We start from the raw sequence: 113,792 nt of genomic DNA on the forward strand, positions 1-113,792 counted from the left end.
GCGTGACCGGGCTGGACGCCGAAGTCGCGCAGGATCTCCCGCGCGGCCCGGCGGCCCGAGTGCAGGGCGCCCTGCACGGTGCTGGTCTCCCGGTGGTCCCCGCAGACGTACAGCCCGGAGAGCAGCCGGACCGGACGGCGCACGTCGTGGGGTGCGGGCATCGCGGGCACGGCGTCCGCGTCGTGGTGCACGGCGAGCAGCTCCCAGCCGTCGGTGGACGTGCCGTACAGCCTCGACAGGTGGGAGCGGACCTGGCGGTCCAGGTCCGGCGGGGGAGTGCCCAGGACCGTGGAGGAGATCAGCACCCCGCCGTCGGGCGCGCGCGTGGGATCGACCGCGCTGACGACGGCGGTGTGCGACACGGGGCCGCCCCGGTCGGCTTCCAGGACCAGCGCCGAACCGGTCGCGGGCGCCGTTGCGGCGGTGTGGTGCAGGACGGTCACGGGGTGGAAGTCGGGGACGCGCAGGCCCGGCAGGAGCTCGGCGGCGGCCCGCGCGCCGGTGGCCAGCAGCAGGGAGCGGCAGCCCAGTTCGCCGTCCTCCTTGGTGGAGACGCGGGAGATGGAGGCGCCGGTGACGTGGACGCCGGTACGGATCGTGCCGGGCGGCAGCGCCGAGGCGAGGAGCCGCGGCAGGGCGTCGGCCCCGCCCTCCGGCAGGCAGAGGCGGCCGCGGGCGAAGCCGCGCAGGGCGAGGTCGGCGCAGCGGCTGGAGGTGGTGAGGCCGGGGTCGCTGAGCAGGGCCGTCAGGAGCGGGCGCAGGAAGCCCTCGACGGTGCGCGACGGCAGACCCCGGCTGAACAGGGCGTCCAGGGCCGGGAGTTCGGGCCGGGCGAGGAGCCTGTCGAGGGGGGTGGCGGCGAAGCGGGTGAGGGCCGCGGTGAGCCGGGCCTGGTCGAGGGCGCCGCCGAGGGGGCGGGTGGACGGGGGGCCGGCGGGCCGGCCGACGGCGGCCCCGTTGCGGGGGGCGCTCGCGAGGGCGCGTGCTGCGGTGAGTGCGCCCCTCGCGCCTCGGGCCCGCGTGCCGGGCGGGCCCGCGACCTCGCCCGCGCGGTAGTGGCGGCCCTCGCTGTGCACCAGCACGCCCGGGGCGAACGGGCGCAGGGCGACGCCTTCGAGGCCGGGCGTACGGAGCAGCTCCGGGTAGGCGCTGCTGAGGATCTGGCCGATCCGGTCGAGCCGGAATCCGTCGATCCGTTCGGTGGACATCCGGCCGCCGACGTGAGGGGCGGCCTCCAGGACGCTGACTGTCACCCCGGCCCGGATGAGCTGATGAGCGGCGCAGAGGCCCGCGACCCCCGCTCCGACGATGACGACGTCCGCATGGTGCGCTGGATGACGCACGTGCCCCTCCCCGAGGTCGGCGCGGCTGTGGTGCAGGGCCTATGCCCCCGACAGCCGTGCGGGATGCCCGCACTGAGGACGCAGCGTAGAAGTCGGCTCATTCTCTGCGGCAGGCGCACACCTCCCGTGCACCGGTGCACGGCGGTCGCACACATGCGGAAATCCGGTCGCGCGGGGAGGGGAAAACGGGCGTCAAGGAGTCGGGAAACGATCGCCGAGGGGTCAGGAAACGGCCGGGAACGGTCGCTCGGGGAACCCGGCCGCCCGTCGTCACCGCGAGCGCAGCGCCGCCCGGATCGCGTCGTCCACCGTCGGGAACGCGAACGAGAACCCGGACTCCAGCAGCCGCGCGGGCACCACCCGCTGGCTGCCCAGCACGTCCTCCGCCAGCTCCCCGAGCACGATCCGCAGCGCCGGCTTCGGCACGGAGAACAGGGTCGGGCGGCGCAGCACCCGCCCCATGGCCGCCGTCACCTCCTTGTTGGTGACCGGTTCGGGGGCGGTCAGGTTCACCGGCCCCGACAGCGACTCGGTGTCGATCAGGTGCCGCAACGCCGCCACCTCGTCGTGCAGCGCGATGAAGCTCCAGTACTGGCCGCCGTCGCCGAGCCGCCCGCCCAGACCCGCTTTGAAGACCGGGAAGAGCCTGCCCCAGGCCCCGCCGCCGCGCGCCACCACCAGCCCGGTGCGCGGGAACACCGTGCGGATGCCCGCCTCCCGCGCCGGCGCCGCCGCCTCCTCCCACTCCACGCACAGCGACGGCAGGAAACCGTCCCCGGGCGGGGCGCTCTCGTGGACCTTCCGGGCGCCCGTCTCCCCGTAGAAGCCCAGCGCGGAGCCGCTCACGAAGACCCGCGGCGGGGTGTCCAGGGACGCCACGGCCTCGGCCATCGCCGAGGTGCCCAGCAGTCTGCTCTCGCGCAGCTCGCGCTTGTACGCGTCGGTCCACCGGTGGTCGCCGATGCCCGCGCCCGCCAGGTGCACCACCGCCGTGCAGCCGACGAGGCCCTTGGTGTCGACCCAGCCGCGCTTCGGGTCCCAGGCGACCTCGTCCGCGGCCCTGGCCGGGCGGCGCACCAGACGCACCACCTCGTGCCCGTCGGCGCGCAGCGAGCGCACCAGTGCCGTACCGATGAGGCCCGTCGAGCCCGTGACTGCGATCCGCGTGGCGGCCGTGGCGTTCATGGGGTCCATCCTGCCCCGGGGCGGGGGAGATGTGCGCTCCGTGGCACAGTGTCGCCATGCCGCAGACGCAGGAAGAGCCCGACGCATCCGCGCGCCCCGGCGACGCCGTGACCGTACGGGTCGCCACGCTCGCCGACGACGCCGCACTGGCCGCGCTGGACGGGGACAGCTGGTCGCCGCTGCACGCGGTGACACCGAGGCCGGCGCCTCCGTACGGCCCCTACTTCGACGAGCGCCACCGCCCCGACGACGTCCTGGTCGCCGAGGCGGGCGGGCGTCTGCTCGGCTATGTGCGGGTCGTGCCGCCCACCCCGCTCGCCTGCAACAGGCACGTCCTGCAGATCAACGGGCTGGCGGTCGCCGCGCAGGCGCGCGGCCGGGGGGTCGGCCGGACACTGGTGCGGGCGGTCTGCGCGGAGGTGCGCCGCAGGGGGTGCCGGCGGATCACCCTGCGGGTGCTGGGGCACAACGCGCCCGCCCGGGCGCTGTACGAGGCGGAGGGCTTCGTGGTGGAGGGGGTGCTCCCGGAGGAGTTCTTCCTCGACGGGGAGTACGTGGACGACGTCCTGATGGGGCGCGCGCTCACGGACTGAAGCGGCGGGACGGCGCCGGCACCGAACGGCGTGAAAGGGACAGTGCGGGCATAGTGATCGTCAGGGGTGTGCGCACGGAAGGCCGTGCGGGCGCCCGCACCCAGCCCCTGTCGTCTGCCCGAGGAGCCGGAAGCCGATGAGCTCGGTCCGCGCGCGTCAGGGGGAGGTCCCCCGGTGGCTCAGCGGCGAGAAGGCCCCGCTCTGGCTGCGCCTGCTGCCCCTCGTGGTGCTCGTGCTGCTGGCGCTGTCCGACCGGATCACCCCGGACGACGTGGAGCTGAGCTACTTCGTCGCCGCCCTGCCGCCGCTGACCGCGCTGCTGTACGGGCCGCTGAGCACCGCCCTCATGGGCGTGGCGGTGGTGGTCTTCGGGCTCTCCGGCACCGACGAGTTCGCCCACCGGGACGGTGTGCTGCTCTCCCTGGTGCTGCTGTGCCTCACCAGCGTGGTGGTGTCCTGGTCGCGCACGCGCCGGGACGCCCGGCTGGTGACCGTGGGGACGGCCGCGGAGGTGGCGCAGTTCGCGGTGCTGCCGCCGCTGCCGGCCGCGGTGGGCCGGGTGCACTGCTTCGGCCTCTACCGGGCGGCCCGGCTGGGCGACCTGGTCAGCGGCGACCTGTACGACGTACGGGCGGGGCCGAACGGGGTGCGCGCGGTGGTCGCCGACGTGGAGGGGCACGGGCCGGGAGCGGTGGCCACGGTGTCCGCCCTGCTCGGAGCGTTCCGGGAGGCGGCGCTCGACGACGCCGACCTGCCCGCGGTGGCGGCCCGGCTGGACCGGCGGCTGGTGGTCGACTCGGCGGCGGTGGAGCACGCGGAACTGTTCGCGACCGCCGTGCTCATGGAGTTCGCCGAGGACGGGCTGTCGGTGCGGGTGGTCTCCTGCGGGCACCCGCCGCCGCTGCTGCTGCGGCGGGGCCGGGTGACCGAGATGCCGGTCGATCCGGCGCCGCCGCTGGGGCTCGGGCTCACCGAGTTCGGCCTGCCGTCGGTGACCGAGGTGCCGCTGGAGCGCTGCGACCGCATCCTGGCCCACACCGACGGCATCACGGAGGCCCGTGACGCGGCGGGCGTCTTCTACCCCCTGCGGGAGCGGCTGGAGGCCCTCGGCCCGTCCCGGGGCAAGCTGCCCGACCTGGCGGAGGCGATCCAGCGCGACCTGCTGCGGTTCGCCCGGCACGTCGAGGACGACGTGGCGCTGCTGCTGGTGGAGCCGGACCCGGAGAACTGCCCGGACGAGGACTCCGATGAGCCGCGACCGGCCCGGGGCGAGGGGCCGCGGCCCGTCTGAGCCGAGGGGCGGTGACCGGCCTGCCCCGGGGGCGGTGAGCGGCCTGGCCCGGGGCGGTGAGCGGTCTGACGCGCGGGCTCAGGACAGGCTGATGCCCCGGGTCAGCTCCTGGAGGCAGCGGGCGGCCAGTTCGGCGGGCGAGCCCGGCCCCCGGGCGGGGGCGTCCGTGCGGGCCCATTCCTCCAGTGCCGTACGGATGGCCGCCGTCGCCGCCGCGGCCGCCAGGCGCACCTCCAGCGGGTCCGCGCCGGGGCCCGCGAGACGTCCCAGCACCGGGACGAGCTGCTCCTCGGACTCCTGGTTCACCCGGTACCAGACCGCCCGCAGCGCCGGGTCCTGGGCGGCGGCGCGCAGCAGCCCCCGGGTCCAGTCCAACTGCTCGCGGGCCTGCGGGTCCGGGGCCGCGAACACCTCGGCGACCGCGCGCTCCAGGGCGCTGAGCACGCCCGAGCCGGGCTCGGCCGCCGCGAGCAGCGCCCGCCACTGGTCGCCGCCGCCGGAGAGCAGCGGGGCGACGGCGTCCTGCTTGCTGCGGAAGTACCGGTAGAAGGTGCGCAGCGCCACCCCCGCGCGCGTGGCGATGGCCTCGGCGGTGGTGCCGTCCGGGCCGTGCTCGGCGAACAGTTCGGCGGCGGCGCGCGCGATCTCCCACTGGGTGGCGGCCTTGCGCCGCTCGGTGAGGGACGGCTTGGGGGTGCCGGCCGTCGGCGGTGCCGGGGGCGGGGGCTGCGGGGACTCGGTGCTCACGTCGGCAGCGTACGCCCAGCCAGGACCGCGCCCCGTCAGTGAGGCACGGAATGACCTGGTGACAAAACGTGCCATCCGGGCGTAACGTGAAGGGTGATCCCGATGGAAGCAGGTCCGGAGGGGACGGGGACAGCGGAGAGGAAGACCATGCAGCGCTACGAGGGCCGTCGGGTTCTGATCAGCGGCGCCGGATCGGGCATCGGGCGGGCGACCGTGCACCGCGTGCTCGCCGAGGGCGGCCGGGTGTTCGCCGTGGACGTCAACGGGGCGGGGCTGAAGGAGACCGCCGAGCAGGCCGCCGCCACCTCCGCCGAGGCCGCGCGGCGCCTCGCCACCGCCGTCCTGGACATCTCCGACGAGGCCGCCGTCAGGGCCGGCGCCGCGGCCGCCGTGGAGAGCCTGGGCGGGCTCGACGTGCTGGTCAACGCGGCCGGTGTGCTGCGCTCCTCGCACACGCACGAGACCACGCTCGACTTCTTCAACAAGATCATCGCCGTCAACCTGACCGGCACCTTCCTGATGATCCGTGAGGCGATACCGGCCCTGCTGGCGGGCGACCGGCCGGTGATCGTGAACTTCTCGTCGACCTCCGCGTCCTTCGCCCACCCGTACATGTCGGCGTACGCGGCCAGCAAGGGCGGCATCCAGTCCATGACGCACGCCCTGGCCGCCGAGTACAGCAAGCAGGGCCTGCGCGTCGTGGCCGTCGCCCCGGGCTCCATCGCTTCCGACATGACCAGCGGCAAGGGGCCGGGCCTGCCCGAGGACGCCGACATGACGCTCTTCACGAAGCTCGCCCCGGCCATCGGGCAGGGCTTCGCGGGGCCGGAGACCGTCGCGGGCGTGGTGGCGATGCTCGGCTCGCAGGACGGGGCGTTCATCACGGGCACCGAGATCCGCGTCGACGGGGGCACGCACTACTGAGCCGGCGGGAGTACGCACCGCTGACGGGGGGTCACGGCGCCGGCCCCGGTGTCCCTCCGTGCCGCCGGGGCGGAACCCTGCTGGGAGCCGTGCCCGGCGCCCCCGGCGGCGGCTCCGCCGCGTGGGCGCGAGCGACCGCCACGCACCCGCGCGGGAACCCCAGGACCGCGCCGCCCCCGAGCGGTCAGTCGCCGAATCGTTCCCAGAGCTGAGGGAAACGATCCGCCAGCGCGTCGTCGTCGTCCAGGTCCAGCGGCGTGCCCTCCGGTTCCGCCGCCTGCGCGGGTACTCCCAGGTCCGGGGCGACCGAGCCGGTGAGCTGTTCGTACGCCTCGTCCGCCGCGTACCCCAGCTCCTCCCCGTCCCCGTCGATCTCGTCGTCGAAGTTGCCCAGGAGCGCGGCCAGGTCGTCCGGCTCGTGCAGCGCGCCCTCGAAGACCTCCCGGCCCTGGCCGATCAGCCAGCACCGGAAGCAGTCGAACGCGTCGTCGCTCGCGCCGCCCATCAGGACGACCGCGGCCCCCCACAGGTCCCACCGGTACGCGCGGTTGTAGCGCACCTCGAAGTGTCTGGCGAAGTCGAGCACGGCGTCGGGGTCCAGTTGGAGCAGCCGCTCGACCAGCAGGTCGGCGTGGTCCTCGGGGTCGCCCTCGGCGGCCGCGCGGGTGCTGTCGACGATCTCCCAGAATTCCGTCTCGTCCATCACGTGCTCCAGCATCGGGCTTGCGCGGGTGCCGCGCACGCGGAGCGCCCGGATGAGAGCCGTCTCGTTACCCGCGCGATACGGACGTCTGCCCGCCGCGCGGACGGGCGGCCGAATCCCGATCCACTCCCGGGCGCGGTGCCGGGGCGGGTCCGGGCCCCGTGTGACCGTCCGATGATTCACTCGTTTGAAGGGCGAGTGACGCACGCGGTGTCACCCACTCGCACCTCCAAGGGAGCCGCCCTCGCCATGGACACGCAAGACCGTACGGAACACTCCGGGGCCCGCGGAGCCCCGCTGAGCGTGGCACAGGCCGAAGCCGCGCTGGTCGAGCACTATCCGCGCCTCGTCAGGCTCGCCTTTATCACCCTTCCGCCCTCCCTCGGCCGCCACCGTCGCGTCCTCGCCGCCCACGGGCTCGTCCAGCGCGCCCTGCCGTCGCTGCGGACCACGACCGGCCGGCCCGCTGCCGCATCCACCCTTCCGGCCCAGCGCACCGCCGCGCCCGCCGAGGGCGCGTACCTCACGCTGCGCGCCCGGGTGCTGCGCGAGGCACTGACGTACGGAAAGCGACCCGCCTGGTGGCCCAGGCACGTGCCCCGGCCCGAGCGCCTGCGGCCCCTGCTCCCCGCCGTCTGGGGGCTGCGGCTCTTCCCCGCCGCCGGCGGCGCCGACGAACTCGCCCTGGAGCAGGCCCTGTCCGGCGCCGACTCCGCCACCCGCGCCGCTCTCGCCCTGCGCCGGGTGGAGCAATTGAGCGAGGACGAGACCCGCCGGCGCCTCGCCGACGCGGGGGTGGCCGAGCCCGCCCTCGCCCTGCGCACCGCGGAACGGCTGGGGCGCCAGGTGCTCGGCGAGCCGGGGGAGGGGCGCGAGCACCCGCTGCTGTCCGGCGAGTTCGACCCCTGCTTCGTGCACACCCGCCCCACCGACCTGCTGCGCCGCCGGCACCGGGTCCGTACCGCGGCCGCCACCCTCGTCGTCGCGGCCGTCGCCGCCGGGGTCCTGCCCGTCGTCATCGGCGACACCCCGCGCCCCGCGGAGCGGACGGCCGCCACCGGCGCCGTCAACGCCTCCATAGCCCAACGCGTCCTCGACCCCCGCAACCTGGTGCGGCCCGCCGACGACGAATGGGCCGACACCTCCCGGGTCGACTTCACCGTCTGGCCCGCCCGGGGCGACCGCGTGGACGACCTGCCGCTGCTCGACCGCGCCCTCGAGGTCTGGGCGAGTCCGGCCCGTACGGTACGGATCTCCAGCACGCCCGGCGCGGGCACCCAGCCGCCCACCGCCCCGCCCCGGCTGCTCTACGCCGGAGACGTCGACGGCACCGCGGTCGTCCTCCTCAACGACGGCGACCGTACGATCCGCTACGCGGAACCCGCCGACGGCGACGAGCCCCCGGCGCTCGACTTCGCCCGCACCGACGACGCGGACGTGGTCACGGGAGCGGCCCTGGTGGTGACCCGGGACGGCGCGAACACCCGCTTCCTGCTCGCCCCCTGGATCGACGAGACCACCACCCGCGACCTGCTGGAGCCGGACGCGCCCGGCGGGAAGCTGGGGGTGCGCGCCGACGGCGTCACCGACCCCGTCCGGCGCCCCGGGGCCGGCGGCACGTGCGACTCCTGGCCGGTGCTCCAGCTCCGCTCCTCCGAGCTGATCGTCGAGAAGCACGCCTTCCTGCTCACCGACCTGGGCGACCTGGCGCCCGTCCACCTCACCTACACCCCGCCGCCCGGCAGCGGCGCCCCCGCCCGCCAGCCCCGCGAGGCGACCAGCGCCGCCGCCCTGCGCACCTGGGCGCGCAGCGCCTGCCACCTCCCCGCGATGCGGGGCTTCGGGGTGCGCGCGGTCAACAACTGGGTGTACGCGCAGCAGACGCTGCCCGAGGCCGGGGGCCGGGCGGACTGGGTGTGCACCCGGGCCGACACCTGGCGCGGCCCCGGCCGGGTCATGGTCCAGCTCCACCTGCCGGCCACCGCCCCCACCGCCCTCGGCACACCGGTCGCGACCGCCGAGGACACCGCCTCGTGCAGCCGCTTCGGCCAGCACGTGCTCGCCGGGGCGAACTGGCGGGCCCCCAAGTCGGGCACCTGGTACCTCCTGGCGGCGGGCAGCCGCAAGGTGCGCACCATCGAGGCCGGCGGCGGGCTCAAGGCCGAGGCGCGGGGACCGCTGCTGGCGGTGCGGGCGCCGCAGGGCGTCAAGGCGGAGCTGAGGGCGAAGATGGCCGACGGCTCGACGCTGGAGGGGATGCGCTGAGAATTCCCGGCGGGTCCCCGTAAAACCGGACATCAGTTGTCCGGTTTCGGCGGCAGACTCCTTCCCACGAGACGACGGAGGAGCCGCACATGCACGCCGAACAGCCGAACCTGACCGGCCGGATCGCCCTGGTCGCCGGGGCGACCCGGGGCGCGGGCCGCGCCATCGCCGTGGAACTGGGTGCGCTGGGAGCGACGGTGTACGTCACCGGGCGCACCACCCGCACGCAGCGGAGCGAGGTCGGCAGGGCGACCGAGACCATCGAGGAGACCGCCGAGCTGGTGACGGCGGCGGGCGGCGAGGGCGTCGCCGTGCCGACGGACCACCTGGAGGTGGAGCGGGTACGGGCCCTGGTCGAGCGCGTCGACCGGGAGCGGGGCCGGCTCGACGTCCTGGTCAACGACATCTGGGGCGGGGAGCACCTGGTCGAGTTCGGGAAGAAGATGTGGGAGACGGAGCTCGCGCACGGGCTGCGGATGCTGGAACTCGGCGTCAGGTCCCACATCATCACCAGCAGTTGCGCGCTGCCGCTGCTGGTGCGGCACGAGGGCGGGCTGGTGGTCGAGATCACCGACGGCACCGCCGAGACGAACAAGGCGTTCCGGGAGAACTTCTACTACGACCTCGCGAAGAACGCGCCGATCCGGATGGCCGCCAACCTCGCCCACGACCTGGCGGGGGTGGGCGGGACGGCGGTCTGTGTCACGCCCGGGTTCCTGCGCTCCGAGCAGATGCTCGACCACTTCGGGGTGACGGAGGCGAACTGGCGCGACGCGATCGCCCAGGAGCCGTCCTTCGCGATCGCGGAGTCGCCGGCGTACGTGGGGCGGGGGATCGCCCGGCTGGCGGCGGACCCGGACCGGGGGCGCTGGAACGGGCGGTCGCTGTCCAGCAGGGACCTGGCGGTGGCGTACGGGGTGCGGGACGCGGACGGGTCGCAGCCGGACGCGTGGGGGTATCTCTCGCGGGTGACGGCGGGCGAGGAGGGCGTCCTGGCGGACGACTACCGCTGAGCCCTGCCGGGGGTTCCGGGGGCTGCCCGGCGGTGCGGCCCGCGGTTTCCCGCGGGTGCGCCGTGGCCGGTCGCGCGGTTCCCCGCGCCCCTGACGGGGCGCTCCGTGTGCGTGGGGGGCGGGCGGCGTCCCGTCCGCGCCCCTGAAAGGACGCTCGTGCTCTCAGCCGTACAGGCGGCCCAGGCCCCTGGCCGCCTCCGCGACTGCCGACCGCAGGTCCTTAGGGGCCAGGACCTCCACCTCCGGGCCCAGGCACAGGAGTTGGCCGAGGGCGACCTCCACCGACTCCACCGGCAGCGTGATCCGCACCCACCCCTGCGCGTCCGGCGGTCCCGCCGCGGCCAGGGCCTCGCGGGTCACCGCCGCGTCCATGACCCGCAGGAGCCCCGGCACCCCCGTCGGCGAGATCCGCAGCTCCGTCTCCGTGCGCAGGATCGAGCGGGCGAACTCCGCCGCCCGGGACGCCCAGAAGCCCGGCAGGTCGAAGGTCTCGTCCCGGGTGAAGTGCGCCGAGGTCACCGTCACCGCCGTGAAGCGGTCGAGCCGGTAGACCCGGAAGCCCCCCGGCTCCGCCCGGGCGCACACGTACCAGATGCCGCCCTTCAGGACGAGCCCGTACGGCTCCAGACGGCGTTCGGCGGCCCGGTCCGGCCGCCTCGCGTACCGCGCCTGCACCACCAGGTCGCCCCAGACGGCCTCCGCCACGGCGGGCAGCAGCTCCGGCGTCACCGGCTCCTGGTACCAGCCGGGCGCGTCCAGGTGGAAGCGCTGCGCGACGCTCGACGAGGCGTCGCGCAGGGAGGGCAGCAGCGCCGCCGAGACCTTGAGCCGGGCCGCCGACGCCGCGTCCTGGAGCCCCATCTCCCGCAGCGCGCCCGGCAGCCCGGACAGGAAGAGGGCTTCGGCCTCGCTGCGCCCGAGGCCCGTCAGCCGGGTGCGGTAGCCGCCGACGAGACGGTAGCCGCCCGCCCGGCCCCGGTCCGCGTACACCGGAATGCCCGCCTCCGAGAGGGCCTGGGCGTCCCGGGTGACGGTCCGCTCGGACACCTCCAGTTCCGCCGCCAGCTCGGCGGCCGTCATCATCGGCCGGGACTGGAGGAGCAGGACCATCTTGATCAGGCGGGCAGCGCGCATGCCCCACATCATGCGGGACGGGAAACGCCGGCGCCCCGCCCGCCGAAGGGCGGGCGGGGCGCCGGCGAACCGAGGGCGCCGGAGACCTACAGGCCGTAGCGCTCCCGCGCCTCCTTGACCGCCGAGGCCGGGACCGCGCCCTTCTTCGCCAGCTGGGCCAGCGTCGCCACGACGATCGACTGCGCGTCGACGCCGAAGTGGCGGCGGGCCGCCTCACGGGTGTCGGAGAGGCCGAAGCCGTCGGTGCCCAGCGAGGTGTAGTCCTGCTCGACCCACTGGCTGATCTGGTCGGGGACCTGACGCATCCAGTCGCTGACCGCGACGACCGGGCCCGGCGCGTCGGCCAGCACCTTCGTCACGTACGGGGTGCGGAACTCGCCGCGCAGCGCGGCCTCGTCGGCCTCCAGCGCGTCCCGGCGCAGCTCGCCCCAGGAGGTGGCGGACCAGACGTCGGCGAAGACGTTCCAGTCGGCCGCCAGGAGCTCCTGGGCCTCCAGGATCCAGTGGATCGCGGTGCCGGAGGCCAGCAGCTGGGCGCGCGGGGCGTCCGCCGAGGTGGCCGCCGGGGCGTCCTTGAACTTGTAGAGGCCCTTGACGATGCCCTCCTCGACGCCCTCGGGCATCGCGGGCTGCGGCATCGGCTCGTTGTAGACGGTCAGGTAGTAGAAGACGTCCTCCGGCTGCTCGCCGTACATCCGCTTCAGACCGTCCTGGACGATCACCGCGACCTCGTACGCGAACGCCGGGTCGTAGTTCAGCGACGCCGGGTTGGTGGCGGCGATGAGGTGCGAGTGGCCGTCCGCGTGCTGGAGGCCCTCACCGGTGAGCGTGGTGCGGCCGGCGGTCGCGCCGACGATGAAGCCCTTGCCGAGCTGGTCGGCGAGCTGCCACATCTGGTCGCCGGTCCGCTGCCAGCCGAACATCGAGTAGAAGATGTAGAACGGGATCATCGTCTCGCCGTGCGTGGAGTACGCGGTCGACGCGGCGATGAAGTCCGCCATGGCCCCGGCTTCGGTGATGCCCTCGTTGAGGACCTGACCGTCCTTGGCCTCCTTGTAGTACATGAGCTGGTCGCGGTCGACCGGGTCGTACGTCTGGCCCAGCGGCGAGTAGATGCCGGCCGAGGGGAACAGCGCCTCCATGCCGAAGGTGCGCGCCTCGTCGGGGACGATCGGCACCCAGCGCTTCCCGGTCTCCTTGTCCCGCATCAGGTCCTTCACCAGGCGCACGAACGCCATGGTGGTGGCCATGCCCTGCTTGGAACCCTTCTTCAGGGCGGCGAAGGACTTCTCGGCGGGCTGGGGCAGCGGCGCGACCGGGTGCACCCGGCGGGCCGGGGCGGGACCGCCGAGGGCGGCGCGGCGCTCCTGGAGGTAGCGGACCTCGGGGGAGTCGGCGCCCGGGTGGCCGTACGGGACGAGCGAGTCGTCCAGCTTCGCGTCCGGGATGGGGAGCTCCAGGAGGTCGCGCATGGCGCGGAACTCCTTGCCGGTGAGCTTCTTCATCTGGTGGTTGGCGTTGCGCGACTCGAAGGTCGGGCCGAGCGTGTAGCCCTTGACCGTCTGCGCCAGGATCACCGTCGGGCGGCCCTTGTGCTCGACGGCCGCCTTGTACGCCGCGTACACCTTGCGGGCCTCGTGGCCGCCGCGCGAGGTGTGGAAGCACTCGGCGATCTTGGCGTCGGACAGGACGTCGGCGAGCTGCTTGAGGGCGGGCTCGGCGCCGAAGAAGTGCTCGCGGATGTACGCCACGTCACGCGTCGCGTACGTCTGGAACTGGGCGTCCGGAACGGCCCGCAGGCGGCGCAGCAGGGCGCCCGTGGTGTCGAGCTGGAACAGCTCGTCCCAGGCGGTGCCCCACAGCGACTTGACGACGTTCCAGCCGGCGCCGCGGAAGGCGCCCTCCAGCTCCTGCACGACGCGGAAGTTGGCGCGGACCGGGCCGTCGAGGCGCTGCAGGTTGCAGTTGATGACGAAGGTCAGGTTGTCCAGGCCCTCGCGGGCGGCCAGCGTGAGGGCCGCGGTCGCCTCCGGCTCGTCCATCTCGCCGTCGCCGAGGAAGGCCCAGACGTGCGAGCGGGAGGTGTCCTTGATGTTGCGGTTCTCCAGGTAGCGGTTGAAGCGCGCCTGGTAGATCGCGGAGAGCGGGCCGAGGCCCATGGAGACGGTGGGGAACTCCCACAGCCACGGCAGCCGGCGGGGGTGCGGGTAGGAGGGCAGGCCGTCGCCGCCCGACTCCTGCCGGAAGTTGTCGAGCTGCTGCTCGGAGAGGCGGCCGTCGAGGAAGGCGCGGGCGTAGATGCCGGGCGACGCGTGGCCCTGGATGTAGAGCTGGTCGCCGGAGCCGTCGCCCTCCTTGCCGCGGAAGAAGTGGTTGAAGCCGGTCTCGTACAGCCAGGCGGCCGACGCGAAGGTGGCTATGTGGCCGCCGACGCCGAAGCGCGAGCCGCGGGTCACCATGGCCGCCGCGTTCCAGCGGTTCCACGCGGTGATCCGGCTCTCCATCTCCAGGTCGCCGTCGAAGGCGGGCTCGGCGGAGGTCGGGATGGTGTTGACGTAGTCCGTCTCCAGCAGCTTCGGCAGCGCGAGACCGGCGGCCTCGGCGTGCTGGAGGGTGCGGCGCATCAGGTATTCGGCCCGGTGGGTGCCTGCGGCCTTGGCGACGGCGTCGAGGGAGGCCGCCCATTCGGCGGTCTCTTCGGTGTCGCGGTCCGGGAGCTGGTCGAGCTCGCTCGGAGCGGTGCGTACGGGGTCGGTCATGACGCCGCCTTCCGGGAAGGGGAGGGGGTGGAGAAAGGGGGTCGGTGTCTGGCAGGACGGGACCCGGTGGTGCTTCTTGACGAGACCTTGATGAGGTCCGCCGTCGACTGTAAGTACTGATCGATGATCGATCAAAGTTTGCGAGGAAAAAATCCTTCCGCCATCCAAAGTCGGCATTCCGTGCCACGGAAAAGGGCACGAAGTGTCAACCGCAAAAGCGACATATCGTACTAATCACGCGCGCGGCGCACATCCGAGCACATGGGCCTTCACCAGTTCGCCGATCCGGGGATCGCGCCTGCGGAAGGCCTCGACCAGGTCCTCGTGCTCCTCGGCGTACGACTTCTGCACCGTCCCCAGCCACCGGATCGACAGCGCCGTGAACACCTCGATGCCCAGCCCCTCCCAGGTGTGCAGCAGCACCCCGTTCCCGGCCGCCCGCACCAGCTCCCGGTGGAAGCCCACCGTGTGCCGCACCTGCGCCGTCCCGTCCACCGCCCGGTCGGCCGCGTACAGCGCCACCACGTGCGGCTCCAGCGCCGACACGTCGTCGGCGAGCACCGGGGCGGCCAGCTCGGCGGCGATCTGCTCCAGGCCCGCCCGCACCGGGTAGCTCTCCTCCAGGTCGGCGGCGGTCAGATTGCGCACCCGTACGCCCTTGTTGGGGGCCGACTCGATCAGGCGCAGCGTCTCCAGCTCGCGCAGCGCCTCCCGGACGGGGGTCTGGCTGACCTGCAACTCGGTGGCGATCCGGCGTTCCACGATGCGCTCGCCCGGCTTCCAGCGCCCGCTGACGATCCCCTCCACGATGTGCTCGCGGATCTGCTCGCGCAGCGAGTGGACGACGGGGGGATTCATGGGGGGCTCCTTCAGCAAAGACCGACGCGCTGGGTAACCATACGGCGGCGCCCCCGCCCGGAAGAGACCCGGGCGGGGGCGCGCACGTACCGCTGGGAGCCCTACAGGCCGAGCTCGACCTCGAACTCGCCGGCCTCCAGGATCGCCTTGACGGCCGTCAGGTAACGGGCCGCGTCGGCGCCGTCCACCAGGCGGTGGTCGTAGGACAGCGACAGGTACGTCATGTCGCGGACGGCGATGGTCTCGCCCAGGTCCGGGTGGTCGATGACCACCGGGCGCTTGACGGTGGCGCCGATGCCCAGGATGGCGACCTGGTTCGGCGGCACGATGACCGTGTCGAACAGCGCACCGCGCGAGCCGGTGTTGCTGATCGTGAAGGTCGCGCCGGACAGCTCGTCCGGAGTGATCTTGTTGCCGCGGACCTTGCCCGCGAGCTCGGCGGTCTTCTTGGAGATGCCCGCCAGGTTGAGGTCGCCCGCACCCTTGATGACCGGGGTCATCAGGCCCTTCTCGGAGTCCACGGCGATGCCGATGTTCTCCGAGTCGAAGTACGTGATGGTGCCCTCGTCCTCGTTGATCCGGGCGTTGACGACCGGGTGGGCCTTCAGCGCCTGGGCGGCCGCCTTGACGAAGAACGGCATCGGGGACAGCTTGACGCCCTCGCGGGCGGCGAAGGAGTCCTTCGCCTTGGCGCGCAGCTTCATCAGCTTGGTGATGTCCACCTCGACGACCGAGGTGAGCTGGGCCTGCGAGTGCAGGGCCTTCATCATGTTGTCGCCGATGACCTTGCGCATGCGGGTCATCTTCACGGTCTGGCCGCGCAGCGGTGAGACCTCCGGGGCCGCGGCCTTGGAGGCGGCGGGGGCGGCCGGGGCGGCGGCAGGGGCCTTGGCGGCCTCGGCGGCGGCCACGACGTCCTGCTTGCGGATGCGGCCGCCGACGCCGGTGCCCTTGACCTGGCCCAGGTCGACGCCGTTCTCGGACGCCAGCTTGCGGACCAGCGGGGTCACGTACGCGCCGTCGTCGCCGGAGGTCGCGGCGGGAGCCGGGGCCTGCGGGGCGGCGGGAGCGGGCGCGGCCGGCGCGGCCGGAGCCGGCGCGGCAGCGGCGGGCTGGGCCTGGACCGGCGCCGGGGCGGCGGCGGGGGCGGCCGGGGCGGGAGCCTCCTGCTTCGGGGCCTCCTGCTTCGGAGCCTCCTGCTTCGGGGCCTCCTGCTGGGGGGCCTCGGCCTGCTTCGGGGCCTCCTGGGCGGGAGCGGCGGCCGGGGCCGCGCCCTTCGCGCCGATGACGGCGAGCTTCGCGCCGACCTCGGCGGTCTCGTCCTCGGCGACGACGATCTCCAGGAGAACGCCGGAGACGGGGGCCGGGATCTCGGTGTCGACCTTGTCGGTCGAGACCTCGAGGAGCGGCTCGTCCTCGGAGACCTCCTCGCCGACCTCCTTCAGCCAGCGGGTGACGGTGCCCTCGGTGACGGACTCGCCCAGCGCGGGGAGGGTGACGTCGGTGCCTTCGGCAGAGCCGGAAGCGGCCGCGGGGGCCTCCTCCTGCTGCTGCGGAGCCTCGGCGGCGGGGGCCTCCTGCGCGGGGGCCTCCTGCTGCGCCGGGGCGGCCTCGGCGGCCGGCGCCTCTTCGGCGGCCGGCGCGGCGGCGCTCTCGCCACCGCCCGAACCGTCGTCGATGATCGCGAGCTCGGCGCCGATCTCGACGGTCTCGTCCTCGGCGACCTTGATGGAGGCCAGGATGCCCGCGGCCGGGGCCGGGATCTCGGTGTCGACCTTGTCGGTCGAGACCTCGAGCAGCGGCTCGTCGGCCTCGACGCGCTCGCCCTCGGCCTTGAGCCAGCGGGTGACGGTGCCCTCGGTGACGCTCTCGCCGAGCGCCGGCAGGGTTACGGAAACCGACATGGTTTCAGTTGCTCCTTACGGAATCTGGTGCGGGGAAGTAGGTCGTCGCGCCCATGACGGAAACCTATTAGTCGTGGGAGTGAAGCGGCTTGCCGGCCAGGGCCAGGTGGGCCTCGCCGAGCGCCTCGTTCTGGGTCGGGTGCGCGTGGATGAGCTGCGCGACCTCGGCCGGCAGGGCCTCCCAGTTGTAGATGAGCTGCGCTTCGCCGACCTGCTCGCCCATGCGGTCGCCGACCATGTGGACGCCGACCACGGCACCGTCCTTGACCTGGACGAGCTTGATCTCGCCCGCGGTCTTCAGGATCTTGCTCTTGCCGTTGCCGGCCAGGTTGTACTTCAGGGCGACGACCTTGTCCGCGCCGTAGAGCTCCTTGGCCTTGGCCTCGGTGATGCCCACGGAGGCGACCTCGGGGTGGCAGTACGTCACCTTCGGCACGCCGTCGTAGTCGATCGGCACGGTCTTCAGACCGGCCAGCCGCTCCGCCACCAGGATGCCCTCGGCGAAGCCGACGTGCGCGAGCTGGAGGGTCGGGACGAGGTCGCCGACCGCCGAGATGGTCTCGACGTTCGTGCGCATGTACTCGTCGACCAGGACGTAGCCGCGGTCCATCGCGACGCCCTGCTCCTCGTAGCCCAGGCCCTGGGAGACCGGGCCGCGGCCGATGGCGACCAGCAGCACCTCGGCCTCGAAGGTCTTGCCGTCGGCCAGCGTGACCTTGACGCCGTTCTCGGTGTACTCGGCGCTCTGGAAGAAGGTGCCCAGGTTGAACTTGATGCCGCGCTTGCGGAACGCGCGCTCCAGGAGCTTCGAGCTGTTCTCGTCCTCGACCGGCACGAGGTGCTTGAGGCCCTCGACGATCGTGACGTCCGCGCCGAAGGACTTCCACGCCGAGGCGAACTCGACGCCGATGACGCCGCCGCCCAGGATGATCGCCGACTCCGGGACCCGGTCCAGCACGAGCGCGTGGTCCGAGGAGAGGATGCGGTTGCCGTCGATCTCCAGGCCCGGCAGCGACTTCGGCACGGAGCCGGTCGCCAGCAGGACGTGGCGGCCCTGGACGCGCCGGCCGTTCACGTCGACGGAGGTGGGGGAGGACAGCCGGCCCTCGCCCTCGATGTACGTCACCTTGCGGGAGGCGACCAGGCCCTGGAGGCCCTTGTACAGGCCCGAGACGACCTCGTCCTTGTACTTGTGCACGCCCGCGATGTCGATGCCCTCGAAGGAGGCCTTCACGCCGAACTGCGCGGACTCGCGCGCCTGGTCGGCGATCTCGCCCGCGTGCAGCAGGGCCTTCGTCGGGATGCAGCCGTTGTGCAGGCAGGTGCCGCCCAGCTTGTTCTTCTCGATCAGTGCGACGTCGAGGCCCAGCTGGGCTCCGCGCAGCGCCGCGGCGTAACCGCCACTGCCACCGCCGAGGATCACTAGGTCGAAAACGGTGCTGGCGTCGTTCGCCACGTCACGTCCTCCATGCATGTGCGCCACTCGCCGGTCGTCGACGACCGGGCGGCGGGGGTGTACGGCCGCTTGTTGTTCGGCCCTGTGGTGGGGGCCCTGTCCTGCCGGTAAACCATCTTCGCACTTGTTCACGGATGGCGGGACGCCGGGCCGGGTTCCGGGACGGGGCCGGGGCCGGGTCTCCGGGGTGAGCGATGCGTACGTACGTACAAATATTTCGTTTAGGGCGAAACCGTACGTAAACGCACCCGCGACCCCGGGCACGCCGGCCCGGGGTCGCGGTGCGGGAGCGACTAGCCGAGGTCGCCGGCGGCGGTGCGCTCCGCCAGCTTGACCAGGGTGCGGATCGAGGACCCGGTGCCGCCCTTGTGGGTGTAGCCGTACGGGGCGGCCTCGTGGAAGGCCGGGCCCGCGATGTCCAGGTGCGCCCAGGCGATGTCCTCGCCGACGAACTCCTGGAGGAACAGGCCGGCGACCAGGCCGCCGCCCATCCGCTCGCCCATGTTGGCGATGTCGGCGGTGTCGGAGTTCATGCCCTTGCGCAGCTCGGCGGGGAGCGGCATCGGCCAGGACTGCTCGCCGACCTCCTCGGCGATCTCGTGGATCGCGGTGCGGAAGGACTCGTCGTTGCCCATGATGCCGAAGGTGCGGCTGCCCAGCGCCATCATCATCGCGCCGGTCAGGGTGGCGACGTCGACGATCGCGTCCGGGTGCTCCTCCGAGGCGCGGGTCAGCGCGTCGGCCAGGACCAGCCGGCCCTCGGCGTCCGTGTTGAGGACCTCGACGGTCTTGCCGGAGTACATGCGCAGCACGTCGCCGGGGCGGGTGGCGGTGCCCGAGGGCATGTTCTCGGCGAGCGCCAGCCAGCCGGTGACGTTGACCTTCAGGCCCAGCCGGGCGACGGCGACGACGGCGGCGAACACGGCGGCGGCGCCGGCCATGTCGCACTTCATCGTCTCGTTGTGGCCGGCCGGCTTCAGCGAGATGCCGCCCGAGTCGTAGGTGATGCCCTTGCCGACGTACGCCAGGGACTTCTCGGCCTTGGCGTGGGTGTAGGAGATCCTCACCAGGCGGGGGCCGTGCGCGGAGCCCGCGCCGACGCCCAGGATGCCGCCGTAGTTGCCCTTGACCAGGGCCTTCTCGTCCAGGATCTGGATCTTGAGGCCGTGCTCCTTGGCCGCGGCCTGGGCCACGGCCGCGAAGGACTCGGGGTAGAGGTCGTTCGGCGGGGTGTTGACCAGGTCGCGGGCGCGGTTGATCTCCTCGGCCAGCGCGACCGCCCGCTCGGCCGCCGCCTTGAAGGCCTTGTCGCGCGGCTTGGCGCCGAGCAGGACCACCTCGGCGAGCGGCAGCTTGGCGTCCTTGCCGCCGGTCTTCTTCGCGTCCTTGCCGTCGGCCTGGTTCTGGTCCTGGTACGCCGTGAAGTTGTACGCGCCGAGCAGCGCGCCCTCGGCGACCGCCTCCGCGTCCTCGACCGACTCGACCGGCAGCGCGAAGCCGGCCTTCTTGACGCCGGTCAGCGCGCGGGCGGCGGTGCCCGCGGCGCGGCGCAGGGCCTCGGCCGCGAACGTCTCGTCCTTCTCCGGCACCGGGCCGAGGCCGACGGCCACGACCAGCGGGGTCTTCAGACCGGAGGGGGCGGGCAGCTTCGTCAGGTCACCCTCGCCGCCGGAAGCGCCCAGGGTCTCCAGGACGGAGGCCAGCTTTCCGTCGAACGCCTTGTCCACGGCCTCCGCGCCGGCGGCGACGACCGGGCCCCCGAGGCCCTTGGCGATGCCGACGACGAGCGCGTCGGCGCGCAGCGTCGCGGCGCCGGAGGTGCTGAGAGTGAGAGCAGTCACGGTGGTGAAATCTCGCTTCCTGGGTTCCTGGGGGCGGCGGGAATGTGCGCCTGTCGGACGAGCCTACGCGCGGTCGGGTCCTTCGATCACGGGGGCGACCCGTTCACTCGTCCGTGGTGTCTCTCCGAGGTTCCGGGAGCGCGGAGCGTAAACCGTGCGTCACACTCTTCGCAGGACTTGCAAAGGATCAGGGAATTGCTTTGCAGGTCGTTCACATGTCTCCCGTACGGCGTCCACTTTCGGCTTTCGGCGCTGTATACGGAGAGCCTTCTAGGGGGAGGGGAGTACGCCATGGCGTACGCGAAGAACACATGGGGCGCGACGCGCGCGGGCAGAGCGGGAGCGGCGATAGCCTCCGCGGGCCTGCTCGTCGCGGTGATGACCGCAGCGCCCACCGGAGCGGTCGCCGCAGAGGCGGCACCGGCTCCGCGCATCGATCTGAAGGTGCTCGTCGTGGACGACGGCGGCGAGGCCGTCGCGGCCGTCACCGACGAACTGCGCAGCACCGGAGTGCCGTTCACCACCGTGAAGCTCGGCCAGGCCGGGCGCCCCGTGATCAACGCGGCGTTCCTCAGTGACACCGTCAGCGGCCGGGCCCGCGCCAAGTTCCAGGGCGTGGTGCTGCCCAACGAGGCCCCGTTCGGGGCGGGTTCCGCCGAGTCGGCGGCCCTGACGGCGTACGAGAAGACCTTCGGGATCCGGCAGGTCGACGCCTACACCTGGTCCCACCCGGGCGTCGGCCTCGACTACACCGACCAGCAGGGGTACGCCGGACCGCTGGACGGCGTCGACGCGGCGGTCACCGCCGCGGGCCGGGCGGGCCCGTTCAAGTACCTGGACGGGCCGCTGAAGTTCGAGGACAACTCGCCGTCGGTGGTGGAGAGCTACGGCTACGCGGGCCGCCCGCGCGCCGGATACACCAGTTACCTGGACATCCCGGTCGCCAATGGGGCGAGCCGGGCCAGTCTGGTCGGCGAGTACACCGCCGACGGACGCAGCGAACTGGTCGTCACCTTCGCGTACAACAAGTACCAGAAGCAGTTCCGGGTGCTGGCGCGCGGTGTCGTGGACTGGCTGACCCAGGGCGTGCACCTGGGGCAGAGCCGCAACTACTTCTCCGTGCACGTCGACGACGTGTTCGCGCCGGACGCCCGCTGGAACAGCCGGCTGAACTGCACGCCCGGCGACTTCGACTGCGCGGGCGGTGAGAACGAGAGCGAGAACCCGATCCGGATGACCGCCGCCGACGCGCAGTACGCGGCGCAGTGGCAGAAGCGTTCCGGCTTCCTGCTGGACCTGGTCCACAACGCCGGCGCGGGCGAGGAGTGGAAGGCCGGGCACGGCGGCACGGACGCCCTGACCGGTCAACTGGTGGCCGACCGCGCCCAGTACCGCTGGATCAACCACACGTACACGCACCCCTTCCTCGGCTGCACGCAGGACAACACCGTCGTCCCGTGGAAGTGCGCGACGGACGCGGCCGGCACGACGCTCTGGATGAGCCGGGCGGAGATCTCCAAGCAGATCTCCGACAACCACAAGTGGGCCGTCGCCAAGGGCATCCCGGTCGACAGGTCCGAGCTGGTCACCGGTGAGCACTCCGGGCTCAGGACCCTGCCGCAGCAGCCGGTCGACAACCCGAACCTGGCGGGCGCGCTCGCCGACAACGGGGTGAAGTGGATCGCGAGCGACGCCTCGCGCGAACCGCAGCAGCGCGGCGCGGGCGCGGCCCTGACCGTGCCCCGGCACCCGATGAACGTGTACTACAACGTCGGGACCGCCGCCGAGATGGCCGACGAGTACAACTGGCTCTACACCTCCCGGGCCGACGGCGGCAGCGGCGCCTGCGAGGACAACCCGCTCTCCACCTGCCTGGACGAGCCGCTGGACGTGGAGACCGGCTACGCCGCGTACATCGTCCCGCAGGAGGCCCGCACGGCGCTGAACCACGTGGTCGCCAACGACCCGCGACCGCACTACGTGCACCAGTCCAACCTGGCGGAGGAGAAGCTGCTCTACCCGGTCCTCGACAAGACCCTCGCCGACTACCGGGCCCTGTTCGCCGACAACACCCCCGTGGTCAACCCGCGCCAGAAGGACGTGGGCGTCGAGTTCACCCGGCGCGCCGCCTGGGACAAGGCGCTCGCCGGCAACAAGGTGACCGCCCACCGCATCGGCGACACCGTCACCGTGCAGGCGCCGTCCGGGGTGGTCGCGCCGATCACCGCGCCGGCCGGCACCAGGAAGCAACTGCTGCTCGGCACGGGCGCCTTCGGCACCGCCTACGCGGGGGCGCTCTCCGGCTGGGACGCCCCGGCCGCCCTCCAGTCCGCCGTCACGCTGAGGCTCCCGGCGGCCCCGGCCCCGGCTCCCGCCGCCCCGGCCCCGGCCACGAAGATCCCGGCCACGAAGGCCCCGGCCACGCGGGTTCCGGCGCTGCGCGCGCCGGTCGCCAAGGTCACCCCGGCGGCCCCGCCCGCCCCGGTCCAGCCGCTCGTCCCGCAGGAGAGGGCCGGCCACTAGCGGCCTGCCGGGGCCGCTTCGGCCCCGGCCCGGAGGCCGCTTCGGCCCCGGCAGCACAGCACCGTCGCACCATCCGGCGGGGGGGGGGGGGGGGGGGGGGGGGGGGGGGGCGCCCCCCCGCGCCGGCGCGGGGCGCGTGGAGAGCCCCACGCTGGGGGGCGGGGGGGCCGGCGGGGGGCCGCGCGCGCCCCCCCCCCCCCCCCCCCCCCCCCCCCCGGGGCGCCCCCCCCCCCCCCCCCCCCCCCCCCCCCCCCCCGCCCGCACAACTGTTCTGGGGGAACACCACCATGAGCCGTGGGCGCCATGTCAGCATGCTCACCGAAGGCACTTATCCACACGTCCAGGGGGGTGTCAGTACCTGGTGCGACCAACTGGTGCGCGGCATGCCCGACGTCGACTTCCACCTCGTCTCCCTCACCGGCAGCGGCCGTGAACCCGTCACCTGGGAACTTCCGCGCAACGTCCACGACCACACCGTCGTCCCGCTCTGGGGCGCACCGGACGGCGCCCGCACCCCGCGCCTGTCCCGCCACGAGAAGCGCGACTTCCTGGCGACGTACGAACGTTTCCTGCTCTCCTTCCTCGACCCCGCCCCGGGCTGCGACTTCGGCCAGGAGCTGTTCGCGCTCGCCGCGCTGGCCCGGCGCGGGCGACTGACCGCCGCCCTCTCCGGGGAGGCCGCGCTGCGCACCCTGCTGGCGGTGTGGACCCGCCCCCACCTGGACACCGCGCGCGCCCGCCCCACCCTGCACGACGCCCTCATAGCCACCGACCTCCTGGACCACCTGCTGCGCCCGCTGGCCGCCCGCCTGCCCGACGGCAGCATCGCGCACGCGGTCAGCAGCGGTCTGGCCACCCTCCCGGCGCTCGCCGCCCAGCACTTCGACGGCGCGCCCTTCCTGCTCACCGAGCACGGCATCTACCTGCGGGAGCGTTACCTCGGCTACCGCTCGGCCGCCCAGCGCTGGCCGGTGAAGGCCCTCCTGCTGGGCTTCTACCGGGAGCTCAACTCGCTCGGCTACCGCCAGGCCGACCTGATCACCCCGTGCAACCAGTACAACCGGCGCTGGGAGGAACGCGGCGGCGCCGACCCCGAGCGCATCCGCACCGTCTACAACGGCGTCGACCCCCAGCTCTTCCCGCACGCGGGCCCCGAACCCGAGGTCCCCACGCTCAGCTGGGCGGGCCGCATCGACCCGATCAAGGACCTGGAGACCCTGATCCGGGCGTACGCGATCTGCCGGGCGGAGCTGCCCGCCCTGCGCCTGCGCCTGTTCGGCGGAGTGCCCGAAGGCGGCGAGCCGTACCGTACGACCCTGGAGAAGCTCGCCGCCGAGCTGGGCGTCACCGACGGCATCAGCTACGAGGGCCGCATATCCGACGTCGCCCGGGCCTACGGCGCGGGCAGCGTCGTCATGCTCTCCAGCATCAGCGAGGGCTTCCCCTTCAGCATCATCGAGGCCATGTCCTGCGGCCGCACCACCGTCTCGACGGACGTCGGCGGGGTGCGCGAGGCCGTCGGCGACACGGGCCTCGTCGTCCCCCCGCGCGAACCGGAGGCCATGGCGAGGGCCACCCTCCAGCTCCTGCGCGACGACCGACGCCGCGCGGAACTCGGCGAGTCGGCACGGCAACGGGTCATCGACCAGTTCACCCTGCGCCGCTCCGTCGAGGGGTTCCGCCGCATATACGAGGAGCTGGACGGCGTTCCCGAGCAGGTCGGCCGGACGCTGCACGACGTGGCGGCACTGGCCGAGGACTGGACGATGCAACTGCGGCTGCCGGACCCGTGGCGGGCGATGGCGGCGGACGGGACGACGTGGTGAACACCCTGACGGGGCCGGGGGAGGAGACCTCATGAGCGGGCCCTTGTGGCTCACGCCGGACGACCGGCAGGACACCCTGCCGGTGATTCCCCGGCCGCGCCCCCGCTGGGCGGCCGCCGACGACCCGGTGGACGAACTCGCCGAGCGCCTGCGCGACATGATCGAGGCGGCGGTGCACCCGGACGAGATCGCCGCGATCCTGGAGTCCGACGGCATGACGGACGACCACATCCGTCTCACCTACGGCCGCCGGAACTCCTTCGAACTCGCCGAGGACCTGTACGACCGCGTGCCGCGCACCTATCCGGAGCCGGTCCGCGCCCCCGGCGACCCGTGGCACGTCGCGCTGCTGCCGTGCCTGCTGCGCGGGCTCGTCTTCGCGCTGCCCGGTCTGGCGTACGTCCTGGGGGCGCCGTTCGCGACGGGCGCGGCCCCGGTCGCGGTGCTGCTCGCCGGGGCGCTCACCGGCTGGGCGTGGAACCAGGCGCTGGCCCACCGGGCGTACACCTGGCTCGGGCTCGGCGACCGCCCGGCGGCGGCCCGCGCCCTGCTGGTGGGGGCCCCGCTGGGCGCGCTCGCCGGCACGGGCGTGGCCTGCGCGGCGGCCGGCGCGGGGGAGGGGCCCGCCGTCGCGTTCGCCTCGGTGCAGGCGCTCTACCAGGCGGCGGCCACCGTGCTGCTGGTCCTGGGGCGGGAGCGGCTGCTGCTGGCGGCGCTCGCGCCGATGTCGGCGGGCGCGGTCGTGGCGCTCGCGTACGACGTCCCGGACCCGGCGCGGCTGGTGCTGCTCGCGGTGTCGCCGCTGGCGGTGCTGGTGCTCGCGGCGGGGGAGCTGCTGCGCGGGGCGGCCGGGTCGCGCCGCCCACGTCCGGGCGGTCCCCGGCTCCTCGCCTCGCTCCCGTACGGGGTCTTCGGCCTCGCCACCGGTGTCCTGGTGCTGTACGCGGCCCTGGACGGGGCGCCCTCCGGTGCGGCGGCGGCCCCGGGCGCGGTGGCGCTCACGCTGAGCATGGGGCCGGCGGAGTGGCTCCTGCACCGGTTCCGCAGCGGGAGCCTGGCGGGGCTGCGGGGGGCGACGACCCCGGGGGAGTTCCGGTGGGCGACGCTGGGGACGCTGGCCCGGTGCCTGGGCCAGTACCTCGCGGTCCTGGTGGTGCTGGCGGCGCTCGGGACACTGGTGTGGCCCCGGGCGGGCGGCTTCGACGGGACGCGCTTCCTGGGCCTGCTGCTGATCGGCACCCTGATGTGGACCGGCCTGCTCCTCCAGGCCTTCGGGGCGGTGCTGGTGGCGGCGGGGGTGTGCGGGGTCGCGGCGCTGGCGGTGCTCTGCGGGGCGGGCTCCCTGCTGGCGCCGGGGGGTGCGGCGCTGCTGCTGGCCGCGCTGGCCTTCGCCCGGCTGGGCAGGGCGACGGCTCACCGGGGATGAGGGACGCTGTGGCATCGCTGTGCATCGGATACCCCTCCGCTTCCGGTTCCGCCGGGCGCGGCACCCTCTGGCGCACCGGTGCCACACGCGTCCCCCCGAACCCCCTTGGGGCGACGGGTCGCCCTTCCCCTTCCCTCGCCCCTTTGGGTGTCACAGCCGCCCTCCACCCCGGCCCCTTGGGCTTCGCCCCCGCCCCCTTGGGCGACGGGGCCGCCCCAAGGGGGCGGGACGGGCGGGCAAGGGGGCGGCCCCTCCCGCTCCCGGCCCGCCCGGGTGCCGCCCCCACGCAAGCGCCTGCGCCGGGCGAGGTGCTCCGCAAAGGCCGAGAGCTCAGCCCCGTACCGGACGCACAGCCCCGCCCGGCTCGGGCAGAGAGGCCCCGGACCCGCCCCTTTCCCTGAAGCGCTCGCCGCGCGGCTGCCTCCGGTTCACTGCGGACGCGTCGTGGCCGGTCGCGCAGTTCCCCGCGCCCCTGACGGGGCGGTCCCGCGTCCCCGGAGTACACCCAGGTATGTGCCCAGCAAGATCCCACCCCCCCCAAGGACCCCCGTGCGTCAGCTCCTCGTGCCGTACTACGAGCACCCCACCGCCCGCCCCACCGCCTGGCAGACCCTCCTCGCGTCGCCCCGCCTCTACGGCGTGATCCTCAATCCGGCCAGCGGCCCCGGCACCGCGGCCGACCCGGCCTTCGGTGACGTCGCCGACCGGCTCCGCGCCACCGGCACCCGGGTCCTCGGGTACGTCGACACCGACTACGGACGCCGCCCCCACGCCGAGGTCGTGCGCGACCTCCTGCGCCACCGCGACTGGTACGGCGTCACCGGCGCCTTCCTCGACCAGGTCTCCGCCGGCCCCGAGGCCCTCGCGCACTACCGCCGTCTCGCCGTCGCCGCCCGGGCGGCCGGCGCGGGCTCCCTGGTGCTGAACCACGGCACGCACCCCGACCCCGGCTACCTCCGCCTCGCCGACGTCCTCGTCACGTTCGAGGGGACGTGGGAGACGTACCGCACCGCCGAGCAGCCCCCCGCCTGGACGCGGACCTGCCCGGCGGACCGCTTCTGCCACCTGGTGTACGCGGCCGACACCGACCTCACCGCCCTCGCCGCCGAACGCGGCGCCGCCCTGCACTGCGCCGTTCCCGGCGACGGCGTCCACCCCTGGGGCACCCTCCCGCACGGACTCGGGGCGGTGCGGCCCCGATGAGACGCCTCCTGGCCGTGGTCCTGCTGCTGGCCGCGGCCGTCGCCTGCACCGCGCCGCCCGGCCCCGCCCCCGGCCCCGCCCCGAGCGGGTCCCGCTGGCAGCCCCGCCCCGGCACGCCCTGGCAGTGGCAGCTCAGCGGCGAGCTCGACCTGACCGTCGACGTCCCCGTCTACGACGTCGACGGCCACACCACCTCCGCCGACCAGGTCGCCGCCCTGCACGAGGAGGGGCGCAAGGTCATCTGCTACCTCTCCACCGGCGCCTGGGAGGACTTCCGGCCCGACGCCGCCCGCTTCCCGGCCGAGGTCCTCGGCGAGGGGAACGGCTGGGAGGGCGAACGCTGGCTGGACATCCGCCGCACCGACGTCCTGGAGCCCCTGATGGCGGCCCGCGTCGACATGTGCCGCGCCAAGGGCTTCGACGCCGTCGAGCCGGACAACATGGACGGCTACGACAACCGGACGGGCTTCCCGCTCACCGCCGACGACCAGCTCCGCTACAACCGGCTCATCGCCCGCCTCGCCCACGAGCGGGGCCTCTCGGTCGGCCTGAAGAACGACCTCGACCAGATCCCCGAGCTGCTGGGGGACTTCGACTTCGCCGTCAACGAGCAGTGCGCCGAGTTCGAGGAGTGCGCGCTGCTCACGCCGTTCATCGAGGCGGGGAAGGCCGTCTTCCACGTGGAGTACGAGCTGCCCACGGCTCGTTTCTGCCCCGAGGCCCGGAAGCTGGGCCTCAGCTCGATGCTGAAGGAGTACGAACTCGGGGCGTGGCGCCGCCCGTGCTGACCGCCGCCGGGCCTCACCCCAGCGCCAGCACCACCAGCGCCGCCGTGGCCGCCGCCTCCGCCAGCGCCCCGAACACATCCCCCGTCACCCCGCCGAACCTCCGCACACAGTGCCGCAGCAGCACCTCGGCGGCACCGAGAGCCACCGCCACCGCCACCGCGCAGTGCACCGCCCCGACGACCCCGCCCGGCACCAGCCCGGCGGCCGCGCACACCACCGTGACGGCGAGCCCCGCCCCCGCGGCCGCCCGCACCGGCACCACCCCGGCGACCGCCGCCCCCAGCCCCTCGGGCCGGGCGGCGGGCACCCCCGCGCGCGAGGCGAGCGTGAGCGCCAGCCGGGCGGCGACGGCCGCCACCAGCGCCGCCGCCATGCCGGCCGCCACCCCTCGCGCGTACAACTGAGCCAGTACCGCCACCTGGGCGAACAGCGTGAACAGCAGGACGACGACGCCGAACGGGCCGATGTCGGACCGCTTCATGATGTCGAGCGCGACCGGCGCGGGCTTGGCGCTGCCCAGCCCGTCGGCGGTGTCCGCGAGCCCGTCCAGGTGCAGTCCCCGGGTGAGCGCGGCCGGCACGGCGGCCGACGCCACGGCGGCGAGCAGCGGCCCGGCCCCCAGGAGCAGCAGCACACCGCCCAGCGCCGCCGCGCACAGCCCCACCACGGCCCCCGCGACCGGCGCGCACAGCATGCCCGTACGGGCGGCCTCCCGGTCCCAGCGCGCGACGCGCACGGGCAGGACGGTGAGGGTGCCGAAGGCGAACCGGAGGCCGTCCACGAGGGAGGACGTGGGGGAGGACGCGGGGGTGGAGGGAGGAGGAGTGGTCACCGGCCGCAGGTTATCCCGCACCTCCGGCCGGTAAGTTGCCCGTAGCGCGTAAATCAGACAAAGCGGAGTGGGTTGCATGGGTCACTGGCTGTACCGGAACATCGTCGAGCCGGGCAAACTCCCGCTTTTCCTCGCGCTGACCTCTTTCGTGCTGTCCTTCGTGGTCACCCGCACCATCACCCGGCTCATCCGGGCCGGCAAGGGCCCCTTCCGCAACGTCACGCCCGGCGGCATGCACATCCACCACGTCGTGCCCGGCGTCGTCCTCTCCACCGTCGGCGGCTTCGGCGCGGTCGCCAGCGGGCGGCACGGGGTGGGGTCCGCGATCTGCGCGGTGATCTTCGGCGTCGGCGCCGGTCTGGTGCTGGACGAGTTCGCGCTGATCCTGCACCTGGACGACGTGTACTGGTCGGAGCAGGGGCGCACCAGCGTCGAGATCGTCGTCCTGACGGCGGCGCTGGTGCTCCTGGTGCTCACCGGTTCGCTGCCGTTCGGGGTGAACGACCTGACGGAGGAGGAGGCGCAGAGCCGGGGGCTGCTGTTCCTGAACGTGGCCGTCAACGCCCTGTGGTCGGTGGTGGCCCTGCTCAAGGGCAAGGTGCGCACCGCCCTGTTCGGCATCGTCGTGCCGCTGGTCGGCCTCGTCGGCGCGGTCCGTCTCGCCCGCCCCAACTCGCTGTGGGCGCGCCGCTTCTACCGCAGGCGGCCCAAGGCGCGTGCCCGCGCCCTGCGCCGGGTCTACCGGCACGACCGCCGCTGGACCCGGCGCGTGCGCGCCGTTCAGGACTGGATCGGCGGAGCCCCCTCGCCCCGGTCGTGAGGCGGAGCCCCTTCGCCCCGGTCGTGAGGCGGAGCCCCTTCGGCCCGGTCGTGAGGCGCAGTCCCTTCGACCCGACCGTCATGTGCAGTCCCTTCGCCCCGGTGCCGGGGCTGCCCCCGGTGCTTCCTCCGGCGTCGTACGGCCGCCTCGATCAGCATCAGCACGGCCACCCCCAGCAGCGCCGCGATGTGCTCCTTGCCCGCCAGGTTCGTCTTGACGATCACCTCGACGACCATCGCGACGACGACCGCCCCGCCCGTCCAGTACGCCCCGACCCGCCGGCACACGTACAGCGCCAGCCCCACCACCGCCGCCGAAGGGCCGGTGTCCATGACGTGCTTGTCGGCCTCCGGCAGGCCGATCGGGCTGCCGGGCCCCAGGGCGACGCCCAGGCGGGCGTACATCGTGCCGGACAGGGTGGCCACGTACGCCAGGAAGAGCGTCTTCCAGCGGCCGAGGCAGATCTCCGCGATGCCGAACACCAGCAGGATCTGGGCGAGGGCGCCCCACACCGGCAGGTCCAGCGCCGGTACGAACAGCGACAGCGGGGTGCGCACCAGCGACAGCAGCAGCGGGTCGCCGGAGCGCACCGAGCCGATGTCCTGCACGAACTGGTAGCCCCAGGACTGGTTCTGGACGGCCTGGAACGTCGCGCACAGGGCGACGGCCGCGAGGGTGAGCGGGATCGCCCGCCATCGGCGGGTGACGAGCGCCCCGCGCACCCGCGCGGCGAGCCCGCCCCACTCGCGACGGGCGAACCGGCGCAGGGGAGAGGCCGGCACGGCCGTGACGCTCACCCTCTCCGCCCCGTCCCCAGGTGCCGGCGGTGCATCCACTTGGGCAGGCCCGGGGCTTCCAGGAAGCCCTCGGCGCGGCCGGCGGCGACGCCGATGCGCAACAGGTCGGAACTCTTCTCGAAGAGCATGAAGCGGGGCTCCCAGATCGGTCGGTACTTGGCGTTGGCCCGGTACAACGACTCGATCTGCCACCAGCGCGAGAAGAAGCTCAGCAGCGACCGCCACAGCCTCAGCACCGGTCCGGCGCCGAGGCGTGAACCACGTTCGAAGACCGACCGGAACATCGCGAAGTTGAGCGAGACCTGAGTGATCCTGATCTCCGGGGCGTGCTGGAGGAGTTCGATGACCATGAACTCCACCAGTCCGTTCTCGGAGTCCCGGTCACGGCGCATCAGGTCCAGCGACAGTCCCCTGGGCCCCCACGGCACGAAGCTCAGCACGGCCCGCAGGGCGCCGTCGCCGTCGAAGCACTCCAGCATCACGCAGCGTCCGTCCGCCGGGTCGCCGAGGCGTCCCAGCGCCATCGAGAAGCCGCGCTCGGTGGCCCCGTCGCGCCAGTCGTCGGCCTTCTTCAGCAGTTCGGCCATCTCCGCCCCGGGGATCTCCTCGTGGCGGCGGATGCGGACGGTGTACCCGGCGCGCTTCACCCGGTTGTAGGCCTGGCGCACCGTGCGCATGGCGCGGCCCTCCAGGGTGAACTCGGCCGTGTCCACGATCGCCTCGTCGCCGAGTTCCAGGGCGTCCAGGCCGTGCCGGGCGTAGATCGTGCCCGCCTCCTCGCTCGCGCCCATCACCGCGGGCACCCAGCCGTGCTCGCGGGCCTCCGTCAGCCACGGCTCGATCGCGCCCGGCCAGGCCTCCGGGTCGCCGATCGGGTCGCCCGAGGCGAGCGAGACGCCGCCCACCACGCGGTAGGTGACGGCGGCCTTCCCGGTCGGCGACCAGATGGCGCTCTTCTCCCGGCGCAGTGAGAAGTACCCGAGGGAGTCGCGGTCGCCGTGCTTGTCCAGCAGCGCCCGCAGCTTCTCCTCGTCCTCCTCCGACAGCGGGTCCACGGCCCGCCGGGAGCGGAACGCGGCCAGCAGCACGCCGATCAGCAGGGCCGTGCTCATGATGTTGATGAGGACGTTCACCCAGCCCGGCGTCATGATCCCGGCGAACTGGTCCTCCGGCGCGGCGATCGAGATCAGCCGGGCCGCGCCGTAGCGCCAGCGCTCCAGGAAGGTCGAGGACCGCGCGCCGTGCGAGGCGGTGTTCGTGACCGTCACCAGCAGCGCCGCGAGCAGCGAGGCGACCAGCAGCCCGCCGACGGCGACGGCCGTCGCCAGCTTCGGATTGGACCGGTCGCCCTTGGCGTAGAACTCGCGGCGGCCCAGCAGCAGCGCCACGAAGAACGCCCCGGTCAGCCCCAGCGACACCCAGTTGCGCGCGTACTGCCGCACCTCGGGGAAGAGCATCACCAGCGCGAACAGCAGGAACAGCAGCCCGCTGAGCACCGTGTTGAGGAGCCACGCCGCCCGCTTGCGCCGCCGCAGGGTCACCGCCATGACGAACGCGAAGAGCCCGGACGCGAAGCCCGCGGTGAGCAGGTACGGGGTGAAGTTGTCGCCGTCGTTGTGCCGGCGCAGGTCGTTGCCGAGGGAGACCCACACCGCGCTCAGGAAGCAGATGAAGGTGACGATCCGCAGGTACCAGACGGCGAACCCGGCACTGCGCCGCGACAGCGGAGTGCTCCGCCGCCCCAGGGGCGTCCTGGCGGTTCCGGACGCCGTGGATGCTTCTTCGGTGGCCAAGCGGACATCTCCCATGAAACGCGATGATATGGGTCATTGCGTGGTACGAGAGGACCGCCCGGCCGGTGCGGACGGGGGGTGTCGACGGGTGGGTCGACGCAGGCGCCGACAGGTGTGACGGCGGGGGTCCGGGCGGACCTTCCCGCCCGGACCGCCCGCTCAGTCGGCGGCGACCCCGTCGCCGGGGCCGTCGCTGTCGGCAGCCATGTCCTTCTCGTCGGCCTTCTCCCGCACCGGCAGCTCCGCGGCGAGCGCGGCGGCGGCCTGAACGAGGGGGAGTGCCAGCAATGCCCCGGTTCCTTCCCCCACAGTGACGCCCTGGTCGAGGAGAGGGTTGAGCGCCATCCGGTCCAGTGCCTTCGCCTGCGCCGGCTCACCGCTGACGTGCCCCGCCAGCCACCAGTCCGGGGCCCGGAACGCGGCCCGCTGCGCCACCAGCGCGCACGCCGCCGACACCACGCCGTCCAGGATCACCGGGGTGCGCCGCACCGCGCACTGCAACAGGAACCCGGTCGCCGCCGCGAGGTCCGCCCCGCCCACGGCGGCCAGCAGCTCCAACTGGTCGCCGAGCACCGGCCGGGCGCGCCGCAGCGCGTCGCGCACCGCCGCGCACTTGCGCATCCACGCCAGGTCGTCGATGTGCGCCCCGCCGCGCCCGGTGACCACAGAGGCGTCCGTGCCGCACAGCGCCGCCACCAGCACGGCGGCGGCGGTGGTGCCGCCCACGCTGAGGTCGCCGAGCACCACCAGGTCGGTGCCGGCGTCGGCCTCCTCGTCGGCGATCGCCATGCCCAGCCGCACGGCCCGCTCCGCCTCCTCGACGGTCAGGGCGTCCTCGACGTCGATGCGTCCCGAGCCGCGCCGCACCCGGTGCCGTACGACCTCGTCGGGCAGCAGCTCCGGGTCGCAGTCCAGCCCGGCGTCGACGACGCGCACCGGCACGCCGAGGCGCCGTGCCAGCACCGCCACCGGGCTCTCCCCGTCCAGGGCCGCCCGCACCAGCCGGTGCGCGGAGGACGCCTCGCGCGCCGACACGTCCAGGGCCGCGACGCCGTGGTCGCCGGCGAACAGCACCACCTTGGCCCGCTCGACGGGCCGCACGGGCACGGCCCCCTGCGCGGCGGCCAGCCACTCGCCCAGTTCGTCCAGGCGGCCCAGGCTGCCGGGCGCCACGGCGAGGTGCTCACGGCGGTCTTCGGCGTCACGCCGTACGCCGCTGTCGGGGCGTTCGATCAGGTCGGAGAAGTCGTCGAGATTCAGCGCGCTCATTCGCCGAACAGTACCGGCCGAACGGCGTGGACCCCCGGGCCCCGTGCCCCCCGCCTCAGCGCAGCACCAGGGCCTGCCCCGCCACCACCAGCAGGACGTGCTCGCACTCGTCCGCGAACGCGGCGTTCAGCCGCCCCAGTTCGTCCCGGAAGCGCCGCCCCGCCGCCGTCGCGGGCACCACCCCCGAGCCCACCTCGTTGCTCACCGCGACGACCGTGCGCCGTGTGGAGCGCACCGCGCCCACCAGCTCCGCCACCCGCTCCCGCAGTGCCCGCTGCCCGTCCGCCGCCCATCTGGCGTCGTCCCAGGCCCCCGCCCGGTCCATGGCGTCGGTCAGCCACAGCGACAGACAGTCGATCAGCAGCGGCGGTCCGTCCCCGCCCAGCAGTTCCGCCACCTCGCAGGTCTCCTCGGTACGCCAGGACGACGGCCGCCGGTCCCGGTGCAGGGAGATCCGCTCGGCCCACTCCCGGTCGCCGGCCCGGCGTCCGCCGGTCGCGACGTACACGACGTCCGGGAAGCCCTCCAGCCGCCGCTCGGCCTCCACCGACTTGCCCGACCTGGCCCCGCCCAGCACCAGCGTCCGGCGCGGCACGTCCGGCACCTCCTGGTACTCGCCCAGGGTGAGCGTCGTTCCGTCCGGCACCGTCCGCGCCCCGAGCGCGGCCAGCCGCCGGGCGGTCTCGCCGCCCGCCGGAACGTCATGGTCCAGATGCACGGCGACGACGTCGGTCGCCCCGGTGACCGCCCCCCAGGCCCGCAGCCGGGCGAGCGCGTCGGGCCGCCCCAGCACGTCCATCACCACCAGGTCGTACGGCCGCACCCCGCCCTCCCCGGCGGGCGACCCGCCCCGGGGCAGGTACAGCAGCCGGTCCCCCTCCTGGGAGGTGACCTCGTACCCCGTGCCGGGGGAGTCCATCGGGACCGCCCGCACCCGGTGCCCGCTGATCAGCGTCAACTCCTGTCCGTCCGGCACCCGTCCGGCCCGGGGGAGCCCCGGGGGCAGCTCCACGGGCGGCCCGTCGTGCGGATGCGTCAGCAGCACCTGCCGCACACCCCCCAGCGACTGCCCGGCGCGGGCCGCGGCGAGCGCCGCCCCCGGCGTCAGGTCCAGCAGCAGCGCACCGTCCACCAGCAGGGCGGTGGCGGCCCGCACCCGGTCGCCCCGGGCGGCGGCGCAGGTGGCGCAGGGGCAGTCGGGCCGGGGGAGACCGGCGGGGGCGGCAGTGCCGAGCAGAGTCGTTTCCACGCCCCGATCCTCCCGTGTCCTTGTGCGGGCTGCGCGCCCGGCTACGCTGCGAGCAGCATCGAGACGACCCGGGAGGCGTACATGGCGTGGACGTGGCGGTTCGAGACGGCCGACGGAACGGAAGTGCAACCGGCGGTCGAGCCGGAGGAGTTCACCACGCAGGGCGACGCGGAGTCCTGGCTCGGCGAGGTCTGGAAGGACCTCCTGGAGGGCGGCGCGGCCCAGGTGGTCCTCTCGGAGGACGGCAAGAAGATCTACGGCCCGATGAGCCTGAACGCGGAGGGCTGAGGCCCTCCAGGGGCGGGGCCGGGGCGGAAACCGGGGCCCAGGGGCGGAGCCCCGGCGGTGACCTCGGCCCGCCCCGCCCCTTCACCCGGTGGTGACCCCGGCCCGCCCCGCTCCCGCCCCCTCACCCGGCGGTGGCCCCGGCCCGCCCCGCTCCCGCACCCGCACCCGCACCCCTCACATCTCCCCGAGCGTCACCTCCGCCGTCTTCTCCGCCCCGTCCCGCTCGAAGGCGACCTTCACCTTCGCCCCCGGCCGCAACGAAGCCAGCGCCTCGCTCAGCGACGTCATCGTCGTGACCGGCTTCCCGGCCACCCCCACCAGCACGTCCCCCGCCTCGATCCCGGCCTTCGCGGCCGCCCCGTCCCGCTGGACGGCCACCACGGCCACCCCCGCGGGCCGGAGGTCCCCGCCCAGCACGGTCCGCGCGGAGATCCCCAGCGCGGCCCGCCCCGAGTCGGTGACCCGCCCGGACGTGATGATCTGGTCCGCCACCGTCCTCACCATCGACGCCGGGATCGCGAACCCGATGCCGGGCGCCGCCGATCCGCCCAGCCCCGGGTCGGTCGCCGCCAGCGTCGGAATGCCGATCACCCGGCCGTCCAGGTCGACCAGCGCGCCCCCGCTGTTGCCGGGGTTGATGGCGGCGGAGGTCTGCACCATGTTCCCGATGGTCGCGCCGGGGCCACCGCCCTGGCCCGGCTCGGTGACCGTGCGCCCCACCGCCGAGACGATGCCCTGCGTGACGCTGCTGGACAGCCCCAGCGGACTGCCCATGGCCAGCACGATCTGCCCGACCCCCACCTTCGCGGAGTCCCCGAGCCGGGCCGCCCTGAGCCCGGCCGGGACCTTGTCCAGCTTGACGACGGCCAGGTCCTGCTCGGGGTAGGCGGCCACCAGCTTCGCGGGCATCGGGTCGCCGCCCTTCGTCGCGACGGTGACCTCGAACGTCTTCTCCTCGCCCACCACATGGGCGTTGGTGACGATGTGCCCCTTGTCGTCGTACACGACCCCGGACCCGAGGCCGCTGCGCGCGTTGATCTGCACGACCGACGGCAGGACGTCCTCGATCACCCGCCGGTAGTCCGCCTCCAGCTGCCGGACCCCGGAGGACGGGGCGGCCCCGGTGGCGGCGTCGGACGCGGTGGGCGCGGCGGGCGCGGCCGCCCTCGGCGCCGGGTCCGAGCACCCGGCGGCGCCGGTCAGCAGCGCGGCGCAGGCGGCGAGGGGCAGCAGGGCCCGCCGGCGCGCGGCGGTCCGGCGCGGGGCGGCGGGGGCTCGGTTGCGGAAGCTGTCGTCCATGACGGGAGTCTCCCTTCGGTACGGGGACACGGCCCGCCGGAAGGGTCCGATCAGGGGACCGCGGGAGCCGCCGGCCCGGCGTCGGCAACGGTCAGGAACTGCGTCGCGGCCAGCTCTCCGTAGAGCGCGTCCCCCGCCACCAGCTCGCCATGCGTGCCTACCGCCCGTACCTTCCCGGCGTCCATCACCACGATCCGGTCCGCCATCGTCACCGTCGACAGCCGGTGCGCCACCACCAGCACCGTCGTCTCCCGCGCCGCCACCGCCACCGCGTCCCGCAGCGCCAGCTCGTTCACCGCGTCCAGTTGCGACGTCGCCTCGTCGAGCAGCAGCAGCCGGGGCCTGCGCAGCAGGGCCCGCGCGATCGCCACCCGCTGCCGCTCGCCGCCCGACAGCTTCGACCCCCGGTGCCCGACGACCGTCTCCAGGCCGTCCGGCAGCCGCTCCACCAGCCCGTCCAGCCGCGCCTTGACCAGGACCTCCTGGATGTCTGCCGCCGTCGCGTCCGGCGCGGCGAACACCAGGTTCTCGCGCAGCGTCCCCGCCAGCACCGGCGCGTCCTGCTCGACGTACCCGATGGACGCCCGCAGCTCGCCGAGCGGCCAGTCGCGCACGTCCCGGCCGTCGACCAGCACCCGGCCGCCGGTCACTTCGTAGAACCGCTCGATCAGCCCGAACACGGTGGTCTTGCCCGCCCCCGAAGGCCCGACGAAGGCCGTCATGCCGCCGCCCGGCACCTCGAAGTCCACCCCGTGGTGGACGTACGGCAGCTCCTCCCGGTACCGGAAGACGACGCCCTCGAAGGCCACCCGCGCGGGCCCGCCCGGCACCGCGGCCGAGCCGGTCCCCGTCTCCTCCGTCGCCAGGCGTTCCGCCTCCACGATCCGCGCGACCGCCGCCGAGCCCACCTGGTACTGGGTGGCGGCGTCCACCAGCTCGGAGATCGGGTCGATCAGGTAGAAGAGGAACAGCAGGAAGGCGATCAGCGAGGCCACCGAGATGTCGCCCGACGCGACCCGCGCCCCGCCGATCCCCAGCACCGCCAGGAACGACACCTGGACCGCGAGCCCGATCGAACTCTGCGCCAGCGACTGCCACTTGGCCGAGCGCACCCCGTGCCGCCAGGCCTCCTGCGCGGCGGCCTCCACGACCGCGGCCTCGCGTGCCTCGGCGCCCGAGGCCTTGACCGTGCGGAAGGCGCCGAAGACCCGCTCCAGGACCGTCGAGATCGCCCCGACGGCCTCCTGCGAGCGCTTGGTGGCCTTCGAGATCTTCGGCATGACGAACCCGACGGACCCGCCGATCAGCACGATCACCCCGAGCGTGACCCCGAGCAGCACCGGGTCCATCAGGCCCATCATCGCGATCGTCGCCAGAAAGGTGAGGCTGCCGTTGGCCGCCGAGACGATGGAACGGGTGGTGACCGTGCGCAGCAGCGTGGTGTCGGAGGTGATCCGCGACATCAGGTCGCCCGGCTGGGTGCGCTCCACCTCCGGCACCCGCAGCCGCAGCAGCCGGCCGATCAGGCTGCGCCGGGCGGCCAGCACCACGGACTCGGCGGTGCGCTCCAGCACGTACGAGCCCACCGCGTGCACGGCGGTGCCGAGCACCACCAGCACCGTCAGCAGGAGCAGGATCCCGGTGATCGACTGATCCCCGCCGAGCCGTTCGACGAGCGCCTTGGCGGCGAGCGGCTGGCTGAGCGCGGTCGCGGAGCCGACCAGGGTGAGCAGCGCGCCGAGCAGGACCGTCCAGCGGTGCGGCCGGAAGTGCCGGTACAGCTCCCGCCAGGTCTCCCGGGCGGGCAGCTTGGGCGTACCGGGCGTGCCGGACGCACCGTGGGCGTTCACCTGCTCGCCGGACGCCGGGACGGGCTGCTGCGGGTTCTGGGTCACGCTGAAGCGGACGCGGTACGGGCCGTTCCACCTGACGGGGACGGCGAGGTTCTTCCGCCGCCCGGCCTCAGCCCCGTACGCCGCACAGGTGCAGCAGCGCCGCGACCCGCCGGTACGGGTCGGTGCGCCCGGCCCGGTCCTCCAGCTCCAGCACCCGCGCCAGCTCGTCCGCCGCGAGCGGCTGCGCCCCGTCCGGCTCGTTGTCGGTGAAGACCCGCACCCCGTACCAGGCGTGCAGCGGGGCCGCGATCCCGGCGAGCGTCGCGGTCAGCGCGTCCAGCCGGTCGGCCCGCACGCGCAGCCCGAGCCGGTTCGTGTACGCCGGCGTGTCCAGCGCGCCGAGGGCCCCCGCCCAGTCCCCGGCGAGCCCGGGGCGCATCGCGAGGGCGTCCGCGTTGCGTACGAGCAGGGACAGCAGCCCGCCGGGGGCCAGCATCCGGGCCAGCCCCGCCACGAAGGCGTCCGGCTCGGCGACGTGCATCAGGACCCCGTGGCAGAGCACGACGTCGAAGCTGCCGGGCAGGAAGTGCACCCCGGTGTCGCGGCCGTCGCCGTGCATCAGCCGTACGCGCTCGCGGATTCCGGCGGGTTCGTCGGCGAGCGCCCGGCGGGCCGCGGCCAGCAGGTCGCCGTCGGACTCCAGGCCCGTCACCTGATGGCCCGCGCGGGCCAGGCGCAGGGCCTGGGTGCCCGGGCCCGTGCCGACGTCGAGCACCCGCAGCCGCCGGCCGACCGGGAAGCGCGCCGATATCTGCTCGTCGAGCTGCCGGGCGACCAGCTCCTGCCGCACCGTGGTGCGCAGGCCCCCCGGCCCCGCGACGGATGCGGAGGAAGCCCCGCCGAAATCCGCCGGAGCGGCGGTCGACGGGGCTCCCGAAACCTGGGGGGTGTCCGTGCTCAGGGCCGTTCCCCGCGCTTGACCTGCGGCTTCGGCAGGCGCAGCCGGCGCATCTGGAGCGAGCGCATCAGGCCGTACGCGATGACGCCGCGCTTGGGCTCGTCCGGGAAGCGGGCGTTGACCTGCTTCTTCAGCCGGATCGCCAGCCCGATCGAGTCGATCACGATGAGGACGATGACGACCATCCACAGCAGCAGCGAGACCGTCTGGAGGTTGCCGACCTGGATCATGCTCAGCACCAGGATGATCACCGCCATCGGCAGGAAGAACTCCGCGACGAAGAAGCGCGAGTCGACGAAGTCGCGGGTGAACCTGCGCACCGGGCCCTTGTCACGGACGGGCAGGTACCGCTCGTCACCGCTGGCGAGCGCCTCGCGCTGCTTGGCGAGGTCGGCGCGGCGGGCCTCCCGCTGGCGCTTCATCGCCTCCTTGCGGTTCGCCGGGGGCGTCGCAGCGGTACGCCGCTGCGACTGCGCCACGGCGCGCTTCGGGGTGGGACGCCCCTTGGGCGCCTGCGGGTCACGGGGCTGCTTGGAGAGGTCGGCCGTCACCTTGTCGGTGACGGCGGTCTTCTCAGCGCTGGAGTTGGCACGGCTACGGAACACAAAACCCAAGGGTACGGGTTGCGGCGCATGCACCCCAGCGTCAGGGGGAACGATCCGGCAACACCTGCGTCCATCCGGCCCCCCCCGCCGCCCCGACGGCGGCCTTGCCAGGGTCGCCTCTACTCCCTACGCCTGAGCCCGGCCGGCCACAGTCGTCCCTAAGGACGAGCGCATCGGCGCCGGAACAGTGCGGTAATGGAGACAGGGCCCGTAGTGTTGGGTCCGTTGGAGTGGCCAGGAGCCGGAGTCCGTCAGAAGGGGGCGCGCGAAGCCCATGAGCGGTGTCATGAAGCGTATGGGGATGATCTTCCGCGCGAAGGCGAACAAGGCCCTTGACCGGGCCGAAGACCCGCGGGAGACGCTGGACTACTCGTACCAGAAGCAGCTCGAACTGCTGCAGAAGGTACGACGCGGGGTCGCCGACGTAGCCACGTCGCGCAAGCGGCTCGAACTGCAGCTCAACGGGTTGCAGAGCCAGTCCTCCAAGCTGGAGGACCAGGGGCGCAAGGCGCTCGCGCTCGGCCGGGAGGACCTCGCCCGCGAGGCGCTGTCCCGCCGTGCCGCGCTGCAGCAGCAGGTGTCCGACCTGGAGGTGCAGCACCAGACCCTCCAGGGCGAGGAGGAGAAGCTGACGCTGGCGGCCCAGCGCCTCCAGGCCAAGGTGGACGCCTTCCGCACGAAGAAGGAGACCATCAAGGCCACCTACACCGCCGCCCAGGCGCAGACCCGGATCGCGGAGTCCTTCTCCGGCATCTCCGAGGAGATGAGCGACGTCGGCGTCGCGATCCAGCGCGCCGAGGACAAGACCGCGCAGCTCCAGGCCCGGGCGGGCGCGATCGACGAACTGCTCGCCTCGGGCGCGCTGGACGACTCCTCCGGGCTCGCCAAGGACGACATCCAGGCCGAGCTGGACCGCCTCTCCGGCGGTACGGACGTCGAGCTGGAGCTCCAGCGGATGAAGCAGGAGCTGGCCGGCGGGCCGTCGCAGCAGGCGATCGAGGGCGGGCAGGGACAGAGCACTGGCCAGCAGGGCCACCAGGTCCAGGACCAGTCCCGCCCCCGCTTCGACAAGCAGTAGCAGCCCGTCCCCGAGTCCCGACAGGAGGAGCGCCGTGATCGTACGGATCATGGGCGAGGGCCAGCTCGACCTGGCCGACAGCCACTTCGCCGAGCTGAACGCGCTCGACGACGAACTGCTGGCGGAGATGGAGGTCGGGGACGGTCCCGGCTTCCGGCGCACGCTGGGCGCTCTCCTGGACGCGGTCCGGGCCCTGGGGACGCCCCTGCCGGACGACTCGCTGGCGCCCTCGGAGCTGATCCTGCCGGCGCCGGACTCGACGCTGGAGGAAGTCCGCTCCCTCCTCTCCGACGACGGCCTCATCCCGGGCTGACCCCGCCCCTCCCTCCCACTCCTCACTGAGCCCCGGCGCCCCCCCCGGCCCCGGGGCTCAGCCCTTCTCACCGGGAACGGTTCCCGTGCGGGCGCGCCGTGGCTGGTCGCACGGTTCCCCGCGCCCCTGTCGGGGCGCATCCCGGGTCGGAGTCGTGCGGGTGCGTCGTGGTTGCTCGCGCGGTTCCCCGTGCCCCTGGAGGGGCGTCGCCCCGGGTGGGGAGTGTGCGGATGCGTCGTGGTTGCTCGCGCGGTTCCCCGTGCCCCTGGAGGGGCCCGGCCGCGCGGGGGAGCCGGGGGTCGGCGCGGAGGCGTGCTCCGGGCCCGTACCGTGAAGGCATGAGCCGCAGTCGCCGCCCCGAGAGCGGTCTCGCCCGTCCCCGCGGCTGGCTGCGCAGCCACCCCCTCGCCTTCGACGCCGGTCTCGCCGCCCTCGTCCTCGTCTGCATGATCGGCGCCTCGTTCGCCGACCCGCACGACGGCGTGCACGGCCCCTCCTTCGGCGCCCGCACCCCCGACCCCCGCGGCGTCGTCCTCATGGTGTGCGCGGCCGTCGCCCTCGTGTACCGCCGCCGCAGCCCCCTGCCCGTCCTGGCCGTCACCGGCTCCCTCGCCGTCGCCGCGCTCGCGTTCACGTCCAGCGACCCGCCCGCCCCCGTCGCCATGAGCGCGGTCGTCGCCCTGTACACCGTCGCGGCCCGCACCGACCGCCCCACCACCTGGCGCATCGGGCTGCTCACGATGGTCGTCCTGACCGGCGCGGCCATGCTCTTCAGCGAGGGCCCCTGGTACGCCCAGGACAACGTGGGGCTGTTCGCCTGGACCGGGATCGGGGCGAGCGCCGGGGACGCGGTCCGTTCCCGCCGCGCCTTCGTCGACGCCATGCGCGAGCGCGCCGAACGCGCCGAGCGCACCCGCGAGGAGGAGGCCCGCCGGCGCGTCGCCGAGGAGCGGCTGCGCATCGCCCGCGAGCTGCACGACGTCGTCGCCCACCACATCGCGCTCGTCAACGTGCAGGCCGGGGTGGCGGCCCACGTCATGGACAGGCGGCCCGACCAGGCCAAGGAGGCCCTCGCCCACGTCCGTGCGGCCAGCCGCTCCGCACTGGGCGAACTCCGCGCCACCGTCGGCCTGCTCCGCCAGTCCGGCGACCCCTCCGCCCCCACCGAACCCGCCCCCGGCCTCGCCGTCCTGGACGCCCTCCTGGACACCTTCCGCAACGCCGGGCTGCCCGTCGCCCTCACCCGTACCGACGACGACCGGGCCCTCCCCGCCTCCGTCGACCTGACCGCGTACCGGATCGTCCAGGAAGCCCTCACCAACGTCCGCAAGCACGCGGGACCCGGCGCCGAGGCCGAGGTCGGCGTCGTGCGCGGCGGGGACGTGCTGGAGGTGACCGTCCTCGACGACGGCACCGAGACCCCGCCCCCGGCCACCGAGGGCGGCCACGGACTCCTCGGCATGCGCGAACGCGTCAGCGCCCTCGGCGGCGCCCTCACCGCGGGACCCCGCCCCGGCGGCGGCTTCCGCGTGCATGCGATCCTGCCCGTCACAGCCGGTACCCGGGCGGCCGCCGCCCGGCCCGCCGGCGCCGGGGACACCGCAGCCGCGCCCCGCCCACAGCAGCCCGGCCCGGGGGAGAAGCACGCATGAGTACGACGCCCGAGGCAGCCCTGCCGCCCATCAAGGTCCTCCTCGCCGACGACCAGGCCCTCCTGCGCAGCGCCTTCCGGGTGCTCGTCGACTCCGAGCCCGACATGGAGGTCGTGGCGGAGGCCGCCGACGGCGCGCAGGCCCTGGAGCTGACCCGCCGCCACCGGCCCGACGTCGTCCTGATGGACATCCGGATGCCCGGCACCGACGGCCTCGCCGCCACCCGCGAGATCGGCGCGGACCCCGGGCTGGCGGCCGTGCACGTCGTGATGCTCACGACCTTCGAGGTCGACGAGTACGTCGTCGAGTCGATCCGCGCGGGAGCCTCCGGCTTCCTCGGCAAGGGCGCCGAGCCCGACGAGCTCCTCAACGCCATCCGAATCGCCGCCGGCGGGGAGGCCCTCCTGTCGCCGGCCGCCACCAAGGGGCTGATCGCCACCTTCCTCGCCCAGGGCGAGGGACACGCCCCGCGGCCCGCCCCCGACGGCATGCACGCCGCCCGCCTGGCCGCCCTCACCGTCCGGGAGCGCGAGGTCCTCGTCCACGTCGGCGGCGGCAACTCCAACGACGAGATCGCCGAACTCCTCGCCGTCAGCCCCCTCACCGTGAAGACCCACGTCAACCGGGCCATGGCCAAGCTCGGCGCCCGCGACCGCGCGCAACTCGTCGTCTTCGCCTACGAGTCCGGCCTGGTCCGCCCCCGCACGGACTGACCTCCCGGGCCCGCCCGGGTCCGGTGCGGACCGGCGGCGGTCCCGGTCCCGCGCGGACGCGCCCCGGCCGTCGCGCGGCCCGGCGCCCCGGACGGCTCCCGAAGCGGTCCGCCCCGCCCCGTACGCCCAAGGGTGGAGCGCCACCGCGCCCCCGCGTACTCCACCTGCGGTACACCCCCGCCCAGAAAGGCACCTGGGGCCGACAAGGACCGGTCCGCGGATGCCGGATCGTATGGAACGGACCACCCGTGCCCCCGCCCCGCACCCCGCGGAGGGGCCCGTCCGCCTGCATCCTCGCCGCCGAGCGCCACGGAAGAGAGACCCCACCCATGTCCTGGCTGTCCAGGTTCAGCCTCGCCCAACGGGCCTTGATAGGGCTGATGTCGATCGTCGCGATCGTGTTCGGTGCGATCGCGATTCCGCAGCTCAAGCAGCAACTGCTGCCGACCATCGAACTCCCGATGGTGTCCGTGGTCGCCCCCTACCAGGGCGCCGCCCCCGACGTGGTCGAGAAGCAGGTCGTCGAGCCCCTCGAGAACTCCCTCAAGGCCGTCGACGGCATCGAGTCCATCACCTCCACGGCGAGCGAGGGCTCCGCCGTGATCATGGCCCAGTTCGACTACGGGGACGAGGGCTCCAAGCAGCTCGTCGCCGACGTCCAGCAGGCCGTCAACCGCTCCCGCGCGCTGCTCCCCAAGGACGTCGACCCGCAGGTCGTGGCCGGTTCCACCGACGACCTGCCGACCGTCACCCTGGCCGTGACCTCCGACCTGGACCAGCAGGCGCTCGCCGCCCGGCTGGACCGCACGGTCGTCCCGGTGCTGAAGAACATCGAGGGCGTCAGCCAGGTCACCGTCGCCGGCGTCCAGGAGCTCCGGGTCACCGTCACCCCCGACGACGCGAAGCTGGCCGCCGCCGGACTCAACGCGATGACGCTCGGCCAGGCGCTCCAGCAGGCGGGGGCCGCCGTCCCGGCCGGCGCGTTCACCGAGGACGGCAGGAGCCGCACCGTCCAGGTCGGCGGCGCCCTCACCTCGCTCCGGCAGATCCAGGACCTGCGGATCAGCGGTCAGGCCAAGCCCGGTGACACCACGCCCCCCGCTCCCGTGCGCCTCGGCGACGTGGCCGCGGTCCAGGAGAAGCCCGCCCCGGCCACCTCCCTGACCCGCACCAACGGCAGGCCCAGCCTGTCCGTCTCGATCACCATGGACCAGGACGGCAGCGCCGTCGCCATCTCGAAGGCCGTCAAGGACAAGCTGCCCGAGCTGCGCGACGGCCTCGGCTCCGGCGCCACCCTGACCACCGTCTTCGACCAGGGCCCCTCCGTCTCCAAGTCGATCTCCGGCCTGACCACCGAGGGCGCGCTCGGTCTCGCCTTCGCGGTCGTCGTCATCCTGGTCTTCCTGGCGTCGGTCCGTTCGACGCTGGTCACCGCGATCTCGATCCCGCTGTCGGTCGTCCTCGCGCTGATCGTGCTGTGGACGCGGGACCTGTCCCTCAACGTCCTGACCCTCGGCGCGCTGACCATCGCCATCGGCCGCGTCGTCGACGACTCGATCGTCGTCCTGGAGAACATCAAGCGCCACCTCTCCTACGGCGAGGAGCGCCACCAGGCCATCACCACCGCCGTGAAGGAGGTCGCGGGCGCGGTCACCGCCTCCACCCTCACCACGGTCGCCGTCTTCCTGCCCATCGGCCTGGTCGGCGGCATGGTCGGCCAGCTCTTCGGCTCGTTCTCGATCACCGTCACCGCCGCCCTGCTGGCCTCGCTGCTGGTCTCCCTCACCGTCGTACCGGTCTTCTCGTACTGGTTCCTGCGCGCCCCCAAGGGCTCCGGAGGCGACGCCGCCCCGGCGACGGCAGCCGAACTGCGCCGGGCCGCCGAGGAGAAGGAGAACAAGAGCCGCCTCCAGCGGATGTACGTCCCCGTGCTGCGCTTCGCCACCAAGCGCCGCCTGGTCAGCGTGGGGATCGCGGTCGTCGTGCTCGCGGTCACCGTGCCGATGGCCGGGATGCTCAAGACCAACTTCTTCGACGAGGGCGAGCAGGACACCCTCTCGCTCACCCAGAAGCTGGCGCCCGGCACCGGCCTGGAGGCCTCCGACGAGGCCGCGCGCAAGGTCGAGAAGGTCATCGAGTCCGTCGACCAGGTGAAGGACTACCAGGTCACCGTGGGCTCGTCCGGCATGATGGCGGCCTTCGGCGGCGGCTCAGGCGCCAACCAGGCCTCGTACCAGCTGACCCTGAAGAGCGCCGAGGACACCGAGGCGGTCACCGAGGAGCTGGAGGACAAGCTGGCCGGCCTCAAGGGCGCCGGGCAGACCAAGGTCGGCGGGGGCGGCGGCTTCGGCGGCCAGGACCTGAGCGTCGTCGTCAAGGCGTCCGACGCCGACACCCTGGCCAGGGCCTCCGAGCAGGTCCGCAAGGCCGTGGCCGGGCTGGATGACGTCACCGACGTGCAGAGCGACCTGGCCCAGTCGGTGCCGCGCATCTCCGTCAAGGGCACCGAGAGGTCCGCCCGGGCGGGCCTCAGCGACGCGGCGCTCGGCGCGGTCGTCGCCCAGGCCGTCCGGGGCACCCCGGCGGGCAAGGCCGTGCTGGACAGCACCGAGCGCGACATCGTCGTCACCTCGGCGAAGCCCGCGACGACGCTGGACGAGCTGAAGAACCTGCCGCTCGGCCCGGGCGCGACCCTCGGCCGGCTCGCCGACGTCAAGCTGGTCGACGGCCCGGTCTCCATGACCCGCATCGACGGCGCCCGCTCGGCGACCGTCACCGCCAAGCCGGTCGGCGACAACACGGGCGCCGTCTCCGCCGCCCTCACCAAGAAGATCGACGAGGTGGAGAAGGAACTGCCGCAGGGCGCTTACGTCTCCGTCGGCGGTGTCTCCTCCGACATGGACGACACCTTCGGCAAGCTCTTCCTGGCCATGCTGGCGGCCGTCGCGATCGTCTTCATGCTGCTGGTGGCGACCTTCAAGTCGCTGATCCAGCCGCTGATCCTGCTGGTGTCCATCCCGTTCGCCGCCACCGGCGCGATCGGCCTGCTGCTCGCCACCGGCACCCCGATGGGCGTCCCGGCGATGATCGGCATGCTGATGCTCATCGGCATCGTGGTCACCAACGCGATCGTGCTGATCGACCTGATCAACCAGTACCGGGCCGAGGGCCTGGGCGTCGTCGAAGCGGTCGTCGAGGGCGGCCGGCACCGACTGCGCCCGATCCTCATGACGGCCCTCGCGACCATCTTCGCGCTGCTGCCGATGGCGCTGGGCATCACCGGCGAGGGCGGCTTCATCTCCAAGCCGCTGGCCATCGTGGTGATCGGCGGCCTGATCACCTCGACGCTGCTCACCCTCCTCCTGGTGCCGACGCTGTACGCCGTGGTGGAACTCCGCAAGGAGCGCCGGGCGGCGAAGAAGGCGGCCAGGAAGGGCGGACCGGACGGCCCCGACGCGGCCGCCGGGGCGAAGGACGGCGACCGGGAGCCGGTGACCGTCTGACCCTCCTTGGCACGGCATGAGTAAGGGGCGCCCTCCCTGGAGGGCGCCCCTTACTCATGTGCTCATGCCGTGGCCTCAGGCCGTCGTGGGCTCGTACTCCGGAAGCGGGTGCACCTCGACCGGGTCGTTGCCCGGCGTGCCGCCGGGGCCGGGACAGGCGGAGGCGCGCGCCGCGATCTCGTACGCCCGCTCCTCGCTCTTCACGTCCACCACCCAGTACCCGGCCAGGATCGGGCCCTTGACCGCCTGGCCGTCGGTGACGCGGGGCTTTCCGTCGGAGTCCGCCCGTACGGTCTTCGCCAGCGAGGGCCCGCCGAGCCCCCGCGCCTCGACCATCTCGCCCGCCGAGGTCAGCTCGTTGTTCAGGTCTTCCATGTGGGCGAACATCGCCTGCATGTCGTCCTGCGAGTAGCTCGACATGACGCTGTCCCACTCGGCGGCGTCGACGTTCATCTGGATCATGTACAGCATGGCGTGCGCTCCTCGGACCGATGCGTTTCTTCCGGCGTGCTGCCGTTCTGGAGGGTTGACCGCTCCTTCCAGCGAAACTCATCGGTCCCCGGGCCGCCATCACAGCGGCGGGACCCGTTGCGGGAGCGCCGCGGCCGGCTACGGCAGCGCCAGCATCCGCTCCAGCGCCAGCTTGGCGAAGCTCTCCGTCTCCCGGTCCACCTCGATCCGGTTGACCAGCGTGCCCTCCGCCAGCGACTCCAGCGTCCACACCAGGTGCGGCAGGTCGATGCGGTTCATGGTCGAGCAGAAGCAGACCGTCTTGTCGAGGAAGACGACCTCCTTGTCCGGGTGCGCGTTGGCCAGCCGGCGCACCAGGTTCAGCTCGGTGCCGATCGCCCACTTCGAACCGGCCTCGGCCGCCTCCAGGGCCTTGATGATGTACTCCGTCGAGCCGACCTCGTCCGCCGCCGCGACGACCTCGTGCTTGCACTCGGGGTGCACCAGGACCCGTACCCCCGGAATCCGGGCCCGTACGTCCTCCACGGACTCCAGCGAGAAGCGCCCGTGCACCGAGCAGTGCCCGCGCCACAGGATCATCTTCGCGTCGCGGAGCTGCTCGGCGGTCAGCCCGCCGTTGGGCTTGTGCGGGTTGTACAGGACGCAGTCGTCCAGCGACATCCCCATGTCCCGCACGGCGGTGTTGCGCCCCAGGTGCTGGTCCGGCAGGAAGAGCACCTTCTCGCCCTGCTCGAAGGCCCAGTCCAGGGCCCGCTTCGCGTTGGAGGAGGTGCAGATGGTGCCGCCGTGCTTGCCGGTGAAGGCCTTGATGTCGGCGGAGGAGTTCATGTACGACACGGGCACCACGGCATCGGCGACGCCGGCGTCCGTGAGCACGTCCCAGCACTCCGCGACCTGCTCGGCGGTGGCCATGTCGGCCATCGAGCAGCCCGCCGCCAGGTCCGGCAGCACGACCTTCTGGTCGTCGGAGGTGAGGATGTCCGCGGACTCGGCCATGAAGTGCACGCCGCAGAAGACGATGTACTCGGCCTCCGGCCTGGCGGCCGCGTCCCTGGCCAGCTTGAAGGAGTCGCCGGTCACGTCGGCGAACTGGATGACCTCGTCGCGCTGGTAGTGGTGGCCGAGCACGAAGACCTTGTCCCCGAGCTTCTCCTTGGCCGCGCGGGCGCGCTCCACCAGGTCCGGGTCGGACGGGGACGGCAGGTCGCCGGGGCACTCGACGCCGCGCTCGCTGCGCGGGTCGGCCTCGCGGCCGAGCAGCAGCAGGGCGAGGGGGGAGGGCTGGACGTCGAGCTCGACGGCCTGGCGGGGCTGGGCGGTGGTCACGACACGCACCCTTTCTGTTCTGCGAGATGCGAGAGCGGCCCCGGAGGATGGAACGAAGGGCCTTTTCGTCAAAACGACGCTATCTATGATAAACGCTTCACGTCAGTTTGACGATGCCGCTCTCGTCGATGTGACGAATTCCCGGCGGGCGGCAAGGGGCCCTCCCGGGGCGGGTTTCCGCCCCACTGCCCCCGTTCCGGACGGATGCGGGTGTGCGAGCATGAAAGGAGCACCATCCACGCTCAGGCCCGGAATGAATCCGCGGCCCCGTCGGTTGCAACCGTCGGCAAGCAGTCCGTACAACCCGGGAGAGATGTAGATGTCCGTTCAGGACGACAAGACCACCGTGAGCGACGGCATTCTCCTGTCCGACGCCGCCGCGGCCAAGGTGAAGGCCCTGCTCGACCAGGAGGGCCGCGACGACCTGGCGCTCCGCGTCGCCGTGCAGCCCGGCGGCTGCTCGGGTCTGCGGTACCAGCTCTTCTTCGACGAGCGCTCGCTCGACGGCGACGTCGTCAAGGACTTCGACGGTGTGAAGGTCGTCACCGACCGGATGAGCGCCCCCTACCTGGGCGGCGCCTCCATCGACTTCGTCGACACCATCGAGAAGCAGGGCTTCACGATCGACAACCCCAACGCCACGGGCTCCTGCGCCTGCGGCGACTCGTTCAACTGACGAACGGGACCTCGGCGCGAGCGAAGGCGGTGGGCACGGACCCGAGGGTCCGTGCCCACCGCCTTCGTCGTTCTCCGCGTTCTCCGCCCCCGGCCCGCCTCACCCCCGGGGGACGGGCTTCCCGTCCTCGCCGACCACCCGCCGCCCGTCGAGCGGCCCGCTCAGCTCCACCGAAGCCGTCAGCTTCTTCGCGACCGCGACGCACATCCGCTCGGGATCGGGGTCCGTCTCCACGACCCGTACCCGCACCACGCCGCCGTCCTCGACCGCCTTCGCGGCGTACGTGCTGCACGCCCCGCCCCAGAAGCCGAGCGTGAGCCTCCTGCCGTCCGTCGCGTACGACTCGACCTTCCGGTCCGGAACCGTCCCCGGCGTGAGCGTCGCCGGGTCCTCCGCCGGGGGCGCGGGCGCCTTCAGGAACGCCGGGTCCACCGCCGGGTAGGTCACCGTCTCCCGCGCCGCTCCGCCCCCCGGCGCCACCCGCAGCAGCCAGGACGGCACGAGCATCTGCTGCCCGTCCGCGTACTGGACCGCGAGACCGAAGGCCGCGGACGCGATGTCCACGGTGCGCGGCGCGGTCGTGCGCGGCGCACACGGCGGGAGCTCGCCCACCGGAGGCCCCACCTCCACCGTCTCCCGCGGCGTCTCCTTCTCCCGCACGGGCACCGGGTCGGCGCAGCCCGCGATGTCGGGCCGCACCCCGCGCGCCGCCCGGTTCAGCAGCTCGATCGCCTTCTGCGCCCCGATCGTCGGGTACGCGGCACCCCGGGTCAGCGGCGTCAACTGGCCGCTGCCGCCCACCACGTCGCCCCCCGGCCCGACCGGCAGGCCGGTCGTCCAGCCGTACGTGGGCAGCCCGCCGACCACCGGGTCCGCGTTCACCACCCGCGACCCGCCCAGCACCTGCGAAGCGTCCAGCTTCGCGCCCGCGAGCCCCAGGGCCCTGAGCACCGGGGCGGCGGCCCTCTTCGCGGTCCCCTCGTCCACCGGCGTCCCCGAGGCGCACTGCTTGCCCCGCACACAGTCGACGCTGCCGCCGCCGTCCGTCCGGGAGTGCCGGGTGAAGGTCCACATGCCGGGAGCCCGCTGCGTCACCCGCAGCCGCGCCCCCGTGCCGTCCGGCCCGGCTCCGACCTGCCAGGAGTCGCCGCTGAGCCTCGGGGCGCCCTCGACGCCCAGCGCCTTCGCGAGCCGGGCCACCTCGGCCGCGCCGACCGCGCCCTGCGCCCGGTGCACCGGGGCCGTCGCGGGAGCCTTCGGCAGCGCGCCGTCGGCCCGGTAGACCACCGGGCCGTGCCCGTACGGGTCCGGCTCGCCCGGCGCGATGCCGGCCGGGCCCGTGCCCGTACCGCCGGAGGTGGCGTCCGTGCCGCTGCCGAGGGAGAGCGGGGGAGGGGCGCCGCCGGGGGCGCGCGGGCTGCTCGGCGCGCCGCCGCCCGCGGTGGACGCCCAGTACGCGCCGCCGCCGCCCACCAGCAGCACGGCGGCCGCCACCGAGGCCGCGACCAGCGGAATCCGTCGCCGGGGGCCTTCTTGCGCCTGCTGCTCGCTGCTCACCGGATCGCTCCCTCGCCCGCACCACCGCCGGATGCCTCCCGCACAGGAGACACCGGTGTGACGGAGCGCGCCCGCGCGCGGTTCCCCGTGGGCGCGGGTCAGGCCCCGTACTCGGGCATCGCGCCCACCAGCCGCGCCGAGGCGGAGGGCACCACGACGCCGTGGATCAGCGACGCGGGGACGTGCACGACGTCCGCGGCCGGGACCGCCCAGTGCGGCACCATGCGCGCGCAGTCCCCGTGCAGTTGTGCCCAGCCCCCGTCGGCGTCGGCACGGAGGGGCCGGCCGGAAGGGGCGGTGACGCTGTGCTCGTGCATGCGAAGGGCTCCCGTGCTCAAGGGGCCGCCTTGACGCGGAACCCCGGTCTCCTCGCACCGTACGCACCTGCCGTCGCGACGAAAAAGCCCTACTATCGGGTAGTTTTGCCTCGTCGGCCGAACGGGTCCCAACCGGTAGCGTGAAGCGTCGTTCTCTTCCGTCCCGTCGTCCCCCCAGGGAGCACCCCCGCCGTGCGTATCGCAGTCACCGGCTCCATCGCCACCGACCACCTCATGACCTTCCCCGGCCGTTTCGCCGACCAGCTGGTCGCGGACCAGCTGCACACGGTCTCCCTCTCCTTCCTCGTCGACACCCTCGACGTACGGCGCGGCGGTGTCGGCGCCAACATCTGCTTCGGCATGGGCCAGCTCGGCGCCCGGCCGATCCTGGTCGGCGCGGCCGGCGCCGACTTCGACGAGTACCGCGCCTGGCTGGACCGGCACGGCGTGGACACCGCCTCCGTCCGCATCTCCGAGGTGCTGCACACGGCGCGCTTCGTGTGCACCACGGACGCCGACCACAACCAGATCGGCTCCTTCTACACGGGCGCGATGAGCGAGGCCCGCCAGATCGAACTGAAGTCCGTCGCCGACCGCGTGGGCGGCCTGGACCTGGTCCTGATCGGCGCCGACGACCCCGAGGCGATGCTCCGGCACACCGAGGAGTGCCGCTCGCGCACCATCCCCTTCGCCGCGGACTTCTCGCAGCAGATCGCGCGCATGTCGGGCGACGACATCCGCACCCTGCTCGAAGGCGCGACGTACCTCTTCTCCAACGAGTACGAGAAGGGCCTGATCGAGTCGAAGACCGGCTGGACGGACGCCGAGATCCTCGCCAAGGTCGGCCACCGCGTCACCACGCTGGGCTCGCGCGGCGTGCGCATCGAGAAGCTCGGCCTGGAGCCCATCGAGGTGGGCTGCCCGGAGGAGGACGCGAAGGTCGACCCGACCGGCGTGGGCGACGCCCTCCGCGCGGGCTTCCTCTCGGGCCTGTCCTGGGGCGTGAGCCACGAGCGCGCGGCGCAGGTCGGCTGCATGCTCGCCACCCTGGTCATCGAGACCCTGGGCACCCAGGAGTACACCCTGAGCCGGGCCCGCTTCCTGGAGCGCTTCACCAAGGCGTACGGCGAAGAGGCCGCCGCCGACGTCCAGAAGCACCTGGCCTGACGGCCCGCGCCGGTCCCGCGCCCCGTCCGGGGCCCGGGGCCGGCGCTCCTCCCGGTACGGCGGGGCCGGGGCCCGGCGCTACTGGGTCCGCCGGACCACGTAGCGCCCCCGCGCCGTCTCCCCGACGTACTCCTGCCCCCGCATCCCGCACCACGCCGGGATGTCCAGCCGGGCCGCCGCGTCGTCGGCGAGCACGGTCACCGTGCCCCCGACCGGCACGTCGCCGATGACCTTCGCCAGCTCGATCACCGGAATCGGGCAGCGCCTGCCCAGCGCGTCCACGACGAGGGACCCGGGGCCCGCCGCGGCGCCGCCGGACGCCTCGCCCGGCGCGCCGAGCGCCCCCCGCACCCCCGCCACCGCCTCGGGCAGCACCCGCAGGAACCGCTCCACGTCCTCCTCCGCCGCCCCCCTCGGCAGCGAGACCCGTACGTTCCCCTCCGACAGCACCCCCATCGCCCGCAGCACGTGACTGGGCGTGAGCGTGCTGCTGGTGCACGACGACCCCGACGACACCGAGAAGCCCTCCGCGTCCAGCGCGTGCAACAGGCTCTCCCCGTCGACGTACAGGCACGAGAACGTCACCACGTGCGGCAGCCGGCGCACCGGGTCGCCGACCACCTCCACGTCCGGCACGCCCTCCCGCACCCCCGCCCGGATCCGCTCCACCAGGGCCCGCAGCCGCGCCGCCTCCGCGTCGGCCTCCGTCCGCACCGCCCGCAGCGACGCGGCCGCCGCCACGACGGCGGGCAGATTCACGAACCCGGGGGAGCGCCCCGCCTCCCGCTCGTCCACCGCCCCCGGCGCCGCGAACCGCACGCCCTTGCGGACCGCCAGCAGCCCCACCCCCGCCGGGCCGCCCCACTTGTGCGCGCTCGCGGTCAGCACCGACCACGGCCCGCGCACCTCCCCCCACCCCAGCGACTGCGCCGCGTCCACCAGCAGCGGCACACCTGCCTCCCGGCACGCGTGTGCGACCTCCTCGACCGGCTGGAGGGTGCCGACCTCGTGGTTGGCGGACTGCAGGCAGGCCAGGGCGGTCCCCTCCGTCTCCACCGCCCGTACGAAATCAGCCACGTCCACGGCCCCGTACGACGACACCGGCACCTCCTGCGCCGACCCGCCGCCCGCCACATGGGCGTCGGCCGAATGGAGCACGGAGGAGTGCTCGACCGCGGAGCGGACCAGACGGCGGCCGACACGCCGACGCGCGGCGAGCACTCCGGCAATCGCGGTGTGCACCGCGTGCGTTCCCGAAGGGGTGAAAACCAGCTCGTCCGCGCGGCAGCCCACGGCCTCCGCCGCGGCCTCCCGGGCGGCGTCCAGCAGCAGCCTCGCCCGCCGTCCCTCCCGGTACAGCCGGGCCGGATCGGCCCACCCCTCGTCCAGGGAGGCAAGCAGCGCCTGGTGGGCGACGGGGTGCAGGGGGGCGGCGGAGGCTGCGTCGAAGTAGGGCACGCGGCCACGCTAGCCGCCGGGTGCGCCCGGCCCCGTACCGCCGTCGGGGAAGGGTCCGTCAGTTCCCGGGCGGAGGCGGTGCTTCCGCCCGGGAACTGACGGCGGAGCCATCCCTTCGGGGCGCGGTGCGGCGCGTTGGGCACCCTCCCCGCGCGACCCCAAATAGCGTCCAGTAGGGTTTGGTCCGCATAAACATCCAAACCCCTGCCCGCGTCAGGGCCGGCGACCGACCTAGACAGACGGCCGCAGCCACTACACGCGCGGGCGAGACTCTCGGGAAGGCGCTACGTGAGTCCCAACGGCTCCGACCGCTCGTCGCGGCGCCCGATGCGGCGGAAGCTGCTCCAGGTGCTGACCGCGGGCGTGGTCCTGGCGACCGCCTCTGGTTGCTCGTACACATGGGAGGACTTCCCCCGACTGGGGATGCCCACCCCGGTAACGGAAGAGGCGCCGCGAATCCTCTCCCTCTGGCAGGGCTCGTGGGCGGCTGCGCTCGTCACGGGCGTGCTGGTGTGGGGCCTGATCCTGTGGAGCGTCATCTTCCATCGGCGCAGCCGCACCAAGGTCGAGGTACCTCCGCAGACCCGGTACAACCTGCCCATCGAGGCGCTGTACACGGTCGCACCCATCATCATCGTCTCGGTGCTGTTCTACTTCACCGCCCGCGACGAGTCGAAGCTCCTGCATCTCGACGAGAAGCCGACGCACACGGTCAACGTGGTCGGCTACCAGTGGAGCTGGGGCTTCAACTACGTCGAGGACGTGGACGGCAACACCGCCACGGGTCCGCAGACGGACCCCAAGACCAAGCTGAAGACCGGCGTTCCCAAGGAACTGAACGCCATCCCGGACCGCTACTCCAAGCAGTTCCCGGACGGCGCCGAGGGCGTCTACGACTACGGCATCCCGGGCACCCGGAACCCCGAGAACGGCAACCCGGGCCCGACCCTGGTGCTGCCCAAGGGCGAGCGGGTCCGGTTCGTGCTGACGTCCCGTGACGTCATCCACTCCTTCTGGGTGGTGCCGTTCCTGATGAAGCAGGACGTCATCCCGGGCCACACCAACGCCTTCGAGGTGACCCCCAACAAGGAGGGCATCTTCATGGGCAAGTGCGCCGAGCTCTGCGGCGTGGACCACTCCCGGATGCTCTTCAACGTCAAGGTCGTCTCCCCGGAGGAGTACCGGCAGCACCTCAAGGACCTGGCGAAGAAGGGGCAGACCGGATACATCCCGTCCGGCATCGCCCAGACCGACCCGGCCCGGAATGCGGAGACGAACAAACTGTGAGCATCCTCAACGAACCCAAGGGTGCCGCGGCAGCAGTCGACTCGTACGAGAACGAGCTGCCGGTGCGGCGCAAGGAGCCGGGCAACATCGTGATCAAGTGGCTCACCACCACTGACCACAAGACGATCGGCTCGATGTACCTCATCACGTCGTTCGTGTTCTTCATCATCGGCGGCGTCATGGCGCTCTTCATGCGCGCCGAACTCGCTCGTCCCGGCACGCAGCTCATGTCGAACGAGCAGTTCAACCAGGCGTTCACGATGCACGGCACGATCATGCTGCTGATGTTCGCGACGCCGCTGTTCGCCGGATTCGCGAACTGGATCATGCCGCTGCAGATCGGCGCGCCCGACGTGGCGTTCCCGCGGCTGAACATGTTCGCGTACTGGCTGTACCTCTTCGGCTCGATCATCGCGGTGGCCGGCTTCCTCACCCCGCAGGGCGCCGCCGACTTCGGCTGGTTCGCCTACTCCCCGCTGTCGGACGCGGTCCGCTCGCCGGGCGTCGGCGCCGACATGTGGATCATGGGTCTGGCCTTCTCCGGCTTCGGCACGATCCTCGGCTCGGTCAACTTCATCACCACGATCATCTGCATGCGCGCGCCCGGCATGACGATGTTCCGGATGCCGATCTTCACCTGGAACGTGCTGCTGACCGGTGTGCTGGTCCTGCTCGCCTTCCCGGTGCTGGCGGCCGCGCTGTTCGCCCTGGAGGCGGACCGCAAGTTCGGCGCCCACATCTTCGACGCCGCCAACGGCGGCGCGATTCTGTGGCAACACCTCTTCTGGTTCTTCGGACACCCAGAGGTGTACATCATCGCCCTGCCGTTCTTCGGCATCATCTCCGAGGTCATTCCGGTCTTCAGCCGCAAGCCGATGTTCGGCTACATCGGTCTGATCGCCGCGACCATCGCGATCGCCGGCCTCTCGGTGACCGTCTGGGCCCACCACATGTACGTGACGGGCGGCGTGCTGTTGCCGTTCTTCTCGTTCATGACGTTCCTCATCGCGGTGCCGACCGGTGTGAAGTTCTTCAACTGGATCGGCACGATGTGGAAGGGCTCACTGTCCTTCGAGACCCCGATGCTCTGGGCCGTCGGCTTCCTGATCACCTTCACCTTCGGTGGTCTGACCGGCGTCATCCTGGCCTCGCCCCCGATGGACTTCCACGTCTCCGACTCGTACTTCGTCGTCGCGCACTTCCACTACGTCATCTTCGGCACCGTGGTCTTCGCGATGTTCTCCGGCTTCCACTTCTGGTGGCCGAAGTTCACCGGCAAGATGCTGGACGAGCGGCTCGGCAAGATCACCTTCTGGACGCTGTTCGTGGGCTTCCACGGCACGTTCCTGGTGCAGCACTGGCTGGGCGCCGAGGGCATGCCGCGTCGTTACGCGGACTACCTGGCGGCCGACGGCTTCACCGCGCTGAACACGATCTCCACCATCAGCTCCTTCCTGCTGGGCCTGTCGATGCTGCCGTTCTTCTACAACGTGTGGAAGACCGCGAAGTACGGCAAGAAGATCGAGGTCGACGACCCCTGGGGCTACGGCCGTTCGCTCGAATGGGCGACGTCCTGCCCGCCGCCGCGGCACAACTTCCTCACGCTGCCGCGCATCCGGTCCGAATCCCCGGCCTTTGACCTGCACCACCCGGAGATCTCCGCGATCGACCAGCTGGAGAACCACCGGGACAACGGCATCGAGCCGCTCGCTCTCAGCTCGAAGGAGTCCGGCAAGTGAAGATTCAAGGCTGGCTCTTCATCTGGCTGAGCGTGTTCGTCGGGATCATGGCCGTCGTGTACGGCGTGTGGTCCAAGGAGCCCGCGGGCACCACGGCGCTCGTCCTGGCCTTCGGCCTGAGCCTCATGATCGGCTTCTACCTGGCCTTCACGGCCAAGCGGGTCGACGCCATGGCCCAGGACAACAAGCAGGCCGACGTCGCGGACGAGGCCGGCGAGCTGGGCTTCTTCGCCCCGCACAGCTGGCAGCCGCTCTCGCTGGCGATCGGCGGCGGTTTCGCCTTCCTCGCCATCGCGATCGGCTGGTGGCTGCTGTTCTTCTCGCTGCCGCTGATCATGGTCGGCCTGTTCGGCTGGGTCTTCGAGTTCTACCGCGGTGAGAACCGCACCCAGTAGCACTCGCCACCAGGCGCCTCGCATGAGGGGCCCGCGCACCGGAACCACTCCGGGGCGCGGGCCCCTCATTCGTTTGCAGTCACTTCACGGTGCCCAACGCGCCCGACCTGACGCCCCTTCATATCGTGTGTTTATGAGCCACGCACCCCGCGCCCGGACGGTCCTGAGCTGCACCCTGCTGATCGCCTCCCTCGGAGCGGGGCTGGCCGCATGCGACACCTCCGAGGGCAGCCCGCTCGCCTCGGCCCCGTACGACGCGGCGCGGCAGATCTCCTTCAACGGGCTCCCCGAAGGCAGGGACGCCGACCCGGCGAAGCCCCTGGAGGTGACCGCGACCGGCCAGGAGGGCCGGATCACCGACGTGGTCGCCGCGGACGCCCAGGGCCGCCGGGTGGCCGGCGAACTCTCCGCCGACGGCTCCCGCTGGCACTCCACCTCCCCGCTGGCCGCGGGCGCGCAGTACACCGTCAGGGTCAGCACCGAGGACCAGGAGGGCGCGCCCGGCGTGCGCAGGCTCGGGTTCCGGACGGCCGCGGGCAAGAAGGCGCTGAAGGTGCAGTTCGGGCCGGACGCGGGCACGTACGGCGTCGGACAGCCCGTCACCGCGGAGCTCAGCGCCGCGGTCAAGGACCCGCGCGCCCGCGCGGTGGTGGAGCGCGCCCTGAAGGTCGAATCCGAGCCCGCCGTCGAGGGCTCCTGGTACTGGGTGGAGGACGACCTCCTGCACTACCGCCCGCGCACCTACTGGCCCGCGGGAGCCACGGTGCGGGCGCGCAGCAGCCTGGAGGGCATCAAGGTCGCCAAGGGCCTCTACGGGGCCGCCACAGCGCCCCTGAAGCTCACCATCGGCGACAAGGTCGAGGCCGTCACCGACGCCTCGTCGCACTACATGACGGTCAAGCGCAACGACGAAGTGATCAACACCATTCCGGTGACCACCGGAAAGCCCGGCTACGCCACCCGCAACGGCGTCAAGGTCGTACTGGGCAAGGAGTACTTCGTACGAATGCGCGGCACCAGCATCGGGATCCCCCGCGGCACCAACGACTCGTACGACCTGCCGGTGTACTACGCGACCCGGGTCACCTGGAGCGGCGAGTACCTGCACGCGGCGCCCTGGTCCGTCGACTCCCAGGGGTACGCGAACGTCAGCCACGGCTGCACCGGCATGTCCACCGGCAACGCAGCGTGGTTCTACGAGAACGTCCGCGAGGGCGACATCGTCAAGGTCGTCGGCAGTTGGGGCGGCGCCATGGACCCGTTCGGCAACGGCTTCGGTGACTGGAACGTCCCCTGGGAGAAGTGGCGCAAGGGCAGCGCGCTGTTCGACGTCACCGAGCAGCAGCGCGACCGCGTCCGGGCCCCGCGCCTGCGCCCCCGGGTCTGAGGGCCCGGGGGTGCGGGGGAGCGGCGTGCGGCGGTGTCCGTGCGGATCGCTGTCAGGCCCGTGCGGACACCGCCGCGGACCCGGCGCGCCGGGAACGCAGCAGGGCCGCCAGCGAGGCGGCGAACTCCACCGGCTCGACGGGCAGCGTCACCGCGGCCTCCGCACGGCTCCAGGTGGCCAGCCAGGCGTCCTGCGGGCGGCCCATGAGGAGCAGCACGGGAGGGCAGTCGAAGATCTCGTCCTTGATCTGCCGGCAGACGCCCATGCCGCCCGCCGGGGCGGTCTCGCCGTCGAGCACGCACACGTCGACGCCGCCGGCGTCCAGCGCCGCGAGGACGGCGGGCAGCGTGGCGCACTCCAGGAACTCGACCGGCGGTACGTCGGCGGCCGGCCTGCGACCGGCCGCGAGCCGCACCTGTTGGCGGGTGTTGGCGTCGTCGCTGTAGACCAGCACCGTGGCGGTCGGCTGCTGCATTGTTCCTCCGTGACGTCCGGTTACGCGGTGATCTCGGGCTTTTCGGGGCTCTACAGGCGGCTGCTGGGGCCGGTTCCGATGCGCGGATGCTACTCCGTCGCACCCCCCGTCCACACCGCTTCGGACCGCTCTTCGATGGGCCGTTCGGGCAGGACACACCCTCTTGACACTCCGAACGGCACCCCCCGGGGTGAGGGCGGGATAAGCGACCGACATAATGTCGGTCGTGGCGACAGCAACGACAGTAGATACCGGGCACGCGCACCCGTCGGTCAATCGACCGAACCTCACCAGCGTCGGAACCATCATCTGGTTGAGTTCCGAGCTGATGTTCTTCGCGGCCCTCTTCGCGATGTACTTCACCCTTCGATCGGTGACCGGTCCCGAGTTCTGGGCGGAAAAGGCCTCGGCCTTGAACTTCCCGTTCTCGCTGACCAATACCTCGATCCTGGTGCTCTCCTCCCTCACCTGCCAGCTCGGCGTCTTCGCTGCGGAGCGGGGCGATGTGAAGAAGCTCAGGACCTGGTTCATCATCACGTTCGTGATGGGTGCGATCTTCATTGGCGGCCAGGTGTACGAGTACACCGAGCTGGTCAAGCACGAGGGCCTGTCGCTCTCGTCGGACCCGTACGGCTCGGTGTTCTACCTGACGACCGGCTTCCACGGACTGCACGTGACAGGCGGCCTCATCGCCTTCCTGCTGGTCCTCGGCCGGACGTACGCGGCCAAGAGGTTCACCCACGAGCAGGCGACAGCCGCCATCGTCGTGTCCTACTACTGGCACTTCGTCGATGTCGTCTGGATCGGCCTGTTCGCCACGATCTACATGATCAAGTAACCAGGGGCCAAGGCCCGCACACACTTCCCGCATCGACGCAGAAGATCCTGACACCGGGGTAATCCGTGAAAAAGCTCTCCGCACGACGACGCCATCCGCTGGCGGCGGTCGTCGTCCTACTCTTCGCGCTGGCGGCCACTGGGGGGCTGTACGCCGCGTTTGCGCCTGCGGGCAAGGCGCAGGCCGACGAGACCGCCCAGTCCCTCGCCATCGAGGAGGGCAAGAAGCTCTACGCCGTCGGCTGCGCAAGCTGCCACGGTACCGGCGGTCAGGGCACCACTGACGGCCCGTCCCTCGTGGGCGTGGGCTCCGCCGCAGTGGACTTCCAGGTCGGCACCGGCCGCATGCCGGCGCAGCAGCCCGGCGCCCAGGTGCCGAAGAAGAAGGTCATCTACACGCAGGCGCAGATCGACCAGCTCGCCGCGTACGTGGCCTCTCTCGGCGCCGGCCCGATCACGCCGACCGAAAGCCAGACCAACCCTGAAGGCGCCGACATCGGCAAGGGTGGCGAACTGTTCCGCACGAACTGCGCGCAGTGCCACAACTTCACCGGTGAGGGTGGCGCCCTGACCCACGGCAAGTTCGCTCCGTCCCTGGAGGGCGTCTCGCCGAAGCACATCTACGAGGCCATGCAGACCGGCCCGCAGAACATGCCCTCCTTCCCGGACAGCACCATGCCGGAGAAGGAGAAGAAGGACATCATCGCGTACGTCAAGGCCGTGAACGGCGAAGAGACCCCGAGCCCCGGCGGCTTCGGACTGGGCAATCTCGGCCCGGTCAGTGAGGGTCTGTTCGCCTGGATCTTCGGTCTGGGTGCGCTCATCGCAGTCGCCGTCTGGGTCGCGGCCCACACCGCTAAGGCCAAGAAGTCATGAGTAGCCAAGAGAATCCAGAAGAGGCCCTGCCTGCTGAGCAGGGCAACGCGCACGGCGAAGTAGCGACGAAGGACGATCCGTTCGCGGACCCGGGCCTGCCGCCGCACAAGCCGCGCATCCAGGACCTCGACGAGCGGGCCGCCAAGCGGTCCGAGCGCGTCGTCGCCTTCCTGTTCACGCTGTCGATGCTCGCGACGATCGGCTTCATCGCCTCGTTCGTGGCCTTCCCGATCGAGAAGATCGTGTACGTGTGGCCGCTCGGCCACGTGAGCGCGCTCAACCTCTCGCTGGGACTGACGCTCGGCATCGCCCTCTTCTGCATCGGCGCGGGCGCGGTCCACTGGGCCCGCACCCTGATGTCCGACGTGGAGGTCGCCGACGAGCGCCACCCGATCTCGGCCTCGCCCGAGGTCCGGGCGAAGGTCATGGCGGACTTCAAGGCCGGCGCCGAGGAGTCCGTGATCGGCCGTCGCAAGCTGATCCGCACCACGATGTTCGGCGCGCTGGCCCTGGTGCCGCTGTCCGGCGTCGTGCTGCTGCGCGACCTCGGTCCGCTGCCGGAGAAGAAGCTGCGCACGACGTCCTGGGCCAAGGGCAAGCGGCTGATCAACCAGAACACGATGGAGCCCCTGCGGGCCGAGGACGTCGTGGTGGGCTCGCTCACCTTCGCCGTGCCGGAAGGCCTGAAGGAGGACGACCACGAGTTCAACTCGAAGATCGCCAAGGACGCCCTGATGATCGTCCGGATCCAGCCGGACGAGATCAAGGACAAGCAGCAGCGCGAGTGGGCGGTCGACGGCATCGTCGCGTACTCCAAGATCTGCACCCACGTGGGTTGCCCGATCAGCCTGTACGAGCAGCAGACGCACCACGTGCTGTGCCCGTGCCACCAGTCCACCTTCGACCTGTCCGACGGCGCCCGCGTCATCTTCGGCCCGGCCGGTCACCCGCTGCCGCAGCTGCACATCACGGTGAACGCCCAGGGTTACCTCGAAGCCATGGGCGACTTCGCTGAGCCCGTCGGTCCTGCATTCTGGGAGCGCGGATGAGTACTGCGACGACTACCGAATCCAAGCCGCAGCAGAAGGCGCCCGCCGGTGAGCGGGTCGCGGACTGGGCGGACGGCCGGCTGGGGATCTACTCCCTCGCCAAGGCCAACATGCGCAAGATCTTCCCGGACCACTGGTCCTTCATGCTCGGCGAGATCTGCATGTACAGCTTCATCATCATCATCCTCACGGGTGTGTACCTGACGCTGTTCTTCCACCCGTCGATGAACGAGATCGTGTACCACGGCTCGTACGCGCCGATGCACGGCATCCGCATGACGGAGGCCTACGCGTCGACGCTGGACATCAGCTTCGACGTGCGCGGCGGTCTGCTGATCCGGCAGATCCACCACTGGGCGGCGCTGATCTTCCTCGCGGCGATGTTCGTGCACATGATGCGCGTCTTCTTCACGGGCGCCTTCCGCAAGCCGCGCGAGGTCAACTGGCTGTTCGGCTTCCTGCTGTTCGTCCTCGGCATGTTCACCGGTTTCACCGGTTACTCGCTCCCGGACGACCTGCTGTCGGGCACCGGTGTCCGCTTCACGCAGGGCGCGATCCTGTCCGTGCCGGTCGTCGGCACGTACATCTCGATGTTCCTGTTCGGCGGGGAGTTCCCCGGCCACGACATGGTCGCCAGGTTCTACTCGATCCACATCCTGCTGCTGCCGGGCATCATGCTCGGCCTGATGGTGGCTCACCTGATCCTGGTCTTCTACCACAAGCACACCCAGTTCGCGGGCCCGGGACGCACGAACAACAACGTCGTCGGCATGCCGCTGCTGCCGGTCTACATGGCCAAGGCCGGAGGCTTCTTCTTCCTGGTCTTCGGCATCATCGCGGTCATCGCGGCGGCGTTCACCATCAACCCGGTGTGGGCGCTCGGCCCCTACCGGCCCGACCAGGTGTCCACGGGCGCCCAGCCGGACTGGTACATGGGCTTCGCCGAGGGCCTGGTGCGTGTCATGCCGGGCTGGGAGATCAACCTCTGGGGCCACACGCTGGTCCTGGGCGTGTTCATCCCGCTGGTGCTCTTCGGTCTGATCCTCGCCGTCATCGCGGTGTGGCCGTTCCTGGAGTCCTGGGTCACCGGGGACAAGCGCGAGCACCACATCGCGCAGCGTCCGCGCAACCACCCGACCCGCACCGCGTTCGGCGTCGCCTGGGTCACGGTCTACTTCATCGGCCTCATCGGCGGTGGAAACGACCTGTGGGCCACGCACTTCCACCTGTCGATCAACTCGATCACCTGGTTCGTGCGCATCGGCTTCTTCGTCGGCCCGGTCCTGGCGTTCATCATCACCAAGCGGATCTGCCTGGGCCTCCAGCGCAGGGACGCCGAGAAGGTGCTGCACGGACGCGAGTCCGGCATCATCAAGCGCCTCCCGCACGGTGAGTTCGTCGAGGTGCACGAGCCGCTGCCCGCGGACAAGCTGCACACGCTCACGGCGCACGAGCAGTACGCGCCGGCCGCGATCGGTCCCGCCGAGGACGAGAACGGCGTCACGCGCAAGGTCGGCCCCGCCGAGAAGCTGCGCGTCAAGCTGAGCAAGGGCATGTACGGCGAGGGCGCCCAGATCGCCAAGCCCACCGCCGAGGAGTACAAGGAGATCACCAGCGGCCACGGCCACCACTGATCCCCGCCCCGGCCCAGTGAGCTGAGCCGGAACTGTTCGCCACAGCGAGAGCCCCGTCCGGACCCCGGACGGGGCTCTTCGCGTGTTCCCGGGCTGGATAGGGTGACCCCATCCCTTATCGGCAAGCCCTTCGCCGGGCGCGTGGACCCTGGAGCGGACCATGGACGTTGTGACCCCAGTCGGCGGCGACAGCGTGGCGGCCCGCGGCTGGCCGGGCATCCTCACCGCTCTGCTGCGCGGCCAGGACCTCGGGGCGGACGACACCGCCTGGGCGATGGACCGCATCATGTCCGGCGAGGCCACCGACGCGCAGATCGCGGGCTTCTCCGTCGCCCTGCGCGCCAAGGGCGAGACCGTGCAGGAGGTCTCCGGCCTGGTACGGGCGATGTACGCGCACGCCAACACCATCGAGGTGCCGGGCCCCAGCGTCGACATCGTCGGCACCGGCGGCGACATGGCCAAGACGGTGAACATCTCCACCATGTCCGCGATCGTCGTCGCGGGCACCGGCGCCAAGGTCGTCAAGCACGGCAACCGGGCCTCCTCGTCGGCCAGCGGCTCCTCCGACGTCCTGGAGAAGCTGGGCGTCAACCTGGACCTGACGCCGCGCCGGGTCGCGGAGGTCGCCGGCGAGGCGGGCATCACCTTCTGCTTCGCCGTGAAGTTCCACCCGGCGCTGCGGTACGCGGCCAAGGCCCGCAAGGAGCTGGGCGCGCAGACCACGTTCAACATCCTGGGCCCGCTCACCAATCCGGCCCAGGTGCGCGCCCAGGCCGTCGGCGTCGCCGACGCGCGGATGGCCCCGATCGTCGCGGGCGTCCTGGCCGAGCGCGGCAACTCCGCCCTCGTCTTCCGCGGCGACGACGGCCTGGACGAGCTGACCACCACCGCGACCTCCCGGGTCTGGGTGGTACGGGACGGCGGCGTGCGCGAGGAGGCCTTCGACCCCCGCGCGGTCGGCCTGGAGATCGTCCCGGTGGAGGCCCTGCGCGGGGCGGACGCCTCGTACAACGCGGAGGTCGCGCGCAGGCTCCTCGCCGGGGAGGAGGGGCCGGTGCGGGACGCGGTGCTGCTCAACACGGCGGCCGCGCTGGTCGCCCTGAACCCGGGCGGCGGATCGCTGGAGGAGGAGATCGCCGCGGGCCTGGAGAAGGCGCGCGAGTCCCTGGACTCCGGGAGCGCGCAGGCGGCGCTGGAGCGCTGGGTGCGGGCCAGCAACGCCTGAAACCGGCGCGCGGTGTGACGCAGAGCGCAGTGCGGACGTCTCAGGAACCGGACTGCGCTCTTGCGTGTGGTCGTGGCTGTGGCAGGATGCTCACCAGGTCATGAGTGACAGCGACTACGGCCCCGGCCCGCTGTCCGGCAACCCTCCGTCCGTGGCGGGGTGCCCCGGGTGAAGACCAGGTCGTAGGCAGCGAGGTCTACGGCAAGCGCGGACCCCTGCGCACTCCTTTCCGGAGTGGCGCGCCCCTGGGGTCCTGGTCCTCAAGGGAGCAGTCTCGTGAGCAAGCGAATGCGATAGGGCCGCTCGGCCCCGTTTCACCTTCACCTCCGCCCCGGGCACACCTGTATCCGGAGCGTCGAGGCAACTCCCGTACGGGACAGGGCGGTTGTGCCCTCGTCGGATGCCGTGCGGGTTCCGCTGAAGCCATTCCGCCTTGTCCTGCCAGGAGTTTCGCCATGTCCGCATCGCCCGTCGCCACCGTCACCGCCACCTCCCCCTCCGCCGCCGTCTGCGCCGCCGGGTGCGCGGAGCCCTGCTGTGCGCCGCTGCCCGTGCTGGGCCGGGACGTCGCCGTGCCGCTGGTCACCGGGGGCGAGGTGACGTACGCGGCCCTCGACTACGCGGCCAGCGCCCCGGCGCTCCAGCGGGTCTGGGACGACGTCGCCGCGTACGCCCCGTACTACGGCAGCGTGCACCGGGGCGCCGGGTACCTCTCGCAGCTCTCCACCGACCTCTTCGAGAACAGCCGGGTGACGGTCCACGAGTTCCTGGACTGCCGGGAGGGCGACCAGGTCGTCTTCACCCGCTCCACCACCGACTCGCTGAACCTCCTGGCGGCCGTACTGCCCGCCGACTGCCAGGTGTTCGTCTTCGAGACCGAGCACCACGCCTCGCTGCTGCCGTGGCGGGACGCCGAGGTCACCTACCTCAACGCCCCGCGCACCCCCGCCCAGGCCGTCGAGACGCTGGAGCGGGCGCTCGCCGACCGCGACCCGTACGGGCCGGCGCTGGTGTGCGTGACGGGCGCCTCCAACGTCACCGGAGAGATCTGGCCGGTCGCCGAGCTGGCCGCCGCGGCGCACGCCCACGGCGCGCGGATCGTGCTGGACGCGGCGCAGCTCGCCCCCCACCACCCGGTATCCGTACGGGAGTTGGACGTCGACTGGGTCGCCTTCTCCGGGCACAAGCTGTACGCGCCCTTCGGGTCGGGCGTGCTGGCCGGGCGGGCCGACTGGCTCCAGGAGGCCGAGCCGTACCTCGCGGGCGGCGGCGCGTCGAAGAAGGTCGCGCGGCGTGCGGACGGCGGGGTGGACGTCGAGTGGCACACCACGGCCGCCCGCCACGAGGCCGGCTCGCCCAACGTCATCGGCGTGTACTCCATCGCCGCCGCCTGCAAGGCGCTCACCGAGGCCGGGTTCGACTCGCTGGTGCGGCGCGAGCAGGCGCTGGTGCGCACGGTGCGGGAGGGGCTCGCGGAGGTGCCGGCCGTCAAGGTGCTCTCGCTGTTCGGCGACGACGCCCCGCGCGTGGGGGTCATCTCCTTCGTCGTGGAGGGCTGGAACAGCTCGCACTTCGCCGCCGCGCTCTCGGCGGAGTACGGGATCGGCGTGCGGGACGGACTGTTCTGCGCCCACCCGCTGGTCCGCACGCTGCTGGGCAGCGACCCGGAAGAGGTCGGCGAGTGCGGTGCGCCCGAGGCCGAGCCGGGCGAGCGGTCCCTGAACGCCATCCGGGTCAGCTTCGGCGCGGGCACGCCCGACGAGCACGTGGAGCGCTTCGTGGGCGCGGTCAGGGAGCTCGTCGCCAACGGCGCGCAGTGGAACTACCGCACCGAGGGCGGGCGGTGCGTCCCCGCCGTCTGAGGAACCCGTCGGGCGGTCCGCGCCGCCGCCGTCGCGATGCCCGGGGGCGTCGCGACGGCGGCGGCCGTCGGACGGTCTCAGCCGTCGAGACCGATCGCGAACGCGGCCTCCAGGTCGTGCTGCGAGTACGTGCGGAACGCGACGTGCGTGTCCGTGCCCTCCACTCCCGGGATCTTGCTGATGGAGCCGGGGATGATGTCCGCCAGGTCGTCGTGCCGCCCGACGCGCACCATGGCGATCAGGTCGTACGTGCCGGTGACGGAGAAGACCTCGCTGACGCTGTCCAGGGCGGCGATCGACTCGGCGATCTCGGGGATGCGGTCCACGCTGGTCTTGATGAGCACGATCGCGGTGATCACGGCTGGCTTTCTCCCTCGGTGGCCGGTGACGCTGCTGCGCCCGCCACTGTAGTCGTACGCCGGTGACGCGCCCACGCGTACAGGAAGCCCCCGCTGAAGCCCACCACGTGCGCCAGGTACGCCACTCCCGAGCCCTCGCCCAGGCCCTGGGCGGCCAGCCACTGGAGCACGAACCAGAAGACCAGCACGATCCACGCCGGGAAGCGCAGCGGCAGGAAGAGCAGGAAGGGGAAGAGGCTGGTGACGCGGGCGTGCGGGAACAGCCGCAGGAACGCGCCCAGCACCGCCGAGATCGCCCCCGAGGCGCCGACCAGCGTCTCGTCGGACCCGGCGTGCACCAGCGCGTACCCGACCAGGGCGAGGTAGCCGCAGACCAGGTAGAAGAGGGCGTAGGCGAGGCGGCCCATGCGTTCCTCGGTCATCGCCCCGAAGACGTACAGGAAGAGCATGTTGCCCAGCAGGTGCAGCCAGTTGCCGTGTACGAACAGCGCGGTGAACGGGGTCAGCAGGGTGTGGCCCGCGCCGGTGACCAGCTCCGCGGGGATGACGCCCCAGCGTTCGAAGTAGGCGCTCTGCGCACCGAGGAGCGCCTCGCCGGTGCCGTACGCGGGACGGAAGCCGGAGGCGGGGCCGAGCAGGAAGACCACGCAGCAGACACCGATCACGGTGTACGTCACGACCGGCCCCCGGCTGATCTCCCGCCACCGGGCCCGCCGCCGGGCCGTGACGTCGCTCATGGGGATCACGGTGTCGAGCATGACGCACCGGGCGGCCCCCGGGGGCCCGGCTCGCCGGGGCCGGCACGGCCGCTCGCGGCCGGGTCCCAGCCGGGTCCCAGCCGGATCTCAGCCGGGTCTCAAGGGTCGGCCGCCCTCCGCGCGGGGTAGCGGTGAGGCCGTAGGGTTGCGTGCAGGGCATCCGCAGTTCGACGGCGCACCGCGGCAACGACGTAGACACACGCGTGACGTGTGCGAAGGAAGAGGACGGTACGCATGACGACGACGGTTCCCCTGCCCACCGCCGGAACCCGGTGGCGCTGCACCCTGTGCGGAAACCTCACGCGTTTCGACGTGACCCGCTCGTCCAAGGTGGTCGAGTACGTGCACCTCGACCTGGCCGGGGAGTCGAAGGTCGAGGAACGCGAGGTGGTCAGTGAGACCATCGAGTCCGTGCGGTGCCGCTGGTGCAACGCGGTGGACCAGATCGAATTGGTGGACAGGCCGGACGCCGCCCCCCGGAACTCCTAGCGGGTTCTTGTGGGCGGCCCCGGCGGAGCGTGCCCGTGAGGGTGGGAAGGCAGTGGGGTGACGGCGATGGTGGAGCCTGCGAGCGGCGCGGACCCGGCCGGTTCGGCCGACGGCGTCGCAGAGGTGCTCGACCGCCCGTTGCCCGAAGGGGTGCGGCGGCGCGTCGTGACGCTGGTGTCGGACGCGTTCGGCGGCCTCACGGTGGCGGAACTGCCCCCGCCGCTGCGGCAGTACGCCCGGTTCACCCCCAGCAGGCGCGCCAAGTTCGCGGGCAACGCGATGGCGGCGGCGCTGGAGAGCGACCCGGTCTTCCGCCAGCGCATCGGTGAGCGGCTGCGCGAGGCGCAGCCCGAGCTGACGGGTGCGCTGGAGGCCGGGTCGCCGCCCGCCGCCGCCGACCCGGTGGACGTGGCGGCGGCCGCCTACGTGCTGCGCCCGGCGGGCTGGGTGAAGCTGGTGGCCGCCGCGGGCGAGGAGGCCCAGCGCGCGGACGCCGAGCGCGCCGACGAGGCCGCCCAGCGCGAACTGGAGCAGGTGCGCGCGGAGCTGGCCGAGGCCCGGGAGCGGACGAGGACCGAGACGGAACGGCTGCGCGCCGAACTGGAAGCGGCCCGCAAGGAGGCCGAGTCCGCCCAGCGCAAGCTGCGCGGCGCGCTCAGCGACGTCAAGCGGGGCGAGGCCGCCCTGCGCAAGACGCAGGCCGGGATCGACGCGGTCAGGGCCGAGGCGGCCGCCCAGGTGGCCGCCGCCGAGGCGGAGACCCGGCGGCTGCGGGGCAGGCTCGGCGAGGCGGAGGCGTCCGTCGAGGCGGGGCGCCGGGCCGTGCGGGAGGGGCGCAGCGTCGAGGACATGCGGCTGCGGCTGCTGCTGGACACGGTCCTGGAGGCGGCGCAGGGGCTGCGCAGGGAGCTGGCGCTGCCGCCGTCGGCGGGGCGGCCCGCGGACACCGTGGACGCGGTGGAGCCGGGGCGGATGTCGCCCAAGGACATCGCCGCGCGCGCCCTGTCGGACACCGACCCGGCGGTCCTGGACCAACTGCTGGCGCTGCCGCAGGCGCATCTGGTGGTCGACGGCTACAACGTCACCAAGACCGGGTATCCGACGATGCCGCTGGAGAAGCAGCGGCTGCGGCTGCTGGGCGGTCTGTCCATGCTGGCGGCGGCCACCGGCGCCGAGGTGACCTGCGTGTTCGACGGCGCGGAGCTGGCAGCCCCGGTGCTGCTGGCGCCGCCGCGCGGGGTGCGGGTGCTGTTCAGCAAGGCGGGGGTGACCGCCGACGAGCTGATCCGGCAGCTGGTGCGGGCGGAGCCGGACGGGCGTCCGGTCGTGGTGGTCTCCACCGACCGCGAGGTGGCCGACGGGGTCGCCAAGTCCGGTGCGCGGCCGGTGGCTTCCGCGATGCTCCTCAAGCGGCTCTCGCGGGCCTGAGCCCGGTACCGGGGCACTCGGCACCGTTGCGGGCGGTCCGGCGGAGTTGCCCAACTTGCGTGGCGTATGCCCGTATTGATGGCTTGTGGGGCTGGCGTTGCGTCAACTGCTCATGACGCAGTGTGTGACGCAAGGAAATTATGCGTTGCGTGGGCGAGATTTTTCCTATGAGGATTTGAACTGATCACAAGAAGGTCACTAAGGTCTGGGCTCGAACCTTCGCGCGGTTGATCACTCATCCGGAGTATCAGCGAAGGGCCCGCCAACCTCGCTGGTCGGCGGCTGAGGAAGAAGGAGCTCGCCTTCGTGGCGTCCCACCGTCGTCCCAAGCAGCCGAGCCGCACCCGTGTGACCGTGCTCTCCCTCGCGGCCACTGCGGCCGTCGCGCTCACCTCCCAGTCGGCCAACGCCGCGCCCAAGCCTGACAAGAAGGAAGTCAAGGCGAAGGTGGACAACCTGCACGAGGAGGCGGAGGCCGCGACCGAGCGGTTCAACGCCGCCAAGGAGAAGCAGGGCACGCTGGAGAAGCAGGTCAAGAACCTGCAGGAGAAGGTGGCCCGCGGCCAGGCCGAGCTGAACGACCTGCGCAAGGGCCTGGGTTCGATGGCGACCGCGCAGTACCGCACCGGCGCCGTGGACCCCTCGCTCCAGCTCTTCCTGTCCTCCGAGCCGGACCAGTTCCTGGACCGCGCCGCGGCGATGAACCAGCTCACCGCCAAGCAGGCCGAGTCGCTCCGCAAGATCCAGGGCAAGCAGCGCACCCTCACCCAGGAGCGCGAGGAGGCGTCCGGCAAGCTCGCCGACCTCGCCTCCGTCCGCAAGGAGCTCGGCGAGAAGCGCAGCTTCATCCAGGGCAAGCTCGCCGACGCGCAGAAGCTGCTCAACTCCCTCACCAAGGCCGAGCGCGACGCCATGTCCCAGCAGGAGGACCGCGCCAGCCGGGACGCCACCGACCGCTCCCAGCTCGGCGAGGTCGCGGCCGGTTCCGGAATCGGCGCGCAGGCCATGGCCGCCGCCCGGACGAAGATCGGCGCCCCGTACGACTGGGGCAACAAGGGCCCGAACGCCTTCGACTGCTCCGGGCTCGTCTACTGGGCGTTCAAGCAGGTCAACCGCACCGTGGGCAGCAGCACCTTCACCCAGGTCAACGACGGCCCGAAGATCTACAACAAGGCCGACCTGCGCCCCGGCGACCTGGTCTTCTTCAGCAACCTCGCGCACGTCGGCTTCTACGCCGGCAACGGCATGTCGCTGCACGCGCCCAAGCCCGGCACCAACGTGCGCGTCGAGGACATGCGCTACCTCGGTTCCTTCATGTACGGAGTGCGCGTCGGCGGCTGAGTCCGCCCGGCGCCCCGCTCCGGGACACGCCCGCACTACCCGGCGGGCGCCGCCGAACAACCCGCCCGTTCGGGCGAATTGCGGCTCCCCGTGCTGACCGCCCGCCCCGCCGATGACCTGGTCATCAGGCGGGGCGTCGCGCTGTTCGGGCGCTTTCGCGCCGCACGGGGTCGTTGGCCGCCCGTGAGCGTCCCGCTACTGTCTGCTCGCGCAGCTCCCGTCGAGCAGTCCGCCCGCCCCGGGCGGCGGGGTGCTGCCTCCCAGCAGTGGAAGGAGTGCGGCTTCCCGTGGCGTCACACCGTCGTCCCTCGCAGTCCGGGCTCACGCAGAGCACCCGGGTCACCGTCCTGTCCGCCGCCGCGGCCACCGCGGCGGCGGCCCTCGGGGCCACCCCCGCCGGCGCCGACCCGGCGGGCACGCCCACGGCCGCCCAGGCCACCGTCGACCGGCTCTTCGAACAGGCCGAGAAGGCGACCGAGCAGTACAACCGGGCCAACGAACGCGCCACCGCCCTGCGCAAGGAGGTCGCGCAGGCCCGCGACCGCACCGCCCGCGGCCAGGAGCGCGTCAACCGGATGCGCGGCGTCATCGGCCAGCTCGCCGGCGCCCAGTACCGGTCGGGCGGGCTCGACCCCACGGTGTCGCTGCTGCTGTCGGAGAACCCGGACGGCTACCTCGACAAGGCGGCCGCCCTGGACCGGATCAGCGCCCTCAACGCGGGCAAGCTGCACGAACTCACCGAGGCGCAGCGCAAGCTGGGCCAGGAGCGCGCCGAGGCCTCCCGCAAGCTGGCCGAACTGGAACGCAGCCGCACCGTCGTCACGCGCCACAAGCGCGCCGTCGAGCGCAAGCTGGCCGAGGCCCGCCGCACCCTGAACGCACTGCCCGCCCCCGAGCGCGCCGAGTTCGACCGGGCCAACCGCAGCGGGCGCGCGGAGCTGCCCGAGATGTCCGGAGCGATGCCCGCCTCCGCGCGGGCCGCGGCCGCCGTGCTCGCCGCCCGGAACGCCGTCGGCAAGCCGTACGTCTGGGGCGCCAACGGCCCCACCGGGTTCGACTGTTCGGGCCTGATGCAGTGGAGCTACGGGCAGGCCGGCGTCTCCCTGCCGCGCACCTCGCAGGCCCAGCGGTACGCGGGCCGCCAGGTCTCCCTGGCCCAGGCGCAGCCCGGCGACCTGGTGGCCTACCGCGACGACGCCAGCCACATCGGGATGTACATGGGCAACGGCCAGGTCGTGCACGCCCCCTACCCCGGGGCCCCGGTCCGCTACGACCCCGTCGGCATGATGCCCGTCTCCTCGGTGACCCGGGTCTGACCGGTTCCCCTCCCGGGGCCCCGGCTCCTCCGCGTACGATTCCCCGACATGGCGGCGCACGGGAGCGGCACACGGCACGGGCGGCGGGCGGTGCTCGCCCTGGGCGGGCTGCTGGCGGCCTCCTGCGCCCTGCCCGCCGCCCCCGCCGACACCGCGGCCCGCGACGTGCGCCGGCTCCTCGACCGGCGGGCCGCCGCCCTGCTGGCCCGCGACCGGGCCGCCTTCCTCGCCGTCCTGGCGCCCGAGGCGCCCGGCCTGCGCTCCGCCCAGGGCGAGGAGTTCGACCACCTCGCCGGGGTGCCGCTGACGGAGTGGCACTACCGGCTCACCGGTCTCGACCGCACCGGCGACGGCACCGTCACCGCCCGCGTGGAACTGCGCCACCGCGTCGCGGGGTACGACGCGACGCCCGCCGTCTCCGCCCGCCGCGTCGACCTCAGGCGCCGGGACGGCCAGTGGCACGTCACCGGGGACCGGCCCGCGCACGGTGGCACGCGGGAACTCTGGCAGCAGGGCCCGGTGGCCGTCGCCCGCGGGCGGCGCTGCGTCGTCCTCGGCACCGGGCACGGGGCCGAACGCCTGCGCCGGATCGCGGAGACCGCCGACGCCGCGGTCGACGCCGTCGCCCGGGCCTGGACCCGGGAGAGCGATCTCAGGACGGTGCTCCTGGTGCCTTCCTCGCTGAGCGCGATGGGGGCCCTGCTCGGGGAGCCGGCCGCCGGGTACCGGGGGATCGCCGCCGTCACGACCGGGGCGAGCGAGGGCGGACGGCGGACCTCGGCCGACCGCGTCATCGTCAACCCCGAGGCGTACGAGGTGCTGGGGGCCGTCGGCAGACAGGTCGTCCTCACCCACGAGACGACGCACGTGGCCACCCGCACCGCCACCACGGCCGCCACCCCGATGTGGCTGTCGGAGGGCTTCGCGGACTGGGTGGCCTACCGCGACAGCGACCGCCCCCCGGCCCAGATCGCCCCCGAACTCCGGCGCACCGTACGGCGCGAGGGCCTGCCCGACGCCCTCCCGGCCGACGGCGACTTCCGCTTCGCGGGGGACGCGGACCGGCTGGCGGGGGCGTACGAGGGCGGCTGGCTGGCCTGCCGGATGATCGTGGAGCGCACGGACGAGGCGACGCTCCTGGCCCTCTACGAGAGCGTCGGCGCACATCCGCGGCGGGAGGGCGCGGTGACGGCGGCGCTGCGGCGCCACCTGGACACCACGCCCGAGGAGTTCACCGCCCGCTGGCGCGCCTACGTGCGCGACGCGCTCGCCTGACCCCGGCCGCCCGCGCGACGTCCGGCCACGGCGGCGGCTACTTCCCGGCCGGGCTCGCCTGCGGCTGGTGCGGCGCGGACTCCGGCGCCGTCGCGGCGGGCACGTGGCGCTGCGTCGGGAGCGGGCGCGGCGCGTGCGCGGCCCCGGTCACCGTGTGCCGCCACAGGGTGCGGCACGCCAGCACCGTCGCGGCGACCAGCAGTCCGTTGCGTACGAACAGCAGCGTCAGCCCCAGCGGGTCGCTGTCGACCACGTGCGAGAACCAGACGGGGAACTCCAGACACGTCACGAAGGTCGCCACCAGCACCAGACGGGCGGGCCGGTCCATCCGGCTGCCCCGGAACACCAGGCAGGCCGCCGCGAGTCCGACCAGCCACAGCATGTACTGCGGGCTGATCACCCGGCTCGTCGTGGTGAACAGCAGCACCGCCACGAACGCCGCGTCGCACGCCGTCGACGCGGTGAACAGCCGCGCCTTCAGCCGCCACACCAGCAGCCACCCGAAGGCGAGCACCGTGAGCACCATCGCGGCGGTGCTCACCACGGAGACGTACGGGCCCAGGAACTCCACCGAGCCGTAGTTCAGCAGCACTTCGCCCTCCCAGCCGAAGTGCCGCGCCACGTGGAAGACCAGCGCCCCCAGCGACTCCACCTCGGTGCCCCGGTCGCGCTGGAAGGTCAGGAACGCCAGCGCCCCCGGCATCGACGCGGTGAACAGCAGCACCAGCGCCAGCGCCGTGGCCGCGAACGCCGACCACGCCGCCCGTGTCGTACGGCCGCGTGCCGTGCCCGCGAGCAGCAGCGCGGGCCAGACCTTCAGCAGCGCCCCCACGGCGGCCAGCGCTCCCGCCAGACGCGGCCTGCGGGCCCCCGCGAGGAGCGCCGCCACCGCGACGCCGGTCACCATCACGTCGTAACGGGCGTACGAGGTGGGGCCGAGCAGCGCGAGTCCCGCGATCCACACCCACGCGCCCGCCGTCCGCTTGCCGGGGCGGCGGCCCGCGTACAGCAGCAGCCCCGTCACCACGGCGTCGGCGACGAGGGCCAGCACGAAGAAGGCCGGGGCGTAGTCCAGGAACGGCAGCAGACCGGGGGAGAGCACCGCGAGGGCGGCGGCCGGCGGGTACTGCCAGGTGATGTCGTCCAGCGGGAAGGTGCCGCCGCGCAGGACCTCGTACCAGCCCTGGTAGATGACCGAGATGTCGCTCGTCACGTCGGGGCCCGGGAAGACCAGCACCTTGAACACGCACAGCAGCAGCAGGACGCGGGTCACGGCCCACACCGCGAGGGGCGCTACGGGCAGGGCGGGAGAGCTGGGGGTTCCGGTGCCGCTCGCTGGCATGACCATCCTTGTCCGGTGGCGGGCGTCTGCGGGGTCGTCCCGTCCGCAGGGGTGTCTACAGGCTCATGATGCAGGGCGCGCACGTCCCCGGGCGATGACGCGGAGCCGCCCGGTACTGTCGGTCACGATGGACAAGACCTTGATCGTGACCAACGACTTCCCGCCCCGCCCCGGCGGCATCCAGGCGTTCCTGCACAACATGGCGCTGCGCCTGGACCCCGAGCGGGTCGTCGTCTACGCCTCCACCTGGAAGCGCGGACGCGAGGGCGAGGAGGCCACCGCCGCCTTCGACGCCGAACAGCCCTTCCCCGTGGTGCGCGACCGCACCACGATGCTGCTCCCCACGCCCCGGGTCGCCCGGCGCGCCGCCGGGCTGCTGCGCGAGCACGGCTGCACCTCCGTGTGGTTCGGGGCGGCGGCCCCGCTCGGCCTGATGGCGCCCGCCCTGCGCGCGGCGGGCGCCCGCCGGCTCGTCGCCACCACGCACGGGCACGAGGCGGGCTGGGCGCAGCTCCCCGCCGCCCGGCAGCTCCTGCGGCGCATCGGCGAGGGCACCGACACGATCACCTACCTGGGCGAGTACACGCGCTCCCGGATCGCCGCCGCGCTCACCCCCGAGGCCGCCGCGCGGATGGTGCAGCTCCCGCCGGGCGTGGACGAGAAGACCTTCCACCCGGACTCGGGCGGCGACGCGGTGCGCGCCGGACTCGGGCTCAGCGGGCGTCCGGTGGTGGTGTGCGTGTCCCGGCTGGTGCCGCGCAAGGGGCAGGACACCCTCATCGAGGCGATGCCCCGGGTGCTGCGCTCGGTGCCGGACGCCGTCCTGCTGGTGGTCGGCGGGGGACCGTACGAGAAGGACCTGCGCGAGCTGGCGCGGCGGACCGGGGTCGCGGACTCCGTGCGGTTCACCGGCGCGGTGCCCTGGGCGGAGCTGCCCGCGCACTACGGGGCCGGTGACGTCTTCGCCATGCCGTGCCGCACCCGCCGGGGCGGCCTCGACGTCGAGGGGCTCGGCATCGTCTACCTGGAGGCCTCCGCGACCGGGCTGCCGGTGGTGGCGGGCGACTCGGGCGGCGCGCCCGACGCCGTACTGGACGGGGAGACCGGGTGGGTGGTGCGCGGCGGCGAGCCCGCCGAGGCCGCCGAGCGTGTCGTGACCCTGCTCCAGGACGCGGACCTGCGGCGGCGGATGGGGGAGCGGGGACGCGCGTGGGTCGAGGAGAAGTGGCGCTGGGACCTGCTCGCGGAGAAGCTGAAGACGCTGCTGTAGCACGGGAACGACGCGAGGGGCGGCCTCCGGGAGGCCGCCCCTCGCGCCACGCGCTCGCCTACGCGCCGTAGATCGCCTCGATCTCGTCCGCGAAGTCCTTCGCCACCACGTTGCGCTTCAGCTTCAGCGACGGCGTGATGTGGCCCGCCTCCTCGGTGAACTGGGCCGGCAGGATGCGGAACTTGCGCACCGACTCCGCCTTGGAGACCGCCGCGTTCCCGTCGTCCACCGCCCGCTGCACGGTGGCCAGCAGGTCCGCGTCGTCGCGCAGCGAGACGGCGGTGGAGTCCGCGGGCTTGCCGTGCTCGACGGCCCACCGGCCGAGGAACTCCTCGTCGATGGTGACCAGCGCGCCCACGAACGGGCGGCCGTCGCCGACCACCATGCACTCCGCGATCAGCGCGTGCGCCCGGATGCGGTCCTCGATGACGGCGGGGGCGACGTTCTTGCCGCCGGCCGTCACGATGATCTCCTTCTTGCGGCCGGTGATCGCGAGGTAGCCGTCCTCGTCGAGGGTGCCGATGTCACCGGTGTGGAACCAGCCGTCGGTCAGCGCCTCGGCGGTCGCGGCGGGGTTGTTCCAGTACCCCTGGAAGACGTGCTCGCCGTGCAGCAGCACCTCGCCGTCGTCGGCGATCCGCACCACCGAGCCCGGCAGCGGCTGGCCGACGGTGCCGATCTTCGGCCGGTCGTACGGGTTGAACGCCGTCGCCGCGCAGGACTCGGTGAGCCCGTAGCCCTCCAGGACCTTGAACCCGATGCCGCTGAAGAAGTGGCCCAGGCGCTCACCGAGCGGGGCGCCGCCGGAGATCGCGAACTCGCACCGCCCGCCGAGCACCGCGCGCAGCTTGCCGTAGACCAGCTTGTCGAAGACCTTGTGCTTGAGCCGCAGGCCGAGCGAGGGACCCTGGGGGGTGCCGAGCGCCCGGCTGTACGCGATCGCGGTGTCGGCGGCCCTGTCGAAGATCTTGCCCTTGCCGTCGGCCTGCGCCTTGGCGCGCGCCGAGTTGTAGACCTTCTCGAAGACCCTCGGCACCCCGAGGATCAGCGTCGGCCGGAAGGCCGCGAGCTCGTCGGTGAGGTTCTTGATGTCCGGTACGCAGCCGAGCTTGATCGGCGCCATCACCGACGCGACCTCCACCAGCCGGCCGAAGACGTGCGCGGCGGGCAGGAACAGCAGCACCGAGCACTCGCCCGTGCGGAACAGCGGCTTGAGGCGCTCCACCACGTTGCCGCACTCCGCGAAGAAGCTGCGGTGGGTCAGCACACAGCCCTTGGGGCGGCCGGTGGTGCCCGAGGTGTAGACGATGGTGGCCGGGTCGTCGGCGCCCGCGACGGCGCTGCGCTCGTCGACCGTCTCGTCCGGAACGTCCGAGCCGAGCGCGGTCAACTGCTCGATCGCGCCCGCGGCGCCCGCCCCCGCCTCGATCTGCCAGACCTGCTTGAGGGCGGGCAGCCGCTCGCGCACGGACTCCACGGCCGCCGCGTGCGCCTCGCCCTCCACCAGCACGGCGACGGCCCCGGAGTCGCCCAGGATCCACTGCACCTGCTCGGCGGAGCTGGTCTCGTAGACCGGCACGGTGACCGCGCCCGCGCTCCAGATCGCGAAGTCCAACTGCACCCACTCGTAACGGGTGCGCGACATCAGGCCGACCCGGTCGCCCGGCTCCACGCCCGCGGCGATCAGCCCCTTCGCGGCGGCCCGCACCTCGGCCAGGAACTGGGTGGCGGTCACGTCCGTCCATGTTCCTGGAGTTCCTGGAGTTCCCGCGACCTTGCGGCCCATGACCGCGGTGTGGGGGTGCTGAGCGGCGTTGCGGCGGATGAGATCCGTCAGATTGCCGTCCGAGGGGACCTCGTACAGGGCCGGAAGGCTGAACTCGCGCAAGACTGCTGCTCCTCATCAGGCACCGGTCGCCACGTCAGCGTGTCGCCGGCTGCGGTCCAAGGTCGGGCAGGTGCTCAGTGGGGGATGAGCACGACTGGACTGCCCGGACGTTACCCACCAGTACTCGGTTCCCGATAGGGGTTCCCGGCCAGATGTACGGTGCGTCACACTCTTCGGCCGGTCCTTCGCGCACAGTAGTCCACCCTTCGGGCGACTCGGAAGTAACCGCAGGTCCGGCCCGTGCGACCGGGCGCGGACCGGCCCTACTCAGCGGCCGGACCGGGTTCTAGGCTGACCGGCATGCGAGTTCATGTGGTCAGCGACGTGCACGGGAACGCCCAGGCCCTGGCCCGGGCGGGCGACGGCGCGGACGCCCTGGTCTGCCTCGGCGACCTCGTGCTCTTCCTCGACTACGCCGACCACTCGCGCGGCATCTTCCCCGACCTCTTCGGCACCGCGAACGCCGACCGCATCGTCGAGCTGCGCACTGCCCGCCGCTTCGAGGAGGCCCGCGAGTTCAGCCGGGGCCTGTGGGCGGGCATCGACCGCGAGGCCGCCACCCTGGCCGCGGTGCGCAGGCAGTACGCCGAGCTCTTCGCCGCCTTCCCCGCGCCCACCTACGCCACGTACGGGAACGTCGACATGCCGTCGCTGTGGCCGGAGTACGCGGGCGAGGGCACCGTCAGTCCCGGCACCACCGTCCTGGACGGCGAGCGCGTCGAGCTCGGCGGCCTGGTCTTCGGCTTCGTCGGCGGCGGGCTGCGGACCCCCATGAACACGCCGTTCGAGATCAGCGACGAGGAGTACGCGGCCAAGGTCGAGGCGCTCGGCGAGGTCGACGTGCTGTGCTCGCACATCCCGCCCGAGGTCCCGGACCTGGTGTACGACACGGTGGCGCGGCGTTTCGAGCGCGGCAGCCGCGCCCTGCTGGACGCCATCCGCAGGACCCGCCCCCGGTACTCCCTCTTCGGCCACGTGCACCAGCCGCTGTCCGCCCGGATGCGGATCGGGGCCACCGAGTGCGTGAACGTCGGGCACTTCGCGTCCACGGGGCGGCCCTGGGTGCTGGAGTGGTGAAGGAGCGGGCCGCGATAGCCTTCACACCGCACGCACCAGTCAGCCAGCCCCAGTCCGGACCGTGAGGAGCCATCGCGATGGCGGAACACACCAGCTCTAGCATCACCATCGAGGCGGCGCCGGCCGACGTCATGGGTGTGATCGCGGACTTCGGCCGCTACCCCGACTGGACGGGCGAGGTGAAGGAGGCCGAGGTGCTGGCCACCGACGACCGCGGCCGCGCCGAGAAGGTCCGCCTGGTGCTCGACGCCGGCGCCATCAAGGACGACCACACCCTCGCCTACACCTGGACGGGCGACAACGAGGTGAGCTGGACCCTGGTCAAGTCGCAGATGCTGCGCTCGCTCGACGGCTCCTACCACCTCGCGCCCGCCGCGAACGGCGCCACCGAGGTCACCTACCGGCTCACCGTCGACGTCAAGATCCCCATGCTCGGCATGATCAAGCGCAAGGCCGAGAAGGTCATCATCGACCGCGCCCTGGCCGGCCTGAAGAAGCGCGTGGAGTCCGGCCCCCGGGCCTGACGCGCGGAACACGGGGGGGCACGAGGGTGAGCACGGCGGGCAGGGACGACGCGGACGCAGACACGGACGTGGACGCGGCACGCGAGGTACCGGTGGGTGCCGGTGCCGGTGCGGGTGCGGACGCGGACGAGGTGCGTCCGGCGGGGGCCGGTGCGGTGCGCCTGGTCCTGGTCACCGGGGCCGGCGGTGCGGGCCGCACCACCGTCGCCGCCGCGACCGCCCTCGCGGCCGCCGGCGCCGGTGCGCGCGTGCTGCTGCTGGGCACCGACCGGGACGACACCCTCGGCGCGGCCCTGGGACTGGACGCCGGGGCGATACCCGCCGGTCCGCACGCGCCCCTGGAGGCCGCGCCGGGACTGCTGGTCGCCCGCGTCGACGCCGCCGACGACTTCCGCCGGGAACTGGTCGCCCTCCAGGAGCGCGCGGCCACCGCCCTGGACCTGCTCGGCGCCTCCCCGCTGGACGCCGACGAACTCACCGAACTCCCCGGCAGCGAACCCTTCGCCCTGCTGCGGGCCCTGCGCGCCGCGGCGGCCGAGTCCGCCTCGTACGACCTGGTCGTCGTCGACATGCCCCCCACGCACAGCGCCCTGGCCGCGCTCGCGCTCCCCGCCCGGCTGCGCCGTTACCTGCGGCGGCTGCTGCCGCCCGAGCGGCAGGCGGCGCGCTCCCTGCGGCCGATGCTGGCGCAGCTCGCCGGGGTGCCGATGCCCGCGCAGTGGCTGTACGAGGCCACCGCCCGCTGGGATGCCGAACTCGCCGCCGTCCAGGCCCTGCTGGAGAGCCCCGCCCTGTCGGTGCGCCTGGTCGTGGAGCCCGGGCCGGGGGCCGCCGAGGGACTGCGCACCGCACGCCTCGGGCTCGCGCTGCACGCGCTGCCCCTGGACGCGGTCGTCGCCAACCGGGTGCTGCCCACCGCCTCTCCGGACCCCTGGCTGGCCGCCCTCTCGGCACAGCAGCAGACGCACCTCAAGGAGGTGCACGAGAACGCCCACCCCTTCGAGGTGCACGAGCTGCCGCACCTGGGACGCGCGCCGCGGGGCGCACCGGACCTGGCGCTCCTCGCGCACGCTCCGGTCCCGGCGGCCGCCGCCCCCGCGCACGTGGTGGAGGACCGGCTGGCCGAGGACGGCGTGCTGGTGTGGCACCTGCCGCTGCCGGGCGCCACGAAACGGGAGCTGGGACTCCTGCGCCGGGGGGACGAACTGGTGCTCACCGTCGGCCCGTTCCGGCGGCTGCTGCCGCTGCCGTCCGCGCTGCGCCGGTGCACCGTGTCCGGTGCCGCGCTCGCCGACGGGGTGCTGCGGGTGCGCTTCGCCCCGGACCCCGGGCTGTGGCCGCGGGGGCGCTGAAACACCGCCCGGCGGGGGATGACGGGGCCCTGAACGGCGTACCGCTGTTCGGGTAACGTCGATGGCGTACCGAGCCGTTTCCCGCCCCGCCTCGCAGGAGTGCGCCATGAGCGAAGCCACCGACCGCCCCGACGAGTCCCGTGCGTCCGCTGCTTCGGCCTCCTACGACGACGACGCCTGGGCGGCCGCGTGCGAGGAGGACCTCGCCGCCGAGCGGGCCCGCCGCCGCGCGCAGTACGGACCGCAGGCCGGGTCCGCCGCCGAGGAGCTGCGCAGGCTGATGGGCGCGGTCGCGGAGAAGGTCTCCTCGCTCCAGTCGCCGCTGCTGGGGGCGGCCGCCCAGCAGGTGGCGAGCCAGTTCGTTCAGCAGGCGAAGGCAGTGGTCGAGCCGGTCGTGGAGCGCAATCCGCAGGTCTTCGACCATCTGGCTGCGGCAGGCAACGAACTTCTCGCCGCCTACCGGTCCGCCGTCGCCGGGCACGAGCAGCGCTGGACCCAAAACGCAGCGGATACCGCGAAGACCCCCAACAGCACGGACAAATCGCCCACATCCCCGCAGTCCGGGCCGGACGACCCCGACGAGCGTTCAACAGGTGAACGCATCGACCTCGACTGAGACCCCTCCTCGGGTACGGTGGCCACAGGGGCCTGTCTCCGGCTCCGCGCAGGGTTCGACCTAGACCTGAGGGACTCATGGGACTCACCATCGGCGTCGACATCGGCGGCACGAAGATCGCGGCCGGAGTGGTCGACGAAGAGGGAACGATCCTCGAGACGTACAAGGTGAAGACGCCGCAGACGCCCGAGGACATGGTCGACGCGATCTCTGCCGCGGTCTCCGAGGTCAGCAAGAACCACCAGATCGAGGCCGTCGGCATCGGCGCGGCCGGATACGTGGACGACAAGCGCGCCACCGTGCTCTTCGCCCCGAACATCAACTGGCGCCACGAGCCGCTCAAGGACAAGGTCGAGCAGCGCGTCGGCCTGCCGGTCGTCGTCGAGAACGACGCCAACGCGGCCGCCTGGGGCGAGTACCGCTTCGGCGCGGGCAAGGGCCACGACGACGTCATCTGCATCACGCTGGGCACCGGCCTCGGCGGCGGCATCATCATCGGCAACAAGCTCCGGCGCGGCCGCTTCGGCGTGGCCGCCGAGTTCGGCCACATCCGGGTCGTGCCGGACGGCCTGCTGTGCGGCTGCGGCAGCCAGGGCTGCTGGGAGCAGTACGCCTCCGGGCGCGCCCTGGTGCGCTACGCCCGGCAGCGCGCCAACGCCACCCCCGAGAACGCCGAGATCCTGCTCGCCCTCGGCGACGGCACGATCGACGGCATCGAGGGCAAGCACGTCAGCGCCGCCGCCCGGCAGGGCGACCCGGTCGCGGTGGACTCCTTCCGCGAGCTGGCCCGCTGGGCGGGCGCGGGCCTGGCCGACCTGGCCTCCCTCTTCGACCCCTCCGCGTTCATCGTCGGCGGCGGCGTCTCCGACGAGGGCGAACTGGTCCTGGACCCCATCCGCAAGTCCTTCCGCCGCTGGCTGATCGGCGGCCAGTGGCGGCCGCACGCCCAGGTGCTGGCGGCCCAGCTCGGCAACAAGGCCGGTCTGGTCGGCGCGGCGGACCTGGCCCGGCAGGGCTGAGCCCGGCCGATCGTGCGTCCGGTGCCCGCCGCGTCCTCTTCAGGACACGGCGGGCACCGGTCTATGTTGGCCCGCATGGCGACCGACCCCCTGCCCCCGTCCCGTACGGAGCCCGACGGCTCGGCCGTCGTCCGCGTGCTGAGCTACAACATCCGCTCCATGCGCGACGACCGCCGGGCGCTGGCCCGGGTGATCCGGGCCTGTGCACCGGACCTGGTGCTGATCCAGGAGGCCCCGCGCTTCTTCCGCTGGCGCAAGAAGGCCGCCTGGCTGGCCGCCCACAGCGACCTGGTGGTCCTGGGCGGCGGTGCCACGGCGGCGGGCCCGCTGCTGCTGTGCTCCCTGCGGGCGACGGTCGAACGCACCGAGGACGTCCTCCTCCCGCGCACTCCGGGTCTGCACCAGCGGGGCTTCGCGACGGCGGTGGTACGCATCGGGGGCGCGCGGCTCGGCGTGCTGAGCTGCCACCTCAGCCTCCAGGGCGACGAACGCCTCACCCAGGCGGGCCTGCTGCTGGAGCAGCTCGCCGGGATGGGCGTCACCCACGCGGTGGCCGGCGGCGACCTGAACGACCGCCCGGACGGCAGGTCCTTCCGGCTCCTCGCGGGCGAGCTCCAGGACGGCTGGGCGGTGGCGCCGTGGGGCGGCGAGTACACCTCCGAACCGGCCACCCCGCACCAGCGCATCGACGCGATCTTCGCGACGCCGGGCGTGGAGGTCCTGGGCTGCGGAGTCCCCCCGCTCCCGGCGGCGGACGTCCGCGCGGCGACGGACCACCTGCCGGTCCTGGCGGCCCTGCGCGTCCCGGCGGAGGCGTGACCGCCGCAGGGGCGTGACCCCGCGTCCCGGCGGCGGCCCGGCCCCCGCGTCCCGGCGGAGGCGTGACCCCCTCGTCCCGGCGGCGGCCCGACCCCCGCATCCCCGCGGAGACCTGAGCGCGCGGCCCCGGCGGCGGCCCCGTGCCCGGCCCCCGCTCCGGATCGGACCGCCGCGCCCCGCCCGCGGCCCCTGCCCGGTCAGACCACCGCGCCCCGCCCCGGGTCCTCGTCCTCCTCGTCCGTGTCCCGGGTCATCCGCCCCACCAGCGTCGCGAACCCGCCCAGGAAGCCGCCGATCCCCAGGACCTGGAGCCACCAGGTCATGTCCCACCCCAGCAGCACCGCCAGCAGCATCAGCACCGGCCCGCCGATCACCGCGAGCCAGGCGAACTTCGACGTGACGTCGGCCTCCGGGAGCTCCGGGTCCGGCGGCACGAAGTGCCCCTCGTCGGACGCGTCGAGGTCGTCGTCCCCGGCCTCGGCCGGGGCGAAGTCCCGCGGCCCGGCCGTGCCGACCCCGGGCGCGAAGGTGATCGAGCCGCCCAGCGGCCGTACGTCCGCCGGATCGGAGCCCCCCGTGTCGTCGGAGGAGGTCCGGTCGCCGTTCACCCCTTCCTCCAGCCGCGCCAGGTCGTCCACCGACTTGAACGGCTTCGCCCCCGGCGGGTCCGGCGGCTCGTCCCCGTAACCGGCCACGATCGCCTCCCAGACGGCGGACTCGTCCAGCGGGGTGGCGGCGTCGTCCTTGCGGCCCCCGGTGACGGCCTCCGGCTCCCGCTCCTCCTCGCGGTCCGCGCGCTCCGCGTTGTGTTCAGCCACCTGCAGTGCTCCCCTTCTTGCCGACGCTCGGAGCGAGGCGGCCGATGAACGCGTGACTCTCGTCGAAGATCCGCTCCGCGTCATGGTCCAACGTCGCCACGTGGTAGCTCTGTTCCAGCAGGATCTCGGTGACGTCGGTGGACGACACCCGGCTGAGGATCCGGGCGGAGTCCGCGGGCGGCACCACGTGGTCCTGCGGGCTGTGCAGCAGCAACAACGGCTGCGTGACCTGCGGCAGTTCGCCGTCGACCAGCCGGAAGAAGGCCCGCAGGGAGTGCGCGGCGTGCAGCGGCACCCTGGTGTAGCCCACCTCGTGCGAGCCCTCCAGGGCGATGTCGTCGTACACGCCCCTGGTCGTCCGGACGAAGTGGCGCACCACCGGCAGGGCGTGCGCGGCCAGGCCGTGCACCTTGTTGCCCGGGTTCACCAGGACGATGCCGCTGATCGCGTCGCCGTGCTTCGCGGCCAGCCGCAGCGTGAGCGCGCCGCCCATGGACAGGCCGAAGACGAAGACCTGCGCGCACCGCTCCAGCAGCGCGTTCAGCTCGCGGTCGACCTCGGCGTACCAGTCCTGCCAGCCGGTGACCTGCATGTCCTCCCAGCGGGTGCCGTGGCCCGGCAGCAGCGGCAGCGACACCGTCAGCCCCCGCTCGGCCAGGTGGTCGGCCCAGGGGCGCAGCGACTGGGGGGAACCGGTGAAGCCGTGGCAGAGGAGGACGCCCACCTCTCCGCCTTCGTGGTGGAACGGCTCGGCTCCAGGGAGGACCGGCACCGGGGTCTCCTGTTCGTGAGGAAGGACGGGACGGCGAAACGGGTACTGAGGGTGACTTCACCGTACGCGACCGGACTGACACCGACCAGATCCGCCGGCCCTCCGGCCGGACGGCGGAATCAGCCGTACGGGGCACCCGCGGGCCACGCGCGGGCCACCGGGCAGAGCCGTCCGGGCGGCCCACGAGAGCGCAGGCCAAAGGCGGGTTATGGTCTTTTCGACAGACAAGGGAAGGCACACGTTGATCTACGGCGCAATGAAGTTCTCCATCGGAGGGTCCCTGAAGCTCGCCTTCAGGCCCTGGGTGGAGGGCCTGGAGAACGTTCCCGCGGACGGGCCGGCGATCCTCGCGAGCAACCACCTGTCGTTCTCCGACTCCTTCTTCCTGCCCGCCGTGCTGGACCGCAAGGTCACCTTCATCGCCAAGGCGGAGTACTTCACCACCCCCGGCGTCAAGGGCAAGCTCACCGCCGCCTTCTTCAAGGGCGTCGGCCAGCTCCCGGTGGACCGCTCCGGTGTGCGCGGCGCGGGCGACGCGGCGATCAGGGCCGGCATCGAGGTCGTCGAGAAGGGCGGCCTGTTCGGCATCTACCCGGAGGGCACCCGCTCCCCGGACGGACGCCTCTACCGCGGCAAGCCCGGCGGCCTCGCGCGCGTGGCGCTGGCGACCGGCGCCCCGGTGATCCCCGTCGCGATGATCGACACGGAGAAGATCCAGCCGCCCGGCAAGGTGGTGCCGAAGCTGATGCGCCCCGGCATCCGCATCGGCAGGCCGCTCGACTTCAGCCGCTACCACGGCATGGAAGGCGACCGCTTCATCCTGCGCTCGGTGACCGACGAGGTCATGTACGAGATCATGAAGCTCTCCGGCCAGGAGTACGTCGACATCTACGCGACCGCCGCCAAGCGCCAGATCGCGGACGCCGAGAAGGCGGCCAAGGCGGAGAGGGCGGAACTGGAGAAGGCCCAGAAGGCCGCCCAGGCCGAGCTGGAGAAGGCCCAGAAGGCCGAGAAGAGCGCGCAGGAGGAACGTTCCGCGTAGGCGGTGGAACGTTCCGGGACCGGACGGCGTCGTCCGTGCGAGAGTCCTCGCAGAGGTCGTCCGTCCGGGGGGTGGGGGAACATGGCCGAGGCCCAGCGCTCGCGGGTCGTGCGGATGTCGGTCGAGCAGCCGCTGTGGCGCGCGCTCACCGGCTACCGCGTGCTCACGGCGGTCTACGCGGTGCTGCTGTTCGTGTTCACGCGCGAGGAGTTCGAGCGCCCCTGGGTGGCGGTCGCCTACCTCTCGGTGATGGCGGTGTGGACGCTCGCCACGCTCCCCAGGGTGGCCAACGCCGCCGGCTGCACCGGGGGCTTCCTCGGCGTCGACCTCGCCGTCGCCCTCGTGGGCATCCTGATCACCCCGCTCGCCAACGTCGAGGCGCGGCTGGTCGACGGGCCCACCCTGCCGACGATATGGACCGCCGGTTCGGTCCTCGCGTACGCCATCAAGGGCGGCTGGCGCTGGGCCGCCTCCGCCTCCTCGCTGGTGGCCGCCGCCAACCTGGTCGAGCGCGGCACGCCCAGCCGGGACACCCTGCACAACGTGCTGCTGGTGTGGGTGGCCTCCATCGCCATCGGCTACGTCGTGGAGGTCGCCCGCGCCTCGGAGGCCACCCTCGCGCGCGCCCTGGAGATCGAGGCCGCCACCCGGGAGCGCGAGCGCCTCGCCCGCGACATCCACGACAGCGTCCTGCAGGTGCTCGCCATGGTGCAGCGCCGGGGCACCGCGCTCGGCGGCGAGGCGGCCGAACTGGGCCGGCTGGCCGGTGAGCAGGAGATCGCCCTGCGCACCCTCGTCTCCAGTGGCCTGGTGCCCACCGCGCGGGCCTCGCACGAGGCCTCCCGGGGGGCGCTGGTGCGCGTCGTGGAGACGGACGCCGCCGACGGCGTACGGGAGGACGCCGGGCCGGTGGACCTGCGCGCGCTGCTCGCCCCGCACGCCGGGGCCGCGGTCTCCTTCGCCGAGCCCGGCACGCCGGTGCTGCTGGCGCCCGCCGCCGCACTGGAGCTCGCGGCGGCCGCCGGCGCCGCCCTGGACAATGTGCGCAGGCACGCGGGCGAGGGCGCCCGGGCCTGGATCCTGGTCGAGGACGAGCCGGACGAAGTGATCGTGACGGTACGGGACGACGGCCCCGGCATCCCCGAGGGCAGACTCGCGCAGGCCGAGGAGGAGGGGCGCCTCGGCGTCGCCCTGTCGATCCGCGGCCGGCTGCGGGACCTGGGCGGCAGCGCCGAGCTGGTCTCCGTGCCCGGACAGGGCACGGAAGTAGAACTGAAGGTCCCACGGGGGAAGGCGGAACGATGAACGAACAGGTCAGGCACATGGCGGCGGCGGAGGGGACGGAGGAACAGCGGCCGTCCGTCCGGGTGATGGTGGTCGACGACCACCCCATGTGGCGCGACGCCGTCGCCCGCGACCTGGCCGCCGCCGGGTTCGACGTGGTCGCCACCGCCGGTGACGGCCCGCAGGCCGTACGCCGCGCGCAGGCCGTCTCGCCGCAGGTGCTGGTGCTCGACCTGAACCTGCCGGGCATGCCGGGCGTCCAGGTGTGCCGCGAGCTGGTCGGCGCCGACCCCCAGTTGCGCGTCCTGGTGCTCTCCGCGAGCGGCGAGCACGCCGACGTGCTGGAGGCGGTGAAGTCCGGTGCGACCGGCTACCTGCTGAAGTCGGCGTCCGCCGAGGAGCTGACGGACGCCGTCGCGCGCACCGCCGCCGGCGACCCGGTGTTCACGCCGGGGCTCGCCGGGCTGGTGCTCGGCGAGTACCGCCGGCTGGCCGCCGACCCGGCGCCGGCCGCCCCGGACGAGCCGCGTGCCCCGCAGCTCACCGACCGGGAGACCGAGGTGCTGCGGCTGGTCGCCAAGGGGCTGTCGTACAAGCAGATCGCGGAGCGCCTGGTCATCTCGCACCGCACCGTGCAGAACCACGTGCAGAACACCCTCGGCAAGCTCCAGCTGCACAACCGGGTGGAACTGGTGCGCTACGCCATCGAGCGCGGCCTCGACGGCTCCTGAGGCGCACCGGGCGGCCCGCCCCGCACTCTCGACGCCCTCGGCGGGCCGCTCTAGCGTGGTGGGTTCCAGGGCCGGGCGGCGGCGGGGGGACACGGCATGCGAGTGGGGCTTCTGACCGGGGGCGGCGACTGCCCCGGGCTCAACGCGGTCATCCGGGCCGCCGTCCGCAAGGGCGTGCGGGACTACGGGTACGCGTTCGTGGGCTTCCGCGACGGCTGGCGCGGGCTGCTCGACGACCACCGCACGACGACCCTGGACATCGCCGCCGTGCGCGGCATCCTGCCGCGCGGCGGCACCATCCTCGGCTCCTCGCGCACCAACCCGCTCGCCGAGGGCGAGGAGGGCGTGCGCCTGATCGAGGCGACGCTGGCCCGGCACGGCGTGGAGGCGCTCGTCGTCATCGGCGGCGAGGACACCCTCGGGGTCGCCGCCCGGCTGTCCGGCGAGTACGGCATCCCGTGCGTCGGGGTGCCCAAGACCATCGACAACGACCTCTCCGCCACCGACTACACCTTCGGCTTCGACACCGCCGTCTCCATCGCCACCGAGGCCATCGACCGCCTGCACACCACCGCCGAGTCCCACATGCGGGTGCTGGTGGTGGAGGTGATGGGCCGCCACTCCGGGTGGATCGCCCTGCACGCGGGGCTGGCGGGCGGCGCCAACGTCATCCTGGTGCCCGAGCGGCGCTTCGACGTCGACGAGGTGTGCGGCTGGATCACCTCGCGCTTCCGCTCCTCGTACGCCCCCATCGTGGTCGTCGCGGAGGGGGCGATGCCGCGCGACGGCGACCCGGTGCTCAAGGACGGCACCCTGGACTCCTTCGGGCACGTGCGCCTCTCCGGGGTGGGGGAGTGGCTGGCCGCGGAGATCGAGAGGCGCACCGGCAAGGAGGCGCGTACGACGGTGCTGGGACACGTCCAGCGCGGCGGCACCCCGAGCGCCTTCGACCGGTGGCTGGCCACCCGCTTCGGGCTGCACGCCGTGGACGCGGTGCGCGACGGGGACTTCGGGACGATGGTGGCGCTGCGGGGCACGGACATCGTGCGCGTGCCGATCGGGGAGGCCACGGCGAGGCTGAAGACGGTGCCGCCCGAGATGTACGCGGAGGCGGAGGTCTTCTTCGGCTAGCGCCCGGCGGCGAGTGGCTCGGCCCGCCCGGATCGGAGATATTGGCTGAATCCGCGCAAAGCCTCTCGTGACTGGGGAATTCCGTGAAAATTCTGGCATTCGGTGTGCAGGCCGACGAGCAGCCGCTGATCGAGAAGGCCTTCACGGACGCCGGACTCGGCGAGGCGCACTGCCTCAAGGTCTTCCTCACCGAGGACACCGCCCCCATCGCCGCCGGGCACGAGGTCATCAGCACCAGCGTCAACGCCGACCTGAGCGCCGCCGTCCTGCGCACCCTCGCCGCCGGCGGCACCCGGATGATCGCCCAGCGCTCCACCGGCTTCAACAACATCGACCTCGACGTCGCCCGCGGACTCGGCCTCACCGTCGCCCGTGTGTCGTACTACTCGCCCCACTCCGTCGCCGAGTTCGCCTGGACCCTCGCGATGGCCGTCAACCGCCGCGTGGTGCGTGCCGCCGCCCGCACCCGCGACTTCGACTTCCGCCTCGACGGGCTGCTCGGCCGCGACATGCGCGGCCGCACCGCGGGCGTGCTCGGCACCGGCAAGATCGGCGAGGCGTTCACCCGGATCGCCCACGGCTTCGGCATGCGCCTGCTCGGCTGGGACGTGGCGCCGAACCCGGAGTGCGTGGCGCTGGGCATGGAGTACGTCGACAAGGACGAGCTCCTCGCCTCCGCCGACCTGATCAGCCTGCACGTGCCGCTGCTGCCCGGCACCCGCCACCTCATCGACGCCGGCGCCCTGCGCGCCATGAAGGACGACGCGATCCTGGTCAACTCCAGCCGCGGCGGCCTCGTCGACACCGAGGCCCTCGTGGACGAGCTGCGCGCCGGGCGCTTCGCCGGGGTGGGCCTGGACGTGTACGAGGCGGAGGCGGGCCTGTTCTTCCTCGACAAGTCCCTGGAGGTGGTCGCCGACGACACCCTGGCCCGCCTGGTCACCTTCCCCAACGTGCTGGTCACCTCGCACCAGGCGTACTACACGGTGGACGCCCTGGAGCAGATCATCGAGGCGACCGTGCGGAACGTCGGCGACTTCCTGGCGGGCCGTCGCGGCGACAACGTGCTGGCCGGCTGAGCGGGTCTCACACCCCGGTCGGCACGAACGCCGCCAGCAGCCGTGTCACCACCGCCGCCCCGCGCAGGCTGAGCACCGACTCCGGGTGGAACTGCACGGAGGCGAACCCGGGCCCGCGCAGCGCGTGCAGCTCCCCGGTGGCGTGGTTGCGGGCGGTCTCCACCCCGTGCGCGGCCAGTTCCGCCGCCTCCGCCGCGTCGCACACCGCGGTGAAGCTGTTGTAGAACCCGACCGTCTCCGGCACCCCGAACAGCACCACCCGCTCCTGCGCCCCCTGGTGCGGCACCTCCTTGCGCGCGATCCGCAGCCCCAGCTCCGCCGCGATCAGCTCGTGGCCCAGGCACACCCCGAGCACCCCGTGCGGGTGCCCGCCCAGCAGGTCGGCGGTGAGCGCCCGCAGGAACCGCATCTTCGGGTCCGCCGCGTCCTGCGGGTTCCCGGGCCCGGGGCCCAGCACCACCGGCCCCGGATGGGCGAGCGCCGCCTCCCGCAGCCCCGGCGCGTCGAAGCGCCGCACGGTCACCTCCAGGCCCGAGGAGCGCAGCACGTGCGCCAGCATCGCCGTGAAGGTGTCCTCCGCGTCCACCACCAGGGCGTGTCCCGCGAGCGTCCGCTCCCGCTCCTGCATCCGCAGCCAGAACGGCGAGAGCCCGGCCCGCCGCCCGTCCAGCGCCGCCCGCACCCGGGCGTCGTCCGCGAGCGGGGGCCGCGCCGACTCGTCCCGGGGGCGTCCGGGACGCACCCCCAGGGCCGCCAGCACGCCCGCCGCCTTGGCGTGCGTCTCGGCCACCTCCGACGCCGGGTCCGAGTGCCGTACGAGCGTGGCGCCGACCGGCACCCGCAGGCGGCCGTCGAGGGCGATGTCGGCGGTACGGATCAGGATCGGCGAGTCCAGGGTCTGCGCCCCGGACGCGTCGACGCCCAGCAGGGCCAGGGCGCCCGCGTAGTACCCGCGCCCGCCGACCTCGTGGCGCTCGATCACCCGGCACGCGTTCTGCACGGGCGAGCCGGTCACCGTCGCGGCGAACATCGTCTCGCGCAGGACGTCCCGCACGTCCAGCGAACTGCGCCCGCGCAGCTCGTACTCGGTGTGCGCGAGGTGGGCCATCTCCTTGAGCCGGGGGCCCACCACCACGCCGCCCATGTCGCCGACCGTGCACATCATCTTGAGCTCTTCGTCGACGACCATCGACAGCTCCTCGGTCTCCTTCGGGTCGGCGAGGAAGTCCAGCAGGCCGTCGGGGGCGGGGCCGTCGGCCGGGTAGCGGTAGGTGCCGCTGATCGGGTTCATCACGACCGTCCCGCCGGACATCCGCACGTGCACCTCGGGGCTCGCGCCCACCAGCACCCGGTCGCCCGTGTGCACGACGTACGTCCAGTACGCGCCCCGCTCCCCGTCCAGCAGCCGCCGGAACAGCGCCAGCGCGTCGGCCCTGCCGAAGCCGGGGACCACACCGGTGTAGGTGCGCCGGATGACGAAGTTCGCCCCCTCGCCGCTCCCGATCTCGGCGTCGACGACACGCTGGACGATCCTCGCGTACTCCGCGTCCGCGACGTCGAAGGCGCCGTCCTCCACCCGTACCCGGTGCGAGGGAAGCGCCGCCGACACGTCCTCCAGCGGGAGTTCGTACGTCTCGTCCGCGACCAGCACGCTCAGCGGCGTCCCGTCGTCGCGCACGTCGAAGCCGCGCTCCCTGATCTGCCGGAACGGCACGAGCGCCAGCACCGGCCGCCCGTCCTCGCCGGCCGGCAGGTCCGCGAGCCGCTCGGCCTCGTGCACCGCGCCGATCAGCACCTCGACGGTGTCCCGGTCGCGCCCCGGGGTGCGGCGGCGCAGCAGTGCGAAGGGCGGGCAGTCGTCGCCGAGGAGACGGGACAGTACGGCGTCGGAGAGAGACATCGGGGGTTCCTTCCGGGTGCGGAGCCGGAGGAACGGCCGGGAAACGAGAAGGGCCGCCCTCCTGGGGCGGCCTCTGCGTCAGTGGATGTACGCGCGAATTTCAGTGGGCCGCCGGATGAGCGGTCCACCACCAGTCCTGGTTCCGGGTCGGTTGCGCGAACATGTGCCGCACCTTACCCCACGCATCGGTGAACGCGACGTCTCAGCCTGTGAGCGCGGCGCTGAGCACCCGGTCGCACCCCGTAGGCTGGCCGCGTGACCGTGAACGCGAAGACCACCCTCAAGGGTGGCAACACCTGGCGCGACCTTCCTGCGGCGCAGCAGCCCGAGTACCCCGATGCCGAGGCGCTGCGCGATGTTGTCGCGGACCTCGAATCGTATCCGCCGCTCGTCTTCGCGGGCGAGTGCGACCAGCTGCGCGCCCGGATGGGAGCCGTCGCCAAGGGCGAGGCGTTCCTGCTCCAGGGCGGCGACTGCGCGGAGGCGTTCGACGCCGTGTCCGCCGACCACATCCGCAACAAGCTCAAGACCCTGCTCCAGATGGGCGCGGTGCTGACGTACGCCGCGTCCGTGCCCGTCGTCAAGGTGGGCCGGATCGCCGGTCAGTACTCCAAGCCGCGCTCCAAGGGCACGGAGACCCGCGACGGCGTCACCCTGCCGACGTACCGCGGCGACTCGGTGAACGGTTTCGCCTTCACCGAGGAGGCCCGGGTCCCCGACCCCGAGCGCCTCAAGCGGATGTACAACGCCTCGGCGTCCACCCTCAACCTCGTGCGCGCCTTCACCACCGGCGGTTACGCGGACCTGCGCCAGGTGCACGCCTGGAACCAGGACTTCGTGAAGAACTCGCCGTCCGGCCAGCGCTACGAGCAGCTCGCCCGCGAGATCGACAACGCGCTGAACTTCATGAAGGCCGCCGGCACCGACCCGGCCGAGTTCCGCACGGTGGAGTTCTACGCCTCCCACGAGGCGCTGCTGCTGGACTACGAGTCGGCGCTGACCCGCGTGGACTCCCGCACCGGCAACCTCTACGACGTGTCCGGCCACATGGTCTGGATCGGCGAGCGCACCCGGCAGATGGACGGCGCGCACATCGAGTTCGCCTCCCGCATCCGCAACCCGATCGGCATCAAGCTCGGCCCGACGACCACGGTCGACGAGGCGCTCGGCTACGTCGACAAGCTGGACCCGGACCGCGAGCCCGGCCGGCTGACCTTCATCGTGCGCATGGGCGCCGACAAGGTCCGCGACAAGCTGCCCGAGCTGGTCGAGAAGGTCACCGCGTCCGGCGCCACCGTGGCGTGGGTGACCGACCCGATGCACGGCAACACCTTCGAGGCCGCCTCCGGCCACAAGACGCGCCGCTTCGACGACGTCCTGGACGAGGTCAAGGGCTTCTTCGAGGTGCACAAGGGCCTGGGCACCCACCCGGGCGGCATCCACGTCGAACTCACCGGTGACGACGTCACCGAGTGCGTGGGCGGCGGCGACGAGATCTTCGTCGACGACCTGCACCAGCGCTACGAGACGGCCTGCGACCCGCGGCTCAACCGCAGCCAGTCGCTCGACCTGGCGTTCCTGGTGGCGGAGATGTACCGCTCGCAGTAAGTGCTGCGCGCGTCCCGACGGCACGGTGGGGCCCGGATCCTTGTGATCCGGGCCCCACCGGCGTACCGGGGGTTTCCCCCGCGCCACGCGATGGGTAAGGTTAGGTTTACCTGACCAAGGAATCGCCTGGCTGTGGGATCGAGGTGTCCGCGTGTTCGTCTGCTCCTGCTTCGGCGTGACCGATCAGCAGATCAAGGCGCACGCCGCCGCCGGAGCCTGCACCCCGCGCCAGATCGCCTCCGTCACCAAGGCGGGCACGGACTGCGGCAACTGCGTCCGGACGATCCAGGGCCTGCTGGGCCGGGGAGCCTGCCCGCGCCGCGAGCTGATCGCCCGGCACGACCTGTCGGCCGTCGCCGACCAGCCGGAGACGATCGCCCTGGACGAGGCCGCCTAGGCCCGCTCGGGCGTGGCTCACGCCTCGCTGGGCTGCTCGATCAGTTGGGCGATGTAGAGCGGCTCGCCGAGCTTCTCCACCAGCGCGAGCTGCGTGTCCAGGTAGTCGATGTGGTGCTCCTCGTCCGCGAGGATGTCCTCGAAGAGTTTGGCCGAGGTGATGTCGCCCTTGGCCCGCATGACCTCCGCGCCGCGCTTCAGCCGGTCGATCGCCTCGACCTCGATCTGCCGGTCCGCCTGGAACATCTCGGTGACCGTCTGGCCGATCCGGACGTGGAAGAGGCGCTGGTAATTGGGCAGGCCGTCCAGGAAGAGAATGCGGTCGGTCAGGATCTCCGCGTGCTTCATCTCGTCGAAGGACTCGGCGCGCGTGTACTTCGCGAGCTTGGTCCAGCCGAAGTTGTCCTGCATCTTCGCGTGGAGGAAGTACTGGTTGATCGCCGTCAGTTCGGCGGTCAGCTGCTCGTTGAGAAATTCGATGACCTCGGGGTCGCCCTGCATCGCTGGGCTCCTTCCAGGGGGGTGACCGGGCAGATTGCGCGCATCCTCGCACCGCATCTCGGAAGCCGTCCAGTAAGTGCCTCCTTAGTAGGAGTTGCCCGAATCGGGCCAGACCCGGTCATGACCACCCCGCGCCGTCTGTCACCATGGAAGACATGGGTCAGCCGGAAAGCCGGGAATACCGCGACATCGAGCACTCCGAGCTTCCGCCGGGACAGCGGCTGCAGCGCGGCTGGCCGGTCACCCACTACGGGCCCGTCCCCAAGTTCAAGCCCGACCGCTGGGAATTCCGCGTCTTCGGCGCGACGGCGGACGGCGGGAAACACTGCTGGAACCACGAGGAGTTCTCGGCCCTGCCCTTCGACACCGTGGTCGCCGATCTCCACTGCGTGACGAAATTCAGCATGCTGGGGGCCGAATGGGGTGGTGTCGCCGCCCGAACGGTCCTGGACCTCGCACCGCCGGCCCCCGGTGTCACGCACGTCATGGTGTGGGCCGAGTACGGCTACAGCGCCAACATCCGCATCAAGGACTTCACGGACGAGCGCACCATCTTCGCCACGCACAAGGGCGACGACCTGCTCACCGCCGAACACGGCTTCCCGCTGCGCCTGGTGGTGCCGCACCTGTACGCCTGGAAGGGCCCCAAGTGGGTCCGCGGCATCGAGTACATGACCGCCGACCGCCGCGGCTTCTGGGAGGAGCGCGGCTACCACAACATCGGCGACCCCTGGCGCGAGCAGCGCTACTCCTACCAGGAGGAACCGGGGGACGGCCCCGAGCTGTAGCCCGGGGCCGCCGTGTGCCGCGCGGTGTCTCAGCGGTGGTGGCGGTGCACCACCGCGTGCCCCTTGCCGCGCCCGATCAGCCACTTGTTCACCGGGGTGGTGACCGCGAAGGCCGCCGCGAAGGCGATCGCCAGCACTCCCCAGAACAGCCCGTCCGTCAGGTGGGCGTCCATCGCGCCCGGCCACAGGGCGAGCACCCCGTTGTCGACCAGCTCCATCACCGTGATCGACAGGGTGTCCGCGGCGAGGGCGACCTTGAAGGCCGCGCCGAAGCCGACGCCCGCCTTGAGGATGCCGCGCAGGGTCAGCGCGTAACCGAAGAAGAAGGCCAGCGCGACGGCCAGGACCATCGTCGCCGCGTTGCCCCAGCCGAGGGCGGTGCCGATCACCATTCCGAGCACTTCGCCGATGGCGCATCCGGTGAGGCAGTGCAGGGTGGCCTGCGCGGCGGCGCGCCAGGTGACCGTGCCGCCGGCGGTGCTGTGGTGGGCGTGCGGGGGCGTCGGCGGGTGCCCCTCGTGCTGCGCGTGCTCCCCGTGAACGTGTGCCTCGTGGTGCTGCACGGTGTGCCCCCAAGTCAGGTAGCGGTCCCTGTCGACGACAGGAACCGTATACCCCCCTGGGGTATTCCTCAAGGCTCTCGGAACTCCCTCAGAACGCGCGCAGCTCCTTCAGCCGCGCCACGTCCGCCGCGTGCCCCTCCTTGCCGCCCGGTGTCTCGATGACCAGCGGCACGCCCTCCGTCGCCGGGTGCGAGAACAGCTCCCGGAACGGCTCCTCGCCGATGTGACCGGCGCCGATGTTCTCGTGCCGGTCCTTGTGCGCGCCCGTGACGTCCTTGGAGTCGTTGGCGTGGATCAGCTTCAGACGGCCCTCGCCGACGGTGTCCACCAGCAGGTCCAGCGTCTGCTTCATGCCGCCGGGGCCGGCCAGGTCGTGGCCGGCCGCGAAGATGTGGCAGGTGTCCAGGCAGACGCCCAGCTTCGGATGGCGGTCCAGGGCGTCGAAGTACGGGCCGAAGTCCCAGGTCCGCGAGCACAGCGAGAAACCCTGCCCGGCCGTCGACTCCAGCAGGAGGCACGGGTCGTCGTCGTGGGTCAGCTCCTCCAGCAGCGGCAGCAGGCGCGCGCGCACCTGCGCGAGGGCGACCTCGCGGGGGCGGCCGCCGGTCGCCGAGCCGGTGTGCACGACGACGCCCAGCGCGCCGATCGCCCGGGCCCGGCGCAGCGAGTGCCGCAGCGACTCCACGGACCTCTCGACGGTGGCCTCGGTGTGCGAGCCGAAGTTGATCAGGTACGGGGCGTGGACGTACGCCGGTATGCGCTCGGCGGCGCAGGCCGCCCGGAACAGCTCGTCCTGCGCCGGATTCCCGGCCGGGGTCGCCCAGCCGCGCGGGTTGGCCACGAAGACCTGCACGGCCTCCGCGCCCATCGCGCGGGCGTACGGCAGGCCGGTGGAGGCGAGTCCGCCGGCGACCGGGACGTGGCCGCCGACCGGATTGCGGGAGGCCGGGGGGCCGGCGGGGAACGGGGAGGGGGTGTCTGCGGTGCTCATCGCCGTCCAGGATGCCGCACCCCGGGGACGCCCCCTCCCGGGGCGTCCCGCCGCAGGCGGCGCCGGCGCTAGAGGATCTTCGTCGTGATGGTGATCGTGCTGCCCTCGGGGGCCTCCTGGCCGCCCTGCACGGACTGCTTCTCGATCACCTTGCTGAAGGAGAGGATCGGCCGGTCCACCTCGACCTGGAAGCCCGCACCCGTCAGGACGCGGGTCGCCTCGTCGGCGTGCTTGCCGGTCACGTCCGGCACCTGGATCATCCGCGGCCCCTTGGAGACCGTCAGGGTGACCTTCTCGCCCTGGCCCAGCCGGGTCCCGGCGGGCACCGACTGGCGGGCCACCCGGCCCGCCGGAGCGGGGGAGTTGATCTGCTCGGCGGCGACCTCGACCTTCAGGCCGAGCCCTTCGAGGGTGCTGGTGGCCTCCTCGACGCCGCGTCCGGTCACGGTCGGCATGTCCACCGGCGCGCCCTTGCTGACCACCAGGGCGACCGCGGAGTCGGGGGAGCGTCCGGTGCCCGCCCGCGGGTCCGTGCCGATCACCGCGCCCAGCGGGACGTCCTCGCTGAACGCCCTGGTCACCACGCCCGGCGCGAGCCCCGCCTCCTTGAGCTCCTGCCTGGCCTTCGCCAGCGGCACCCTCCTGAGGTCGGGCACCTTCACGATCTCCGGACCGCGCGAGACCACCAGCGTCACCGCGTTGCCGCTGCGGATGCGCTCGCCGGGCGCCGGGTCGCTGTCCATGACGGAGCCCCGCGCGACGGTGTCGCTGAACTTCCGCTCCACGTCCTTCACGTCGAGCCCGGCGGCGTCGAGCCTCGTACGGGCGTCCTGCTCGGTCTTGCTGAGCAGCGGCGGGACCTCGGTGAACTGTCCGGAGTTGATGTACCAGACCCCCGCGCCCACCCCCAGCGCCAGCAGTACGGCCGTGACCAGCGAGATCAGCGTGCGGCGCGACGGTGCGGAGCGCCGCCGGCCCTGCCGGGCGGGCGGCTCGGGCTCCTGCGGCAGCGGCCGCACCAGCCGACTGGTGTGCTGCCGCTCGTCCGGCAGGGCCTGCGGCAGGACGTTCGTGTGCTCCGGGGCCTGGGCGGGGGTGCGCGGAATGACGCTGGTGCGCTCCTCGGGCCCGGTGGGCACGCTCTCCCTGGCCTGCGGCGGTACGGCGTCGAGCTGTGCGTCGGTGAGGGCGCCGCGGGCGGCGTGCGCCTGCCCCAGCAGCGCCACCGCGTCGTACGGGCGGGCCTGCGGGTCGCGGGCGGTGGCGCTCGCCACCAGCTCGTCCAGCTCCGGCCCCAGCCCCGGCACGGCGGCCGACGGCGGCGGCACGTCCTCGTTGAGGTGCTGGTAGAGCACCTGCGCGGGGGTGCCGCCGGCGTGCGGCTTGGCACCGGTGAGCATCTCGTACAGGACGACGCCGCACGCGTACACGTCCGCGCGGGTGTCGGCGGTGCCGTGCTCGATCTGCTCGGGCGCCAGGTAGGAGACCGTGCCGAGGACGGACCCGGTGGTGCTGGTGACCGTGTCCACGGCGCGCACCAGACCGAAGTCGGCGACCTTCACCCGGCCGTCGTCCCCTATCAGGACGTTCTCCGGCTTCATGTCGCGGTGCACGAACCCGGCCCGGTGCGCCGCGCCCAGCGCCGCCAGCACCGGCTCCAGGATGTCGAGCGCCGCCCGGGGCTGGAGCGCGCCGCGCTCGCGCAGCACGTCGCGCAGGGTGCAGCCCGCGACGTACTCCATCGCCAGGTAGACGTAGTCGCCGTCGGTGCCCTGGTCGAAGACGCCGACCACGTTGGGGTGCGCGAGGCGGGCCACCGACTTGGCCTCGCGGATGAACCGCTCGACGAAGGCGGCGTCGGAGGCCAGCGCGAGGTGCATCACCTTGAGGGCGAGCTCGCGGTCGAGGCGGGTGTCCACGGCCCGGTAGACCGTGGCCATCCCGCCGACGGCGATGCGTGCCTCGACGAGGTAGCGGCCGTCGAGCAGCTGCCCGACGAGGGGGTCCTGGAGGGTCGTGTCCACGCAGGGAGTCTACGAGCCGGTAGGGGCGGGGCGGACGGGAGCGTACGGGGTGCGGCCGTACTGAGGCCGACCTGTGACAGGGGCGGACCCGCCCCCGCCGCCGTCACGGGCCGCCTCCTGCCACGGACCACGGAACGCCCCGCCACGGGCCGGCTCCTCAGAACGCCGGCCGCTCCGGGTCCAGCCGGGCCAGGCCCGACTCCGGGGAGGACGCCTGCGCGAAGTGCCGGCGCGGGATGCGGCCCGCGCGGTGGGCCAGCCGTCCCGCCGCCACCCCGTGCCGCATCGCCTCCGCCATCAGCACCGGCTCCTGCGCCCGCGTCACCGCCGAGGCGAGCATCACCCCGGCGCACCCCAGCTCCATCGCCAGCACGGCGTCCGAGGCCGTTCCCGCGCCCGCGTCGAGGATCACCGGCACCCGGGCCCGGTCCACGATCAGCTCGAAGTTGTGCGGGTTGCGGATGCCGAGTCCGGAGCCGATGGGGGAGCCCAGCGGCATCACCGCCGCGCAGCCCACGTCCTCCAGCTTGCGCGCCAGCACCGGGTCGTCGTTGGTGTACGGCAGGACGGTGAAGCCGTCGTCGACGAGGGTCTCCGCCGCGTCCAGCAGCTCGACCGGGTCGGGCAGCAGGGTGCGCTCGTCCGCAATGACCTCCAGCTTCACCCAGTCGGTCCCCAGCGCCTCCCGCGCCAGGCGCGCGGTGAGCACCGCCTCGCCGGCCGTGTAGCAGCCCGCCGTGTTCGGCAGCACCCGGATGTTCAGCCTGTCGAGCACGGACAGCACCGAGCCCTGCACGGACGCGTCCAGGCGGCGCATCGCCACCGTCGTCAGCTCGGTCCCCGACGCGATCAGCGAGCGCTCCAGGACGTCGAGGCTGGGCGCCCCGCCCGTGCCCATGATCAGGCGGGACGAGAAGGAGACGCCGCCCAGCGTGAAGAGGTCGTCGGCCATGGCGGTCAGCCCCCCTGGACCGCGGTGAGGACCTCGACCCGGTCGCCGTCGCCGAGAGCGGTGTCGGCCCACCGGGTGCGCGGCACCACGGTCTCGTTGAGGGCCGCGGCCACGCCGGCGGGCGCACGCGTGAGGGCGGCGACCAGGTCGTCGAGGGTGGTGCCGGGCGGGACCGCGCGCCCCTCGCCGTTCACGGACACGTTCACCGTGGTGCTCATGCGGGCTGCTCCTGTCGTACGGGAAGGGATGCGGCGGGGGCGAACCGGCGCGGGCTGAAGGCGCGGGCCTCGTCGGGCAGTTCCCCGGTGGTCAGCACGGTGGCCAGCACGTCGCCCGTCACCGGTGTCAGCAGCACCCCGTTGCGGTGGTGCCCGGTGGCGAGCACCAGGCCCGGCAGCAGGGTGGGCCCCAGCAGCGGTGCGTTGTCGGGGGAGCCGGGGCGCAGTCCGGCCCTGGTCTCGGTGAGGGGGAGTTCGGTGATGCCGGGGACGAGTTCGTGGGCGTCGCGCAGCAGCTCGTACACCCCGCCCGCCGTCACCGTGGTGTCCCAGCCGAGCTCCTCGCTGGTGGCGCCGACGACGAGTTCGCCGTTCGCGCGGGGCACCAGGTAGACCTGGCTGCCGCGCACCACCGCGCGCACGGTGCGGCTCAGGAACGGGGCGTACGCGGGCGGCACGGTGAGCCGCAGCACCTGTCCCTTGACCGGGCGCACCGGCGGCAGCGCCTCCTCGGGCACCCCGGCGAGCCGTCCGCTGAACGAGCCCGCGGCCAGCACCACCTGGTCGGCGGCGATCCGCGTGCCGTCGGCGAGGAGCGCGCCCGCGGCCCGTTCCCGTACCACCGTCAGCCGTTCGGCGCGGGCGCGGTGCAGGACCACTCCGGCGCGCCCGCAGGCCGTCAGGAGGGCCGCGGCGAGGCGTCGCGGGTCGATCTGGTGGTCGCCGTCCACCCGCAGCCCCCCGCGCACGCCGGGCGCCAGCATCGGTTCCAGGCGGCGGCACTCGCGTCCGGTCAGCCACTCCGACTCCAGCCCCGACTGCCTTTGCAGGGCGTGCAGTTCGCGCAGGTGGGCGCGGTCGTCGGCGTCCAGGGCGACGGCCAGGGTGCCGCACGCGCGGTAACCGGTGTCCTGCCCGCTCGCCTCCTGGAGCTCCGCGACGAAGTCCGGATAGCGGCGCGCGGAGGCGAGGTTGAGACCGAGCAGGGTCTGTTCGCCGTAGTGCAGTTCGGTGACGGCGGCCAGCATCCCGGCGGCCACCTGGGCCGCGCCGCCGCCCGGTTCGGGGTCGGCCAGGGCGGTCCGCAGGCCCCGCTGGGCGGCCCGCCAGGCCGTCACCAGGCCGATGATCCCGCCCCCGACCACCAGGACGTCGTACGGCTTTTCCGCAGAGGTGCGCATGGGCGTCCAGCCCCTCCCTTCGCCGGCATGACCCGGATCAGGTTCGTACGGTCGGAGGCCTGGTCAGCCTCCCTCTCAGCCCGGTCCGCCGGGCTCCCGTGAGTGCTTGTACGGTGACCAGACTAACCCCGGGTTCAACAGACTGTGAGGTGCCTCCCGTGCCCCGCTCGCTCGACGGACTGCTGCTGGCCCCGGTCGCCGACCAGGCGCCCGGACAGGTCGGCGCCCGCACCCGGTTCGCCTACCACGAGCGGGACGGCCGGATCTGGGCCGAGTACGCGGGCGGCGACGTCGTGCGCGGGCATCTCGTGGGCACGCGCGAGGGCGACCGGCTCGACTTCCGTTACGTACAGCTGGGGCACGACGGGACGACCTCGTCCGGACGGTGCCGCTCGCAGGTCGTGCTCCTGGCCGACGGCCGCGTTCGGCTGGAGGAGAGCTGGGCATGGGAATCCCAGGACGGCAGCGGCACGAGCGTCGTCGAGGAGATTCCGGGCGGCGGGGAGGCCGGCGCGCGGGCCAACATTCCTGACGGCTCGTCAGAAACGTAAGGTGGACGCGTGAGCGAGCAGAAGCACATCGTCGTCGTCGGCGCGGGCATGGCCGGAGTGCAGACCGCCGTCGCCCTGCGCGAGCAGGGTTTCGCCGGTCCGCTCACCGTGCTCGGAGCCGAACCCCATCCGCCGTACGACCGGCCGCCGCTGTCCAAGGCGGTGCTGCTCGGCAAGGCCGACGGCTCCGCCTTCGAGGTCGACTTCGAGGCGCTCGGCGTCGAACTGCGCCTGGGCTGCGAGGCGGTCGCCCTGCGCCCGGACGACCACGAGGTCGACACCCTGACGGGACCTGTTCCCTACGACCTGCTGGTGATCGCCACAGGGGCCGACCCGGTCACGCTGCCCGGCTCCCTCGGCGTCCCCGGAGTGCACCTGCTGAGGACGCTCGACGACGCCCGGCGGCTGCGGCCGGTGCTGGACGCGCAGAGCGACGTGGTGGTCGTCGGCGCCGGCTGGATCGGCGCGGAGTTCACCACCGCCGCCCGCGAGGCCGGCTGCCCGGTCACCGTCGTGGAGGCCGCCGACCGGCCGCTCGCCGGCACGATGCCCGCCGAGATCGCCGTCCCGATGGCCGCCTGGTACGCCGAGGGCGGCGCCGAACTGATCACCGGCGCACAGGTGGCCTCGGTGGAGCCGGGCGCGGTGCTGCTGGCCGACGGCCGCCGTCTCCCCGCCGACGCCGTGGTCGTCGGCATCGGGGCCAGACCCACGACGGGCTGGCTGGCCGGCTCCGGCGTGCGGCTCGGCGACGACGGATCGATCACCGCGGACGAGCACCTGCGCACCTCCGTGCCCGACGTGTACGCCGTCGGCGACTGCGCCTCCTTCCCCTCGCGCCGCTACGCTGCGCGCCTGCTCGTGCACCACTGGGACAACGCCCTCCAGGGCCCGCGCACCGTCGCGGCGCACATCACGGACGGCACGCCGGCGCCCTACGACCCGGTGCCCTACTTCTGGTCCGAGCAGTTCGGCCGCTTCGTGCAGTACGTCGGCCACCACGCGGACGCCGACGAGATGATCTGGCGCGGCGACCCCGCCACCCCCTCCTGGTCGGTGTGCTGGCTGCGCGGCGGGGCCCTGGTCGCGCTCCTCGCGGTCGGCCGCCCGCGCGACCTCGCCCAGGGGCGCAAGCTGGTCGAGACGGGCGCGGCACTGGACCCGGTGCGGGCCGCCGACCCGGCCGTACCCCTGAAGTCGGCGGTCCGGACGCCGTAGCCGGGCGCCCGGCGCCGGCCGTGCGGATGCCGTGGCCGGGTGTCCGGGCCGTACGGAGTCCGTCGCGCGGACCGGCCCCGGGTGCCGGTTGCCGGTCCCGGATGGCACGCTTGTCCTGTGACCGAGATTGACGCAAAGATCGACGCCCTCGTCCCCGCCTGGCTCTACCTCCCCGACATCGCGGAGATGCTCGACCTGGAGGTGACGAAGGTGCGGCAGCTGGTGAAGGACGGCCAGCTCATCGCCGTACGACGCGGTGAGAACCGTTCGCTCCAGGTGCCCGCCCCCTTCATCGACGGCGACAAGATCGTCAAGGGCCTGCCCGGGCTGCTGACGGTCCTGAAGGACGACGGCTTCTCCGACGAGGAGATGCTGGAGTGGCTCTTCACCGCCGACCCGACCCTGCCCGGCACCCCCGCGCAGGCGCTGAGCGAGAATCGCGGCACGGAGGTGAAGCGCCGCGCCCAGGCGCTCGCCCTCTGACCCGCCGGAGGTGGAGCGGCGCACCCGAGCGCCGCTCGCCCCCGGCACGCCGCACCACACCACGGCGGTGCGCGGCCCGCCCCGGCGGACCGCGCACCCGCCGCCGACGACCGGGGTCCGCCCCCGGCACCACCACGGGGGGAACCGCACCATGCCCACGCCCAGCGAGCAGCTCGCCGACGCCCGGCTCTACCTGTGCACGGACGCCCGCAAGGAGCGCGGCGACCTGCCCGCCTTCCTCGACGCCGTGCTCTCCTCCGGTGTCGACATCGTCCAGCTCCGCGACAAGGGCATGGAGGCCGGCGAGGAGCTGGAGCACCTCGCCGTCCTCGCCGACGCCTGCCGCAGGCACGGCAAGCTCCTCGCCGTGAACGACCGCGCCGACGTGGCGCACGCCATCGGCAGCGACGTCCTCCACCTGGGCCAGGGCGACCTCCCGGTGCCCGCCGCCCGCGCCGTCCTCGGCTCCCGCAGCGAGGACGTCCTGATCGGCCGCTCCACGCACGCCGTCTCCGAGGTCGACGCGGCCGTCGCGGAGAGCGGCGTCGACTACTTCTGCACGGGTCCCTGCTGGCCCACCCCCACCAAGCCCGGCCGCCACGCCCCCGGCCTCGACCTGGTGCGTTACGCGGCCTCCCTCGGCCAGGCGCGCCCCTGGTTCGCCATCGGCGGCATCGACGCCCACAACCTGGACGAGGTGCTGGCCGCCGGGGCCCGCCGGGTCGTGGTCGTCCGTGCGTTGACCGAGGCGACGGACCCGGCCGCCGCGGCCGCCGGGCTGGCCAAGAGGATCAGGTCATACGACCAGTGAGCGCATAGGTCACGCCGGACAACTGTCCGAAGGGTGGACAAGAAACCGGCATAACGGACCTTTGCCTCCTGGGTGGTTGGGTCTGCGCCGCCCCGCTGGCTAATCTCTCGGCATGGCCCTTGGCACAGCTTCCACCAGATCGGATCGCGCGCTTACGGTGCGTGAACTGCTGGAGACCGGAAAGACGTCGTTTTCCTTCGAATTCTCGGCCCGCAGAACCGAGAAGGGCGAGCAGAACCTCTGGAACGCCCTGCGCCGGGTCGAGGCAGTGCGCCCCAGTTTCGTCTCCGTGACCTACGGGGCGGGCGGCTCCACCCGCGAGGGCACCGTCAAGGCCACCCAGAAGATCGCCTCCGACTCCACGCTCACGCCCGTCGCGCACCTCACCGCGGTCGACCACTCGGTCGCCGAGCTGCGCAACATGGTGGGCCAGTTCGCCGACGCGGGCATCCGCAACATCCTCGCGGTGCGCGGCGACCCGCCGGGCGACCCGATGGGGGAGTGGATCAAGCACCCGGAAGGCGTCACGTACGCGTCCGAACTCGTGGAGCTCATCAAGGAGTCCGGCGACTTCTGCGTCGGCGTCGCCGCATTCCCGGAGATGCACCCGCGCTCGGAGAACTGGGACTCCGACATCCGCCACTTCGTGGAGAAGTGCCGGGCGGGCGCCGATTACGCGATCACGCAGATGTTCTTCGACCCGGAGAGCTATCTGCGGATGCGTGACCGGGTGGAAGCAGCCGGTTGCCGCACCCCGATCATCCCGGAAGTGATGCCTGTCACGCTGGTCAGGCAACTGGACAGACTTCCGCAGCTCAGCAACGCGCAATTTCCGGACGCCGTGAAAGAACGGATGCTCGCGGTCAAGGACGATCCCGCCGCTGTACGCTCCATTGGCATCGAGTTCGCCACGGAGTTCTGCGCGACGCTGCTCGCCGAAGGTGTGCCGGGAATGCACTTCATCACGCTGAACAACTCGACGGCGACGCTCGAAATCTACGAGAATCTCGGACTGCACGACCAGACGTCACTGCCGACGCGGTCGTAAGCGGTCACCACAGCTGTACTCGCGCCGCCGCGTCCACCAGGGGACGCAGCGGCCGCAGGAGAGGGGCGTACATGGGCTGGACGGTCCTCTACATCGCATTCGGCGTGGTCGCGCTGTGGCTGCTCGGCGAGGTGCTGTTGCAGTACAAGGCGCGGCTGCGCTGGCGGGTGCTCGCCTTCGCGGGCTTCGCCGTCGTGGTGGTCGGCGTGCTGCTGCCGTCCGTCCCGGTGATCGGCGCGGGCGCCATCGCCTTCGCGGTCGGCCAGACGTACGTCACCCTGTCCTTCCGGCGGGGCTTCGCCACCGGCTGGGCGATCGGCGGCAAGCCGGGTGCCAGCAAGCGCCGCCGCGGCAACGCCGACGCGCCCCCGCAGCAGCCGACGCTCCAGGTCTCCGGACTGGAGTACGGCGAGCAGGACAGCGGCGGCCCGAGCACCGGCTTCGAGGGCGTGCCCGGATACGACCGGGGCCACGGCGCCCCGCAGCAGGGACAGGCCGCCCCGCACCAGGGACACGGCGCACCGCCCCAGGGGCAGCCCGCCCCGCACCAGGGCCACGGCGCGCCCCAGCACGACGACCCGCAGCCCCCCGTCTTCGAGCCGCAGCCGATGCCCGACGAGACCGGCCGGTACGGGATCTACGACACCCCTGCGTCCTTCTCCGCCCCCGCACCGCAGCCGCAGGGCCACGACGGCTTCGGCGGCGGCTCCTACCCCGCCTACGACCCGCAGGGCGCCGGCGCCGCCCACGCCGCCGCGGACACCGGGAGCGCCGGGGTGTACGCCTACGACACCGGGCAGCAGCAGTACGCCGCCTACTCCGACCCGTACATCGGCCCCCAGTCCTACGGCGGCGCCGACTACGACTCCTACGGCGGCCAGCAGCAGCTCTACCCCGGCCCCTACGAGGGCTACCCGGGCGAGACCCCGCCCGGCGGGGTGTGGGTCCCGCAGCAGCGCGACGGCGAGCAGCCGTTCGCCCCCGAGGCCCCGCAGCAGCCCGCCGGACACCCCAACGGCCACGACACGGGCGCGAACGGCCAGTACCGCTACTGAAGCACGCGTACGCGGCGGCACCGGGCCCCGTACGCGCGGGGGCCCGGACTTCCGTGAGAAGTCCGGGCCCCCGCGCGTGCTCCGCTGCTACTGCGAGCCCCGGAAGCCGTCCCCCTCGACGATCAGCCCGGCGACCAGCGCGCCCGACATCCCGGCGTGCGCGAGCCCGCCGCCGGGGTGGGCCCAGCCGCCCGCCGCGTACAGGCCCGGCAGCCGGGGGGAGTTGGACCGCACGAGGTGCGTCCCCGAGGCGCCCGCCAGCGCGGGCGCGGGCAGGTCGCCCGCGGGCGCGCCGGTCCGCGCGGCGATGTCCCGGGGGGTGTGGACCTCGCGCCACAGCACGCGGCCGGCCAGCCCCGTGACCGCCCGGGACGCCTGCGCCACCATGGCGTCCGCCCAGGCCTCGGCCGACGCACGGGTCCAGTCCGCACGGTCCAGGGACGGGGCCGCGGCCGTCAGGACGACGGTCTCGTGCGCGTCGTCGGGGCGCAGGGCGGGATCGTCGGGGCGCATGACCCACACGGTGGGCGACTTCGGGGCTCCCGCGCCCTCGAAGACGGTGCGCAGCTCGGCCGCCCGGTCGGCGGAGTGCACCACCGTGCGGTGGGCCGCCCGCGGGTCGCGCGCGCCGGACAGGGCCAGGCAGACCGTCACCCGGCCCGCGCCCGCCGCCTCCGGACCGGGCTGGAAGTCGCCCTCGCCGTACAGCTCGTGCCCCTCCCGGGCGCCGTCGGGGCGGCCGTGCACCAGCGCGTCGAGGGTCCGCGGGTGGACGGCCGCGACCACGTGGTCGGCCGCCGCCCGGGTGCCGTCCGCCAGCTCCACCCCCGCGGCCCGGCCGTCCCGCACGGTGACCGCGACGACCTCCGCGCCGAAGGCGAACTCGACCCGGCGGGCCAGGCAGCGCGCGTGCACGGCGTCCGCCAGCGCCCGCATGCCGCCCCGTACGTACCAGGTGCCGAAGGTCTGCTCCATGTACGGCAGCACGGCGGCGGAGGCGGGAGCCCTGCGGGGGTCGAGGCCGAACGCGAGGGCGTAGCTCTCCAGCAGGGCCGTCAGCCGGGGGTCGCGCAGTTCCCAGGCGCCGATCTCGGCGAGCGTGGCGGCGCGGCGCTCGCGCAGCAGCCGGCGGGTGGCGACCGACGGGTACGGGTCCTTGCCCAGCACCTGCCAGTCCGGCCACAGGGGCTCCTCCAGGAGAGGCCTGCGGACCCGGTCCCAGGCGGCCCCGGCGCGGCTCATGAACGCGTCCCAGCGGTCGCCCGCGTCCGCGCCGAGCGCGCCGCCCAGCGCCGCCACGGCCCCGCGCGAGGCGTTGGGCAGCGAGACGTCCGTACCGTCCGCGAACAGGTGGCGGCCCGCCGGGTCGACCGGGGCCAGGTCCACGGAGTCCTCCAGGGACTCCCGGCCGGTCTTGACGAACAGGTCCCGGTACACGGCGGGGAGATGCAGCAGCCCCGGTCCCGTGTCGAAGGCGAACCCGTCCCGCTCGAAGCGGCCCACCGCACCGCCGTGCGTGCCCCCGCGTTCGTACACCGTCACCCGGTGGCCCGCGACGGCCAGCCGGGCGGCGGTCGCCATCGCGCCGAGCCCGGCGCCGATCACCGCAATCCGTGCCATGCCAGTGACTGTAACGGGGGCCACCGACAGCTCCGCGGGGACCACCGAGAACTCAGCGGGGAGCCGGTCCGCCCGTGCCCATCAGGCGTTTATCCTCCCGGCGCCGCGCCCGGCGGCGGCGGAAGCGCCGGATGCGGGCGGCCAGGAGGACCAGCAGCACCAGCCCGGCCAGGAGCAGCGCCCCGGCGATCGAGGCCGCCGCGACGGGATGGAACATGGCGAAGCTGACGATGCCCGCGACGCCCAGGTCCTCGGCCGTACTGAGCACGATGTTGCTGAACGGCTCGGGCGAGGTGTTCACCGCCATTCGCGTCCCGGCCTTCACCAGATGGCTCAGCAGCGCCGTCGAACCGCCCACCGCGCCCGCCGCCAGCTCCGGCAGCGAACCGCTCTGCCCGGCCAGCAGGGCCCCCACCACCGCTCCGGCGACCGGCCGGACCACCGTGTGGACGCTGTCCCACAGCGAGTCCACGTACGGGATCTTGTCGCTGACCGCCTCGATCAGGAAGAGGACCCCGGCGACCACCATGACGTCGGTGCGCTGCAAGGAGGCCGGCACCTCGTCGCTGATCCCGGTCGCGCCGAAGACGCCGAGCAGGAGCACCACCGCGTAGGCGTTGATGCCGCTGGCCCAGCCGCTGGTGAACACGAGGGGAAGAATCGACACGAAGCGATCGTAACCAGTCGCCGCCGGCGCGGGGCGGACAGGAAAACGCCGGCCCGGCGGCGCTCGATCCCCCCGAGCGCCACCGGACCGGTGCGTCTTCCCCCGTGTCCCCGTTCCGTCCGGGGTCTCGCGCCGCTTCCGCCGCCCCGTGTCGGCGGTCTCGGCGCGAGCGCCCCTTCCGTGGTTCCCACTCTGTCGTCCGCGCAGGTGGGAGCCCATCCGCGCAGCTACTCATCTCCGGCACTAGGTACGGGTACTCAGAGCTGAGCGCGCCGGCTCAGACGAGCACCGGCACCGGCACCGGTGGCGGTGCCGGTGGCGGAGACCGGCGTCCGCGTCAGGGACGCCCGCCGCCCACCCGCCCGTGCAGCAGCCGCGACAGCGCCGCGTGCACGTCGTCCAGCGAGCGCTCGCTCTGGAAGGCCTGCCAGTCCAGCGCGGCCACCAGCACCATGCCCACCAGCGCCGCCGCCGTCAGCGGGATGTCGATCTCCTCGCTCAGCTCGCCGTTCGCCACGCCCTCGGTGAGCACCCGCTCCACGACGGCCACCGCCTGCTGGCGCACCACCAGGAGCGTCGACTGCCACGCCCGGTTGGTGCGCCACAGCTCGGCGACGTAGAGCTGGGTGAAGGCGGGATAGCGGTGGATGAAGAGCAGCCCGGCCCGGATCATCGCGTCCAGGGACTCGACCTTGCCGCCGCCGCGCGCGGCGGTCTCGTCGGCCGCCTCCTGGAGGGAGGCCGTGAGCAGCCCCACCCCGTAGCGCAGCAGCTCCTCGAAGAGCTCGCTCTTGCTCTTGAAGTTGTAGTACACCGTGCCCTTGGCGACACCGGCACGCTCGGCGATCTCCTCCACGCTGGTCGAGGAGAAGCCCTTCTCGGCGATCAGGGTCACGGCCGCCTCGTAGAGCTTCTGCCGGGTGTTGCGGCGGCGCGTGCTGGTGCTGTCCATGGGGCCGATTCTCACAGGTTCCCCGGGGGCCGCAGGCGGGGCGCTCACAGGCTCAGCTCCGGGTGGAGGCGGTCCAGCGTCCACACCTGCTTGCGGCGGGCCGACAGGGCGGTCAGCGCGAGCGCGCCCGCCGTGAAGGCGGCCAGCACGACGCTGCCCGTCCAGACCGGCTCCAGACCGCCGCCCGAGATCAGCCTGCGCAGCCCCTCGACGACGTACGTCATGGGCAGGAACGGGTGCATCACGTTGAAGAAGCCCGGCGAGGTCTGCACCGGATACGTGCCGCCCGCCGACGTGAGCTGGAGCATCAGCACGGCGAGCACCAGGATGCGTCCTGCCGCCCCGAACCGGGCGTTCAGCCACTGGATGATCGCCGCGAAACAGGCCGTCACCAGCACCAGGAAGCCCAGCGTCCCGGCCGTGCGCGTCATCTCCAGGCCCAGCCCGTAGTGCAGCACCGCCATCAGCGCGGCGACCTGGGCCACCCCGAGCGCCACCACCGGCAGCCAGCCCGCGAAGGCGATCCGCCAGGCGGAGGCCCCGGCGGCCAGGGCGCGCCGGTTCATCGGCTGGATGAGCATGTACGCCACCATCGCGCCGACCCACAGGGACAGCGGGATGAAGTACGGGGCGAACCCGGTGCCGTAGTTGGGCGCCTTGTGCAGGGCGGAGGAGGCCAGCTTCACCGGGTCGGCCATGACCTCGGTGCGCTGGTCGCGGGAGCCCTTGTCGTAGTCGGGGATCTTGCCGACGCCGTCGTTCAGGCCGCCGGCCAGCTTGCCGCTGCCGTCGGCCAGCTTGAACAGGCCGCCGTCCAGGTTGTTCGCCCCGGTCTTCAGCTTGCCGACGCCCTGGTCGAGGTCGGTGGCTCCGCTGCGGGCCGTTCCGAGGCCGGTGTGCAGTTTGGCCGCCCCCTGGGAGACCTTCTGCGCGCCGGAGTTGAGCGCGTTGACCTTCGCGACGGCCGACTTGAGGTCGTCGTCCAGGTGCGGGGCCTGGCGGACGAGGGCCTGGGACTTGTTGCGGACGTCCGTCAGCCGGGTGTCGAGCAGGGCCAGGTCGCTGTTGCCGTCCTTGACCATGGCGTTGACGTCCTCGGCCACCGTGGCGGCCTCCTGGGCCGCGGTGACGCCCTTCTGGAGGATCGGGCAGGCCTTCGCCGCGGCGGCGGCCTTCGGGTCGTCCTCGGCGCCCTGGGGGGCGTCCGCGCAGAACTCCCGGTGCACGGCGGCCAGCTCGTTGGCGACCCTGCGCGAGTCCTTCGCGGCCTCGGGGGCCCGCTTGACCAGCGTCGACAGGTGGTTCTGGGTGATCTTCGCGGAGTCGGCGACCAGTTGCGCCGCGTGCGCGATCGAGGTGCCGTCGTCCTTCAGGTACGGCCGGACCTTCGTCGAGATCCCGTTGACCTTGTCGGAGAGGGTCTTGGTGCCGTCGGCGACCTGCCGGGCCCCGGACGCCAGGTCGGCCGCGCCCTTGTCGAGCTTCTTGATGCCGCCGGAGAGGTCGCCGCTGCCCTTCTTGGCGTCGGTCAGCCCGTTGGCGAGGTCCTTGGAGCCCTTCTTCGCCTTCCCGATGCCGCCGTCGAGGTCCTTGGCGCCCTTGGCGGCCTTCTCGGTCGCGTCGTGGATGTCGGAGAAGGAGATGAAGATCTTGTCGAGGAAACCGCGGGAGGCGTTCGTGGAGGCGGCGGTGCGCACCTCGGAGAAGACCGACCGGGAGATCTGCCCGACGATGTAGTTGTTGGAGTCGTTGGTGTGCACCTGGAGCGCACCCGTCTCCGGGGTGTCGCCGGAGCTGGAGGCGATCCGCTCGCTGAAGTCCGCGGGCATGGTCAGCGACAGGTAGTACGCGCCGTTCTCGACGCCGTCCTTGGCGTCCTTCGCGTTCACCTCCTGCCAGTCGAAGACCTTGCTGTCGAGGAGCTTCTCGGTGATCTCGTCACCGGCGGTGATCTTCTTGCCCGCGGCGGTCGCGCCCTTGTCCTCGTTGACGAGCGCCACGGGGATCTTGTCGAGCCGCCCGTACGGGTCCCAGAAGGACCACAGGTACAGGGCGCCGTACAGCAGCGGCAGCAGCAGGAGCGCGACGAGCGCGGCACGGGGGAGCTTCCCCCTGCCGAAGCGCCTGAGCTCAAGAGCGGCCAGTTTCGGCGAGCGCATCGGCCGCCCCCTCCTCGGTCGTGTCTTCCTCGGTGGCGGCCGTGGCGGCCGCGTTCTTCCCGGCGTGCTCGGGCGCCTCGTCGCGCACGTTGCGCAGCGACACCAGCAGGGCGTCCTTCGGCGGCGCGCTGCACACGGCGAGCACGGTGGTGCCGGACGCGGCGAGGGACCGGAACAGTTCCCAGGCCTCCTCGCGCCCGGCGTCCGACAGCTTCAGGTCCGCGTCGTCGACGGCGAGCAGCCGCGGCGAGCCCATCAGCGCCAGTCCCACCGACAGCCGCAGCACCTCCAGCCGCTCCAGGTCCCGTACGGACGTCCGCTCGCCCTTCGGCAGCGCGTCGAGGTCCAGCCCCACGGCGGCCATGGCGGCGTCGATCCGGGCGCGGGCCTGCGCCCTGCGCACCGAGGGCCTGCGCAGCAGCGAGCGCAGCGAACCGTCGAACCGGCGCTGCAGCAGGGCGCGTTCGCGCAGGTGCTCGGCGACGGTGAAGGCGGCGTCCAGGTCGCTGACGCCCGCGACCGGGCCGAGCGCGCTGATCCGCCGCACGGCCGCCATCTTCTTCGGCAGCCGCAGCCCGGCCACCTCGGCGTGGCCCTCGGTGGCGCGCATCCGGCCGGTGAGCGCGAGCAGCAGGCAGGTGCGCCCCGATCCGGACGGGCCCTCGATCGCGACGAACGAACCGGCGGGCGCGGTCATGTCGACGCCGCGAAAGGCCCAGCCGCGCGGTCCCTTGAGCCCGAAGCCCACCGCGCTGATCGCGGCCCCTTCGGCGTCCTGTGCGGCCCCGGGGGCCTCTGCCGTCCCGGTGTGCGGGCTGTCCACGCACCCTCCCCATATTTGAACTGACCGGTCAGTCCAAAAGTATGCCTTCCGCCGACGCGGGCAAAAGCCCAGCTCAGGCCGGATTGTCAGTGGCGTCCCTCACAGTGGGCTCAGACGGCACCCGTGCCGTCGTCCGAGACAGGAGGTTCGTCATGGCACAGGCCGACGTTCACCCCGTGCAGCGCCGCACCCCGGCGCCGCCCGCGGCCCTCGATCTGCTCGCCCAGGCCCACAAGGGGCTGGAGGAGGCCACCGCCGCCGAGACCGCCAACGAGCGGTACGCGGCCGCCCACTTGGCCGCCCTGCGCACGGCCGCCGCCGTGCTGGCCGCCCGGGGCCGCCCGGAATCCACCCCGCGCCGCCGCCGGCGGATACGCAGCGCCTGGGAGGTGCTGCCCGAGATCGCCCCCGAACTGGCCGAGTGGAGCGCCCTGTTCGCCGCCGGGGCCGAGAAGCGGGCCCGCGCCGAGGCGGGCATACACGGCGCGGCCGGCGCCCGCGACGCCGACGACCTGATCCGCGACACCGCGGTGTTCCTGCGCCTGGTCGAGCGGATGCTCGCGCTCCGGCCGACGCCGCCCCGCGGCCGGGAGGCGGAGGAGCGGGGCCCGCAGGCGCGGTGACCTGGGCGGGACCGGCGGCCGGGCCCATTAGGCTGGGCGCAGCCGTGTCCGCGGGGGCTGGCCGCACCGTTCGCCCCGCACCGTTCACCGAGGAGTCAATGCCGTGTCGGAATCGATGCGCCCCCGCGCCTCCCTGCGCACCGCCGTGGTCTGGGAGGTCCTCAAGGACGCCCTCGACCGGCGTGCCAAGGAGTCCGGCCGCGACACCCTGGACGTCCTGGACACCGGGGGCGGCACCGGGAACTTCGCGGTGCCCGTCGCCCGGCTCGGCCACCGCGTCACCGTGGTCGACCCCAGCCCCAACGCCCTGTTCGCGCTGGAGCGCCGGGCCGCCGAGGCGGGCGTCGCCGACCGGGTCCGCGGCGTCCAGGGCGACGCGCTCGGCCTGTTCGACGTCGTGGAGCGC

General features: G+C 73.1%; 102 protein-coding genes and 2 riboswitches (2 of these 104 cut by a window edge). Of the genes, 57 read left to right on the top strand and 45 right to left on the bottom strand.

Annotated elements, in window-relative coordinates; translation table 11 throughout:
• Both ACIP93_RS10825 and ACIP93_RS10830 read right to left on the bottom strand, forming a co-directional pair.
• On the bottom strand, positions 1-1,343 hold the 5' portion of the coding sequence (locus ACIP93_RS10825; RefSeq protein WP_401757444.1) for an NAD(P)/FAD-dependent oxidoreductase. The gene continues 28 nt to the left of window position 1, outside the view; only the first 1,343 of its 1,371 coding nucleotides appear in the window; it begins with the start codon at positions 1,341-1,343; the stop codon falls past the left edge of the window.
• Between the two features lie 270 nt (positions 1,344-1,613).
• Positions 1,614-2,537, bottom strand: a complete 924-nt coding sequence (locus ACIP93_RS10830) for a TIGR01777 family oxidoreductase (protein ID WP_401757446.1) — start codon at positions 2,535-2,537, stop codon at positions 1,614-1,616.
• A 47-nt stretch (positions 2,538-2,584) separates the two neighbouring features.
• On the opposite strand from ACIP93_RS10830, the gene ACIP93_RS10835 reads away from it, so the two are divergent.
• Both ACIP93_RS10835 and ACIP93_RS10840 read left to right on the top strand, forming a co-directional pair.
• Positions 2,585-3,121, top strand: a complete 537-nt coding sequence (locus ACIP93_RS10835) for a GNAT family N-acetyltransferase (protein WP_401757448.1) — start codon at positions 2,585-2,587, stop codon at positions 3,119-3,121.
• 136 nt (positions 3,122-3,257) lie between these two features.
• Positions 3,258-4,412 carry a PP2C family protein-serine/threonine phosphatase gene (locus ACIP93_RS10840; RefSeq protein ID WP_345223572.1) on the top strand — a complete coding sequence of 385 codons (1,155 nt, stop codon included), beginning with the start codon at positions 3,258-3,260 and terminating at the stop codon, positions 4,410-4,412.
• A gap of 78 nt (positions 4,413-4,490) precedes the next feature.
• Here ACIP93_RS10840 and ACIP93_RS10845 read toward each other — a convergent pair whose 3' ends face one another.
• Positions 4,491-5,159, bottom strand: coding sequence for a TetR family transcriptional regulator (locus tag ACIP93_RS10845; RefSeq protein WP_345223574.1), 669 nt, complete (start codon positions 5,157-5,159; stop codon positions 4,491-4,493).
• A 147-nt stretch (positions 5,160-5,306) separates the two neighbouring features.
• Here ACIP93_RS10845 and ACIP93_RS10850 point away from each other — a divergent pair, with 147 nt between their 5' ends.
• Complete coding sequence (locus ACIP93_RS10850; RefSeq protein ID WP_345223576.1) at positions 5,307-6,083, top strand: SDR family oxidoreductase; 777 nt, start codon at positions 5,307-5,309, stop codon at positions 6,081-6,083.
• 184 nt (positions 6,084-6,267) lie between these two features.
• Here the strand turns inward: ACIP93_RS10850 and ACIP93_RS10855 are convergent, their stop codons facing one another.
• The gene (locus ACIP93_RS10855; protein WP_401757451.1) at positions 6,268-6,786 is read right to left on the bottom strand and encodes a DUF4240 domain-containing protein; all 519 of its coding nucleotides are present in this window, start codon (positions 6,784-6,786) and stop codon (positions 6,268-6,270) included.
• A gap of 249 nt (positions 6,787-7,035) precedes the next feature.
• Between ACIP93_RS10855 and ACIP93_RS10860 the strand changes: the two genes are divergently transcribed.
• Together ACIP93_RS10860 and ACIP93_RS10865 are read left to right on the top strand one after the other, a co-directional pair.
• On the top strand, positions 7,036-9,051 hold the full coding sequence (locus ACIP93_RS10860) for a hypothetical protein (RefSeq protein WP_401757453.1): 2,016 nt from the start codon (positions 7,036-7,038) through the stop codon (positions 9,049-9,051).
• An 89-nt stretch (positions 9,052-9,140) separates the two neighbouring features.
• Complete coding sequence (locus ACIP93_RS10865; RefSeq protein ID WP_401757455.1) at positions 9,141-10,064, top strand: SDR family oxidoreductase; 924 nt, start codon at positions 9,141-9,143, stop codon at positions 10,062-10,064.
• Between the two features lie 162 nt (positions 10,065-10,226).
• Here the strand turns inward: ACIP93_RS10865 and ACIP93_RS10870 are convergent, their stop codons facing one another.
• From ACIP93_RS10870 to ACIP93_RS10895, 6 genes are all read right to left on the bottom strand, one after another.
• Complete coding sequence (locus ACIP93_RS10870) at positions 10,227-11,198, bottom strand: helix-turn-helix transcriptional regulator (RefSeq protein ID WP_401757457.1); 972 nt, start codon at positions 11,196-11,198, stop codon at positions 10,227-10,229.
• Positions 11,199-11,284: 86 nt separating this feature from the next.
• Entirely contained in the window at positions 11,285-13,957 is a 2,673-nt protein-coding gene (aceE, locus tag ACIP93_RS10875; protein ID WP_345223587.1) for a pyruvate dehydrogenase (acetyl-transferring), homodimeric type, read from the bottom strand.
• A 234-nt stretch (positions 13,958-14,191) separates the two neighbouring features.
• Positions 14,192-14,815, bottom strand: coding sequence for a GntR family transcriptional regulator (locus ACIP93_RS10880; protein ID WP_189821807.1), 624 nt, complete (start codon positions 14,813-14,815; stop codon positions 14,192-14,194).
• Positions 14,816-14,916: 101 nt separating this feature from the next.
• Complete coding sequence (sucB, locus tag ACIP93_RS10885) at positions 14,917-16,719, bottom strand: 2-oxoglutarate dehydrogenase, E2 component, dihydrolipoamide succinyltransferase (RefSeq protein WP_401757462.1); 1,803 nt, start codon at positions 16,717-16,719, stop codon at positions 14,917-14,919.
• A gap of 67 nt (positions 16,720-16,786) precedes the next feature.
• Positions 16,787-18,175 (bottom strand): dihydrolipoyl dehydrogenase, encoded by a 1,389-nt coding sequence (gene lpdA / locus ACIP93_RS10890; protein WP_345223593.1) that lies wholly within the window; start codon positions 18,173-18,175, stop codon positions 16,787-16,789.
• 293 nt (positions 18,176-18,468) lie between these two features.
• Positions 18,469-20,016 carry a leucyl aminopeptidase gene (locus ACIP93_RS10895; protein WP_401757465.1) on the bottom strand — a complete coding sequence of 516 codons (1,548 nt, stop codon included), beginning with the start codon at positions 20,014-20,016 and terminating at the stop codon, positions 18,469-18,471.
• A 291-nt stretch (positions 20,017-20,307) separates the two neighbouring features.
• On the opposite strand from ACIP93_RS10895, the gene ACIP93_RS10900 reads away from it, so the two are divergent.
• The 5 genes from ACIP93_RS10900 to ACIP93_RS10920 all read left to right on the top strand — a co-directional run bounded on the left by ACIP93_RS10900 (position 20,308) and on the right by ACIP93_RS10920 (position 27,782).
• On the top strand, positions 20,308-22,539 hold the full coding sequence (locus ACIP93_RS10900) for a hypothetical protein (RefSeq protein WP_401757467.1): 2,232 nt from the start codon (positions 20,308-20,310) through the stop codon (positions 22,537-22,539).
• Positions 22,540-22,826: 287 nt separating this feature from the next.
• On the top strand, positions 22,827-24,365 hold the full coding sequence (gene pelF / locus ACIP93_RS10905) for a GT4 family glycosyltransferase PelF (protein ID WP_401757469.1): 1,539 nt from the start codon (positions 22,827-22,829) through the stop codon (positions 24,363-24,365).
• Between the two features lie 31 nt (positions 24,366-24,396).
• Positions 24,397-25,791 carry a hypothetical protein gene (locus tag ACIP93_RS10910; RefSeq protein WP_401757471.1) on the top strand — a complete coding sequence of 465 codons (1,395 nt, stop codon included), beginning with the start codon at positions 24,397-24,399 and terminating at the stop codon, positions 25,789-25,791.
• A 549-nt stretch (positions 25,792-26,340) separates the two neighbouring features.
• Complete coding sequence (locus tag ACIP93_RS10915; RefSeq protein ID WP_401757473.1) at positions 26,341-26,994, top strand: spherulation-specific family 4 protein; 654 nt, start codon at positions 26,341-26,343, stop codon at positions 26,992-26,994.
• Positions 26,991-27,782 (top strand): endo alpha-1,4 polygalactosaminidase, encoded by a 792-nt coding sequence (locus ACIP93_RS10920; RefSeq protein ID WP_401757475.1) that lies wholly within the window; start codon positions 26,991-26,993, stop codon positions 27,780-27,782. Before ACIP93_RS10915 ends, ACIP93_RS10920 begins: the two co-directional genes overlap by 4 nt.
• Before the next feature lie 13 nt (positions 27,783-27,795).
• On the opposite strand, the gene ACIP93_RS10925 is transcribed toward ACIP93_RS10920, so the two are convergent.
• Positions 27,796-28,614, bottom strand: coding sequence for an adenosylcobinamide-GDP ribazoletransferase (locus tag ACIP93_RS10925; protein ID WP_401757477.1), 819 nt, complete (start codon positions 28,612-28,614; stop codon positions 27,796-27,798).
• A gap of 76 nt (positions 28,615-28,690) precedes the next feature.
• On the opposite strand from ACIP93_RS10925, the gene ACIP93_RS10930 reads away from it, so the two are divergent.
• Positions 28,691-29,434, top strand: coding sequence for a hypothetical protein (locus ACIP93_RS10930; RefSeq protein WP_345223613.1), 744 nt, complete (start codon positions 28,691-28,693; stop codon positions 29,432-29,434).
• Here the strand turns inward: ACIP93_RS10930 and ACIP93_RS10935 are convergent.
• The 4 genes from ACIP93_RS10935 to ACIP93_RS10950 form a co-directional block, all read right to left on the bottom strand.
• The gene (locus tag ACIP93_RS10935) at positions 29,395-30,216 is read right to left on the bottom strand and encodes a hypothetical protein (protein ID WP_401757479.1); all 822 of its coding nucleotides are present in this window, start codon (positions 30,214-30,216) and stop codon (positions 29,395-29,397) included. The genes ACIP93_RS10930 and ACIP93_RS10935 overlap by 40 nt on opposite strands.
• Before the next feature lie 11 nt (positions 30,217-30,227).
• Positions 30,228-32,039, bottom strand: a complete 1,812-nt coding sequence (locus tag ACIP93_RS10940; protein ID WP_401757481.1) for a phosphatidylglycerol lysyltransferase domain-containing protein — start codon at positions 32,037-32,039, stop codon at positions 30,228-30,230.
• A gap of 144 nt (positions 32,040-32,183) precedes the next feature.
• Complete coding sequence (cobT, locus tag ACIP93_RS10945; RefSeq protein WP_345223619.1) at positions 32,184-33,293, bottom strand: nicotinate-nucleotide--dimethylbenzimidazole phosphoribosyltransferase; 1,110 nt, start codon at positions 33,291-33,293, stop codon at positions 32,184-32,186.
• A gap of 55 nt (positions 33,294-33,348) precedes the next feature.
• On the bottom strand, positions 33,349-34,542 hold the full coding sequence (locus ACIP93_RS10950) for a bifunctional adenosylcobinamide kinase/adenosylcobinamide-phosphate guanylyltransferase (protein ID WP_401757484.1): 1,194 nt from the start codon (positions 34,540-34,542) through the stop codon (positions 33,349-33,351).
• Between the two features lie 81 nt (positions 34,543-34,623).
• Here ACIP93_RS10950 and ACIP93_RS10955 point away from each other — a divergent pair, with 81 nt between their 5' ends.
• Positions 34,624-34,830 carry a hypothetical protein gene (locus ACIP93_RS10955; RefSeq protein ID WP_345223623.1) on the top strand — a complete coding sequence of 69 codons (207 nt, stop codon included), beginning with the start codon at positions 34,624-34,626 and terminating at the stop codon, positions 34,828-34,830.
• A 174-nt stretch (positions 34,831-35,004) separates the two neighbouring features.
• Here ACIP93_RS10955 and ACIP93_RS10960 read toward each other — a convergent pair whose 3' ends face one another.
• From ACIP93_RS10960 to ACIP93_RS10975, 4 genes are all read right to left on the bottom strand, one after another.
• On the bottom strand, positions 35,005-36,129 hold the full coding sequence (locus ACIP93_RS10960) for a S1C family serine protease (protein WP_401757486.1): 1,125 nt from the start codon (positions 36,127-36,129) through the stop codon (positions 35,005-35,007).
• Between the two features lie 50 nt (positions 36,130-36,179).
• Positions 36,180-37,979: an ABC transporter ATP-binding protein gene (locus ACIP93_RS10965; RefSeq protein ID WP_401757938.1), complete on the bottom strand. Its 1,800-nt coding sequence runs from the start codon at positions 37,977-37,979 to the stop codon at positions 36,180-36,182.
• 112 nt (positions 37,980-38,091) lie between these two features.
• Positions 38,092-38,826: a methyltransferase domain-containing protein gene (locus ACIP93_RS10970; protein WP_345226531.1), complete on the bottom strand. Its 735-nt coding sequence runs from the start codon at positions 38,824-38,826 to the stop codon at positions 38,092-38,094.
• Between the two features lie 95 nt (positions 38,827-38,921).
• The gene (locus ACIP93_RS10975; protein WP_345223626.1) at positions 38,922-39,527 is read right to left on the bottom strand and encodes a DUF3043 domain-containing protein; all 606 of its coding nucleotides are present in this window, start codon (positions 39,525-39,527) and stop codon (positions 38,922-38,924) included.
• A gap of 274 nt (positions 39,528-39,801) precedes the next feature.
• Between ACIP93_RS10975 and ACIP93_RS10980 the strand changes: the two genes are divergently transcribed.
• The 5 genes from ACIP93_RS10980 (at position 39,802) to ACIP93_RS11000 (ending at position 46,786) form a co-directional block, all read left to right on the top strand.
• Complete coding sequence (locus tag ACIP93_RS10980) at positions 39,802-40,605, top strand: PspA/IM30 family protein (RefSeq protein WP_345223629.1); 804 nt, start codon at positions 39,802-39,804, stop codon at positions 40,603-40,605.
• Positions 40,606-40,639: 34 nt separating this feature from the next.
• The gene (locus ACIP93_RS10985; protein WP_345223631.1) at positions 40,640-40,918 is read left to right on the top strand and encodes a hypothetical protein; all 279 of its coding nucleotides are present in this window, start codon (positions 40,640-40,642) and stop codon (positions 40,916-40,918) included.
• 338 nt (positions 40,919-41,256) lie between these two features.
• Complete coding sequence (locus tag ACIP93_RS10990; RefSeq protein WP_401757489.1) at positions 41,257-42,570, top strand: sensor histidine kinase; 1,314 nt, start codon at positions 41,257-41,259, stop codon at positions 42,568-42,570.
• Entirely contained in the window at positions 42,567-43,283 is a 717-nt protein-coding gene (locus ACIP93_RS10995) for a response regulator transcription factor (RefSeq protein WP_345223637.1), read from the top strand. Before ACIP93_RS10990 ends, ACIP93_RS10995 begins: the two co-directional genes overlap by 4 nt.
• A 329-nt stretch (positions 43,284-43,612) precedes the next feature.
• A complete protein-coding gene (locus ACIP93_RS11000; protein WP_401757491.1) occupies positions 43,613-46,786 on the top strand; it encodes an efflux RND transporter permease subunit in 3,174 nt (1,057 codons plus the stop codon).
• 75 nt (positions 46,787-46,861) lie between these two features.
• Here ACIP93_RS11000 and ACIP93_RS11005 read toward each other — a convergent pair whose 3' ends face one another.
• Together ACIP93_RS11005 and nadA are read right to left on the bottom strand one after the other, a co-directional pair.
• A complete protein-coding gene (locus tag ACIP93_RS11005) occupies positions 46,862-47,257 on the bottom strand; it encodes a YciI family protein (protein ID WP_401757493.1) in 396 nt (131 codons plus the stop codon).
• Positions 47,258-47,395: 138 nt separating this feature from the next.
• Complete coding sequence (nadA, locus tag ACIP93_RS11010) at positions 47,396-48,592, bottom strand: quinolinate synthase NadA (RefSeq protein ID WP_380836964.1); 1,197 nt, start codon at positions 48,590-48,592, stop codon at positions 47,396-47,398.
• A 310-nt stretch (positions 48,593-48,902) separates the two neighbouring features.
• On the opposite strand from nadA, the gene ACIP93_RS11015 reads away from it, so the two are divergent.
• Complete coding sequence (locus ACIP93_RS11015; protein WP_345223644.1) at positions 48,903-49,259, top strand: iron-sulfur cluster assembly accessory protein; 357 nt, start codon at positions 48,903-48,905, stop codon at positions 49,257-49,259.
• 99 nt (positions 49,260-49,358) lie between these two features.
• On the opposite strand, the gene ACIP93_RS11020 is transcribed toward ACIP93_RS11015, so the two are convergent.
• Positions 49,359-50,816, bottom strand: coding sequence for a hypothetical protein (locus tag ACIP93_RS11020; RefSeq protein WP_401757496.1), 1,458 nt, complete (start codon positions 50,814-50,816; stop codon positions 49,359-49,361).
• A gap of 98 nt (positions 50,817-50,914) precedes the next feature.
• The gene (locus ACIP93_RS11025; protein ID WP_345223648.1) at positions 50,915-51,133 is read right to left on the bottom strand and encodes a hypothetical protein; all 219 of its coding nucleotides are present in this window, start codon (positions 51,131-51,133) and stop codon (positions 50,915-50,917) included.
• 192 nt (positions 51,134-51,325) lie between these two features.
• Between ACIP93_RS11025 and ACIP93_RS11030 the strand changes: the two genes are divergently transcribed.
• Positions 51,326-52,300 carry a carbohydrate kinase family protein gene (locus ACIP93_RS11030; RefSeq protein WP_345223650.1) on the top strand — a complete coding sequence of 325 codons (975 nt, stop codon included), beginning with the start codon at positions 51,326-51,328 and terminating at the stop codon, positions 52,298-52,300.
• A 78-nt stretch (positions 52,301-52,378) separates the two neighbouring features.
• Here the strand turns inward: ACIP93_RS11030 and ACIP93_RS11035 are convergent, their stop codons facing one another.
• Positions 52,379-53,758 carry a cysteine desulfurase/sulfurtransferase TusA family protein gene (locus ACIP93_RS11035; protein ID WP_401757498.1) on the bottom strand — a complete coding sequence of 460 codons (1,380 nt, stop codon included), beginning with the start codon at positions 53,756-53,758 and terminating at the stop codon, positions 52,379-52,381.
• Between the two features lie 288 nt (positions 53,759-54,046).
• On the opposite strand from ACIP93_RS11035, the gene coxB reads away from it, so the two are divergent.
• The 4 genes from coxB (at position 54,047) to ACIP93_RS11055 (ending at position 58,566) form a co-directional block, all read left to right on the top strand.
• Positions 54,047-55,045: a cytochrome c oxidase subunit II gene (coxB, locus tag ACIP93_RS11040; protein WP_345223651.1), complete on the top strand. Its 999-nt coding sequence runs from the start codon at positions 54,047-54,049 to the stop codon at positions 55,043-55,045.
• Entirely contained in the window at positions 55,042-56,784 is a 1,743-nt protein-coding gene (gene ctaD / locus ACIP93_RS11045; protein ID WP_345223654.1) for a cytochrome c oxidase subunit I, read from the top strand. The genes coxB and ctaD overlap by 4 nt, the downstream gene beginning before the upstream one ends.
• Positions 56,781-57,179: a cytochrome c oxidase subunit 4 gene (locus ACIP93_RS11050; RefSeq protein ID WP_345223656.1), complete on the top strand. Its 399-nt coding sequence runs from the start codon at positions 56,781-56,783 to the stop codon at positions 57,177-57,179. The genes ctaD and ACIP93_RS11050 overlap by 4 nt, the downstream gene beginning before the upstream one ends.
• A gap of 133 nt (positions 57,180-57,312) precedes the next feature.
• Positions 57,313-58,566 carry an Ig-like domain-containing protein gene (locus ACIP93_RS11055; protein WP_401757501.1) on the top strand — a complete coding sequence of 418 codons (1,254 nt, stop codon included), beginning with the start codon at positions 57,313-57,315 and terminating at the stop codon, positions 58,564-58,566.
• Positions 58,567-58,618: 52 nt separating this feature from the next.
• On the opposite strand, the gene ACIP93_RS11060 is transcribed toward ACIP93_RS11055, so the two are convergent.
• A complete protein-coding gene (locus tag ACIP93_RS11060; RefSeq protein ID WP_345223660.1) occupies positions 58,619-59,041 on the bottom strand; it encodes a hypothetical protein in 423 nt (140 codons plus the stop codon).
• A 217-nt stretch (positions 59,042-59,258) separates the two neighbouring features.
• Here ACIP93_RS11060 and ACIP93_RS11065 point away from each other — a divergent pair, with 217 nt between their 5' ends.
• The 6 genes from ACIP93_RS11065 to ACIP93_RS11090 all read left to right on the top strand — a co-directional run bounded on the left by ACIP93_RS11065 (position 59,259) and on the right by ACIP93_RS11090 (position 66,524).
• A complete protein-coding gene (locus ACIP93_RS11065; protein WP_189821776.1) occupies positions 59,259-59,879 on the top strand; it encodes a heme-copper oxidase subunit III in 621 nt (206 codons plus the stop codon).
• 65 nt (positions 59,880-59,944) lie between these two features.
• The gene (locus tag ACIP93_RS11070) at positions 59,945-60,754 is read left to right on the top strand and encodes a c-type cytochrome (protein WP_345223664.1); all 810 of its coding nucleotides are present in this window, start codon (positions 59,945-59,947) and stop codon (positions 60,752-60,754) included.
• Entirely contained in the window at positions 60,751-61,803 is a 1,053-nt protein-coding gene (locus tag ACIP93_RS11075; protein ID WP_345223666.1) for a Rieske 2Fe-2S domain-containing protein, read from the top strand. The genes ACIP93_RS11070 and ACIP93_RS11075 overlap by 4 nt, the downstream gene beginning before the upstream one ends.
• Positions 61,800-63,437 (top strand): ubiquinol-cytochrome c reductase cytochrome b subunit, encoded by a 1,638-nt coding sequence (locus ACIP93_RS11080; protein WP_345223668.1) that lies wholly within the window; start codon positions 61,800-61,802, stop codon positions 63,435-63,437. Before ACIP93_RS11075 ends, ACIP93_RS11080 begins: the two co-directional genes overlap by 4 nt.
• A gap of 160 nt (positions 63,438-63,597) precedes the next feature.
• A complete protein-coding gene (gene trpD, locus ACIP93_RS11085; protein WP_345223670.1) occupies positions 63,598-64,662 on the top strand; it encodes an anthranilate phosphoribosyltransferase in 1,065 nt (354 codons plus the stop codon).
• Between the two features lie 96 nt (positions 64,663-64,758).
• Positions 64,759-64,876: riboswitch (SAM riboswitch) on the top strand.
• Between the two features lie 241 nt (positions 64,877-65,117).
• Positions 65,118-66,524: an aminotransferase class V-fold PLP-dependent enzyme gene (locus tag ACIP93_RS11090; protein ID WP_401757504.1), complete on the top strand. Its 1,407-nt coding sequence runs from the start codon at positions 65,118-65,120 to the stop codon at positions 66,522-66,524.
• A gap of 77 nt (positions 66,525-66,601) precedes the next feature.
• Here the strand turns inward: ACIP93_RS11090 and ACIP93_RS11095 are convergent, their stop codons facing one another.
• Positions 66,602-66,883, bottom strand: coding sequence for an Lrp/AsnC family transcriptional regulator (locus ACIP93_RS11095; protein ID WP_189821770.1), 282 nt, complete (start codon positions 66,881-66,883; stop codon positions 66,602-66,604).
• The gene (locus tag ACIP93_RS11100; RefSeq protein ID WP_401757505.1) at positions 66,880-67,620 is read right to left on the bottom strand and encodes a rhomboid family intramembrane serine protease; all 741 of its coding nucleotides are present in this window, start codon (positions 67,618-67,620) and stop codon (positions 66,880-66,882) included. The genes ACIP93_RS11095 and ACIP93_RS11100 overlap by 4 nt, the downstream gene beginning before the upstream one ends.
• Positions 67,621-67,875: 255 nt before the next feature.
• On the opposite strand from ACIP93_RS11100, the gene ACIP93_RS11105 reads away from it, so the two are divergent.
• The 5 genes from ACIP93_RS11105 to ACIP93_RS11125 all read left to right on the top strand — a co-directional run bounded on the left by ACIP93_RS11105 (position 67,876) and on the right by ACIP93_RS11125 (position 73,490).
• Positions 67,876-68,130: a hypothetical protein gene (locus ACIP93_RS11105; protein ID WP_345223677.1), complete on the top strand. Its 255-nt coding sequence runs from the start codon at positions 67,876-67,878 to the stop codon at positions 68,128-68,130.
• A gap of 66 nt (positions 68,131-68,196) precedes the next feature.
• Positions 68,197-69,558, top strand: a complete 1,362-nt coding sequence (locus ACIP93_RS11110; protein ID WP_401757507.1) for an NYN domain-containing protein — start codon at positions 68,197-68,199, stop codon at positions 69,556-69,558.
• 306 nt (positions 69,559-69,864) lie between these two features.
• Entirely contained in the window at positions 69,865-70,899 is a 1,035-nt protein-coding gene (locus ACIP93_RS11115; protein WP_345223681.1) for an NlpC/P60 family protein, read from the top strand.
• A 287-nt stretch (positions 70,900-71,186) separates the two neighbouring features.
• Positions 71,187-72,215 (top strand): NlpC/P60 family protein, encoded by a 1,029-nt coding sequence (locus ACIP93_RS11120; protein ID WP_345223684.1) that lies wholly within the window; start codon positions 71,187-71,189, stop codon positions 72,213-72,215.
• A gap of 48 nt (positions 72,216-72,263) precedes the next feature.
• Positions 72,264-73,490: a hypothetical protein gene (locus ACIP93_RS11125; protein WP_401757510.1), complete on the top strand. Its 1,227-nt coding sequence runs from the start codon at positions 72,264-72,266 to the stop codon at positions 73,488-73,490.
• A gap of 37 nt (positions 73,491-73,527) precedes the next feature.
• On the opposite strand, the gene ACIP93_RS11130 is transcribed toward ACIP93_RS11125, so the two are convergent.
• The gene (locus ACIP93_RS11130) at positions 73,528-74,832 is read right to left on the bottom strand and encodes a glycosyltransferase 87 family protein (RefSeq protein ID WP_345223688.1); all 1,305 of its coding nucleotides are present in this window, start codon (positions 74,830-74,832) and stop codon (positions 73,528-73,530) included.
• A gap of 127 nt (positions 74,833-74,959) precedes the next feature.
• Here ACIP93_RS11130 and ACIP93_RS11135 point away from each other — a divergent pair, with 127 nt between their 5' ends.
• Positions 74,960-76,102: a glycosyltransferase family 4 protein gene (locus tag ACIP93_RS11135; protein ID WP_401757512.1), complete on the top strand. Its 1,143-nt coding sequence runs from the start codon at positions 74,960-74,962 to the stop codon at positions 76,100-76,102.
• Between the two features lie 58 nt (positions 76,103-76,160).
• On the opposite strand, the gene ACIP93_RS11140 is transcribed toward ACIP93_RS11135, so the two are convergent.
• Positions 76,161-77,990 carry an AMP-dependent synthetase/ligase gene (locus tag ACIP93_RS11140; protein ID WP_401757514.1) on the bottom strand — a complete coding sequence of 610 codons (1,830 nt, stop codon included), beginning with the start codon at positions 77,988-77,990 and terminating at the stop codon, positions 76,161-76,163.
• A 300-nt stretch (positions 77,991-78,290) separates the two neighbouring features.
• On the opposite strand from ACIP93_RS11140, the gene ACIP93_RS11145 reads away from it, so the two are divergent.
• The 6 genes from ACIP93_RS11145 (at position 78,291) to ACIP93_RS11170 (ending at position 83,397) form a co-directional block, all read left to right on the top strand.
• A complete protein-coding gene (locus ACIP93_RS11145; protein WP_345223694.1) occupies positions 78,291-79,067 on the top strand; it encodes a metallophosphoesterase in 777 nt (258 codons plus the stop codon).
• A gap of 77 nt (positions 79,068-79,144) precedes the next feature.
• Entirely contained in the window at positions 79,145-79,591 is a 447-nt protein-coding gene (locus tag ACIP93_RS11150; protein ID WP_345223696.1) for an SRPBCC family protein, read from the top strand.
• A gap of 155 nt (positions 79,592-79,746) precedes the next feature.
• Positions 79,747-80,943 carry an ArsA-related P-loop ATPase gene (locus tag ACIP93_RS11155; protein WP_345226533.1) on the top strand — a complete coding sequence of 399 codons (1,197 nt, stop codon included), beginning with the start codon at positions 79,747-79,749 and terminating at the stop codon, positions 80,941-80,943.
• A gap of 106 nt (positions 80,944-81,049) precedes the next feature.
• Positions 81,050-81,559 (top strand): DUF5304 domain-containing protein, encoded by a 510-nt coding sequence (locus tag ACIP93_RS11160; RefSeq protein ID WP_345223697.1) that lies wholly within the window; start codon positions 81,050-81,052, stop codon positions 81,557-81,559.
• Positions 81,560-81,636: 77 nt separating this feature from the next.
• Positions 81,637-82,578: an ROK family glucokinase gene (locus ACIP93_RS11165; RefSeq protein ID WP_345223698.1), complete on the top strand. Its 942-nt coding sequence runs from the start codon at positions 81,637-81,639 to the stop codon at positions 82,576-82,578.
• Between the two features lie 75 nt (positions 82,579-82,653).
• Entirely contained in the window at positions 82,654-83,397 is a 744-nt protein-coding gene (locus tag ACIP93_RS11170) for an endonuclease/exonuclease/phosphatase family protein (protein WP_401757517.1), read from the top strand.
• A 197-nt stretch (positions 83,398-83,594) separates the two neighbouring features.
• Here ACIP93_RS11170 and ACIP93_RS11175 read toward each other — a convergent pair whose 3' ends face one another.
• Both ACIP93_RS11175 and ACIP93_RS11180 read right to left on the bottom strand, forming a co-directional pair.
• Positions 83,595-84,215, bottom strand: a complete 621-nt coding sequence (locus ACIP93_RS11175) for a hypothetical protein (RefSeq protein ID WP_401757519.1) — start codon at positions 84,213-84,215, stop codon at positions 83,595-83,597.
• Positions 84,208-84,987: an alpha/beta fold hydrolase gene (locus tag ACIP93_RS11180; RefSeq protein WP_345223699.1), complete on the bottom strand. Its 780-nt coding sequence runs from the start codon at positions 84,985-84,987 to the stop codon at positions 84,208-84,210. The genes ACIP93_RS11175 and ACIP93_RS11180 overlap by 8 nt, the downstream gene beginning before the upstream one ends.
• A gap of 256 nt (positions 84,988-85,243) precedes the next feature.
• Between ACIP93_RS11180 and ACIP93_RS11185 the strand changes: the two genes are divergently transcribed.
• The 5 genes from ACIP93_RS11185 (at position 85,244) to ACIP93_RS11205 (ending at position 90,254) form a co-directional block, all read left to right on the top strand.
• Positions 85,244-86,029 carry a lysophospholipid acyltransferase family protein gene (locus ACIP93_RS11185; RefSeq protein ID WP_401757940.1) on the top strand — a complete coding sequence of 262 codons (786 nt, stop codon included), beginning with the start codon at positions 85,244-85,246 and terminating at the stop codon, positions 86,027-86,029.
• An 81-nt stretch (positions 86,030-86,110) separates the two neighbouring features.
• Positions 86,111-87,334: a MacS family sensor histidine kinase gene (gene macS / locus ACIP93_RS11190; protein ID WP_401757521.1), complete on the top strand. Its 1,224-nt coding sequence runs from the start codon at positions 86,111-86,113 to the stop codon at positions 87,332-87,334.
• Positions 87,335-87,351: 17 nt separating this feature from the next.
• Complete coding sequence (locus ACIP93_RS11195; RefSeq protein WP_401757942.1) at positions 87,352-88,044, top strand: response regulator; 693 nt, start codon at positions 87,352-87,354, stop codon at positions 88,042-88,044.
• 96 nt (positions 88,045-88,140) lie between these two features.
• Positions 88,141-89,175: a 6-phosphofructokinase gene (locus ACIP93_RS11200; protein WP_401757523.1), complete on the top strand. Its 1,035-nt coding sequence runs from the start codon at positions 88,141-88,143 to the stop codon at positions 89,173-89,175.
• A gap of 83 nt (positions 89,176-89,258) precedes the next feature.
• Positions 89,259-90,254: a 2-hydroxyacid dehydrogenase gene (locus tag ACIP93_RS11205; RefSeq protein WP_401757525.1), complete on the top strand. Its 996-nt coding sequence runs from the start codon at positions 89,259-89,261 to the stop codon at positions 90,252-90,254.
• Between the two features lie 7 nt (positions 90,255-90,261).
• On the opposite strand, the gene ACIP93_RS11210 is transcribed toward ACIP93_RS11205, so the two are convergent.
• A complete protein-coding gene (locus ACIP93_RS11210) occupies positions 90,262-92,154 on the bottom strand; it encodes an anthranilate synthase family protein (RefSeq protein ID WP_401757527.1) in 1,893 nt (630 codons plus the stop codon).
• 100 nt (positions 92,155-92,254) lie between these two features.
• Complete coding sequence (locus ACIP93_RS11215; protein WP_380837077.1) at positions 92,255-92,317, bottom strand: trp operon leader peptide; 63 nt, start codon at positions 92,315-92,317, stop codon at positions 92,255-92,257.
• 92 nt (positions 92,318-92,409) lie between these two features.
• Here ACIP93_RS11215 and ACIP93_RS11220 point away from each other — a divergent pair, with 92 nt between their 5' ends.
• Both ACIP93_RS11220 and ACIP93_RS11225 read left to right on the top strand, forming a co-directional pair.
• A complete protein-coding gene (locus ACIP93_RS11220; RefSeq protein ID WP_345223712.1) occupies positions 92,410-93,762 on the top strand; it encodes a class II 3-deoxy-7-phosphoheptulonate synthase in 1,353 nt (450 codons plus the stop codon).
• Between the two features lie 151 nt (positions 93,763-93,913).
• Positions 93,914-94,159: a (2Fe-2S)-binding protein gene (locus ACIP93_RS11225; protein ID WP_345223714.1), complete on the top strand. Its 246-nt coding sequence runs from the start codon at positions 93,914-93,916 to the stop codon at positions 94,157-94,159.
• 17 nt (positions 94,160-94,176) lie between these two features.
• On the opposite strand, the gene bfr is transcribed toward ACIP93_RS11225, so the two are convergent.
• Complete coding sequence (bfr, locus tag ACIP93_RS11230; RefSeq protein WP_345223716.1) at positions 94,177-94,659, bottom strand: bacterioferritin; 483 nt, start codon at positions 94,657-94,659, stop codon at positions 94,177-94,179.
• Between the two features lie 155 nt (positions 94,660-94,814).
• Between bfr and ACIP93_RS11235 the strand changes: the two genes are divergently transcribed.
• Positions 94,815-95,447 carry a sulfite oxidase-like oxidoreductase gene (locus tag ACIP93_RS11235; RefSeq protein WP_401757530.1) on the top strand — a complete coding sequence of 211 codons (633 nt, stop codon included), beginning with the start codon at positions 94,815-94,817 and terminating at the stop codon, positions 95,445-95,447.
• Between the two features lie 29 nt (positions 95,448-95,476).
• Here the strand turns inward: ACIP93_RS11235 and ACIP93_RS11240 are convergent, their stop codons facing one another.
• The 6 genes from ACIP93_RS11240 to thiO all read right to left on the bottom strand — a co-directional run bounded on the left by ACIP93_RS11240 (position 95,477) and on the right by thiO (position 101,376).
• A complete protein-coding gene (locus ACIP93_RS11240) occupies positions 95,477-96,010 on the bottom strand; it encodes a DUF4396 domain-containing protein (protein ID WP_401757532.1) in 534 nt (177 codons plus the stop codon).
• A gap of 88 nt (positions 96,011-96,098) precedes the next feature.
• Positions 96,099-97,001: a deoxyribonuclease IV gene (locus ACIP93_RS11245; RefSeq protein ID WP_401757534.1), complete on the bottom strand. Its 903-nt coding sequence runs from the start codon at positions 96,999-97,001 to the stop codon at positions 96,099-96,101.
• 68 nt (positions 97,002-97,069) lie between these two features.
• Complete coding sequence (gene pknB, locus ACIP93_RS11250; RefSeq protein WP_401757536.1) at positions 97,070-99,025, bottom strand: Stk1 family PASTA domain-containing Ser/Thr kinase; 1,956 nt, start codon at positions 99,023-99,025, stop codon at positions 97,070-97,072.
• Between the two features lie 157 nt (positions 99,026-99,182).
• Entirely contained in the window at positions 99,183-99,977 is a 795-nt protein-coding gene (locus tag ACIP93_RS11255) for a thiazole synthase (protein WP_345223725.1), read from the bottom strand.
• Positions 99,978-99,982: 5 nt separating this feature from the next.
• Positions 99,983-100,183 carry a sulfur carrier protein ThiS gene (thiS, locus tag ACIP93_RS11260; protein ID WP_401757944.1) on the bottom strand — a complete coding sequence of 67 codons (201 nt, stop codon included), beginning with the start codon at positions 100,181-100,183 and terminating at the stop codon, positions 99,983-99,985.
• 8 nt (positions 100,184-100,191) lie between these two features.
• Positions 100,192-101,376 carry a glycine oxidase ThiO gene (gene thiO / locus ACIP93_RS11265; RefSeq protein ID WP_401757538.1) on the bottom strand — a complete coding sequence of 395 codons (1,185 nt, stop codon included), beginning with the start codon at positions 101,374-101,376 and terminating at the stop codon, positions 100,192-100,194.
• A riboswitch (TPP riboswitch) is annotated at positions 101,374-101,486 on the bottom strand. Its footprint overlaps the gene before it by 3 nt.
• Before the next feature lie 48 nt (positions 101,487-101,534).
• Here thiO and ACIP93_RS11270 point away from each other — a divergent pair.
• From ACIP93_RS11270 to ACIP93_RS11295, 6 genes are all read left to right on the top strand, one after another.
• Entirely contained in the window at positions 101,535-101,927 is a 393-nt protein-coding gene (locus tag ACIP93_RS11270; protein WP_345223728.1) for a hypothetical protein, read from the top strand.
• 48 nt (positions 101,928-101,975) lie between these two features.
• On the top strand, positions 101,976-103,145 hold the full coding sequence (locus ACIP93_RS11275; RefSeq protein WP_401757946.1) for an NAD(P)/FAD-dependent oxidoreductase: 1,170 nt from the start codon (positions 101,976-101,978) through the stop codon (positions 103,143-103,145).
• Positions 103,146-103,262: 117 nt separating this feature from the next.
• Complete coding sequence (locus tag ACIP93_RS11280; protein WP_345223730.1) at positions 103,263-103,628, top strand: Rv2175c family DNA-binding protein; 366 nt, start codon at positions 103,263-103,265, stop codon at positions 103,626-103,628.
• Positions 103,629-103,779: 151 nt separating this feature from the next.
• A complete protein-coding gene (thiE, locus tag ACIP93_RS11285) occupies positions 103,780-104,439 on the top strand; it encodes a thiamine phosphate synthase (protein WP_345223732.1) in 660 nt (219 codons plus the stop codon).
• Between the two features lie 112 nt (positions 104,440-104,551).
• Positions 104,552-105,487 (top strand): methylenetetrahydrofolate reductase [NAD(P)H], encoded by a 936-nt coding sequence (gene metF / locus ACIP93_RS11290; protein WP_345223734.1) that lies wholly within the window; start codon positions 104,552-104,554, stop codon positions 105,485-105,487.
• A 71-nt stretch (positions 105,488-105,558) separates the two neighbouring features.
• Positions 105,559-106,542, top strand: coding sequence for a hypothetical protein (locus ACIP93_RS11295; protein ID WP_345223736.1), 984 nt, complete (start codon positions 105,559-105,561; stop codon positions 106,540-106,542).
• 87 nt (positions 106,543-106,629) lie between these two features.
• Here ACIP93_RS11295 and ACIP93_RS11300 read toward each other — a convergent pair whose 3' ends face one another.
• The 5 genes from ACIP93_RS11300 to ACIP93_RS11320 form a co-directional block, all read right to left on the bottom strand.
• A complete protein-coding gene (locus ACIP93_RS11300) occupies positions 106,630-108,162 on the bottom strand; it encodes a phytoene desaturase family protein (protein WP_401757541.1) in 1,533 nt (510 codons plus the stop codon).
• Between the two features lie 52 nt (positions 108,163-108,214).
• On the bottom strand, positions 108,215-108,829 hold the full coding sequence (locus ACIP93_RS11305; protein WP_401757543.1) for a DUF4126 domain-containing protein: 615 nt from the start codon (positions 108,827-108,829) through the stop codon (positions 108,215-108,217).
• Positions 108,830-109,166: 337 nt separating this feature from the next.
• Complete coding sequence (locus tag ACIP93_RS11310) at positions 109,167-109,781, bottom strand: TetR/AcrR family transcriptional regulator (protein ID WP_401757544.1); 615 nt, start codon at positions 109,779-109,781, stop codon at positions 109,167-109,169.
• A 44-nt stretch (positions 109,782-109,825) separates the two neighbouring features.
• A complete protein-coding gene (locus tag ACIP93_RS11315) occupies positions 109,826-111,940 on the bottom strand; it encodes a YhgE/Pip family protein (protein WP_401757546.1) in 2,115 nt (704 codons plus the stop codon).
• A complete protein-coding gene (locus ACIP93_RS11320; protein WP_401757548.1) occupies positions 111,912-112,763 on the bottom strand; it encodes an ATP-binding cassette domain-containing protein in 852 nt (283 codons plus the stop codon). The genes ACIP93_RS11315 and ACIP93_RS11320 overlap by 29 nt, the downstream gene beginning before the upstream one ends.
• Positions 112,764-112,915: 152 nt before the next feature.
• Here ACIP93_RS11320 and ACIP93_RS11325 point away from each other — a divergent pair, with 152 nt between their 5' ends.
• Positions 112,916-113,386 (top strand): SAV_6107 family HEPN domain-containing protein, encoded by a 471-nt coding sequence (locus ACIP93_RS11325; RefSeq protein ID WP_401757550.1) that lies wholly within the window; start codon positions 112,916-112,918, stop codon positions 113,384-113,386.
• Between the two features lie 103 nt (positions 113,387-113,489).
• Positions 113,490-113,792, top strand: partial view of a class I SAM-dependent methyltransferase gene (locus ACIP93_RS11330; protein ID WP_401757552.1) — the start only. Its footprint extends 468 nt past the window's final position; only the first 303 of its 771 coding nucleotides appear in the window; the start codon lies at positions 113,490-113,492; its stop codon lies beyond the right edge, outside the window.

The sequence above is a fragment of the Streptomyces sp. NPDC088745 genome, assembly GCF_044751045.1.
Taxonomy (GTDB): domain Bacteria; phylum Actinomycetota; class Actinomycetes; order Streptomycetales; family Streptomycetaceae; genus Streptomyces; species Streptomyces cremeus.

What these genes read in the sequence shown, in the direction of transcription:
- ACIP93_RS11170 (WP_401757517.1), top strand. Translation starts at nt 82,654, where the DNA reads ATGGCGACCGACCCCCTGCCCCCGTCCCGTACGGAGCCCGACGGCTCG.
- ACIP93_RS10930 (WP_345223613.1), top strand. Translation starts at nt 28,691, where the DNA reads ATGGGTCACTGGCTGTACCGGAACATCGTCGAGCCGGGCAAACTCCCG.
- ACIP93_RS11150 (WP_345223696.1), top strand. Translation starts at nt 79,145, where the DNA reads ATGGCGGAACACACCAGCTCTAGCATCACCATCGAGGCGGCGCCGGCC.
- cobT (WP_345223619.1), bottom strand. Translation starts at nt 33,293, where the DNA reads ATGAGCGCGCTGAATCTCGACGACTTCTCCGACCTGATCGAACGCCCC.
- aceE (WP_345223587.1), bottom strand. Translation starts at nt 13,957, where the DNA reads ATGACCGACCCCGTACGCACCGCTCCGAGCGAGCTCGACCAGCTCCCG.
- ACIP93_RS11255 (WP_345223725.1), bottom strand. Translation starts at nt 99,977, where the DNA reads ATGGCCGACGACCTCTTCACGCTGGGCGGCGTCTCCTTCTCGTCCCGC.
- metF (WP_345223734.1), top strand. Translation starts at nt 104,552, where the DNA reads ATGGCCCTTGGCACAGCTTCCACCAGATCGGATCGCGCGCTTACGGTG.
- ACIP93_RS11160 (WP_345223697.1), top strand. Translation starts at nt 81,050, where the DNA reads ATGAGCGAAGCCACCGACCGCCCCGACGAGTCCCGTGCGTCCGCTGCT.
- ACIP93_RS10940 (WP_401757481.1), bottom strand. Translation starts at nt 32,039, where the DNA reads ATGGGAGATGTCCGCTTGGCCACCGAAGAAGCATCCACGGCGTCCGGA.
- ACIP93_RS11165 (WP_345223698.1), top strand. Translation starts at nt 81,637, where the DNA reads ATGGGACTCACCATCGGCGTCGACATCGGCGGCACGAAGATCGCGGCC.
- ACIP93_RS10980 (WP_345223629.1), top strand. Translation starts at nt 39,802, where the DNA reads ATGAGCGGTGTCATGAAGCGTATGGGGATGATCTTCCGCGCGAAGGCG.
- ACIP93_RS10920 (WP_401757475.1), top strand. Translation starts at nt 26,991, where the DNA reads ATGAGACGCCTCCTGGCCGTGGTCCTGCTGCTGGCCGCGGCCGTCGCC.
- ACIP93_RS11210 (WP_401757527.1), bottom strand. Translation starts at nt 92,154, where the DNA reads ATGTCTCTCTCCGACGCCGTACTGTCCCGTCTCCTCGGCGACGACTGC.
- ACIP93_RS11245 (WP_401757534.1), bottom strand. Translation starts at nt 97,001, where the DNA reads ATGAGCACCGCAGACACCCCCTCCCCGTTCCCCGCCGGCCCCCCGGCC.
- ACIP93_RS11015 (WP_345223644.1), top strand. Translation starts at nt 48,903, where the DNA reads ATGTCCGTTCAGGACGACAAGACCACCGTGAGCGACGGCATTCTCCTG.
- trpD (WP_345223670.1), top strand. Translation starts at nt 63,598, where the DNA reads ATGGACGTTGTGACCCCAGTCGGCGGCGACAGCGTGGCGGCCCGCGGC.
- thiE (WP_345223732.1), top strand. Translation starts at nt 103,780, where the DNA reads ATGCCCACGCCCAGCGAGCAGCTCGCCGACGCCCGGCTCTACCTGTGC.
- ACIP93_RS10840 (WP_345223572.1), top strand. Translation starts at nt 3,258, where the DNA reads ATGAGCTCGGTCCGCGCGCGTCAGGGGGAGGTCCCCCGGTGGCTCAGC.
- ACIP93_RS10850 (WP_345223576.1), top strand. Translation starts at nt 5,307, where the DNA reads ATGCAGCGCTACGAGGGCCGTCGGGTTCTGATCAGCGGCGCCGGATCG.
- ACIP93_RS10870 (WP_401757457.1), bottom strand. Translation starts at nt 11,198, where the DNA reads ATGCGCGCTGCCCGCCTGATCAAGATGGTCCTGCTCCTCCAGTCCCGG.
- ACIP93_RS11005 (WP_401757493.1), bottom strand. Translation starts at nt 47,257, where the DNA reads ATGCTGTACATGATCCAGATGAACGTCGACGCCGCCGAGTGGGACAGC.
- ACIP93_RS10990 (WP_401757489.1), top strand. Translation starts at nt 41,257, where the DNA reads ATGAGCCGCAGTCGCCGCCCCGAGAGCGGTCTCGCCCGTCCCCGCGGC.
- ACIP93_RS10960 (WP_401757486.1), bottom strand. Translation starts at nt 36,129, where the DNA reads ATGGACGACAGCTTCCGCAACCGAGCCCCCGCCGCCCCGCGCCGGACC.
- ACIP93_RS10835 (WP_401757448.1), top strand. Translation starts at nt 2,585, where the DNA reads ATGCCGCAGACGCAGGAAGAGCCCGACGCATCCGCGCGCCCCGGCGAC.
- ACIP93_RS11025 (WP_345223648.1), bottom strand. Translation starts at nt 51,133, where the DNA reads ATGCACGAGCACAGCGTCACCGCCCCTTCCGGCCGGCCCCTCCGTGCC.
- ACIP93_RS11310 (WP_401757544.1), bottom strand. Translation starts at nt 109,781, where the DNA reads ATGGACAGCACCAGCACGCGCCGCCGCAACACCCGGCAGAAGCTCTAC.
- ACIP93_RS11055 (WP_401757501.1), top strand. Translation starts at nt 57,313, where the DNA reads ATGAGCCACGCACCCCGCGCCCGGACGGTCCTGAGCTGCACCCTGCTG.
- ACIP93_RS11060 (WP_345223660.1), bottom strand. Translation starts at nt 59,041, where the DNA reads ATGCAGCAGCCGACCGCCACGGTGCTGGTCTACAGCGACGACGCCAAC.
- ACIP93_RS10855 (WP_401757451.1), bottom strand. Translation starts at nt 6,786, where the DNA reads ATGGACGAGACGGAATTCTGGGAGATCGTCGACAGCACCCGCGCGGCC.
- ACIP93_RS11080 (WP_345223668.1), top strand. Translation starts at nt 61,800, where the DNA reads ATGAGTACTGCGACGACTACCGAATCCAAGCCGCAGCAGAAGGCGCCC.
- ACIP93_RS10860 (WP_401757453.1), top strand. Translation starts at nt 7,036, where the DNA reads ATGGACACGCAAGACCGTACGGAACACTCCGGGGCCCGCGGAGCCCCG.
- pelF (WP_401757469.1), top strand. Translation starts at nt 22,827, where the DNA reads ATGAGCCGTGGGCGCCATGTCAGCATGCTCACCGAAGGCACTTATCCA.
- bfr (WP_345223716.1), bottom strand. Translation starts at nt 94,659, where the DNA reads ATGCAGGGCGACCCCGAGGTCATCGAATTTCTCAACGAGCAGCTGACC.
- sucB (WP_401757462.1), bottom strand. Translation starts at nt 16,719, where the DNA reads ATGTCGGTTTCCGTAACCCTGCCGGCGCTCGGCGAGAGCGTCACCGAG.
- ACIP93_RS11130 (WP_345223688.1), bottom strand. Translation starts at nt 74,832, where the DNA reads ATGCCAGCGAGCGGCACCGGAACCCCCAGCTCTCCCGCCCTGCCCGTA.
- ACIP93_RS11065 (WP_189821776.1), top strand. Translation starts at nt 59,259, where the DNA reads ATGTCGGTCGTGGCGACAGCAACGACAGTAGATACCGGGCACGCGCAC.
- ACIP93_RS11075 (WP_345223666.1), top strand. Translation starts at nt 60,751, where the DNA reads ATGAGTAGCCAAGAGAATCCAGAAGAGGCCCTGCCTGCTGAGCAGGGC.
- macS (WP_401757521.1), top strand. Translation starts at nt 86,111, where the DNA reads ATGGCCGAGGCCCAGCGCTCGCGGGTCGTGCGGATGTCGGTCGAGCAG.
- ACIP93_RS11195 (WP_401757942.1), top strand. Translation starts at nt 87,352, where the DNA reads ATGGCGGCGGCGGAGGGGACGGAGGAACAGCGGCCGTCCGTCCGGGTG.
- ACIP93_RS11100 (WP_401757505.1), bottom strand. Translation starts at nt 67,620, where the DNA reads ATGAGCGACGTCACGGCCCGGCGGCGGGCCCGGTGGCGGGAGATCAGC.
- ACIP93_RS10880 (WP_189821807.1), bottom strand. Translation starts at nt 14,815, where the DNA reads ATGAATCCCCCCGTCGTCCACTCGCTGCGCGAGCAGATCCGCGAGCAC.
- ACIP93_RS11235 (WP_401757530.1), top strand. Translation starts at nt 94,815, where the DNA reads ATGGGTCAGCCGGAAAGCCGGGAATACCGCGACATCGAGCACTCCGAG.
- thiO (WP_401757538.1), bottom strand. Translation starts at nt 101,376, where the DNA reads ATGCGCACCTCTGCGGAAAAGCCGTACGACGTCCTGGTGGTCGGGGGC.
- ACIP93_RS11000 (WP_401757491.1), top strand. Translation starts at nt 43,613, where the DNA reads ATGTCCTGGCTGTCCAGGTTCAGCCTCGCCCAACGGGCCTTGATAGGG.
- ACIP93_RS11090 (WP_401757504.1), top strand. Translation starts at nt 65,118, where the DNA reads ATGTCCGCATCGCCCGTCGCCACCGTCACCGCCACCTCCCCCTCCGCC.
- ACIP93_RS10830 (WP_401757446.1), bottom strand. Translation starts at nt 2,537, where the DNA reads ATGGACCCCATGAACGCCACGGCCGCCACGCGGATCGCAGTCACGGGC.
- ACIP93_RS11325 (WP_401757550.1), top strand. Translation starts at nt 112,916, where the DNA reads ATGGCACAGGCCGACGTTCACCCCGTGCAGCGCCGCACCCCGGCGCCG.
- ACIP93_RS11135 (WP_401757512.1), top strand. Translation starts at nt 74,960, where the DNA reads ATGGACAAGACCTTGATCGTGACCAACGACTTCCCGCCCCGCCCCGGC.
- ACIP93_RS11315 (WP_401757546.1), bottom strand. Translation starts at nt 111,940, where the DNA reads ATGCGCTCGCCGAAACTGGCCGCTCTTGAGCTCAGGCGCTTCGGCAGG.
- ACIP93_RS11145 (WP_345223694.1), top strand. Translation starts at nt 78,291, where the DNA reads ATGCGAGTTCATGTGGTCAGCGACGTGCACGGGAACGCCCAGGCCCTG.
- ACIP93_RS11125 (WP_401757510.1), top strand. Translation starts at nt 72,264, where the DNA reads ATGGCGGCGCACGGGAGCGGCACACGGCACGGGCGGCGGGCGGTGCTC.
- ACIP93_RS10900 (WP_401757467.1), top strand. Translation starts at nt 20,308, where the DNA reads ATGGCGTACGCGAAGAACACATGGGGCGCGACGCGCGCGGGCAGAGCG.
- ACIP93_RS11110 (WP_401757507.1), top strand. Translation starts at nt 68,197, where the DNA reads ATGGTGGAGCCTGCGAGCGGCGCGGACCCGGCCGGTTCGGCCGACGGC.
- ACIP93_RS11300 (WP_401757541.1), bottom strand. Translation starts at nt 108,162, where the DNA reads ATGGCACGGATTGCGGTGATCGGCGCCGGGCTCGGCGCGATGGCGACC.
- ACIP93_RS11185 (WP_401757940.1), top strand. Translation starts at nt 85,244, where the DNA reads ATGAAGTTCTCCATCGGAGGGTCCCTGAAGCTCGCCTTCAGGCCCTGG.
- ACIP93_RS11105 (WP_345223677.1), top strand. Translation starts at nt 67,876, where the DNA reads ATGACGACGACGGTTCCCCTGCCCACCGCCGGAACCCGGTGGCGCTGC.
- ACIP93_RS11200 (WP_401757523.1), top strand. Translation starts at nt 88,141, where the DNA reads ATGCGAGTGGGGCTTCTGACCGGGGGCGGCGACTGCCCCGGGCTCAAC.
- ACIP93_RS11295 (WP_345223736.1), top strand. Translation starts at nt 105,559, where the DNA reads ATGGGCTGGACGGTCCTCTACATCGCATTCGGCGTGGTCGCGCTGTGG.
- ACIP93_RS10995 (WP_345223637.1), top strand. Translation starts at nt 42,567, where the DNA reads ATGAGTACGACGCCCGAGGCAGCCCTGCCGCCCATCAAGGTCCTCCTC.
- ACIP93_RS11275 (WP_401757946.1), top strand. Translation starts at nt 101,976, where the DNA reads ATGGCCGGAGTGCAGACCGCCGTCGCCCTGCGCGAGCAGGGTTTCGCC.
- ACIP93_RS10865 (WP_401757455.1), top strand. Translation starts at nt 9,141, where the DNA reads ATGCACGCCGAACAGCCGAACCTGACCGGCCGGATCGCCCTGGTCGCC.
- ACIP93_RS10910 (WP_401757471.1), top strand. Translation starts at nt 24,397, where the DNA reads ATGAGCGGGCCCTTGTGGCTCACGCCGGACGACCGGCAGGACACCCTG.
- ACIP93_RS10955 (WP_345223623.1), top strand. Translation starts at nt 34,624, where the DNA reads ATGGCGTGGACGTGGCGGTTCGAGACGGCCGACGGAACGGAAGTGCAA.